The following is an 87157-nucleotide window of genomic DNA, read 5'->3' as shown; positions in this document are numbered from 1 at the left end:
GTTTAGCCGTACCGCAATATTGGATTCACCGATACCAAGCACCTCAGAAATTTCTGCATAGCTCAACCCCTCCAGACGAAGAATCAATGTTTGTCGTAGTCCCAAGGGTAACCGTTGCACGGCACGAACCAAGCGATCCGACTTTTGCTCAGCAGCCAAACGCTCAGCGGGGCCAGGCTGATGATCCTCTAACTCCAGTAATTCCTCTCCACAACTATTCTGCGGTTTTCGCCTGGCTATCTCTGTTACACAGCGATTCTGCGCAATGCGATATACAAACGTCTTAAGGCTGGCATCCCCCGGAATGCGGGCAGAGCTCGCCATAATCCCAGCCAGATCTCCTGTAGTAGATCATCATGCTCAGCCCTGGAATGTACATAACTATGTACCACCCGAGAAATACCTTCAGCATATTCCTCTATTGCTTGTTGAAATAATTGATCCCGCGATTCCACCGGCTACTCCATCATCTATGTAAGATACTGTACCGGCGGCATCAAAAACCTTACAAAATGTTTTCAATATTTTTTGGGCTTACCTCTATCACTATTTCCGGAATAATGGATAGAGCTATTAGCTACTCTATTGCGCTACACTGGCACAACATTGCCACCAGCAACTAGGGTGCGCCTATGGCGAAATCTATTAACAAAGACCAGAAACTCGATAACCAGCTCTGCTTTAGCCTCTATTCAGCATCTCTTGCGATGGGCAAGATGTATAAACCCCTGCTTGAAAAACTGGGGATTACCTATCCGCAATACTTATTGATGCTGGTTCTCTGGGAAGGAGATCAAATCACCGCTACGGAACTGAGTCAGCGCCTTGGGCAGGACAAGGGTGCCCTAACTCCAGTAATCAAGCGCCTGGAGAACCTCAAACTTATCAGCCGTCACCGCGACCCTGGGGATGAACGCAGGGTATTTATTGAGCTGACAACCAGCGGCAAGTCTATGCAAAAAGAGGCCGAGTCGATCCCAGAGAAGGTCTTACTGGCTTGCGGCCTTACCCGCCAATCTGCCAAGGTGCTTAGAGAGCAGATTGAAGTATTGCGCCAAAGCCTAAACCCATAAACCCCTTCGGCCCGTCAGGGGCCCCTTACTTCGTCTACCTTAGCAGTACCTATTGCCCTGATAGGCAAAAGTAATTATCGCAATAATAGTTATCGCAATAACATTTATTTGTGCCTCAGGTATGCCACTCACGGCCCCAAGGGCACTACCCCCGATTTTTATGACAAATTCATGAGGAGACGATTATGCAAACCCTATATAAAGCCGTAGCTACTGCCAACGGAGGCCGTGAAGGCCAAGCCAAATCTTCCGATGGCCACCTGAGCGTAAAACTGTCCATGCCGAAGGAATTAGGCGGCTCTGGCGGCGAAGGGACCAACCCGGAGCAACTGTTTGCAGCCGGCTACTCAGCCTGCTTTATTGGTGCGATCAAATTCGTTGCCGGCAAGCAAAAGGTAAACATATCCGATGAGACTACTGTGCGTGCGGAAGTTGGTATCGGCCCACAAGGCAATGGATTTGGCCTGGATATTGACCTCTATATCAATATTCCCGGGCTCGATCAGGCTACAGCTGAAAAAATTGCAAACACAGCTCACGAAGAAGTTTGCCCTTACTCCAATGCAACCCGCGGCAACGTCGATGTGCGCCTGCATATATCTGTTTGACAAGTTGCAGTAGCGAACTCTTCAGAAGGTGTTAGTAATGACAAAGCTTAGTATTGCAAAGCTTGCGGTCCCTCTTCTCTTTACTATTGGTGGTATCTCAGCTTTCGCCACCATTTCTCCTGGTGTGGAGCAAAATACGCAGAAATTCCTTAATGCACTGGCCCAAGGTGGTGGCAAGCCCATTGAGCAAATGTCTCCAAGAGATGCCCGCGCTGTTCTTGTAGGTGCACAGCAGGGCGCAACACTCCCACCGGCAGATGTCTCCCATAGAATTATTCATGTGAATGGTGAGAAAATTCGCTTAACCGTGGTTAAACCCAAAAACATCAAGGGCGAGCTACCTGTGTTTATGTATTTCCATGGTGGCGGATGGGTTCTGGGTGATTACCCCACGCATGAACGCCTGATTCGTGATCTGGTAAACCGATCAGGCGCTGCAGCAGTTTATGTTGATTACTCGCCCTCCCCGGAAGCAAAATATCCAACTGCTATTCATCAAGCTTATGCGGCGACTCAGTGGGTAGCAGATCATGGCAAGGAAATCGGAGTTGATGGATCACGTCTTGCGGTAGCTGGCAATAGCGTAGGTGGTAATATGGCAGCCGTCGTTTCCTTAATGGCTAAAAACAAGGGAACTCCGAAGCTCCGATTCCAGCTATTGTTATGGCCAGTTACGGATGCGAACTTTAATAATCAGTCTTACGAGGCGTTCGCTACAGATCACTTCCTGACTAAAAATATGATGGAGTGGTTCTGGGATAGCTACACGACTGACCCGAAGCAACGCGCTGAAATTTATGCATCGCCCCTGCGTGCCAGCATTCAGCAGTTACGCGGGTTACCACCCGCAATGGTTCAAACTGCAGAAATGGATGTACTTCGGGATGAAGGAGAGGCCTATGCCCGAAAGCTGAATGAAGCAGGCGTAACTGTCACTGCTGTCCGCTACAATGGCATGATTCACGACTACGGTCTGTTGAATGTGTTGAGTGATATCCCTGCAGTACAGGATTCTTTGGATCAGGCCGGTGCTCAATTAAGGGACCATCTAAAATAAGGCCGGAACAGATAAAAGTAGCCTCCCAAAGAGGCTACTTTTTATGATCTTAAGATGATATACGCGCTAAAGCTTCTATTTCGACCAAAGTATCCGGTGACGCCAATGATGCAACACCGATCCCAGTGATCGCCGGACGGGCTGTGCCCAAATATTTTGTCAGTATCGGTACAATCTTAGGCATATGCTCACTGAGCTCCCCTCTGATATAAACACGCAGCTGCAGCAGATTATTCACTGACGAATCTCCCTCAGTTAACACCGCTAATAGATTTTCAAATGCACTTTCTGCTTGGGCTTCAATATCTTTATTAACCACTTCATAGTCGGTATTCCAATCCACCTGACCGGAGATAAATATAAGGCCACTGATAACGTCCACTTTACCTTGAGACAGGCCAAAGGGCGCACCATCATATAGTGATTCAGGATTGATATTTAAAATATTCATAAATAAAACTCTGTAACCCGAAAAAAAGTACAGAGCAATACTAGGACTATGGACTTATCAAATCTATTGAGCCAGGCTTGTTACGGATACAAGCAATCTACTATTGGTTAGCTCAAATAATTAACGGCTTTTTCCAGAACCCAACTGATCAGTGGGTCACTTTCAGCAGAGGGGTGAAACGCTGCGACGATTTCATAACCAGGAGGATATTTATCAAGGGGTATTTCATATAGTCCTTCACAAGGTAATAGGCGTGAAGGTATAAAACCCACCATATTGGTCTTCTTCAGATATTCCTTTGTTATAAAAAATGAAGGTGTAGAAATTGCAACATTTCTTTTTAAACCTTGCTTTTCAAGCCATCCATCAGCAGAACCGCGAAAACTGCCCACTCCAGGTGATGTGACGACAAAGTCGTAGTCCATTAGTTTTCTTATAGGTAGATAGTTTTCAAAGCTAATTTCCCTATTTGAAGATATACATAGGTATCTTTCTGTAGCCAGAGGTCGGGCAATCAATCCACTCGGAACGTACCCTTCAGAGGTGAAGGCAAGGTCAATCTCCCCCTGATGCATTTTTTGAGTAAGTGTCGTACTTTCAATATTTTTAATGATTACTTTTATTTTAGGCGCATACTCTCTGAGATCAGCAACTAACTCACCAGTGACAAGAGTTTGTGCATAATCCGTTGCAGATATAACCAGCGTTCTTTCTGATTTGGTGAAGTCGATTGAGTCCGGCGCCGGCATCTCATTAAGCAATATTAGAATTTCACAGATTTTTGGTTCAATCAACTTTGCATAGCTGGTTGGTACCATGCCGTGCCCCGAGCGCACGAACAGAGCATCGCCGAGCATTGTTCGAATTTTCTTTAACTGTAGGCTAACAGCCTGCTGTGAAATATCTAAATTTTCGGCAACCAGGGATAAGTTTCTATACTTAAACAACGTATCCAGTAATTTGAGGTGCGAGATTTCCAGACTCTTAATCATATAAACGGTTCTAGGCACATCCTAGTTGGAATAAATTGTTAGGAGTTTATGAAAAATTCCAGCTCTGTCTTATAAATTCAATTTCTACTTTAAGAGCACCAGTAGGCAAATTGTAACTATCCAGGGAGCTTTCTCATTACGGCAGGCCCTAGCACCTTAGAGCAGCCATGCGGTTAACAATTTGAAATCCTAGCCGGGCGGCAGTGCGAGCAGCATGATCTTCAATATCGAAATAAGGATTAAACTCAGCCATATCAGCAAGGCAAACTTTCTTGGAATCGATCACGGTATCAAGTAACACTTCCAACAAATCAAGTGACACCCCCGGCCAGAGGGGGCACTTACAGCAGGCATCACTGCAGCAGGCAGAACATCCAGACACACAGTGAGATAGACAAAATCTACTCTATCGGTAAACGCGCGAATTTGCCCCTTTACCTTATCCAGGTTCCAGCTACTGATTTCCCGATCGCGGATTACCTCAGCACCCAGCTCACCTGCCCGGTTATACAGCGCTGGTGTATTGGCGTTATCAGCCGCACCAACACACAGATAATTAAAAGGGCGACCATTGATCTGGCACTGTTCAGCAATCTGGTAAAACGGCGTACCCGATGACCCCTTTGGCGAGGGGATACGCAGGTCCAGATGCGCATCAAAATTAATAACCCCCAGGGTTTTGTCCCGCTGTTGTTCACGCATCCAGCGAGCGATACCTTGATAGCTGCCAAAAGCAATCTCATGACCACCACCCAAAACTAACGGGAAATGACCATTACCTAATAACTCATTTATCCGCGCCCCCAGTAGTGCCTGACCAGACTCCAAGTCCTCACGCTCAACACGAACATTGCCTGCATCATAGAGAGGCAATTCAAAAGTGGCAGGCAGGTTAGCCATTGCCAGGCGCAGGATACGTGGGCCTTTGGCGGCACCGATACGCCCTTTATTACGGCGAACACCCTCATCGGAGGCAAAACCGAGAATGGCGATCCCAGGAGGATTATCCAGCTGTAATGGTGTAACCCGTTGATGCCAACGCTCACCGGCGCGACCATCTTCGCTATCAGTGCGACCACTCCACAGGTGCATATCAGCCAGCTGTAACATCTCTACCTCCGAGAAAAATTTGCGCGGGCTTCAGCGCACCCACTTCATAAGCCAGCAGGTCTGGGGTATCCATCGGCCACAAAACCATATCAGCGCGTAGCCCCGGACGCAGCACGCCGCGAGAGCAACAAAGTCCCAACGCTCGTGCCGCTGATCGGGTCACACCGGCAAGTGCTTCGGCAGGAGTTAGACCAAATAAGTTACAACCCATATTCATCATCAAACGCAAAGAGGCGATTGGACAGCTGCCGGGGTTGAGGTCAGTGGACAGAGCCATGCACACTCCCGCCCCACGCAACTTTTCAACTGGTGGGACCTGGGTCTCATGCAGGGTATAAAAAGCACCTGGTAACAATACCGCCACGGTACCGCTTTCAGCCATAGCCAGTACATCGGCATCGCTGATGTATTCAATATGATCCACGGATAATGCGCCAGCCTTGGCAGCCATAGCCGTTGCGCCGGTACGAGCCAACTGTTCAGCATGTACCTTTACAGGTAAATCGAGTTTCTTTGCAGCATCAATTACCCGCTGGCATTGGTCCACGGAGAAACCGATAGTCTCGCAAAACATATCTACAGCATCTGCCAGCTGCTCTCGCGCCACCGCTGGTAGTATCTGCTCACAAATCAGGTCAATATATTCATCAGGGCGACCATCGTATTCCGGTGGCAGGGCATGAGCTGCCAGGCAGCTGGTCACTATATTTACCGGATTATGTTGGGCCAGGCGGCGGGCGGTTCGCAGTTGCTTTAGCTCGGTATCCAGGTCGAGGCCATAACCGGATTTGATTTCTACCGTAGTAACCCCTTCAGACATCAATGCATGAAGGCGCGGTTCAGATAGTCGATATAACTGCTCGGCACTGGCTGCACGGGTGGCGCGCACTGTAGAAATAATGCCACCACCGGAGCGGGCCACTTCTTCATAGCTCTCTCCCCCAGGCGGCGGGCAAACTCCCCGGCCCGATGACCGCCATAAACAAGGTGGGTATGGCAGTCGATTAGCCCTGGGGTCAACCACTGGCCCTCACCATCAATAACCTCGTCCGGGGTGCAGTCAGGTAATTCCCGGCGTGGTCCCAACCAGACAATCTTGCCGCCGGTTACCGCTACAGCAGCATCCTCCACAGCACCGTATGCACCCACTATCGAGGGGTCCATGGTGGCGGCATTCACATTCGTAATCAGTAGGTCACAGCGTTCTGTCATAAGCTTCTAGCGGCGCGCTTTTCCTTCTTAAACCATAGATGCCCGGCTGAGCTGCCAGGCAAAAACCGAAGCACTCAGGATACAGACCATAGCCCCGGCTTGACAGTCATCATTTTGGCCACCATAGTAGCCAGAAACACCCATTGTATATACAACCATATACAAGCATTCATTACACTGTACCTGAGTCTATGAATACTGCAAGCGAGCCACGCTACGCGATGATTAAGCGCCATATCCGCCAACAAATTGAAATTGGCGCTTGGCCCGTCCACTTCCAGGTGCCCTCGGAGAACCAGCTGGCGCAAGAGTTTGGTGTCAGTCGTATGACAGCCAGGCGCGCCCTGAGCGAACTGACCGACGAAAGGGTACTGATGCGCTCCCAAGGGCTTGGCACTTTTGTTGCTGAGCCGGTGCCTGCCAGTTCCCTATTAGAAGTGCGCAATATTGCCGATGAGATTTCGGCACGCGGACACAGCTACAGCAACCGCATTTTGCTGGCACAGCAGTGTATGGCCAGCGCTGAAGTGGCGCGCGCCCTGGAAGTGCCCGAACAGGCCAAAGTTTTTCACTCCATTATTGTGCACTGTGATAACGGCCTGCCCATTCAATGGGAGGAGCGCTTCACCAATCCTGCATTAGCCCCGGAATACCTGCAGCAGGATTTCGCCCACACTACGCCCAACGCCTATCTTTCCAGGGTTGCACCTTTAACCGAGGCGGATACCACTGTTGAAGCGATCGCCGCAGAAGCATCCATTGCCTACGCATTGGAAATAGCTACCGGCGATGCATGCCTGCAGGTATGGAGACGCACCAAGAGCAGCGCCGGCACCGTGAGCTTTGCGCGCTTAGTACACCCGGGCAATCGCTACCGTCTGGGTGCACAACTGAGATTCTAGACACTGCTTTATCAAAAAAATCGCCGACTGGCCAAATAGCCAGCAATAAGGGCGCATGAAATTTAACTAATTCATTTTGCGAGGAATCCATGTCCACCGATAAACGTCACGACCCAAGTCGTAAAATCCGCGCTCCTCACGGCACCAAGCTCAATGCTAAAAGCTGGCTTACCGAAGCTCCCCTGCGCATGTTAATGAACAATCTGGATGCAGAAGTTGCAGAGCGCCCGGAAGACCTGGTGGTTTATGGTGGTATCGGCCGCGCAGCACGTGACTGGGAATGCTACGACAAGATTATCGAAGTGCTAACGCGCCTGGAAGAAGATGAGACCCTGCTGGTACAGTCTGGCAAGCCAGTAGGTGTATTTAAAACCCATGCCGATGCGCCGCGAGTATTAATTGCCAACTCCAACCTGGTTCCCCACTGGGCCAACTGGGAACACTTCAACGAGCTGGATAAAAAAGGCCTGGCCATGTATGGCCAGATGACCGCCGGCTCCTGGATCTATATCGGCTCCCAAGGCATCGTACAGGGAACCTATGAAACCTTTGCAGCAGTGGCACGCAAACATTTTAACGGAGAAGCAAAAGGCAAATGGATTCTCACCGGCGGCCTCGGCGGCATGGGTGGCGCCCAGCCCCTGGCAGCCACTATGGCAGGCTTCTGCATGATCGCGGTGGAGTGCGATGAAACCCGTATCGATTTCCGTTTGCGCACTGGCTATGTAGACAGGAAAGCCACCAGTCTCGACGAAGCGCTGCAAATGATTGAAGAGGCCATGGAAAAAGGCGAAGCCATTTCGGTTGGCCTGCTGGGCAACGCAGCCGATATTTTCCCGGAAATTGTGCAGAGCAATATTCTGCCAGATTCAGTTACCGACCAAACTTCCGCACACGACCCTTTAAATGGTTACCTGCCTAAAGGCTGGACCATGGAATACGCTGCAGAAATGCGGAAAAAAGACGAGGCCGCGGTGGTAAAAGCGGCCAAGCAATCCATGGCTATCCAGGTGGAAGCCATGCTGGAGCTGCAAAAGCGCGGCGCCGCCACCCTCGACTACGGCAACAATATTCGCCAGATGGCCCTCGAAGAGGGTGTGGAAAATGCCTTCGACTTCCCCGGATTTGTACCCGCCTATATTCGCCCGCTGTTCTGTGAAGGTGTAGGCCCTTTCCGCTGGGCGGCCCTGTCCGGCAACCCGGAAGATATCTACAAGACCGATGCCAAAGTTAAAGAGTTGATCCCCGACAATCCGCAGCTGCATAACTGGCTTGATATGGCCCGTGAGCGCATTCATTTCCAGGGACTGCCCGCACGTATCTGTTGGGTTGGTCTGAAAGATCGTGCCCGCTTGGCTCTGGCATTTAACGAAATGGTCGCCAATGGCGAATTGGAAGCACCAGTGGTTATCGGCCGCGATCACCTAGACAGCGGCTCAGTGGCCAGCCCTAATCGCGAGACAGAGGCCATGATGGATGGCTCCGATGCTGTCTCCGACTGGCCGTTGCTAAACGCCCTATTGAATACCGCCTCCGGTGCCACCTGGGTATCCCTGCACCACGGTGGTGGTGTCGGCATGGGCTTCTCCCAACATTCAGGTGTGGTGATTGTCTGTGACGGCACCGAAGCTGCGCGCAAGCGTATCGAGCGTGTTCTCTGGAATGACCCTGCCACCGGCGTAATGCGCCACGCTGATGCCGGCTATGAAGTCGCGAAAAAATGTGCAAAAGAACAGGGCCTCGACCTGCCCATGCTGAAAGACTGATTTTTTACCGCAATAAAAATACCGCCGGTAGAAATCTCTTACGGCCCGAATAATTTTTTCGGGCTGGACGACCGGCGCCAGTGCAGTAAATATTTTTTGGTGAATTAATTTATGTATCAATTGGAAATCGATCCCGGCCAGTTAAGCCTTGCGCAACTGCGCCGCGTAGCTCGCGAGTCGGTGCAGCTGTCCCTGGCAAAAAGTGCCTACCCCGCTATCGAAGCTTCTGCCCACACCGTTGCCCAGGTAATTACCGAAGGCCGCACGGTATACGGTATCAATACCGGTTTTGGCCTACTCGCCAACACTCGCATTGAAAAGCACGACCTGGAAAACCTGCAACGCGCTATTGTACTGAGCCATGCCGCCGGCACCGGCAACTTTATGAGCGAAGCTACCGTACGCTTGCTGATGGTACTGAAAATCAACTCCCTGGCCCGCGGTTTTTCCGGCGTGCGCCCTCAGGTTATTGAAGCACTGATACAACTGGTTAATGCAGGCGTTTACCCTGCAATTCCCGAAAAGGGCTCTGTAGGTGCTTCAGGTGACTTGGCACCGCTGGCCCATATGAGTGTGGTACTGCTGGGCGAAGGTGAAGTATTTATTAAAGGCGTACGCAAGCATGCCCATGAGGGCCTGAAAGCCGCAGGCCTGGAGCCTATCACCCTGGCTCCCAAAGAGGGCCTCGCCCTGCTAAACGGCACCCAGGCTTCCACCGCCTTTGCTCTGCTCGGCCTGTTCGCCAGCGAGGATTTATTCGCCGGCGCACTGGTTACCGGTGCCATGACACTGGAAGCCGCCAAGGGCTCACGCCGTCCCTTCGACGACCGTATCCACAACGCCCGTGGCCAACAGGCACAGCGGGATGTCGCCGCCGTTTACCGCGACCTGCTCGGTGAAAATAGCCAGATCGGTGATTCACATCAGTTTTGCGAGAAAGTGCAAGATCCCTACTCCTTGCGCTGCCAACCCCAGGTAATGGGCGCCTGTCTCCAACAAATGCGCTTTGCCGCTGAAGTGCTGCTGGCCGAAGCAAATGGTGTTTCCGACAACCCACTGGTATTTACCGACGAGAAAAACCCGGATAACTCTGACATTATTTCCGGCGGTAATTTTCACGCGGAACCAGTGGCCATGGTCGCCGATAACCTGGCGTTGGCACTGGCAGAAATCGGCTCGCTATCCGAACGCCGTATGGCCCTGCTGATCGACAGCAACTTGTCCGGCCTGCCCCCGTTCCTGGTGGAAAATGGCGGAGTAAACTCTGGCTTTATGATCGCCCAGGTTACTTCTGCCGCATTGGCCAGTGAAAATAAATCCATGGCACATCCTGCCAGCGTGGACTCCCTGCCCACTTCCGCAAACCAGGAAGACCACGTTTCCATGGCGACTTTTGCCGGCCGCCGCCTGCGGGAAATGGCCGACAATACCTGTGGTATTTTGGCTGTGGAATTACTCGCAGCTTGCCAGGGGTTGGATTTTCGCGCTCCATTAAAGTCCACAGAAAAACTGGAATCGGCGAAGACAAAACTGCGCGAGCGAGTGCCTTTCTATGATAAAGACCGTTACTTTGCTCCGGATATTGAAGATGCTAAACAGCTACTAAGCAGCGGCGCTTACCTCGATGCTGTAAGCCCGTTAGTACTGCCGAGCGCCAAATAATTTGATTTAGCTCCCGCAACCAGCAAGGCTGGCAGGAGCCTTTCTCACAAAATATCGGCGATATTCCATCCCGGTATTTTGTGAATATTTAGTGGTTTTACCCCCTCCCCACCTTACCGTTTTTGCTCCAGACAACCGCCTCTCAGAAGTGGGACTTTCCATTCGTCTCATCTCATTACCAATTTGCCCGCCAATCCCCTACTAGAACATTTTTTTTACTTCATGATGATTTTTGCGACAAAAGTGCTAGGCTGATTATTAGACGTTTTACCCGCCAAAAGGCGTGGAGGTCTTGATGAAATCGCTGTCCAGAAGGCTGCTCTGTGGCTCTGGCTTTGCACTGGCAATCGCAGCGGGAGCTTCCCTCTCTGCTTGCAGTGGTTCCGGCTACCCATGTGGGAGTTACGATTGTTCAGCCAGTTATTACGGATACAGCCCTTATTACAGTAAGACCTATTACAACCTGCGTGGTCGCTATGCCCACTGTCACCCCGATGGCACTTGTCACAACGTGCAGCATTGTAATTTCTACTGGGACGGCAATTTCTACCGCCTGAGACCACCGGCAGTAGTGAACAGAGGCTTTCAGGTGCTTGATCCTCCCGACCCACGCTTCCGCGCCAGGCCCTATTAATCCCGAAATTTAGTGTTCGCCAGATTGGCACACACAAGGGGCTTGCCCCCTGTGGGCACGGCCTCTCCGGGGGAAATTCCACTTACCGGAGAAAGCACTATGAATAGAGCTGTGAAGTCGGTGATTATCGCCGCCACGGTATGTGTGGGCCTCACCTTAGGGGCCTGTACAACCGGAGGTTATGGTGGCTATTACAGTGGGGGGAATCGCCTATACCTCCTCTTACGTATACCCTTACGCCACCCCCAACTACTACCCTTCAAGTAATATTTATGTCTCCTACCGAACGCCCGTTTACCAGTACTACCGGGCAACACCGCGCTACGGCTACTACTATGGCGGAGCCTACTCCTATTACCGCTCCCCCGCGCTCCGCGGAAATCCTCGCTATCGTGCGAGGTACTACTATCGTGGGCTGCCTTACTACAACCGCTTCTACTCTCCCAGACCATCCTACCTGCGTGTTCGCGCCTACCATGGCGGATATCGCGGCCACCGAGTGTATCGCAGCCATCGCGGGTATAGAGGACATCGCGGTTACAGAGGGCATCGCGGGTATCATCGCGTTCGTGGAGGGCATTACCGCGGGAGACGCTAATCATCCGCTGTTATAAAAATTTTTACCCCACCGGGATTTTTCCTAGTCCCGGTGGGGCACTAAAAAGCGGGACAGACATTGGTCTTTAAAGTGAACACAACCCTGAAATCTGGGCCTCAAAAAACCAATACTCTAGAAATTGAAAGTTTCGACAAGCTATCTTCACCTCATCACTTGCGATAAGTGTCGCCACAATTTACAAAATGTCGCTTATTTCCTCACTTTGACATTTATTCCCTCTAATCTGAGAAAAGACACATCACAAGCTTGTGCAACTCATTGCAAGTCAAGAGGTAACTGCGGTGCAGAAATTACTACTGCTTCTGCTTACCATGGCCCTGGCAACAGGAGTTGCCGGTTGTTCGACAACCGCGCCCAAGGGAAGCCCCAAGTCACTGTCCTTGAACGGGCAAAAATTTCACTGTGTAGAGCAGGAATTGGAAACTAAAACCCTGGTGCGTTGTAGCCACTCCGGCTAAAAATAGATTTAAATACTCCGATTTTTATTTAAATTTGAAATTTACAGTTGAGTAAGATGAGCTTTACTCAACGCGAACAACCCGCAGGGTATCTGTGTGACCACCAATATCCTGTTGATAGCCTCGCGAAACCAAAACAAAATCTCCTGGCATTAACAGCTTCCTCTGCTTCAGGTGGCCTATTGCCTTTTGGTCCCTGGAGGGTCCATCCATGCCCGCAACTGCCATCAATACCGGATCGACGCCCCGGTAAAGCGCCACACGGTTACAGATACGGCGGTGTCGACAAAAGGCATAAATGGGGATTACCGAACGGACCCGTGACATCAGTAGAGCAGTATTTCCGGTTTCGGTCTGGCAGATAATCGCCTTGATATCCCTGCAATGATTCGCAATGGTAATAGCAGCCACAGCAATACAAGCATCACCAGCCGGATAATTACCACGTAAAATATCTGAGGGCCTCTGGGTAGCACGGTGTTTTTCCGCCCCAATAATCACCTCAGCCATATGCCGCACTGTCTCCACCGGGTAACGACCGCTGGCAGTTTCCGCCGAGAGCATTACCGCATCAGTACCATCCAGGACAGCATTGGCAACATCACACACTTCGGCCCTTGTCGGCACTGGGTTGGAAATCATCGACTCCATCATTTGAGTAGCGGTGATTACTGTGCGATTCAGGTAGCGCGCAAATTTAATCAGGTGTTTTTGTACCCCCATTAACTCCGCATCGCCAATCTCTACCGCCAAGTCACCGCGTGCCACCATTATTGCGTCGCTTGCCAGGATTAATTTTTCCAAATGCGCATCACTGGAAACCGCTTCAGCACGCTCTATTTTGGCGATGATTTGGGAAGTGCCGCCAGCCTGTTGCAGGAGTTCCCGCGCCCGGTGAATATCCTGAGCCTCACGGGGAAAGGAAACAGCCAGGTAATCCAGTTGCAACTCCGCGGCTACCTGAATATCCCGCAGGTCTTTTTCAGTCAAGGCCGGGGCTGTGAGTCCTCCACCTTGTTTATTAATCCCTTTGCGATCCGAAAGCCAGCCCCCTGACTCCACTTCAGTAATAACTTCAGTGCCTTCGATTTTTTTACTCGCAAACTGAGGCGACCATCGTCCAATAAGAGGCAATCGCCGAGGACACAATCCTGTGCTAACTGGGGATAATCCACCGATACCCCATTGGCATCGCCACCCGCATCCGCTCGGTTGGGGTCGAGGACAAATTCCGAACCGCTCTCCAGTAAAACTCGACCATCGCCAAATTTGCCCACCCGAATTTTAGGTCCCTGCAAATCACCGAGAATCGCAACATGACACCCCTGCCGCGCCGCCTCAGCACGAACCTGTTCGGCCCGGCGGCGGTGATCTGCGGAAACACCATGGGAAAAATTGAGGCGTACCATATTGACTCCCTCCGCAATCAACTGGCAGAGGGTATCGCTCTGGTCACTCGCGGGACCGAGTGTGGCGACAATTTTCGTGCGTCTGATCATGTCTGTATTTATCCGCAAATCCCTACCCCCATCTCAGTGGAAGCATAGCTTGTCACTCCTGTCGACTCCCTATCGCAGGCAATTACTAGGCTTATATATGAGGCAGATTCCGGCTGGATATATTGGACAAAGCGGGAAAACGAAAATCGGAATAAGGGAGTTATTCGCCAATGAGCAGGTTGGTGCAAATATGGCTACTGGGAGCCCTGCTGGTAATTGGCGGATGCCTGGCAACCGGTTCGGAGGAAGCAAGAGTCATACAAAATGCGGGGAACCCGCAGAGTGTATGCGGTAAAAAGTGGCAGTTGGTGCGCCTGCGAGTTAACGGGGCCGCTATCCCGGTACAAAAACCGGAAAACTTCACATTCCTGTGCAACCCCGATGGCAATGTAATGGGCCGCAGCGGCATCAATACCTATCGTGGGGAATTACAAATTACGGCCAACGGCCAGATGTTGTGGGACACCTCCAGCTTTGTATCTACCAAAATGGGCGGTCCACCCCAGCTGCTGCAACAGGAACATACTTACCTGCGGGCGCTCTCCGGCACCCGCCAAGCTTTTACCAAATCCCGGGGAAAACGCCTGATCCTGCGCGATGCTTCCGGTGATATATATATTGAATATGTCCGTGCAGGACCTTGAACGCCACCACAGACCGCTGGTAATTTTTACGATTAAATGTCGCAATACTTACGAGAACGACATCATGCCGCGAGATCACTTACGCTTGCAGCTTATGATTCCAAGCCTGCTCGCCCTGCTTCTTTCCGGGTGTATGTCCTTTGACGCCCCCAGTGAACCCCAGCCTCTCCGACATTCAGCCTGGTCTGCCTGTAATCACGAGTGGGTTCTGTCCAGTCTGAAAGATGGCGAACATACCTATGAGTACCTACTCATATGGCGGAAATTTTGGCGCGAAAGACCTTTTTTCACCTGTGACCGCTTTGGTTTTGTACGCGGAAGCGGCGGTGTAAACCCCTACCTGGGACGCTTTTCCCTGGAGAGCAACGGTGCTCTGTCCTGGTCAACAGTCCCAGCCATCTCACGTAAAGGCCGGGCCCATCCCAGTGATGAGCTGGAGGCCGACTACCTGAAGGCACTGCGCAAAGCCCGACTCCTCGAAGTCGTTGGGGACAAATTGATTATGAGTAGTCGCGACAGCAATACCCGGCTCGAATTTAGTCGGGTTGATGAAATCATGCGCTAAGATCACTCTACACAAAGGTTACAAGCATAAAAAAGGCGACCCAAAGAGTCGCCAATATTACAATCAAGAAGAATCAAAAAGATGAGTCAGATGCGCATTCGCTTAAGAAAGCCTCTATGCCGCGCATCATACTTTCAAAAAGTGACAAAAACATGACCACGGCGCACCTACAAACGGCGACGCTGGTGCCTCTCCAGGTTTTCCTGCCGCTTGCGCTCACTCTTGCGTAGTAACAAATAGGTCGCACCCATACCACCATGTTGCTTCTGCGCACTGTGGAAAGCTAGAACCTCATCCAGTTGCGGCAACCAGTGATTAATACAGCTTTTCAAAAGCGCCGGCTGCTTACGTCCCTCCCCTTTTCCATGAGTGATCAGGGCACAGCGTACGTCCGCCTCCACACAATCCCGCACAAATTCCACGACGATACTACGCGCCATCTCCACAGAGTGGCGATGCAAATCCAGGCGAGCATCCACTGTGTACTTACCCAGACGCAAATTGCGGAATACCCCGTTTTGCACCCCATCCCGCTTAAACTCAATAGGGTCCCAGGGTGCCACCAGCTCAACATACTCGCCGGAGAGGGGATTCATTTCGCGCTCAGTCTTGCGAGTGGCCGCAGCGCGGCGCTCACGCAGGATTTGCTCAGGTGTTTCACCTTCCTTGCGCAATGTCACCCGGCGCTCCTGCACCAGTGGTTTAACCCCCCAGTTCACCGAGGGCGTCTTTAAATAACTTGCTGTCGCTGCTCACGAAATACCCCCTGCCAGCGTCAGTCTAGAAATAAATCCTTAGTTAATTCCCCCGCATTGGACGGGTTGTGAGCATAGTCGGTAAAGTCCTTTACACCACGCTCCACCAGAAGCTCTTCATCGATTAACTGGCGTCCAGTAAGAGTACCTTTCTCAGTCGCCAGTATTTCGTAAGCAGCATCCGCCATGATCGCCGGTTTGCGGCTCTGTTCAAACATCTCGCGGTTGCCCACCGCAAATTCGATTGCCGCAGTAGCCACCAACGTACGCGGCCATAAAGTAGTCACGCTAACTCCCGCCTCACGCAGCTCTTCAGCCAACCCCAAACTCAAGATGGTCATACCGAATTTGGAAAGGGCATAGGGGGCAAAGGGCCCCAACCACTTGGGCTGTAAATTCAGCGGGGGGCACAAGCTGAGAATATGGGCGTTGTCAGACTTCTTAAGGTAGGGAATTGCCAAGTGAGCCGTCAGATACACTGCGCGACTGTTGATGTTCTGCATCAGGTCGTAGCGCTTGGGCGGGGTGGACTCTACATTGGTCAGGTTGATCGCGCCGGCATTATTGATCACCGCGTCGATACCCCCAAACCTGTCTGCGGCCTGAGCCATCGCGTCCTGAACCCGCTGCTCATCACGCACATCCACCTGCAGGGCCAAGGCCTTTCCACCAGAGCCCTCAACCTCCTGGGCGACCGAGAAGATGGTGCCGGGCAGCTTTGGATGTGGTTCTGCCGACTTGGCAGCAATCACAATGTTTGCACCGTCCGCTGCGCACTTCAGCGCTATAGCACGACCAATACCTCGGCTGGCGCCGGTGATAAAAATGGTCTTGTCCTTAAGTGCCCCTGTATTCTCTGTCAGGGTTACAAACTCTTCACTCATATTCCTCAGCCTCCGGGGCAATAACTGCCGGACTGTAAATTTCCTTGAAGATCGCCGGCATACGTTTCGGCCTACCACTGGACAGCTCGATGCACACCATCCGCCACTGGGCCCGCAATACCAGTGCCCCATCGGCGGCGCGAAAGACTTGAAAGCGGCGGGTCATATTCAGGCGCCCATCCACCTCTGTCAGCCAGGTGCCAAATACCAGTTCATCCCCCTCTCTCGCCGCCAGTATATAGTCATACTCTCCGTGGCGAATGGCCATTCCCCGGTCGAGATCCTGGTAATTCGTGACATCTAATCCCAGTTCAGCACTGTGAGCCCAGGCTGTAGCTTCACACCAGTGCACATATTCCGCATTGTTGGCATGGCGCAGGCCATCTACATGGTGTGTACCTACGGTCACTCTGCGCGTAAAGGGTGTCGGTAAATCCCACTGCATAAGCAACTCCCAGCAATTCTTTAGGTTCTTATGGGAACAGAAATTCCACCACTCGCCCAGAGGGCAAGTTGCAGGTATAAAAAAAGGCCCCCTCAGGGACCTTTTTGACAAGTGACGTGTGATTATGCGTCAGCTTGTGCACCTTCGGCCTGCTTCTGGGCCTGATCCAGCGCCTGGGCGAACAGCGCATCAAAGTTAACCGGCGGCAGCATCAGGGCCGGGAAAGAACCTTTAACTACAGCGTTGTCGATCACTTCGCGGGCGTAGGGGAACAGGATTTGCGGGCAGGCAGTATTCAGTGCCTGGGCCAGCTGCTGACCTTCCAGACCTTTAATGCCAAACAGGCCGGCTTGTTTTACTTCCACCAGGAAGGCGGTGTCTTCTTCCAGCTTCACAGTGATAGTCAGAGTGAGCGCAACCTCATACAGGTCTTCATCAACCTTGGCGGTCTTGGTGTTCAGCTCCTGGTTAACCTGGGGCTTCCACTGTTTCTTGAAAACCTCGACACCCATGGGAGTCTCGAAGGAGAGGTCCTTCAGGTAGATACGCTGCATCGCGAATTGTACTTGTGGAGCCTCTGCGTTTGCCGCGCCGTTTAATTCTTCAGCCATGTTACAGCCTGTTCTTTATAAAGTTTATTGATGCCTTCCGTGAGAAAGACTCCCTGTATGAGTCTTCAGATTGGGGCCTGAAAATACCGTTTCAAGGCCCGGTACGGATAAATAGCAAAAACCTGCCGCCGCATGTGGCACACGGCGACAACCTTTTTCAGCCAGTGGATTTCAGTAACTTATCCAACTTGCCAGCGCGCTCCTGCGCCATCAAATCGTCACAACCTCCCACATGAACATCGCCAACCCAAATCTGCGGCACTGAGCGGCGCCCCGCTTTAGCCGCCATCTGCGCACGCAGTTCCGGTTTATTATCCACCGCGATCTCGCGATAGCTCACGCCCTTGCTGTCGAGTAGTTGCTTGGCACGAATACAGTAGGGACAGAAACGGGTGGTGTAGATGACTACATCCTGCATAACAAAACTCCGCCAAATGCTATCAAAACAAGCTACCGCTCTAACTCTTTCCCTTGACCAATGGCAGGTTCTGGTTGCTCCACTCACTCATGCCACCCTGCAGGCGGCGCACCTGGAAGCCTTTTTGTTTCAACATACGCCCTACAGGCCCTGCGTGCTGACCCATTTTGTCCGCGACAATAATGACCTTATCTTTAAAAGGCTCCAGCTCAGCAATGCGCTCAGCCACGTCCCCGTGGGGGATATGCAGGGCATCGACGATATGCCCGTCAGTGAATTCACTGCGATCGCGCACATCCAGCACCTTGGCCCCATCGCTGTTAATCAGCCGGGTAACTTCATGCATGGATACCGGTACACCGGCCTTATAGCGCTCGCTCAGAACCAGCGCATAGAGCAATGCCACGAGCAGGCCAACCAACAGCCATTGCTCACTCAAAAAGACGAAAAAATCCACTCCGCCCCCAAAATCCTTAGTGGTTATCGTTACGGCGCTGCTGCGCCAAAGCTGGCGGGAGTATACACGATTGTGGCGAATTTCTAACCAGTAAAATGGTACCTCCGCCGTGCTTACACTACCTTTGCGAGGCTGCGCCCTGGCTAATCGACATGGTTAAATGATGGCCGAACAGGTTAAAATCCGCGTCCGCAATTTAAACCATCCAATAGAGGAATCCCGTCGCTATGGCCGCTCCGCAAGCCCCGCACAAACGCCCCTTGGTCCTGCTGATTCTGGACGGCTTCGGCCACAGCGACAATCCCGAGCACAATGCGGTTCACGCCGCAAACTCCCCGGTTTGGGACAACATCTGGGCCAGCCGCCCAAAAACCCTGATCCAGACCTCCGGTATGGCAGTGGGCCTACCCGATGGACAAATGGGTAATTCTGAAGTGGGACACATGACCCTGGGTGCCGGCCGAGTGGTGTATCAGAACTTCACCCGGATCAACAAAGCAATTCAGGATGGCGACTTCTTCCGCAACACTGCCTATACAGCGGCTGTGGACAAAGCCATCGCCAATAACGGTGCGGTGCACATTATGGGGTTACTGTCTGAAGGCGGTGTGCACAGCCATGAAGACCACATCGTCGCTATGGTGACCCTGGCTGCGCAGCGCGGTGCCCGCGCCATTTATGTACACGCTTTCCTGGATGGTCGTGACACGCCGCCGCGCAGCGCCGAGCCCTCTATCGCACGGCTGATGCAGGTATGTGATTCCATAGGCAATGCTCATATGGCTACCCTTGCCGGCCGCTACTTTGCCATGGACCGCGATCAACGCTGGGAGCGCACCGAATCTGTCTACGACATGCTCACCCTCGGTACCTCAGAGTACAAAGCGTCTGACGCCCTGGCCGGATTGGCCGCCGCTTATGAGCGCGGTGAAAGTGATGAATTCGTTGCCCCGACAATTATCGGCGAGCCCGCTCCCATCCAGAATGGCGACGCTCTTATCTTTATGAATTTCCGCCCAGATCGCGCGCGCCAGCTGACTCGCGCCTTAACCGAAACGGACTTTAGCGGCTTCAAGCGCAAAGCCAAACCAGAACTGGCGGACTTTGTGATGACCACCGAATACGCTGCGGATATCCACGCCAGCTGTGCCTTCCCACCGGAAAATCTGGTGAATTCCCTCGGTGAATATCTGTCGACTCAGGGCAAGACCCAGCTGCGCATTGCCGAGACCGAAAAATACGCCCACGTTACTTTCTTCTTCAGCGGCGGTCGCGAAGAGCCCTACAGCGGTGAAACCCGCGAACTGATCAAGTCCCCCGACGTAGCTACTTACGACCTACAACCGGAAATGAACGCGCCGAAAGTCACCGACAAGCTGGTGGCGGCGATTGAGAGCGGCGCATATGACGCCATTATCTGTAACTACGCCAATGGCGATATGGTCGGCCACACAGGGGTATTCGAAGCCGCTGTAAAAGCCGTGGAAGCCCTGGACCAATGTGTGGAACGTGTCGTAGATGCTGCCCTGGCCGCCGGCGGCGAAGTACTGATTACTGCTGACCACGGCAATGTAGAAGAAATGTTCGACGCCAACTCCGGCCAGGTCAGCACCCAGCACTCCACCCTGCCGGTACCATTTGTCTACATCGGTGAACGCAATGTACAAATGTGTGACGGAGGCAGTCTGGCGGACGTGGCTCCAACCATGTTAGCGTTGATGGATCTGCCACAGCCGGCAGAGATGACCGGCCACAGTTTGGTAAAAATGGACTGATGAAAACTCTCGTACTCTTCCTGATTGCCCTGCTGTCACTGCCCGCCTGGAGCCAGGCAGAAGCGGACCAGCAGGCACGCCTCGCGGAAATCAAGCAGCGCATCGAATCCCTGCAACTGGAACTTAACCAGGTGCGCGGGCAGCGCGACCAGCTGCTCAAGGATCTGGAAGAGAACGAGAAGGACATCTCAGGGCTTCACCGGCGGATAGACCAGATTAAAAAAGATATGCGCAGCCGCTCGGACAAGTTGCGTGAACTGCAGCGGGAACAGAAGCAGCTGCAGGAGGCGCGACGAAGTATGCAGCGGCGGGTCGAACAGGAGATCGCCGCCGCTTACCGACTAGGCCGACAAGAACAGATCAAGCTCCTGCTCAACCAACAAGATCCCCAGAACATCGCTCGCCAACTCCGCTATCACGATTACTTCCTCCAAGAACGCAGCCACACCATTGACAGCTACCTGGAAACCCTCGCCTCACTAGAGACCGTCAGCAGTTCTATTGAGCGTGAGCAGCTAGTTCTGCAGGGAGAACGGGAACAGCTACAGGAGCGCCAGAGTAAGTTGCGCAGTGCCCAGAAGAATCGCAAACGCACCCTCGACAAGCTGGCTGCGAAACTCGCTGATGGCAGTGGCGAGCTTAAGCAATTGCAGGGCGATCGCTCACGCTTGCAAAAATTGATTGATGAAGTTGGCCGCGCCATCGCCTCTCTCGTGAATCCAGGGGAGCAAAAGCCCTTTGCTCGCCAGCGAGGCAAGATGCAGTGGCCGGTAAAGGGGCGCCGCGCCAACGCCTATGGACAGCGCCGCACCAATGGCATCACCTGGAAGGGCGTGACTATCCGCGCAGCCGAAGGAGAGCCTGTGCGTGCTATACACCGCGGGCGAGTGGTATTTTCTGACTACCTGCGCGGCCACGGCATGCTGGTGATTCTCGATCACGGTGACGGCTATATGAGCCTCTATGCACACAACCAATCCCTTACCCGCAATATTGGCGAGTGGGTGGAGAGCGGTGAAACAATCGCGCGCGTGGGCAATACAGGCGGGCTTACTCAGAGCGGTGTCTATTTTGAGATCCGCCATCGCGGTAAGGCGAAAGATCCAACTGCTTGGTGCCGATCCTGATAAGCTGTCGGCGGCAGAGGCCCAATCTTTTGTCGCCATTCCACAACAATCGCTGTGATGAATAAGGTTTCAAGTACACTTTCTTCTATCGGGTGTCCTGTCCTAACAAACCACTAGGCCAGGAAGTCCAAAGACCCCGCCACCAGCTACTCAGCCCACCTGTAAGACAGTTCGTTTTATCGCGACTAAGCCTATGACATCGTAGAAAATGGCGTCATCTTAGAATCCCTGCCAATCTCTGCGGTCTACACTTTCGCAAAGCAGCGAAGAAATAAGGCAGAGGTCACAACAACATGTTCATACCCAAGGCGCTGACCACCTTTCTCGGCGCGGCCACCCTCGCAACCCTGCCTTTGATGGGTCTTAGCGAAGGAGGCAAGCAACCCGATGTCATCGCCGAGGCCACCGGGCGCCTACCTCTAGAAGACTTACGCAGCTTTGCCAAAGTATTCGAGCAAATCCGCCAGGGGTATGTCGAGGAAGTAGACGATCGTACCCTGCTTGAATATGCCATCAAAGGTATGCTGCAGGGCCTCGACCCTCATTCTTCCTACCTCGACCGCCGCTCCTTCGATGACCTGCAAGCCAATACCACCGGCGAATTTGCCGGCCTGGGTATCGAGGTTGGTATCGCGGATGACCACATTACCGTGGTGACACCGATGGACGATACTCCTGCCTCGCGCGCGGGCTTAAAGGCCGGGGATGTCATATTGCGCCTTGCGGGTAAATCCATGAAGGGTGTCAGCCTGGATGAGGCGGTGGAATGGATGCGTGGCCCCAAAGGCAGCAGTGTCACCCTGACTATCGCCCGCAAAGGCCACAAAGAACCTTTCGATGTCACCCTCAAACGCGACACCGTGCGTGTGCGCAGTGTGCGCAGTAAAGTACTCGATGAAGGCTACGGCTATTTACGCATCAGTCAGTTCCAGCTGGATACCGGCACCGATGTGGCGGAAGAGTTAATCAAGCTGCAGAAAAAGGGCCCTCTCAAAGGCCTGATTATCGATCTGCGCAACAATCCAGGTGGTGTCCTGCAATCTTCGGTTGAAGTAGTGGATGCTTTCCTGGAAGAAGGGCTGGTCGTCTATACCGAGGGCCGTAATGAATCCTCCAATCTGAGCTACTCTGCCGAACCCGGAGACCTGACAGAAGGTGCTCCACTAGTAGTGCTGATCAATGCCGGCTCTGCCTCGGCAGCGGAAATTGTCGCCGGAGCTCTACAGGACCACCGCCGCGCCGTAGTAATGGGGACTGATAGCTTTGGCAAAGGCTCAGTGCAAACAGTGATTCCCATCACTAACGAGCGCGCAATCAAACTCACCACTGCACTTTATTATACCCCCAATGGACGCTCGATCCAGGCCCAGGGCATCACTCCGGATATTGTGGTGGAAAGGGTAAAGATCACCCGCCTGGAAAATTCCAAGCGCCCCACAGAAGCCGACCTTGCCGGACACCTGAATAACGGCAACGGCGGTGCCGATCGCACCTCTGAGGATCGCGCGCGGGAGCAGGAAGAGCGGGATAACTGGCTGGATCGTGACAACCAGATCTTCGAAGCACTCAATGTGCTCAAAGGGCTGAATCTCTACGCTCACAGGGACAGGGGTCTGCGCGAACGCTTCGCCCGCACAGACGAAAAGCTGTAACTGGCGCGCGGCGGGCCTCCCGGCCCGCCGCCAGCGCACTCGCTCAAAGCCTAGCTTTCCAAGGGCAACTCAATACGCCTACAGGCGCATCTCTATACCTGCTTCCTGCATAAATGCCTTAGCTTCAGCAATGCTGTATTCGCCAAAGTGGAAGATACTGGCCGCCAATACTGCGTCAGCACCGCCATGTAGAACGCCCTCAGCCAAATGCTGGAGATTTCCAACACCGCCGGAAGCAATCACCGGCACAGGTACCGCCTCGGTCACCGCCCTGGTCAACCCCAGGTCGAAACCGTTCTTAGTACCATCGCGGTCCATACTGGTAAGCAAAATTTCCCCGGCACCATACTCAGCCATCTGCCGAGCCCAGGCCACTGCATCAATACCAGTGGGCTGACGTCCACCGTGGGTAAAGATTTCCCAGCGGTTCTCCCCCACCTGCTTGGCATCAATGGCCACTACGATGCACTGACTGCCAAAGCGTTCTGCTGCCTCGCGCACAAACTCAGGGTTCTTCACCGCAGCAGAGTTAATCGCTGTCTTGTCTGCCCCGGCATTTAACAGGTTGCGAATATCTTGCAGAGTGCGTACACCGCCGCCCACGGTGAGTGGAATAAATACCTTATTAGCCATCTTTTCCACGGTATGCAGAATAGTATCGCGCTGCTCATGGGTCGCCGTGATATCCAAAAAGGTAATTTCATCGGCTCCAGCCTCATTGTAGCGGTGAGCAACCTCCACAGGGTCACCGGCATCGCGGATGTCTACAAAGTTCACGCCTTTGACTACACGCCCGGCATCCACGTCAAGGCAGGGGATAATTCGCTGTGCTAACGCCATTACTTATTCCACTGATCACAAAGTTGTTGTGCTTCGCGCAGGTCCAACTTCCCTTCGTAAATTGCCCGCCCCGTAATTGCCCCGTAAATCTTCCTAGTATCCAGCAATTTCTCGATATCCTCGATGCTACTGACACCACCGGAGGCAATTATAGGTAGGTGAGTCGCTTGGGCCATTTCCAGTGTGGCTTCTATATTGACCCCCTGCATCATGCCATCGCGGGCAATATCCGTATATATAATTGAACTCACCCCACAGTCAGTAAAGCGTCTGGCCAGTTCCGCTGCTTTTAGTTCAGACACTTCTGCCCAACCCTCTGTAGCTACCAACCCATCTTTTGCATCCAGCCCTACAATGATATGCCCTTCAAATTCCTTGCAGGCCTGCTGTACCAGCTCCGGAGATTTCACCGCAGCAGTACCAATAATTGCCCAGTTAACTCCTGCATCTAGATATTTCTCAATCGTGTGTAGGTCGCGAATCCCACCTCCAATCTGGACCAGCAAGTCAGAAAAATGCTTGGCAATACCAGTGATGATTTCATTATTCACCGGCTTGCCCGCAAAGGCACCATTGAGATCCACCAAATGCAAACGCTTGATTCCCTGCTGGACCCACTCCTCTACCTGGGCCAAAGGATCCTCGGAAAATACCGTTACATCATCCATTTCCCCTTGGCGCAGGCGCACACACTGACCATCTTTCATATCAATAGCGGGTATTACAATCATGCTTTCCTATTTCCGTCAGCAATTAACTCAATATTTCAAGATAGATCGAGGCAACTCAGGCCCGGCCATTCCAATTGACAAAATTCTTCAACAATCTCAAGCCGCTCTCGGCACTCTTCTCCGGGTGGAACTGCGTAACAAAGATATTCCCCCTGGCCATTGCCGCAGCTAGTGGGAGGCCATACTGCGTCTCACCCGCTATCTCATCATTGTCTATTGCCGGAACATAGTAGCTGTGCACAAAATAAAAACGGCTACCATCAGCAATGCCCCCCAAAGAGGGTGTTCACGGGTTTGCCGCACCTTATTCCAGCCCATATGTGGTACTTTCAAACGCTCGCTGCCCTTCACCGTTAAAAGGTCGCTAGTAAAAAATTTTACGGGCTGCGGAAAGATATCCAAGCAATCAATCCCACTATTCTCCTCGCTGTGGCGCATCATAATTTGCATACCCACGCAGATTCCCAGTATCGGGATATCGGCGGCAATAGCATCTTTGAGTAGCGGGGCAAAGCCCGCTTCAACAAACCCTGCCATGCAATCGCGAATGGCACCGACTCCAGGGACTAATATGCGTTCTGCGCCCTCAGCCTGCTGAGGAGTTTGCGCCAACACAACCTCGACCTCCGGAGCCACTTTATTCAAAGCGCTGGCAACCGAGTGCAGGTTGCCCATACCGTAATCGAGTACTGCGACCTTACCCATCACAAGACTCCTTTGGTGGAAGGCATGGTGCCGGCCATACGCGGGTCCGGGGTTAGTGCCATACGCAGGGCGCGGCCGAAGGCTTTGAATACAGTCTCTACCTGGTGGTGGGCGTTATGGCCGCGCAGGCAATCGATATGCACCGTCACCAGGGCATGATTGACGAAGCCCTGGAAGAATTCAAAAAACAGTTCGGTATCGAAATTGCCGATACGCTTTTGAGTAAAAGGCACTTCCATCACCAGGCCTGGGCGCCCTGAGAAATCAATCACCACCCTGGAGAGGGCCTCATCCAAAGGCACATAGCTATGGCCATACCGGGTCATGCCCTTCTTGTCTCCCAATGCTTGGGTAATGGCTTTGCCAAGGGTAATGCCGATATCTTCCACCGTATGGTGGTCGTCAATATGAATATCGCCGTCGCAGCTAATGTCCATGTCGATCATGCCGTGGCGGGCAATTTGATCAAGCATATGCTCAAGGAAGGGAACCCCAGTCGCGAACTGGCCATGGCCCTGGCCATCCAGATTAACGCTGACTTGAATCTTGGTTTCCAAGGTGTCACGAGTGACGCTAGCTGTACGCATCGAAAGCGATCCTTATTTGCACGATAAGACAGAGGGCGCAAATTATAGGATGAATGACACCCCCTGTGGTCCGCTAGTGTCAGATGAAACTTGATTCATAATCACAACTACATATCATGCGCGGTATGGTTACTCTAAAGCGCCGAAAATCCCATTACTGGGCCAGCCTGTTTCTGTTACTCGCCGTAGTAGCAGCTCAGCCGCTGTGGGCGGAGCACTTCCACCTGGGCAACACCCAGGTGGAGATGTGTGACCTGTGCTGTATGCATTCACCTGCAGCACTCGGCAGCGAGCCATTGCTCGTACAGGCTGAGCCCCAAAGTCACTACGAACGGCCCTCTGCGCCAACAGCCCACAATTGCCAGCCAGAGCGCCAGAGTGCGCGCGCCCCTCCCTTCCCCCTGTCACTCAGTTAATACCCAAGAACCGATAATTTTTTAGTGAATGCCCACGCTGGAGCGCGTGTGGCATTGTCCGCCTGTGACAGGAAAACAACCAATGATTAAGTTCAATACTCTGGCCCTGGCCATTGCCAGCCTGGCCGCGCCCGCTATTTACGCCGCTGAAAACAACTCGACCCTGGAAGAGGTCAATGTCACCGTCTCGCCGCTGGATAAGCCCGCCGACGCAGTGGCAGCTCCGGTTTCTATTCTCTCCGGGGACGCATTGCGCAAATCCGCCGCGGCAACCCTGGGCCAAACTTTGCAAGACCAACCCGGTGTAGCCAATGCCTCCTTCGGCAGTGGCGTGGGGCTGCCGGTTATCCGCGGCCAGAGTGCCAACCGTGTAAAGATCTTGAGCGATAACCTGGATGTATCCGACGCTTCCAACACCAGCGCCGATCACGCCGCCAGTATCGAGCCACTGCTTGCGGAACGCATCGAAATACTGCGCGGTCCCGCCGCCCTGCGCTACGGCAGCGGTGCCGTGGGAGGGGTCGTGAACATCATCGACGGACGTATCCCCACTGCCGTGCCAGAGAAAGTGGAGGGCGCAGTTGAGCTGCGCCACAACACCGCCGACGGCCAGGACGCCTCAGTATTTCGTTTCACCGGTGGTGCTGGGCAGCTGGCGTGGTATGTAGACGGGGTTTATCGGGAAAACGACAATACCGAAATCCCGGGCCTGGCCATCGTTGAGCATGAAGAACACGACGAACATGAAGAGCACGCCGGCGAAGAAGGTGAGCACGAGGACGAGTTCAACACCGATGGCTTCGTGGGCAATACCAATGCCCGCGCCCACAGCTATAGCGGAGGGGTTTCCTGGATCACCGACAGCGGCTTTATTGGCTTCTCTGTAAACCGGCTGGAAAACAATTACGGCATCCCCTTGGGCACTCATGAGCACCACCACGAAGATGAGGACCACGCGGGTGAAGACCACGACGACCACGATGAACACGAGGAGCACGCCGAGGCCGGTGAGGTCGATGCGGTACGCATCGACCTGGTGCAAACCCGCTATGACCTGAAAGGCGAGCACCGCTTCGATGGCGATTACTGGGACAAACTGAGCCTGCGTATCGGCTACAACGATTATGAGCATGTGGAGCTGGATGCCGGAAATCCGGGCACACGCTTCACCAATGAGGCCTGGGAGAGCCGGGTTGAAATAACCCACGATGCCGGCAACGGCTGGCGCGGTGCCTACGGCCTGCAATTGACCGACAAAGACTTTGCCGCAGTGGGTGACGAAGCCTTTATCCAGCCCTCACGTACCCGCAGTGCCGGCTTCTTTACTATGAAGGAGCGCCAATGGAGTAGCTGGCACTTAGATCTGGGCGCCCGGTTGGAGAGAGTGGATATAGACCCAGAAATTGGCAACGACCGCGATTACAATTTGATCGGCGCCAGCGCCACACTGCAGTATTTCCTCGCCGAGCACCAGCATCTCAGCTTCGGCGCCACCCATTCCGAACGTGCCCCCGTGGCCGAGGAACTCTTTGCCGATGGCGCGCACCTGGCGGAATCCCGCTATCTATTAGGCAACAGCGAGCTGGACAAAGAGAGCGGCGTCAACTTGGAGTTGGGTTATCACCACCACAACGAAGCGGCTAGCGGCTGGCACGCTGCGCGCATTGAGGCCAGCGTTTTCTACAACCAGATCAGTGACTACATCTACGCGCAGAACACCGGCGGCGAGGAAGAGGAGTTGCCGGTCTATGCCTATGCCAACCGCGATGCGACTTTCTATGGAGCCGAGGCCTCAGTGACCTTCCCCTTGCAGGGCGGCCACTATATCACGCTGTTTGGCGACATGGTGCGCGCTAGCTTCGATGATGCGATCATCGGTGAAAGCTCTGATGTACCGCGTATGCCACCGCTTCGGATGGGCGTGGCCCTGGGTGCCGATTACGACCAGTGGGGTTGGGAATGGCGCACAGTCGAAGCTGCGGACCAGGATCGCGCCGGCGCCTACGAAGAAGAAACCGACGGCTATACCCGCATGGACCTGAGCGCCGAGTACAGCCTCAATATCGGCGGCAGCAACGCGGTACTCTTTGCCAGTGCGCGCAACCTGCTGGACGAGGAAATCCGCAATTCCACCTCACTGCTACGCGACTATGCCCCGGCACCCGGCCGCAGCATCGAAGCGGGCGTACGGTTTATTTTCTAAAGCACAACTGCTTCAATGAGCCCCGCGGCGCGCCCAGCTCCGCGGGGCTGCATCTCCTACACTTCCCGCATAACCTCTTTATAGAAGTGTGCGGGAACATCGAGTCGCACCGCGGCGTCTGATGTGTATCTGCACGACAAACCTTCTACGGAATAAACAGGGACAATCCACTCCATGGCCTGGATCAAGCGCACTTTTATCGCTCTATTGGTCGTTTTCCTGCTGCTCGCCGGTGCTGTCGCCTGGCTGCTGGCCGGCCTCGACGTAAACCAGTACAAACCACAGCTGGAAAAGCTCGCCGCCAAGCAGGGGATCTCCCTGCAATTGGAAGGTGATATCGGCTGGCAGTTGTGGCCACAGGTTGGCCTGCAGCTGCGCGATGTGGCACTGGCACCGCTACAGCTGCCCAAAGAAACCCTGGTGCGCGCCGATAAAATCGCCATAGGTGTCGCCCTCAGGCCACTGCTACAGCGCCGCGTGCAGGCTCAAGAGATCGTACTGCTGGCGCCACAGATTGAACTCACCGTTGACAAGGAAGGGCGCGGTAACTGGGAGCTGATCAGTGAAGCCCTGGAGGCCCAGAGCAAGCAACCTCCCAAACTGGAAATCCCCAGGGAGACAGAAGAGCCCGCCGAGCAACAAGTGCAGCTTAGCCTGGACAAGCTGCGTATTGAAAATGGCCTGATATCTTACAGTGACGCCCGCACCGGAAAAGCCTACAAGGTCGAAGACCTGCGCGTGATAGCCGACAACCTGGTGCCAGGCGGCGAACCTGGGCAACTGCGTGCCGATGCCAGCATAAGCGGCAGTGACCTGCGTCACCCCCTCAATCTGACATTAGACAGCACCCTGGCCCTGGATGAAGGCCTCAACGGCCTGCGCCTACAACCCCTACAGCTGACCTTTACTGCCGATAACAGTGCCAAAGCCACGATTCACTTGCGCGGTTACGTACGTCGTGACAACAACAACCAGCCCTGGCGCATACAGATGAATCTAAATGCCAGTGCCGACCCCCTGCGCCCCTGGCTTGAGCTGACCGGCACCGAAGTGATTACTCGCGATAGCGCTGTATTACAGAAGCTGAACATTGAAGCCAGCCTCGAAGGCACTGAGCAGAAACTCGATCTGACTCCACTGCAACTGCAGCTCGACAACACGACCTTCAGCGGCAATGCCCAGCTGCGCAACGCGGAGATGCCTGGGCTGGATCTGAGCCTGCGCGGCGGCGCTTTCAATTTGGATAGCTATCTGCCTCCTTCCAAAGAAAAGGAAGAAAAGAAGGGAGAAACCGTCCCCTCCTCCGAAGTAACGGCTCAAGACGAACAGACTGCACACACTCAAACCGCACCTGAAACAGCAAAACCGCTGCAGGCGGAAGAGAAGCACAAAACTAATGAACAGCAGTTATCAGCCCAGCCGGTACCTGCAGAGCCCCTGCCTCTCAGCGCACTGCGCGGCTTTAATGCCAATATCAATGTGACCCTGGACCAGCTACTGGCAGCGGACCTGCAACTGGACAGTCCGGAAATACAACTCACCGTGGATAACGGCCTCTACCAACTGCAAAAACTCAGCGCAGACATCTATGGTGGACAGCTCAATAGCAATGGGCAGTTCAACGCCCGTGCCCAAACGGCTGAAGGCCAGGTACGTGGCGGCCTCAGCAATGTGGATATCGGCAAGGTACAGAAAGCGCTGTTCCCCAGTGAGAAAGTGCAGGTAGCCGGTGAAGCCAGTGTCAATTGGGATGGTCGCACTAAAGGAAAAACCTCCGAAGATCTGCAAAAAAACCTGGTCGCAGCCGTTAATATTTCCAGCAAGGAGCTCTCCATAGCCCCATTCAACCTTGAAAAGAGTATGTGCCAGCTATTTAGTTATGCGGAAAACACGCCTCTGCCAGACAGAGACTGGCCAGCACAGACTGGCCTGCAGGATGTGCGCGCTACTATCGCCGTGAAAGGCGATGAAGTGAAGGTGACCGAAATCCTTGCAGGAATCGAGAATATCGCCATGACAGGTGATGGCGAGATAGATTTACAAAAACAGGACTTCGACTTCGCTCTCGGCCTCGCCCTGGTCGGCGAGAGCACCTCCGCCGACGGCTGTACAGTGAGGAACAAGCGCTGGCGGAACCGCCCGTTGCCTTTACGCTGCAAGGGCGACTTCGATGATGTAGGCCCAGGCACTTGTAAACCCGACAGCCGCCGCCTCGACGACCTGGTACGTGAGGAACTGAAATACAAAGCCAAGAAAAAATATGGTGATAAGGTAGAAGAAAAAGTCGATGAGCTGAAAGAAAAATTGAAAAATCTCTTCGGCCGTTGATCAGAGCCGCACCGGGCCTCGCCCGGTGCGCAACTCCGGTCCCACTATCCCACTCCACTCAAGCTCTCACTACCTCCAACTCCAAATTAGTTTCAAGATTCCACTCAGAGGGCAGCATTGTTGCAGGCTGCTTAGATTTTTTTCCTACCACACCTCAACTTCCCTACTGTTTACACATTCTTTTCCCAATATCAGCCCGATCTCAACGAAATCAATTGGTCAGATAAAGGGAATAACAAAATGCCAATAATGGTCCGAGAGAAAGACAATAACTCCAAGCAGGTAATCGCGAGGCTGGCCACTGCTACCAAGCACCACAAGCCTGATGAGATAGAGTGGGGTAATGACCGCGTTAACTGCTACGCCTGGGCTGCGAACTGCGAGGCCCCAAACTCGGGCAAGCCCAATCCCGGCTCCAACGCCGGCTATGTCGCAACTTTGGAAGATGCCAGCCTGATTGAGGGAGCCAAGCGCGATGGTATGGCCTATGTGGCCAACGCCCCAGCAAACAAGCCACCGCCTTTTTCAGAGGGTTGCTACTGCGTTGCCCTGTATAAGTCCGCAACCGATCACCACTGGTACCGGCGGGACCCGAAAACCGGTATCTGGACTCACAAACCGGGTCCTCATGGGGTAAGAAACTACGGCCCCAATTTTGTGGTTCTGCCCGAGCAGCTGGAAACGGCAAACCATAACTACGGCCTGGCTGCCACCAATTATCGTTTTGTGGCCTATTTCTATGTGGTGGAAGAGGGCATTCAGGTCTGATGACTGCACCGTGAAAAACTAGTGCCGAGGCAACCGCCCACTGCCCTTCCGCTGCATGGGCGACCTGATACGCGAGGAGCTGAAATACAGAGCCAGAAAAAAATATGGCAATAAGATGGAAGAAAAGGTCGACGAACTGAAAGAAAAATTGAAAAATCTCTTCGGCCGTTGATCATAGCCGCACCGGGCCCCGCCCGGTGCGCAACTCCGGCCCCAATATCCCACGCCAGCAACCTCGCAGTACCTTCATGACTCCAAAGCAGTTCCAAAATGCCGTTCTCAAGTGGTTCGATAAACACGGGCGTAAGGACCTGCCCTGGCAGCAGGATATCAACCCCTACCGCGTATGGGTTTCCGAGATCATGCTGCAACAAACCCAGGTAAGCGCTGTAGTCCCCTATTTCGAGCGCTTTATGCGGAGCTTCCCCACCCTGGAAAGTCTCGCCGTTGCGCCGCTGGATAAGGTACTGGCCCACTGGAGCGGCCTCGGTTACTACGCCCGCGCGCGCAACTTGCACAAATGTGCGCAGACAGTTTTGCAAGAGTACGATGGGGAATTTCCACAGGATGTAGAAGCACTCATCGAGCTGAGCGGTATCGGCCGCTCCACTGCCGGCGCTATCGCCAGTATCAGCATGGGGCTCAGGGCACCAATCCTGGATGGCAACGTAAAACGGGTACTGGCCCGCTTTCACGCCGTGGCAGGCTGGCCGGGACAGACTGCGGTAGCCAACAAGCTGTGGGAAATGGCCGAGATTTATACCCCGAATAAGCGTGTCAACGACTACACCCAGGTCATGATGGACCTGGGTGCTACCCTGTGCACCCGTTCCAAGCCCAGCTGTAGCGACTGCCCACTAAAAAATCCTGCGTGGCCCACGCCCAGGGCAATCCTCAAGATTACCCCGGCAGAAAGCCGCGCAAAGAAAAACCGGTGCGTAGTGCCACAATGCTACTGCTGGAGTACGAAGGTGAGATTTATCTGGAGCAGCGCCCCGCTACTGGAATCTGGGGCGGCCTATGGTGCCCTCCCCAGGCAGAAGATGCCAAGGCCTGGCTCAGGCAACAGCGCTGGCGCGCCAGTGAAATACAAACGCTGCCGGCACTGCGCCATACCTTTACCCATTTTCACCTGGATATTTCCCCTGTATGGGTACAGCTCGACAAAGTCACCACACAGGTAGCGGAGAACGGCGCTGGCTGGTATAAACTGCGGCGTCTAAACCGCGCCCGCGCGGCCCAGGAACTGGGGCTACCCGCCCCGATCGTAAAGCTGGCAAAACAATTACTGGCGCTGCAGGCGCCGCTGCTCGCCCCAACGACGGCCGACTAAAAACCAGGAGGAGTCCATGTCCAGAACCGTATTCTGCCGCAAGTACCAAGAGGAATTGGAAGGCCTGGACGCACCGCCTTTTCCCGGCCCCAAAGGCGTGGACATTTTCGAACATGTCTCCAAAAAAGCCTGGCAGGAATGGATGTCACACCAAACCATGCTGATCAACGAGAAGCACCTCAACATGATGGAACCTTCCAGCCGCGCCTATTTGAGCGAGCAGATGATGAAGTTCCTGAGCGGTGAAGAATACGACGCAGCCGATGGTTACGTACCCCCAGAACAGCAGTAACAAGGTCCTGTAAACAGCCCCCGGCAAAGAAGAAAAACTTTTTACAATCAAGGGGTTGACTCTGCCTCAGGGAAGGGCTTTAATACGCGCCTCGCGACGCAGGGGAAGCCCAGCAAGATCGCAAAAGCCCGGATAGCTCAGTCGGTAGAGCAGGGGATTGAAAATCCCCGTGTCGGTGGTTCGATTCCGCCTCCGGGCACCATATTAAAAAGCCTCATCCGCAAGGATGGGGCTTTTTTATGCCGAATGAAAAGCTCGTATCAGTGCTCCGGTATCATCAGACTACTGCATTGGGTAAGAACCTACTGGCTGTTTCGATTACGCTATATCTAAGCACCACCTCTTAGATGATCGCAAGGAAAAACCTGCCCACCAACTCAGACCCTATGCATTCTTTCAAGTTACGGACACAGAGTCACAGGTATCGTTAGCAATCAATATTCTTGTATTGATAAGTTGTGGCTGACACTCCATAAAATAAATCTAAAGGAATTTCCAAAATAATAAACTAAAGATATAACAGTAAAAATAGCTTATTCAACGTAGTAACTTGACACTACACCCGAATTATTTTCTGATTTTATAATCATTAATTAATCATATCTGAAGGTCTATGCCCTGTTATAAAATAACTAGCTATACAAGGATATTTGATAAAATTTAGCGGTCAAACTTGTAGCCTCAAAATTTGGCTTTTCTGTAACCATTACCTTGCTCACAAAAGCGCCTCTGTTTTTCTCACCTAGTGCCAGGCCACTAACTTACCTGTATGTCATAATTAATGGGTAAATTGTCACTTCTATATCTCACTGCCATTGAATTTTGACAATGAAAAACACTGTAGAACCATAAAATGCAGAAAATAAGCCTGTAAATCGAGAGGGCTCGTAGTCGACCATTGATGGTAACTTGTATTAACAGTCACTAAGTCTTAAAAACATAAACAATCAAGCTATCAACATGAAAAATTGCCAGTTAAACTTATCTTCATTAGAAAGTTGAATGAAGTGAAAAAAATGAGTGAAACACTCCGCAATCTTTTATACCAGGAAAACTTAGCTGTACGCTGGGGGGATATGGATGCATTAGGACATATTAATAACGCCACATATTTCACCTACTTTGAACAATGCCGCTGCAGTTGGCTAGAAACTATAAATCGATCTGATAGCGTAGGTGGGAATATTGGTGATGGTCCTGTATTGCTAAATGCAACAGCTAACTTCCATTTACCATTAGTATTTCCCGCCAAAGTTATTGTAACTATGTATGGTGGTGTTCCAGGGCGCAGTAGCTTCAATAGCTACTACGAAATTAGAGAAGCAGATAATACCGACAACCTTTACACCACCGGTGAAGCTAAAATCGTCTGGGTGGACCACAGAACCGGAAAATCGATTCCCGTGCCAGATGATATTCGAGCACTGCTTCCAAATAATTAAGATAGAAAGCCCTCATCGACGAGGGCTTTTATTGCCTTCTCAGATATATTGTAAAATATTTCCCCCTGATCTAAAATAATCATCTAGCTTTCAGAATTATTCATTTCCCCACCCTTGCTATTCTGGAATTCAACCATGACTTTACCAGTGCTGGATGACTTAAGTGAAAGAAAATTTTGATTTAGAGCGTTTTATTAAAGCGCAAGAACACTCTTATGAAGATGCACTTTTAGAGTTAAAGAATGGAAAAAAGCGATCTCATTGGATGTGGTACATATTTCCACAAGTTGTCGGCCTTGGGCACAGCTCCATGGCTCAAAAATATGGAATCAAGAATCTGAAGGAGGCAAAGGCTTATTTAGCCCAGCCCACGCTTGGGCAGAGGCTGAAATCCTGCTGTCACGCACTACTCGATATCCACGATCGCAGCGCTCACGATATCTTTGGATCTCCAGATGATATAAAACTAAAATCATCCATGACCCTGTTTTATATTGCCGAAGAGGGCAACAGTATTTTTATGAAAGTATTGGAAAAATACTACGGTGGTAAATGCGACACCAAGACCTTGGATATACTCAAGAATACACCATAAAATTTTTTAGAACCAGTAAAAGTAATTGATATAAAGGCATAATATCAATACAGCATAACCTGACTGACAAGCGGAAAAGCCACTTTGGAGGAAAAAGAGACTATTCTTCTCAAAGATCAACGCACATTTATTAGATGTGGGTTTGACTGCCGAATAATTAATTAGGCTTAGACAACAAGTCAAAACAAACAAAACATCTATATTTAGCAGATATACAGCACTTTAAGTGGGTTTTTATGACTAATTTAAATCTTACTTACTACCATGATATCCCCCAGGGAATCACTCCTTCGGAAATACGTACCGCCATAAAACTATTTGCTGAGAAACTGTCTCTTTGGCTGTCAGAAAATACAACCGAAAAAGTTCACATAAATGTAAGAGACGGAATGACTGTTCCCGAGCAATATGATGACATTTGCAACGATCACTCCCAAATTGCCCTGATGAAACCTGTTGAATATATTTTTGCTCATAAAAAGAATAATCATATAATTCCTGCCTGTGCAGCATACCGTCCAGTAAATGGGAAAACCGATACCTATTATTATTCTCAAATTTATGTAAATAAGGAAACCGGCATAAAATCCTTATCTGACTTAAAGAAAAGTCCAGGAAAGTATAAAATTGCTTATGGAGATAGATTTTCTACATCCAGTTTTTTGATTCCAGCGGCCCACCTCAAGAGACTTAATATCCATCCATTTCTACACTTCAAGCATTCAATCTTCGCGGGAGGGCACGATTTGGCCGCAAAGGCAGTTTATCAAGGGGAAGCGGATATTGGGGCAGGTCATGACACAGCAATACAGATTTTAGCTAAAACTTTTTCAGATGCTGAAGATAAATTAATTCAAGTAGACCGCGAAAAAATTCACACTGATCCATTGGCAATAAACACTATAGCCTTGCCCAAAGATATATCTTTTAATCAAATACAAAAAGGGTGTATAGAAATCGCTAAGCATTCAGATGTCCAAAAAGCTTTGAGTCTTTTTTGGGGTTGTGTTCATGGCCTGAGCCCAATCACTCACAACTGCTATGAACCCATTGAATCTGCAGTAGACGATATGCACTTAACAGAAAATGATATTTTATCTTAAGAAACGGTATAAAAAGGTCAATAGATTACTGTCCCACCCACTACCAGGAAATATTTCGATGCTCGAACAAGAATTAATATCTCAACTGATTTTTTAAAATTAGTCTACTTTCACCAAGGAATATTAATTTCAGAGTATTAATACATGCCTGAAGAATATAAAACATACTTGGTTACTGGTGCAACTTCTGGTATCGGACTTGCCGCTGCCAGACATTTTTTAACCAATGGCTATCGCGTCATTATTACTGGGCGCAGTAAAGAAAAATTAGATTTTACTCACAAGGAACTTACTAAGAATACTCCTAACGGCAACATGTTACTCCCTATACTTTGCAATATTGGGAAAATGGATCATATCCATAGGATGGCAAATCAACTTAAAGGTAAAAATATTTATCTCGATGCCCTAATATTAAATGCAGGAATATTCCTTCGAGGAACATTTGAAGAAAGCGATGAAGAGTTGTTTGATTCAACATTCAACATCAATGTGAAAGGACAGTTCTTCACCATTCAAAAATTGCTTCCTGTTCTAAAAACCCCTCAAGCATTGTAATGATTTCAAGTATTGCTATTCATAAAGCTTTCTTACAATCTTCAATCTATGGCGCCAGTAAGGCAGCCATAGAGGGGTTTGCAACTGTACTGAATGTTGAATTGGCGGATAGAGGTATACGTATCAATAGCATTCGTCCAAGCATCACGATGACAGAAATCCAAAAAAAGGCGGGCATGAACGATAATGAAATTGCAGGACTCATTAAAACTATGGAGGCAACAGCACTAGGGCGAACCCTTAATGTGGACGATATTGTTCCCGCCATTGCATTTATGGCCTCTAGCGATTCAATTGGCTTGCGAAATTCACACCTTATTATTGATGGTGGGCATTGCCTTTAAACAATTAGAAAACGTTGAGTATATCATATTATTATTTAAAGGACGCCTCCTATAAAACACTATTGACAGGTTATCATTAACCGACTCCCTCGTCTTCTTTAATTATTAAAAAATAACTCCCTTAAACCTAAACATATCCCAACATTTAAAGCCAGCCTGGCGTTATTAATAACATAGTTTCGAATAGCCATTCTCAGCGCCAAGTTTCTGCACAACCATAGTTGCTATTATTTTTAACACCTAGAATAACCTATGATTTTTTACATTTAGTAGCACTTTATTTTTTCATGGATACAAAGGAGTTCAAAATGGTAAAGCTTTTCTCAAATTCAATTTCTACATTATTAATTTATATTCTAGTTATTTCATTTCCTTCTGTTAGCTTAGCTGTTGATTGCTACGCAGTGATCAACGAACCCACCACTCTGTCTGAAAATTTAACTTGTGCTCTCACGGAGGACCACCCTGTTGCTATTACCATTAATGGCCCAGGCGGAAGCCTTTCTATGAATGGCTTTGAACTGAATTGTACTTATAACCCAGCCGATCAAGATGAATGGGCCGGTGTCCGTATGGAGGGAGCTTCCGGCTCAATTCACGGTGGCAGTATAAATAGCTGCCCCGATGGCATCCATGCAGTAGGATCGGGCTCTCACAGTATTTTCGATATGGAGATTACAGATTTCGAAGATGATGGCGTACTTGCCGAGAGCGATTTCAATAACATTTATGAAAATCTGATTATCGGTCAGGGGTTGGCCATTATTGGTGATGGAGTAGACGCAAATGGTGATTACACCACCATCGTTCACAATACTATCGAAGGCGCTGGAGATGAGGGTGTCGAAATTGACGGTGAATATGTAAACGTCAGTTACAACCATATTAGTGGAAGCGGTCAGGATGGTGTTGAGGTTGATGGGGATTACGCCTCAATCATAGGAAACACCCTGACTAATAACGGCAGTGATGGGATTGAGCTGGAGGAGCAGTTTGCCTTGGTTACACAAAATCACGTATCAGACAATGTAGATGATGGTATTGAGTTTCTGGGTGGGTCAGGCAACTATGTTATTCAAAACACTGTAACAAATAATGGTGCAGGATCACTTGACCCAGCTGGTATAGTTGTTAGCAGGGTAGATAGTATCAATAACTTTATTATTGGGAATTTTGCATTTGATAACTTTGGTGATGATTTAAGGGATGACTTTGATCCGGACTGCACCGGATCAAACGTTTGGCAGGGGAATTTCTTCGGTAAAGCATCACCAACCTGTTTAAAATAAGAGCCCCTTTCATACTAAGCAGCAGGTAAATTTTTTGCCTGCTGCTTTGTAATCTCCAATCCCTTCACACCTGAATAAATCCCCCCATTTAATGAGGTATCTCAAGCCACCTGAGTAGTCACTTCCTCCAGGTTATCGCTACCCAAAAGCTTATCCATAACCAGGCAGGCAGTCAGGTCACCAGTGACATTCACCGCAGTCCGGCACATATCCAGAATCCTATCCACACCAATAATCAAGGCAATCCCCTCTGGAGGTACGCCAATCCCAGCGAGGATAGTCGCGAGAATAACAATGCCCACACCCGGCGTACTGGGCGAGCCGATGGAGGCACCTACGGTAGTTACAGTCAGCCCCACCAATTGGGCAGTGCTGAGATCAATTCCGTATACCTGGGTCAGGAATACTGCCGCTATTACCTGATAGAGTGCGGTACCGTCCATATTCACTGTAGCGCCCAGCGGCACAATAAATTTAGCGATTGAGGGTTTCACTCCAAGGGAGCTCTCCGCAGTTCGCATAGATAACGGCATCACTGCCGCAGAACTGGAAGTAGAAAATGCGAGAAGTTGTACACCGCTAATACGCTGAAGGAATCTCAGCGGTCCGGCCGGGGAAACCAGAGAGACAATTACCAGGTAAAACATCAATAGGATCAGCAACCCTAGAATTACCGTGCCAACATAGACCGACATCCCAAGAATTGCGGTCAAGCCAACACGAATGGCGATATCCGCCAATAAACCAAATACGGCAAGGGGCGCAAATAACATGGCCCAGCCGACTATCTTCAGGGCAATCTCCTGGACGATACCAAAGGCGTAAACTGCCGTCTCACGCTGCTTCTGTGGCAGCAGCATCACAGCCACGCCAGTAAAGATGGCGTAGACCACCAGCTGCAACATATTACGCATGGCAATGCTTTGGTTCAGGTTGGCTGGTATCAGCTCGGCAATGCGCTCGGGCAGGGGTTTTGGTTCCAGTAACTGAGGAGCAGTAGTTCCGGGTAGTTCGGTTGCTGCAGTGAGCAACGATTCATCAATATAGTTTCCAGGTTGAATCAACTGGACCAATAGAATGCCGATAATAACGGCAACTGTGGTTGTGGCAATAAAATAGGGCGCAATGCGTAAACCCACCCGCTTTAGCTGGCTCACATTGCCGCTACCACAAAGCCCGAGGATGATAGATGAAACAATCAGGGGAATAACCACCATCTGAATCATATTCAGGAATAGTGCGCCGGGCAGCTTGAACCAGCTGGCCAACACTACACTGAGATCCTGATTCACCAGGGCTGCACCTTCCGGGGAAAGCAGTAGGCCCACCCCCAATCCCAGAACCATAGCTACCAAGATCTGCATCCACAGGCGCTTTCGAACCAGCAAGCCGAGGGATTCAACCATTCTTATCAGGTAAATATTGGTGCTGTGATGCATAAATTGAGTACCGGTTTCCAAGTGGTTCATCATCAGTGGAAGAAAAAGGAGGATTATGCCCCTGACCTGGCTCGATACCTTTGGGTCAGATCAAGCCCTGAGGAGAAAGTAGCGTATCTTTACGGGCGATGGTATTTCCATTGAAGGAGGGTAGGAAGTAAAAGTTTCAGGTTTATAAGCTGCCCGATTTTGGTGCAGCATTTCAAACATTCATAGTAATTTTTGATGTTGAGCTCTATTCAGGTTTCTGTAGTTTTGAGGCCCTACTGCCGGAAAAATTGCACTGGCTCTGGTTTTTGCCCAGCGCACAACCCCTCTCTCCCTTTAGGCAGTGCAGGATATCGTTTTCCACTGCGAGATTGACGTGATAGTGATATCCAAGATTGGCAAACTCGTGGCCACGGCATTCATCCAGATCTTTTGGCTCCCTGCCATCGGTATTTTCCCTTGCATAAATCAGGTAGCCATCGATCGCGATGCCGATTATTGGTGCATGGCTCGCTGCCGACGGATAGGCCTGACTACAACCGAGCGCTGCGTGGTAGTGGTAGCCCACATGGGGATTAACATGCCCACCACAGGCATCTACAGGCGCCAGGGTATGCGCTCCTAAAATCGCGCCTACCGGGGCACTGATATCAAATTTAACCCCATTGAATGCCACTCCGTAACCGGAGTGGTCATTAGAACTTTGCGGGGATTTTGCTGTAAGCGGCTTTATGGGAATCAGGTAGGTCGTATAGAAATTATCACCCAAATAGCTGGCCAGACACTCCACGCAATAATTATTAAACTCCGGAGCTACATCCGGCCTTGCTGCCAGCTCACAGGCCCTCTTGGTATCAGTCACCTTTACCCGCCCGGTCTTCTCGTTATACAAAACCCATTTGGGATCGGAGAAAAACTCAGCGGCATTTTTTACGAAGGGGCCGTCGGTGGCGACAACCTGCTGCTTGATGAACATCATGCCACTTGCCGTGATCGGATCTCGAATTGTTCTGGGGCACCAGGGACCCATATGGTGACGAGGTGCGGCTTTCAACTTAAGCTGCCAGCAGCGGGATTTGCTACCCTCCGACAAAGTACAATCCACTGCACGGATATCTTCCACCAGTGCTTCCCGGTTAAAGAGGGCGGGGAGGCCTATATTTGCGGCGAAGTCGGTGTGGGCTCCATCGCTATGGGCAGAGACTAAGACGCTATGGAAAGCCAAGTACAATATCCCAATTCTCATGATCCCCACCCCCGGGTAATTGCCAACCCCAGTGTAGCAAGTGATCTCACATTGGCCGGGCCGGTATTAAGACCCTCGGGCGGCACTATTTCACGGCGGCTTACGGTGTAAATTGCCCGGCTAACAGTTGCCTTACCCACTTGTGTAATGGATCCTGCCCACTGCGAGTGTGCCAGGCGGCGACCACATCAAAGCCAGGTGGCTGCTCACTAATCGGTAAGGTATGCAGGCGCGGATCAGGTAACAGGCGAGACGGCAGAAAAGCGACTGTATTTGTGGAGGCGATACATTCAGCTGCGGCGGCAAAGGAGGGAACCGACAACACAACATTACGCTTTAAACCAAACTGCTCAAACCAGCTATCCACCATGCCACGCAAGTCACCACGAGAAGGCGACACAACCAGTTGGGGAATCTCTGCCAGCTTGTCCAAGCCCAAGGGTTCTCGACTTTCCAGTTGCACCCCTGTATGCCGGCAACATACGCATACGTAATGTTCACGATACAACAACATACTGGGGCAGCTATCCGGCACAAAACCCGGTGTGCTGAACACCAGATCCACCTCACCGGTTTGCAACTGCTGGGCCATACGGTCAATTTCAAGCTTTAGCACCACCACTTTGAGGCCCGGTGCCTGCTCACGCAACTGCTTAAGCAGGGCCGGCAACACCACTCGCTGCTCAAAGTCGGTGGCGCTGATGGTGAAGATCCCGTGATGCTCCGCAGGGGCAAATTCATCGCCGCGCAATAGAGCGGCGATATCATTAAGGATAATATCCAGCTTGGGCGCCAAGCGCTCAGCTAAGGGCGTTGGAATAACACCATTGCTGGTTCTAATGAACAGCCGGTCATCAAATAGCTCCCGCAGACGCTTCAGCTGTTCGCTAACTGTCTGCTGGCTAACCCCTAGCTGATCTGCCACCCGCGACAGGTTCAACTCCCGCAAAATAGCCTGCAATAAGCGCAACTGTTTCAGTTCCAGCCTGCCCAGGCGATCAATACCATGATTTCTGCTCAAACCTGTATCACTCACAACTGTTACTTGATTTTCATTGTATCGAGCTGAACCTAGCATTGCCCATAAGACATGATGTATTTGCCATCAACCCTTTGGGAGGAAGCCACTATGCTGACCGCAACTCTGCACTCATCGCCGAGCCGGCTGCTCAAGGCGACAATCAATTACGCAAATACCGATAGTGAATTGGTATACGACCAGCGGCAGGCGGGGCCTGGTCCCACCCACCTGCTCGATCAGGTAAACCCACAGTCTATGTCGATTGAGGATGGCCGCACCCTGCAAGTTATGGGGGAAAAATTCAGCTTGGATATTCAGGGGTTTGAGCTGGTGAAGCCACAACTAACTATCGACCTGCACCAGTTTGACGATGCCCTGTTGGCTCTGGATGACCACGCTGCAGATAGAACAGCTCCAATTAAACGCGATGATTTAATCCGCCGAGAATGGTATCCGGCTATCGAAACCTGGATCGCAAAACGCCTGGGCGCAGCCCGTGTACTCACCTTCGACCACACCCTGCGGGCACAGCCCTCCGCAGAGGGACCCACCGAGCAAAGCCGCAGCCGCCGCTCTCCGGTGAAGACCGTGCACAATGATTATACGCCTTGGTCCGCAGACAGGCAGCTCCGGCAGACCCTACCTGAACACGGATTAAATACGGCAGATTTCCCTCGCTATAAATTCATTAATTTATGGCTGCCATTACTGCGCACAGTGAAGGAATCACCTTTGGCAATGGCAGATTTACGCAGTGTAGGCGAGGCAGACTTCCACAAGATGCGCCTGATTTACCCTGAGCGGGAGGGGCAGATCTCGGTGATCAGCGCCAATCCGAAGCACCGCTGGATCTGGTTCAGTGATATGCAGCCGGGGGAGGGCCTGCTGCTGCGCGTATTCGATAGCGAACACCAGGGTCCCATCACCGGTGTGCCCCACACTGCATTTGATCTTCCTGATAGTTCCGGTGCCCCGCGCCGCACTAGTATTGAATTGCGCACCATCGCCTTATTTAACGATTGAGCACTGAGTTACGGGGTGAATAAAACACAACTCCGCAGTATTTATTTGAGACCAAGGTATGACCCAAACTCTATTTTCTATCGATCCCCTTACCGGTGAACAGGTTGGCAGTGTTGCAGTGAGCAACCGGGATTCCATTTCCAAGAAAGTTGCCAAAGCCAGGGAAGCCCAGATTGATTGGGCCAGTCAATCATTGCAGCAACGTGTACAGGCTCTGCAACATGCCTATGAAAAATTGCAGCCACTACAAAGTAACCTGGCACAACTTATCAGCCGTGAAATGGGTAAGGATACTCGACGTGCAAATTACGAAGCCGGCGGTGCTATTCAGGGTGGTATTTGGTTGGCGGAGGACGCCGGCAAAGCTTTAAGGGGACAATGCAACGGCGGCAGTGAAATCCAATATCGTCCGCTGGGTGTCGTGGCCGTAATTTCCCCATGGAATTACCCACTGGCCATGGCCAATAACCTGCTCGTACCCGCTCTGGTGGCCGGAAACAGTGTAATACTCAAGCCGTCAGAGGAGTCTCCTCTGGTAGCAGATCTCCTGGTAAAAACCCTGAATGAAACTCTGCCCGAGGGCATCCTGCAAATTGCTCATGGAGACAGGCACACCGGTGAAGCCTTGGTACAGTCGGATATTAATATGATCGCCTTCACCGGCTCACGGACAACCGGCCAGCAAATTATGACTAATGCCGCTCCTGCGCTGAAACGCCTGGTGATGGAGCTCGGCGGTAACGACCCCATGATCGTATTGGCCAGTGCCGATATTCAAAAAGCCGCCCAATTTGCGGTGGCCTCCAGCTTCGAGAATGCAGGCCAGATGTGCACTTCCACAGAGCGTATTTATGTGGATGCGGGTATTGCCGATCAATTCGAAAAAGCAGTGACTTCCATCGCGCGGCAATATCACACAGGGGGCTGGCAGGACCTACAAGCCGATATTGGCCCTCTGGTCAACCAGCGCCAACACCAAAAAGTGGTCGATCATATTCAGGATGCTTTAAAAAAAGGCGCAACGCTGCTGCTTGGTGAAAAAGCACCAAAACCACCCTTTATTCCCCCCACGGTGATTAGCGGAATACAACCGGGTATGCAGCTGGAGGATGAAGAAACCTTCGGTCCGGTAGTTGCAATCGACCGCTTCAACAATGTGGAGGACGCCATCCAAAGAGCAAACGATTCAGTCTATGGGCTCGGAGCTGTGGTTTTTGGCGGCGCAGATGCTGTACAAGTAAGTAACCGACTGCAAGCCGGCATGATCGGGATTAATCAAGGCGCTGGAGGCACACCCTGGGTCGGAGCAAAGCAAAGTGGTTTCGGTTACCACGGCGGTATCGACGGCCACCGCCAATTTGCCCAATTAACCGTTATTAATCTGTAAGAATATGTTGAGCGGAATTTGAAGTAATGAGCACAGTAACTTTAAAAAAGACACCGGCAGTGACACCGCAGGGTTTATCCAAACTACCGATTAAAGATTTTTATGTGATTGCCAGGGAACCAGGAGCGGAGCATCCATCCCTGCCCACCTGGGCTACCCATCTGGAAAATCCGGCGTCACTGTCAGAGCATATCCCTTCCAATATAGAAAGGCGCGATATCCCCGAAGTACCTGGTGCTTTTCAACTGCTGAATATATTCTCTGCTGAGGAGTGCCAGCGCCTGATTGAAATTACAGAAGCCGTTGGTTACTTGCCAGATGCCGCAGTATCTCTGCCCAGGGACGTTCGCCACAATGACAACCTGACCTGGGTTGTGGACGAGAGCACTGAGCGCCTTGTATGGCAGCGTGTACAAAATTTGATGCAAGACCCGGAAAGTTATTTTGGCGGGCGCAAACCAGTGGGACTAAATCAGCGATTTCGCTTTTATCGCTATGGGACTGGAGATTATTTTAAATTCCATACCGACGGTGCCTGGCCGGGCAGCAGAATTATTGATGGACAATTGGTCGCCAATGGCTACCCGGATTGCTTTAGCGAAATGACTTTCCTGGTGCTACTCAGCGAGGATTTCGATGGTGGAGCCACTCGCTTTAGAGTCAATGGGGATGATCCCCTCCACCAGCCTACAGGCAGTTCCATGAAAGACGTGGATGTACGCACTCCAGCAGGGTCCGTCCTCTGTTTTCCCCATGGAATGCACCCACTGCACAGGGTACATAGCTCAACACCTATAGAACGTGGGGTTAAATATATAATCCGTACAGATATATTATTTCACCAAGATGGTTAGTGTTACCAAACAACAGTGAACTAAGCCTGCCGTCGAATTTAGCAAATCTATTTACTTACAATTACAGGGTCACCTTTATATTCTGTTGATGTGGCCCGCGCTACCGGCCTAACTGTCAGCTGACAGTGATCGTACTCTATCTTAGGCTGCAAAAAATCAGTAAATTGGTCGGTATGCGTACTGCCGCTCAGCCATTTGCTCACAAAACCTGAATCTTTTGGAGCAATCATTGGTAAAGATTTTTCATGATAGATTTTCGTCGCCGAATGGGCATCCAGGGTAATAATTGAGCAGCTTAAAGTGGAACCCCAGATTTTATACAGGCCACAGAAAAAATAGGGCTCGCCATAACTGAATTCCACCGGGTGCTTACCACATAAACTCTCCACCCAGGCAGTCGCAGGAATCAGGCAACGGGATTTTCGATACTCCGGGCGACTGTCCAGTTTTTTCCAATTGCTATTGATCGACCAGTATTTTTTATGGGGTTTCCAGCTACCCCCTTCCTTTTCCAGATACAAGTGCCAGATCGCATTTTCCACTTGGGGCTCACCATGCCTGCTAGTTACAATCGATACCTGTTGGGTGGGCCTGCGGCGACGACCAAATATCATACGCTCGGGATGCTCTACACCGTAGATATCGAGAAAGCGCTCCATTTCCGCCTGTCTATCTACATCAAAAATACTGCACATACCCTGCTTCCTATTCAGCTATTGATAGCTTTTCCCAGAATACCTCGCAAGCTACTCAAGGCTAGTTTCCACAGCCCACATTTATTGTAAGATCAAACATATTCTTGACGTAAATTAATACCAACGGCTACCGGAAAACAACGAACATATTTCTTACAGATTATAATGATGACCGCGTACATAGTTTTATTGTTACTAGTAGATCGGTAACAACAGAGCTAACGGACTCACCATCAAAAATATTGCCTTAGAACATACACCTAAAAGCTTTAAATAAAATTGTATATAGACAGCTTATATTAACAAGGAACGGCCAAGATAACTTATATCCAGAAAATAAGGTATCTACGAATATCTACTTACGAAATAGTTGTCTGTACACGAATCAACAACTGGATAAGTGCGTAATCCGACCAGGATGTCATCTAATGGCAAGCAGGAGAAAAAACATACACAAAGAGTGCTCAAAAATAGACCGATAACCAGATTACTATCTTGAGAGCATATTTATCCCGTATAATTTGATTATCCCATCAGGCAAACGCCTCAAAAGATTTACACTCAATTTTAAATATTTCATGAAATTTAGAATATCCAGTTTGTTAGTTATTTTTTTATATATTTTATCCAGCTCAGCTCATAGCCGAGACTGGTATGAGTATAAAAGCGAAAATTTTACTGTTTACTCAGATGTATCTGCCAAAAAATCTACTCAAGCGGATTGAAAATGAGTCTGTCCTCGAAACCGAGCCAACTGCAAAAAAATCGACGTAACCCTATACTCTAAGGGCAGTTTATCTAAGCCCCTATTTTAACTTTATGAAGATTAAGATGGGGCATAAATTAAGAATTTTCAAAATACTAAAGACCTGACTGATGTGTAACCTGGGAATAGCAATTTAGTAGACTAATGCCCTTTTTCTTCTTCTCTCAAGGTCAAGACTTCATAGCCATCCGCAGTAACCAAAACTGTATGCTCCCACTGGGCCGATAATTTTCCGTCTTTGGTCACAACGGTCCAGCCATCTTTTTTCAACTTTGTCTTTCGATTAGCCTGGTTAATCATAGGCTCTATGGTAAATGTCATACCTTCCTGCAGAATGGCCCCACTGCCAGCACGGCCATAATGTAACACTTGCGGCTCCTCGTGCATTTCCTGTCCGATGCCATGCCCACAATATTCACGCACCACACTAAACCCCTGTCGCTCCGTATAGCGCAGTATTGCATTCCCAATATCACCCAGAGTCGCCCCTGGCTTAACTGTACGGATTCCTGCCCACATAGCTTCGTAGCAGCTCTGTACCAACTTTTTCGCAATAGGAGTGACACTGCCGATCATGTACATTTTGCTGGAGTCTGCGATATAGCCCGATTTTTCCAGGGTAATATCCACATTCAAAATGTCACCATCGCGCAGCACCTGCCCCTGTCGCGGCATACCATGACAGACCACTTCATTAACTGAAGTATTGAGAGCGTAAGGGTAGTCGTACTGACCTTTACTGGCTGGCCGTGCTTTTAGTTCCCGAACAATAAACGCCTCCACCTGATTATTAATTTCCATGGTGGTAATGCCCGGCTTCACGAAATCATCAAGCATGCTAAAAACACGGCTGAGTAATTCACCGGAGGCACGCATCAACTGCTGCTCTCTTACACTCTTGATCTTAATATTACTCACGAACCAACTCTTCCAAAGTGAAAGACTCAGTGCGCAACAACTTCTTACATAACTGGCTGTAAGTCAGCTCCGGGTTCAGCTCAGCCAGCATGCCAATCTTTATCCAGTACTCAGCCTGAGCGTTAATTGAACGCGCCAGGGTTGCACTGGCTTTGCGAATCTCATCGTGTAAATCATCAGAAATTTTGACAATACCCATTTATACAATCCATATTCGTTTCATATACATAGTGTATAGCTGTTTTTCTAATTCGTATAGGGAGTTGAGGCAATTGCATTATGCAACTTATTGCATAGAGGTTAAGGGGGCGATATTGTTAACGAATAACAACAATAGCTATGAGGCCACCATGACCGATACCACCGAAAAGAAGCGCAGTGCACCTAAGCCGAGCCGCCTTCGTATTGGCCGGCGCTATCGCCCAAGCCGTTTGGAAGGGCCCTATGACGCCCTGGTAATAGGCTCGGGGATAGGTGGCCTCACTACTGCAGCAATGCTCAGCGCTACCGGTAAAAAAGTGCTGGTGTTGGAGCAGCACTACACCGCAGGCGGTTATACCCATGCCTACGACCGCAATGGCTATGAGTGGGATGTTGGTGTGCACTACATCGGCGATGTAGGCCAACATCCCACCATGACGCGTAAAATCTTTGATTTTATCTCCGGCCACCAGCTGCATTGGGCGCCAATGGATGAAATTTACGACCGAATTTGTATAGGCGAGGAGCAATTCGACTTACGTGCAGGACGCCAGAACTTTATTGACGAGTTGACGAAGCATTTTCCCAATGAGCGGGAAAATATCGAACGTTACCTTGGCCGCCTCAATGAAGTAGCCAAATCAATGCAGCGTCTAGCACTGGAAAAACTTCTTCCCTCCTGGTGCACCCCTTTAGCGCGCCTGTGGCGAAAGCTACGCGACCCCTCATGGCTGAACAAAACTACCCGTGAGGTACTGGGCGAGATTACCCAAAATGAAAAACTGATTTCAGTGCTCACAGGCCAATGGGGTGACAACGGTATGACCCCTGCCGAGAGTAGTTTTATTATTCATGCACTAATTGCCAAGCATTACTTATATGGTGGCTATTACCCAGTTGGTGGTGCCAGTAAAATTTCCGAAACCATTATTCCTCAAATACAAGCCAGTGGTGGTGAAGTCTTCACTTATGCCACTGTGGAGACCGTTCTCCTGGATGGTAACCATGTCCGCGGGGTTCGTATGTCCGATGGCACGGAAATAGAAGCTCCACTGGTAATTTCCGGGGCCGGAGTTTTCAATACTTTTGAAAAACTGTTGCCACAAAGTGCTAGCGAGCGCCTTGGGTATACGCGCGATCTCAAAACTGTTAACCGCTCCATGTCCCACCTCTGCCTTTATATTGGCTTGGAAAAAACTGCGGAAGAGTTACAGCTACCCAAAACCAATTACTGGCTATACACCAGCGATAATTACGAGAAAGACATGCAGGAATTCCTGCAGGACAGCAGCAAGGATATTCCTTTAACCTACATCTCCTTTCCTTCGGCCAAGGACCCTACCTTTACTCAACGCTATCCGGGACGTGCCACTATAGAAATTGTGGCTCCAGCCAACTATGACTGGTTTACCCAGTGGCATGAAAAGCCATGGGGCAAACGGGGTGATGATTATGAAGCCTTGAAAGAAGCATTTAGCCAGCGCCTGCTGGAGCATCTTTACAAGCACTTCCCACATATGCGCGGGCAAATTGACTATTACGAGCTATCCACACCACTCTCTACAGACTATTTCTGCTTTTATCCCCAAGGTGAGATTTACGGACTTGATCACGACCCAAACCGCTTCGAGCAAAGCTGGCTGCGCCCCCAAACCCGACTCAAAGGCTTATATCTAACCGGCCAGGATGTAATGAGCTGTGGTGTTGCCGGCGCTATGATTTCAGGTGTACTAACCGCACAGAGTATCCTCGGCTGGCGTCAGGGAGCCAAACTAATGCGCCAGGTATTTACAAGTAAACCAGAACAGAAAGGAAACAATGAGGCAGAGGGGCTTAGCAAAGCTACCGGTTAATCAAGACACCTAACCTTACTACTAAACCTGGCTGCGATACGCTGGGTTTAGTTTTAAAGGGAACAATTAAGCCGAAGCTATTGGCGCCTTGGCAACTTGCTGGGCACCCGATCAAAATTCAAAACCCTGATTACCAAGCGGCGATTCTCTCTCTGCCCCTCTTTACTGCTGTTATCGGCGATCGGGTCAGTATCGCCATAACCCTGGGCTTCCATACGTTCAGTCGATATCCCCCTTTCCACCAGAAAGTGCCTTACCCAATCGGCCCGCCACTGGGACAGATGCAGATTCTTCTTGGGGTCGCCATCATTGTCGGTATGTCCTTCGATGGTGATTCGCAGGTCTGGGAAGTCACGCATGATAACCAGCAGGGCTTCCAAGTCGCCAATACTATCCATGCGTGGAGCGAAACCGCCTGGATCAAACTCCAGGCGCAAGATAAAAGTATCGCCACCCTTTCGAGGATTCCCACGCAGAAAGCGCACCAGTTCATCTGCAAAAGGGGCTGCTTGGCGCGCAGCCTTTTCACTCTCACCCGACTGAACCTCGGTTAGGGGTTTCAGCGCATATTTCTTATTGGGATCGGGGCAACCGGCGATAAGTATCACCAGTAGGGAAAAACAGCAGACGAAAGTGTATTTGCCCGCCATAAACAGGACTTCCGGTTTCTAGACGTCAGATTCAGTGTAGACGCCCTGAAATCCTTAAAGCAGAGGCGGGACAATCGCTGGCAGTTACAGACCGCACGGCTCCCTCATATAAAATTCAAAACCGCCATCATATCGCTCACCACCCGCGCCCCCTGCTTCTCGAGCTGAGGCGCACGTACAGGGTGGCCACTGAAGCCCACTACGCGCATACCCGCCGCCACTGCGGCCTGGACACCGGAAATGGAGTCCTCCACTACCAGGCAGCGACCGGGGACAACCCCCATGGTATCAGCCGCATGAAGGAAAAGCTCTGGCCATGGTTTGCCACGGGATACATCTTCGGCGCTGAATATTCTGCCGTCAAAATACTCGTACAACCCGGTTTTATTCAGGGTTAGCTGCATTTTCTTATGAGAACCGGAGGAGGCGACACAGCTGCGCAAGCCTATCTTCTGCAACTGATCGAGCAAGCCTTCAATACCGGCTACAGGCTGCAATTCTGCATGGAAGGCCTCACGAATCAGGCGTTCCGTATTGCCAAAGTAGTGATCGGGCAGGGGGCCACCGTAACGCTTCTCGATCTCCAGCAGGCAGTCCTTGGCGGGCCGCCCACTGAACTGCTCATCCAACTCCTCTGCGGTAGTGGATATTCCGAGCTTATTCATTTCCTCCGCCAGTATGCGACAGACGATACTCTCGCTATCTACCAGCACACCGTCACAATCGAAAATAATTAAGTCTGTGGAAGACATGGGACCCCATCAAATCATCGCGCAGAGAGCAGCATCAGGCCGAGTATCACACCGACAATACCACCTATGCGCAGGAAGTTTTCGTTGCCATGGGAGATCTTGATCGCCAACGCCTTGCTGCGCTCAAAACCAATCTGCAGCATATAGGCGCCGCTGAGCAAAACCAGCACACCCAGCGCATTAAACAGGATATACCAGTGGCGGGTATCTGCGATCAGTAACAGGATTAAACCGATTATGATTCTTGCCCAGGCGGAAAAGGCAAAACCAGTTTCATTTAAGCGCTCACTGAGATCCCGTGCCAAATTAGGACGGGCAATAATCGCAGCAGACAATACGATAATTGAGATTCCCAGCAGCCATATAATCACTTTAATCATGCTTTCCCTTCCCTGAATACACTTGAATTCATTTTATCCGTCAGGTATCCGCTTACAAATCCCCCCATTGGAACTGCAACACTGACAGTGCGGCTATAGGTGCGGTCTCTGTACGCATCACCCGCGGCCCCAAACGTAGCGGCATGAAGTTCTGGGCCAAGGCCATATCGATTTCTGCCTGGGACAATCCACCCTCAGGACCCACCAGTAGCAACGCAGAATCTGGTTTGCCACGCTCGGCCTGCCACTGACGTAAATCCAACTCGGTGCGGTGATGCAGCACCAACCTGGCCACAGAGGATGGCTCTTGAGTAGAGACTTGTAAATATTGTGTCAGTTTTACCGGCTCGGCAATCTCCGGAACCAGATTTCGCTCACACTGCTCACAGGCACTAATCGAAATCTGGCGCCAATGCTTGAGCTTTTTTGCAATCGCTCGCCAGATAATTTTACTTCACAGCGTTCACTAAACAGCGGCTGGATTGTCGCTACCCCCAGCTCTGTAGCCTTCTGCACCACCCAATCAAAGCGTTCTCCACGGGAAATACCGATAGCCAAAGTCAAGGCAAGTGGAGACTGGCGGTCTTTGCCACGAAACTCCCCGGTACGTGCCCGTGCTCGCTTACCGGTTTCAATCAACTCTGCACTGTATTCGCCTCCATGACCATCGAAGAGCGTCAGCGGGTGGCCAGTACCCAGCCGCAGGACTTTGACCAGGTGGCGTGAAGCGGGCTCATCCAGTTCCACCTCCTGTTGTGTAGTCAGTGGCTGACTGGAAAAAATACGCGGGATGCGCATGGGGATAAATCCTATAAAAACACCATAAAAAAGCCGACTGGAATGTCGGCATTTTGCAGGCAGTTAGTTTAGGCATTTATGCTCTGGAGAAGCAATGGCGGAGTATTTCCACCATTGCTGTGGGTGTGGTGCAGGTCACACTGTCTCCAGTGAGACCGGGGCCTCTCCCTCTCCCAGGCGCTTACTTTTTGGACGAATCACCTCTATCACTTTGTACAAATTTGGCACCAGGATCAGGGTTACTGCGGTAGCAAACAATACGCCGAAAGCGAGACTGATCACCATCGGGATCAGGAACTGTGCCTGGATAGAGCGCTCGAACATGATTGGCACTAAACCGATAAAGGTGGTAATGGAGGTCAAGATAATCGGCCGGAAACGGTCACGTCCCGACTGAACCACCGCATCCATCACTGCCCAGCCCTGGGCACGCAGCTGGTTGATACGATCCATCAGTACCAGGTTATCGTTCACCACTACCCCCGCTGCAGCCAGGAAGCCGAGCATGGACATAATGCTGATGTTATGTCCCATCAACAGGTGTCCAACCACAGCCCCAAAGAATCCGAACGGTACTGCAGTAAGAATCAGCAGCGGCTGCGAGTAGGAGCGGAAGGCAATAGCCAGCAACGCATAAATCGCAAACAACGATAGAACGAAGAAAGCCAGGATAGCGCCGTTAAACTCCTCTTCTTCCTGCATTTCACCGGCAGTTCTCAAAGAAAAACCGGGGAACTGGCGCTTCAGTTCAGGCACCAGAGTTTCGCGCATATCCTTAAGGATTTCCTGCGCAGAGGAAGTATTAGGGGTGATCTCGGCGAAAACCCGCACTGTACGCTCGCGGTTATTACGGCGAATAGTGGTGTAACCCGGTACATAAACCGCATCTGCCACGGCCGAGAAAGGCACCTCACCTTCCGCCGTACGAATGCGGACCCGATCCATCTGTTCCTCACTGGCGCGCTCTTCCTGGGGATAGCGCACCATCACCCGTACATCTTCACGACCGCGGGGAATACGCTGCACTTCTTCACCATAGAAACCCTGGCGCACCTGCCGGGCCACATCTGCCAAATTGATACCCATGGTGGTTGCATAAGGCTTCAACTGGATTTCAATATCGCGGCGGGCACTGGTGAGGTTGTCACGAACATCATATACACCGGCATAGGTATTGAGCTTCTCCTTTACCGCATCCGCAGCGGCACGCAATTCATCCATATCTCCGGAAGCGGTGCTCAAGTTCAGGCTCATACCGTTGCCTCCATCGTTGATGGTGGCATCGATATTCAAGTCTTCAACACTGGCCGGCATTTCGCCGATGAGTTGACGCCAGCGCAATGCCAGAGTTTTGGAGGTTACATCGCGCAGTTCGCCGTCAGTCAGCTGCAATATCACAAAGATATTGCCTCGCCAGTTGAACACCATAGAGTTTTGAACAAAGGGCTCGCCGTTATTTTGCTTCAGCATTTCCTCATCAGCCGCGAGCTTATCTGCCGCAGCCAGCACCTGGTTCATCACCCGTTCTGCTTCATGGAAGGGCTCACCAGAGGCCATGCTGGCCCGTAATTCCAACAGATCCGAAGGTACCTGCGGCGAGAAGGAGGAACCCACATAACCGCTCATAAAAACACTAATGGAAAGCCCGAGAGCCGATATAAAGATCATTACCGTGCTGCGGCTGTTACCGAGCGACTTCTTCAACAAGGGCAGGTAGTACTTATCACCGGCAGTCTTCATCGCTCCGGCAAAATGCCCACGAAGTTTCTGCAGTTTGATACCCACGCGGGTCTTAGCAGGCTGCTCTGGCTTCATACCAACCAAATGCGCCGGCAGAATCAGCAAAGATTCCACCAGGGAAAATGCCAGACACAGTAACACCACCACTGGCAGAGCGAGCATCATCTGTGCTGTATAACCCGGCAGAAACAGCATGGGAATAAAGAACACCATGGTGGAGGTCACGGCAAAAATTACCGGAGCAGAAACCTGCTTTACTCCTTCCTCCGCAGCTGCCAGGCCTGTGACACCGCGATCGTGAGCTGCGTGTACTGCCTCTCCCACGATAATCGCATCGTCCACCACAATCCCAAGAATCAACAAGAAGGCGAAAAGTGACAGCATATTCAGGCTGACACCCGTGATCGGCAACAGCCAGAGGGCACCGAGAAATGCCACCATAATTCCCACCGTCACCCATATTGCCAGGGCCGGGCGCAGGAACAGCATCAGCATTACGAATACCAGGACAAAACCACTCAGGGCATTCGTAGTCAGCAGGTTCATGCGACCTTCAAAGGCCTTGGAGAAGTCGAACCAGATATCAAATTCCATCCCCGGGGGCAGCTGGGTTCGAGCCTCTGCCATAAAGGTCTTGATCCGCTCAGCGGTACCCACAACATCCAACGGCTCACCTTGGACCACTCGCAGGTTCATGGCCGGGTTGCCATTAAAGAGAATAACGTTGTTGTACTCTTCAAAGCCGTCTCGAACCGTAGCCACATCACGCAGTAGTAATACCGAGCCATCGGCGCGGCTGACTACGGGAATACGCTCAAAGTCCTCAGCACTGTATGCCTGACCGCGCGTCTGAACCTGGATATCCCCGCGATCCGAACGCACCATACCTGCCGGCAAATCCAGGGATGAGCGGCGCACCGCATCAGCGACATCGTTAAAGCTCAGGTTGTAGCGGCGCAGATCCAATTCGGAAACTTCAATCGACAGCTCATCGGGGCGTTCACCCCAGATATCCACACTGCGCACACCGGGGATTAGCGTCAGTTTGTCACGCAAATCCAGGGCTGTTTCCTTGAGCTGACGCTCGGAAACCGGGCCGCCGATGGCGATCATCATCAGCTGGGTATCCCACTCTTGCAGTCGGATTATTGGGCGCTCAATCCCCTCAGGAAAAGTATTGATGCTGTCCACCTGCACCTTGATATCGTTGAGCAGGCGCAGCTCGTCATAACCATCTACGGCCTGAACTTCAACTGAAGAGTGGCCACGGCGCGAGGCAGAGTTGACCTCTTTAATTCCCTTGACCTCAGCGATCGCCTCTTCAACACGCACAGTAACCTGCTGCTCTACTTCCGCAGGGCCAGCACCAGGGTAGGAAATATTCACCTCTACAATGCCCGGCTGAATAGCCGGGAAAACTTCGCGATCGATACCGCTAATACCAAAAATACCGCCGATGATGATCATAATCATCAGCAGGTTCGCGGCCTTACTGTTGCGCACGAACCAGGGAATGATGCCGTTCATCACTGACCTCCCTGTGAGGCGTTATTCGCCGCCGCAGTCTCACTAACCGCTGTAGCAGCCGCATCAGAGGTGCCCTCGACACTGTCAATTAACCCTGCGGGCTTCTCATTAAGAGGATTGGCAGTGAGTGCCATGCCCTCGCGGGAATAACCCAAGCTGGAAACCACCACGCGATCACCAGTAGCGATTTCACCACGTAACCAAACCTTGTCACCAATGCTCTGCAGTAACTCCACTTCTTTGAATATGAGCTTGCTCTCTTCATTCAAAACCAAAAGGTGGTCTCCTTCATGCAATGCCTGGCGTGGCAATTCCACCACATCATCGAAGGTCCTACCGGCGATATCCGCCTCAACAAAAAGACCATTCATCAGCGGTGCATCGCCTTTGTAAGGGTTCTGTACCTGGGCCACAGCAAAAATAAAGCGACTATTAGGATCGATGCTCGCCTCGGTACGTACGAGCTTCGCACGCCACTCCCGTTCACGCCCAGCCACTACTGCCTGGAGCCGCACTTCAGGGCCATTTTCAATTGTTTTACCCAATGGGAGATCGAGTAGGGCAAGTTGCTGATCAGTCAGGGGCAGACGCACTTCGGCAATACCGGTGCTGTGGATTTTCGCCAACCTGGTTCCAGGGGTGATGTACTGACCCAGATCGACATAGGTTTCAACCACACGGCCTGCAAAAGGCGCTGTTATCGTTGTGCGCTTCAAGTCCAGTTTGGCTTGATCGCGATCCGCGCCCGCTGCTGCCACGGCGGCCTCTGCTGCTGCCAGGTGGGGCTTACGCAAGAACAGGGCATTTGCCTCTTCACTACCCAAATCGCGCCATTCACGTTTGGCCTGCTTGGCACGGCCCTGCTCCTGAGCCAGGGCTGACTTAGCGTCGGCTAACTGTGACTCAGCGCGAGTTACTTTGTAAATGTAATCGGCTTGCTCAAACTTCAGCAGGGGCTCCCCTTTTGAGAAAAATCCACCGGGTACAAAGGCATCGGCAACGCTTTCGATAACACCACCAACACGAGCCACCACTTCAATTTCGTGGCGGGCATGCACTGTACCTTGGCTGGGCACCAGCAGTGTCTGGCGGCCTGGCTCCACATAGAGAACATCCGCAACTGGCGGCACCACCGCTTCCGGTGGTTTCTCCTCAGGTTTGGGTTTCAGTGCAACCACCAAGGAAATTGCAGCCGCCCCAATGGCCACAACGATAAGTAACAGCTTGTTCTTGCTCGACACTTTCACAGGCACCCTCTACCCCATTTTGTGACCGAAACTGGTCAAATTTTAATTAGCGCGCATTTTACAGATGTTCGACGCAGATAAGCGTGTATTTGGATGCAGGTTGCCGCACGAGTTTGTGCCCTATCGCAAACCTTTCTCGCAACGCTCTGGTAACGCATAATGCCCGACCCAATTTACCGTTGTAGGAGAGACAGGCGGGCCGCACAAAGCCAAGGAAACCGATGGGCTAGTTCCCGGTCAAACCCCGCTCCTAGAGGTACGAAATCCCCCGGAAAACGGATGTAAACATCAAATGCTGGATATCAACGTTCGCATCGCCGAAGAACTCAATGTACGCCCACAACAAGTCACGGCCGCAGTATCCCTGCTCGATGAAGGCGCCACTGTGCCATTTATCGCCCGCTACCGGAAGGAGGTGACTGGGGCCCTGGATGACACCCAATTACGCAATCTGGAAGATCGCCTACGCTACCTGCGTGAACTGGAAGAGCGCCGCGCAGCCATCCTGAAAAGTATTGATGAACAGGGCAAACTCTCTCCGGAGCTGGCGCAACAGATCAACAGCGCCGACACCAAAAACCGCCTCGAAGACCTCTACCTTCCCTACAAACCCAAACGTCGCACCAAAGGACAAATTGCCATAGAGGCGGGACTGGAGCCACTGGCTAATGCGCTGATTAACGATCCCAGCCTAGACCCTGCTGTAGAAGCTCAGCAATATCTCAACACCGACCACGAAGACGCCTCCCTACAAGTAAAAGACATCAAAGCTGCCCTGGACGGGGCCAAATTCATCCTGATGGAACGATTCGCCGAGGATGCCGAGCTTCTGGGCAAACTGCGCGAATTCCTCAAACGGGATGGGCAGGTCAAATCCAAACTGCTGGATGGTAAAGAAGAAGAGGGAGCCAAGTTCCGCGATTACTTCGAGTATGCCGAAGACTGGTCCAAGGTTCCCTCTCACCGCGCCCTGGCAATTTTTCGCGGCCGCAATGAGGGCATCCTCGCTATCAGCGTAGGTTTGCCAGAGGAGGAGGGAGCTTCCCCCACCGCCGGCCACCCTTGTGAAACCATGATTGCGAGACACTTCGATATTAGCGATGAGGGACGCTCTGCAGATAAGTGGCTCGGCGAAGTAGTGCGCTGGACTTGGCGTATCAAGCTGCTTACCGCACTGGAAACCGACCTGCTGGGTGAACTGCGAGAAAAAGCCGAGGAAGAAGCGATCAAGGTATTCTCCCGCAACCTTAAAGACTTGTTATTAGCGGCACCTGCTGGACAAAAAGCCACTATCGGCCTGGACCCAGGCCTGCGCACCGGCGTCAAAGTAGCAGTGGTAGATGCCACCGGTAAAATGCTGGACCACACCGCTATCTTCCCCAACCCACCACAGAACCGCCATCAGGAGTCCGCTGCTGTTATCGCAGCCCTATGCAACAAATATAATGTGGGCCTGATCGCTATCGGCAACGGCACCGCCAGCCGTGAGACCGATAAGTTTGTAGGCGAAACTATCAAGCAATACAAACTCAGCGCGCAGAAAGTAGTGGTGAACGAGGCTGGTGCATCTGTGTACTCTGCCTCTGAATTTGCCGCGCGGGAATTCCCTGACCTGGACGTGACTATTCGCGGCGCTATCTCTATCGCCCGCCGTCTGCAGGACCCGCTGGCAGAACTTGTAAAGATCGAACCCAAATCCATTGGTGTTGGCCAATATCAACACGATGTGTCACAGACACAGTTAGCGCGCTCCCTCGACGCTGTAGTAGAAGACTGTGTAAACGGTGTCGGTGCAGAGCTGAATTCCGCCTCAGCACCACTGCTGGCCAAAGTTTCTGGCCTGACTGCCTCTATCGCCAGCAACATCGTCAGCTATCGCGACCAAAACGGTGCCTTTAAAAATCGTAAACAACTGATGGAAGTCCCTCGCCTTGGCCCAAAGGCCTTTGAGCAAGCCGCCGGATTCCTGCGCATTAACAATGGCGATAACCCCTTGGATAAATCCGGCGTACACCCGGAATCCTACATTGTGGTAAAACGCATCGCCGAGAAAAGCAGCCGTGAGATCAACAGCCTGATCGGTGACTCCGCCTTCCTGCGTCGCCTGAATCCAGCGGACTACACCGACGAAAAGTTCGGGGTACCCACCGTTACCGACATCATCGCCGAACTGGAAAAGCCCGGTCGCGACCCGCGTCCGGAATTCCGCACCGCTCGTTTTGAAGAGGGCGTGGAGGAAATCAAGGACCTGCGCCCGGCTATGGTTCTTGAAGGTACCGTAACCAATGTCACCAACTTCGGTGCCTTTGTGGATATCGGTGTGCACCAGGACGGCCTGGTGCATATTTCCGCACTCTCAGAAAAGTTCGTCAAAGATCCCCATGAGGTGGTTAAAGCCGGCGATATTGTAAAAGTAAAAGTGATGGAAGTGGACGTTGCCCGCAAGCGTATTGGCCTTTCCATGCGTCTCTCCGACGAACCAGGAGAACAGGGAAGCGGAGGTGTTAAAAAAGGTGATCAACGGGAAAATCGCCAGGCTCAGCGCTACAACAAACAACAAGGCAGCCGGCAGCAAAAGGGGGGCCAAGGTAACAACCGTGGCAGCATGGGCGATCTGTTGATGGCAGCGATGAAGAATAAGAAGTAATAATAGTGAAAGCAAAAGGCGATCTATTGATCGCCTTTTTAACTTAATATCAAACTACTTCTGACGAAGTGTTTCCTAAAGAGAACTCTTTTGAAAGCTCGCTACTGAAATACAACAATTCTCCTGTAGCTGGGTGTTTAAATCCCAGCTCTCTTGCATGCAGTAATAACCTGGGGGCTGCGTTCAGAGCCTCTATATGCGCATAAAAGGGATCACCTAATATCGGATGGCCTATTGCCTGCATATGCACCCGCAATTGATGCGATCGCCCAGTAACAGGTGTAAGTCGAATTAAGCTGCGACTCCCAGAAGTTGTTACTTTTTCCCAACGAGTTAGGGAGGGTTTACCTATTTCAAAATCCACTTTCTGCTTAGGCCTATTCGGCCAATCACAGATTAATGGCAGCTCAACTTTACCGGAGTCAGCTTCAGGAGCTCCCCATACCCACGCTATATAGGTTTTACTTACCTCACGATTTTGGAAGAGAACACTGAGTTGTCTATGCGCTTCCGGGCTACGAGCCATAACTACTAGGCCTGAAGTATCCATATCCAACCGATGCACAATCAATGCTTCCGGGTAACATTCTTGAACTCTGCTAGCCAAACTATCCCATTTGGTGGGATCACGACCAGGCACGCTAAGGAGTCCGCTCGGCTTATCCAATATCAGCAAGGAACTATCTTCAAAAACCACAGAGAGATAGGGCTCTGTGGGAGGGTTGTACTTGCGCATCACTAACTCTTAAAAAATGCTATCTGATACCAATCCCTTCCTGCGGTTTGAGAACCCAATATTCCTTCAAAAGTGAGAGGTCATTTTGCCCCTAGGCCTAGAGATTTCAAAATATGTGCAGAGGTATCAACCTGATTCATCGTATAAAAATGCAACCCGGGTGCGCCACCCTCCAACAGGGTTTCGCATAAATCAGTAACCAATTCCAGCCCTAATTTACGAACATCCTCTGGACTTTGGTAACTCTCCATCCGCTTTTTCAGCCAGCGTGGAATTTCAGCACCGCAATTGCGTGAGAAGCGTACTAAATTATCAAAATTGATAATCGGCATAATTCCTGGATAAATCGGTGCATCAATGCCAGCCCTCTCACACTGGTCAACAAAATAAAAATAAGAATCGGGGTTGTAAAAATATTGGGTCAGGGCACTGTTGGCACCTGCCTCAAATTTTCCCTTTAAATAACGTATATCATCGTCATAGCTATTGGACTCCGGATGTATTTCCGGGTAAGCGGCAACTTCCAGATGGAAATGATCGCCTGTATGGCGACGAATAAAAGCCACCAACTCATTCGCATATACCAGTTGCGCCACAGCTCCCATACCAGAGGGCATATCACCACGAAGTGCTACAATACGGTTTACACCTGCCTCTTGGTATGTATTCAATAAACCGAGTATTGTCTCTTCATTATCACCACCGAAAGATAAATGGGGTGCAATTGAGATACCATCGCGACGCATATCAGTGACGATATTCAAGGTGGTCTCTCGCGTAGTGCCACCAGCACCATAAGTGACAGAGAAAAATTCAGGGTTAAACGCCTGTAAAGCCTCGCGGGTTTTATACAGCTTTGCGCGACCTTCGGGGGTTTTGGGTGGGAAAAATTCGAAACTGATGCGAATAGAGTTTTTCATTTTATTTTCCAGGCCCTCCGAAATTTAGGCACCGGCTAAGCCGGTGCCTTTGATGAGGATATTAGTATTTATAACTTTCTGGTTTGAACGGACCGTCCACGGAAACACCGATATATTTAGCCTGCTCTTCTGTCATACGGGTAATCACGCCGTCAAAACCTTCAACCATATAGCGGGCTACTTCTTCATCGAGGCGCTTGGGCAGTACTTTTACATACAGTGCAGATACTTTTTGGTCTGCAGGTAGGTCAGCAAACTTCTCTTCAAACAAGTGAATCTGCGCGAGAACCTGGTTAGCAAAAGAGCCGTCCATAATACGGCTGGGGTGACCAGTAGCATTACCAAGGTTTACCAGGCGGCCCTCGGATAGCAGCAGCAGGTGATCATTGGTCTCACTGTTGCGCACCACTTTATGTACCTGGGGCTTAACTTCCTGCCACTCCCAGTTCTCACGCATAAAGGCAGTATCAATCTCGTTATCAAAGTGACCGATATTCGACACAACTGCGCCGCTCTTCAGAGCTGAAAGCATATGCGCATCGCATACATTGGCATTACCGGTAGTCGTTACGATCAAGTCAGTATTGGCCAGCAACTCCTTATTAATACCTTCCGCAGTGCCGGTGTTGATACCGTCAATGTACGGGGACACCAGCTCAAAACCATCCATGCAGGCCTGCATAGCGCAAATCGGATCTACTTCAGACACTTTTACAATCATGCCTTCCTGGCGCAGGGAGGCCGCTGAACCTTTACCCACATCACCGTAACCGATAACCAATGCTTTTTTACCAGCCAACAGATGGTCGGTAGCACGCTTGATCGCATCGTTCAAACTGTGACGACAACCATATTTATTGTCGTTTTTACTCTTAGTAACAGAGTCATTTACGTTGATTGCCGGTACCTTTAAGGTGCCTTCGCGCAACATGTCCTGCAGGCGGTGTACACCAGTGGTAGTCTCTTCACTAATACCGTGACAGTTATCGAGAATATCAGGGTACTTACGATGCAGCAGTTCGGTAAGATCTCCACCATCATCGAGAATCATATTCGGCTGCCAGCCGGCGACATCGGCACCAACAGTGCGCTCCAGACACCACTCATACTCTTCCTCAGTCTCGCCCTTCCAGGCAAATACCGGAATGCCACTTGCGGCAATGGCCGCAGCAGCGTGATCCTGGGTTGAGAAAATATTACAAGAAGACCAGCGCACTTCTGCACCCAGGGCAACCAGAGTCTCAATCAGAACCGCGGTCTGGATGGTCATATGAATGCAACCCATGATACGCGCACCTGCGAGGGGTTGGTCTGCACGATATTTTTCCCGCAAAGTCATCAGTGCCGGCATTTCGCCTTCAGCGATTTCGATTTCACGACGGCCCCATTCAGCCTTGGAAATATCCGCGATCTTGAAGTCTTTAAATTCAGTACTCATCTGGTTCATGCTGTTTATTGTCCAATAAAAATTGTTATTACATTGGAGCTTTATCGCTCCAATTTAGTAGCTCCCAATTCAGAAATAGGAGCCACCGCCTTAAGAGGTGAGATCAAAGTCCGGCCTGGACGCGCAGGGCATCCACCTTGTCAGTTTTTTCCCATGGGAAAGCGGTGAAGGTCTCACTGCGCTCCTGACCATTACTGTCCACCCAGTTATAGGTATGGGTGAAAGGATCACGCCCAAAGTGGCCATAAGCCGCTGTCAGCTGATACATGGGGTGCAATAGGTCTAAGGACCTGGAAATAGCAAATGGGCGCAGATCGAAATTCTCACGTACCAGTTCGGCCAGTTTCTCTTCTGGAATAATGCCGGTACCAAATGTATTGATAGCCACAGACGTGGGCTCAGCTACACCGATGGCATAGGAAACCTGGATTTCACAGCGCTTGGCCAGGCCCGCAGCGACAATATTTTTTGCCACATATCGACCGGCGTAGGCCGCAGAGCGATCCACTTTAGAAGGGTCCTTACCGGAGAAAGCTCCACCACCGTGACGTGCAGAACCGCCGTAGGTATCCACAATAATTTTACGGCCAGTCAAGCCACAGTCGCCTACAGGACCGCCGATAACAAAGTTACCGGTTGGGTTGATATGGAACTTAGTGTCCTTGTGCAGCCACTCCACCGGCAGGGTGTGATGTACGATCAGCTCCATCACAGCTTCACGCAAATCAGCCTGGCTGACATCCGGATTGTGCTGAGTAGAAAGAACAACAGCATCAATCGCACAGGGACGGCCCTGTTCGTCATAGCGGAAGGTCAACTGACTCTTGGCATCCGGGCGCAACCATGGCAGCAGGCCGGACTTGCGCGCTTCCGCCTGGCGTTCCACCAGGCGGTGGGAGTAGTAGATAGGCGCCGGCATAAAGGTCGGGGTTTCATTGGTGGCGTAGCCAAACATCAGGCCCTGATCACCGGCACCTTGGTCTTCCGGTTTGGCACGGTCAACACCCTGGGCGATATCTACAGACTGCTTGCCGATCACATTGATCACACCACAAGTCTCGCCATCGTAACCCACATCGGATGAGGTGTAGCCGATATCGGTGATTACTTTACGCACCAGATCCTCAAGGTCCACCCAGGCAGAAGTGGAAATCTCGCCGGCGATCACCGCAATCCCGGTTTTTACCAGGGTTTCACAGGCAACACGGGCCTGCTTGTCGCGGGCCAGCAATGCATCCAGTACCGCGTCGGAAATCTGATCGGCAATCTTATCCGGATGCCCTTCGGACACGGATTCTGATGTAAACAATCTATATTCACTCATGTGAGAGTCTCCATTTATTCCGCCGCGGGCGGTTAGTAAAATTCTGCTTCTGACAATACGTTCAGACGCCGTCAGGGTTTTATAAATTCTCGTATCTGGATCTGGAAACCGTTACGCAGTGCACTGTATACACTGCGCCCATCCCTCAGCCCGGCACTCTGTGCCCAGTCACTCAATTGCTCCGGGGTAAAGCCCAGCCATAGATCACCACAGGCCTCCCTGGCCCAGTCCTGACCGTGCTCTTGCAATTCAGCCACCAACAACTGGCCGCCAGTTTTTAACGCACTCTGCAAATCATGAAAGATCTGCGCGGGATCTGGGGTGTGATGCAGCACCATATTTACCACGATGGTATCCGCACTTGCCGGGCGCGCCGCGGCGGCACGTGTATCGCTGCAGACAAACTCAATATTGGCCAGCCCCTGCTCATCGGCAAAAGCCTGGGCACGCTCCAACATAGCTGATGACAGGTCCAGAGCCGTTACCGTGCCAAAACGCAGGGATAGTTCCTGCAAAAACTCGCCTTCACCTGGGCCCACTTCCAATGCGTGGCGCCCAGAAATAAGCAGTTGGGCCACCTGTGGTCCATAAACGCTGTAGCTAGCGATCAGCTCCTGTTGCTCGCGGAACCGGTTACCGTAATCGGCAAAGAAACGGCGTGAAGCCTCAGCCCGCTCCTCAGAAATTCGCGCTACCGACTGGGCCCGTTCATCGGACAATGACAGAAGATCCAGATTCACAAATAACTGCTCGAGTAGCGGAGTGCCCCCCGTGCGCCGGTAAAAGATGTTGTTACCTTCGCGGCGCTTAGTCACCAGCCCAGCTTGGGCAAGGACTTTTAGGTGGTGGCTCAAGGCGGGTTGGCGCAGATCAAAAATTCGACACAATTCCAGCACACTGTAGGAGTCTTGACTGAGTAGACGCAATATCTCAAGTCGCAGGGGATCTCCTGCAGCCTTTAAGGTCATCGCCAGCTGCGAAATTTCCGCACCGGGACCGGATTCAAAGGTGGGCTGGGATTCAGACATGGGGACGAGTCTAGCAGCCACAAGATACTATATCAAAAGATTTTGATATAGCTCCATAAAATTATTTTGATGTAGATACTTTTAGGCAATTCCAGAACCCAGATTAGGAAAATTGCTGCTGTACTTGGTGGCAATTTTTCCGGCAAGCCTTTGCGTGGGGCAGGTCTTTACGGGAAAATACGCCCCCATTTTGTCCTCGCGGAAGCTGCCAAGAGAGCGGTACCGCGGCCTACCCGAAAATCAGAGAGCTCTTCCTATGTCTTCTACCCCCTCTCGCACAGACATGGCCAACGCCATTCGCGCCCTGTCCATGGATGCGGTCCAGAAAGCCAACAGCGGCCACCCAGGTGCGCCTATGGGTATGGCAGATATCGCCGAAGTCTTATGGAATGACTACCTGAAGCACAACCCGGCAAACCCTGAGTGGGCCGACCGCGACCGCTTCGTGCTCTCCAATGGCCATGGCTCCATGCTGCTGTACTCATTGCTGCATCTTTCCGGCTACGACCTGCCGATTGAGGAGCTGAAAAACTTCCGCCAAATGCATTCCAAGACTCCGGGCCACCCGGAATACGGTTATGCGCCTGGCGTCGAGACCACTACCGGCCCGCTCGGCCAGGGTATAACCAATGCGGTGGGCATGGCTCTGGCAGAGAAAGTACTGGCAGCCCAATTTAACCGCCCCGGTTATGAACTGGTTGACCATCACACCTATGTGTTTATGGGCGACGGCTGTCTGATGGAGGGTGTCTCCCATGAAGCGTGCTCCTTAGCCGGCACTCTGGGCCTGGGCAAACTGATCGCCTTCTATGACGATAACGGCATCTCCATCGATGGCGAAGTGGAAGGCTGGTTTACCGACGACACACCCAAACGCTTCGAATCCTATGGCTGGCACGTAATCCCCAATGTAGATGGCCATGATGCAGCCGCGATCAAAGCTGCAATTGAGGAGGCCCGCTCAGTTACCGACAAGCCCACCATCATTTGCTGTAAAACGGTTATCGGATTCGGTTCGCCAAATAAACAGGGCCGCGAAGAATGCCACGGTGCCCCCCTAGGTGACGACGAAATCGCACTGGTGCGCGAGACCATTGGCTGGGCCCACGCACCTTTCGAAGTCCCCGAAGGTATCTATGCCGGTTGGGATGGAAAAGCCAAAGGTGAAGCTCAGGAAGACGAGTGGAAAGACATCCTGACTGACTACCGAGAAGAATTCCCTGAGCTGGCCGCCGAATTCGAGCGCCGTATGAGTGGCGAACTGCCGGCAGACTTTCTGGTGAAAGCCGATGATTACATTAAACAGTGCCAGGAAGACGCGCAGAAAATTGCTTCACGAAAGGCGAGCCAGAATGCACTCAATGCCTATGGCCCGTTGCTACCCGAGATCCTCGGCGGCTCTGCCGACCTGGCAGGCTCCAACCTCACTATTTGGTCTGGCTCCAAGGGTGTGAGCGCTGAAGATGCCTCCGGTAACTATGTCTACTACGGTGTGCGTGAGTTCGGCATGAGCGCCATGATGAACGGTATCGCCTTGCACGGAGGTTTCGTACCTTATGGCGCAACCTTCCTAATGTTCATGGAATATGCGCGCAATGCCGTACGTATGGCCGCACTGATGAAGCAGCGTGTTATCTTCGTCTACACACATGACTCGATCGGCCTAGGCGAAGACGGCCCTACCCACCAGCCTGTAGAACAGCTTAGCGCCTTGCGCTCCACCCCGAACCTACACACTTGGCGCCCCTGCGATGCCACTGAATCCGCCGTGAGCTGGAAGATGGCTATCGCTCGCAAAGAAGGCCCCAGCACCCTGGTATTCAGCCGTCAGGGGCTGGCTCCTCAAGCGCGCAATGCCGCACAGCTGGCGCAGATTGAAAAAGGTGGCTACGTACTTTCCGACTGTGAAGGCACTCCCGAAGCAATCATTATTGCTACCGGTTCTGAAGTCGAGTTGGCCATGGCCGCACAGGAAAAGCTCGCCGGCAAGAATGTTCGCGTAGTTTCCATGCCTTGCGCGGAAGCCTTTATGGAACAGGATGAATCTTATCGCGAATCTGTATTGCCCTCTGCTGTGCGTGCTCGTGTAGCGGTTGAAGCCAGCCATAAAGACTATTGGTACAAGTTCATTGGCTTTGATGGCGAGATTATCGGTATGAACACCTTCGGAGAATCCGCTCCGGGCGGCGAGCTGATGCAACACTTCGGCTTTACCGTAGACAACGTAGCCGCAACCGTCGAGAAGCTGGTGAAGTAACTCAGCGCGCTAGCTGGTCGCTCCCTGCTATTGTTTACCGCAGGGAGCGCTCGGTACCTTCCACAATTCCTATCTGGCAGTACTGCTATGACAACCCGACTCGCTATCAATGGTTATGGCCGTATCGGCCGCTCTGTTCTGCGTGCTCTTTATGAATCCGGTGCCCGAGATAACCTACAGATTGTCGCTATTAACGAGCTGGCTGACTGCGCCACTATTGGACACCTGACAAAGTACGATTCCGTACATGGGCGTTTTGCCGGTGAAGTCTCGGTGGAAAATGACATTTTGGTGGTCAATGGTGATCGCATTGCGGTGACACACCACGAACAGCTTGAAGATCTAAATTGGAAGCAGGAAAGAGTCGATATCGTGCTCGAGTGTACAGGCAGTTATAAGGAGCGTAAGCACGCCGAAACCCACTTGGCCACTGGGGCAAAAAAGTTTTATTTTCCCAACCTGCCAGCCGCGATGTAGATGCCACTATTGTCTACGGCATCAACGACCACACTCTAAACGGCTCCGAAACTATTATTTCTGCAGCCTCCTGCACTACAAATTGCAGCGTGCCAGTGATCGCGGCACTCGACCGGGCATTTGGTATTGAAGCTGGGGTTTTAACCACAATCCACTCCGCCATGAACGACCAGCCAGTAAGCGATGCCTACCATCACACCGATTTGAGAAAAACACGGTCCGCCGTTACCTCAATAATTCCTGTCGATACGGCTCTTGCCCGAGGTATCGAACGCATATTGCCGCATTTATATGGAAAATTTGAAGCCCAGGCTATGCGCGTACCCACAGTCAATGTCTCCGCCATTGATCTGTCTGTTCAATTACAAAAGAATGTAAGTCAAATTGAAGTGAATGCTTTGCTGAAGTCCATAGCCGCAACAGAATTCAAAGGCGTCCTCGGCTTCACCGAAGAACCACTTGCCTCTTGCGACTTTAACCACGACCCTCGCTCAGGAATTATTGATGCCAGCCAGACACGGGTTGCCGGTGACAAATTAGTAAAAATATTAATCTGGTTTGATAATGAGTGGGGGTTTGCTAATCGGATGTTAGATGTGGCGCATATAATTACGAAAACACCCAGAGTTTGAATCGCCTGCACTCAACTCTAAACTACATCTTCCTCAGGCTGCTGCGGTAGCCGTATTTTTTCCCAATATCTGCCGAGAAATTTTATAACCCAACGTTTTTCTGGGACGATTATTTAAACGTCCAACAGCCACCTCAATCTCTGTTTGACTCACAAGTTTAAAGTCACAATTTTTCGGAAATTACTAGCGCAGCAAGTCATTAGTGTTCTCGTTCAGGCCTCTCACCCAAGATGCATACAGATGCGCAAAATAGACCGCCAAATCAACTACCCACTAATCTTCTCGTGCGGAGCAAATTCTTTTCCATTATCGACCATAATGGTGTGTACTAAGTATTTATACGATCAAGTAGTGCAATGATAGCTTGAGCAACTCACTCCGCTGTCTTACGATCTACAATGGTGCCCAAAGTATTACTATAACCTTTGCCAATTATACGAAACCAATTATTAATTTTTAAAAATCCAGCATCGGGAAAGTCAGGGTAGACTGACAAAATAGGTACGACCTGCTAAAAGACAGATAAAAAAGGCATCAAACACTTGATGCCTAAAAAAATTTATTTTTGGGGGATTTTTATTGGCCTTTCAGCTATTTTTTTCATCTCCGAATGATAAATAAGAGATGACCTTAATAGGTGACCACCAATATCGGATAAATCAGGAATTATATCACGCCGATAATCATCAAAGATCCGCAATTTTTTCTTCATGCGAAAGTTGCTACTTTCGCTAATGTTATAAATTCCCCATTCACGCTCTCGATAAAGGTGACAACTCTCAATACTAGTCGGATCCCAAGAATCAGGGATACAAAATCCACCATCTCGCTTCAAGTAATGTCTAATTGTTACATTATTATTGCCATTTAGCTTCCATAAACCTGGATATGTATTTATTTCATTTTCCTCTAAACTTCCACTAAGATTAGAATCAAACATGCTAACTACTTCTACCGTTCCATCAGCATTTAATTCGAACCAATAATAATCCGATGGCCACCGAAAATTTTGCATCGGACCACTTACCTGGTAGATTCCTGCAATTTCACCTTCTTTCCATCCAGTTGAATCTTGAACAAAATCCGTATAAAACTTTACTCTTTTGCTTTCACCGGTCTCTTCTAGAATAAAAACCCACGTCAGATTTCTATATTTATAATCTATAAACATATAGGTTAATTTAAGTCCACTTGGCATCTCCACTACCAGCTGGTAATTATCCTCCAAGTACCAAAGCCCAGATAGATCAACTTCGGATAACTCTCCGTTTCCGCTAATCTCTGGTATAGTAATATCAACGCTCCCGCCACTTTCATACTTACCATGAAATTGCATATCTAAGGCTCGCACTATATGCTGGGGGGAAATTTCAACTATAGGATCAATGATTTCTCCAGGTGTTGTTACTACAGGAAGGCTGTATAGCTTACCTAATTCAATCGCGCCAGAGACAGGAACCACCCCTGAAGATCGGATCGCAAAACTCATGTTTGTTCGATCTAAGAATTCATTGTCCTGGTATTGCCCATCTGGATAATGTGTATATTCCATTGCCTCAATAACAATAGAATCTGCAATAGAATTTTCAGATAACCAATTAATTTTATTAATTATTAAGTGTATTTCTTTGTAGGCTGAATTAAATTCATCATAGTAAGAACTTTCTATCAAATCCGCCCCTTCCAAAAGGATACCATCATTAGTTTGTAACCAAGTTATAGCTGCATAATCCATGACACCGTTAACTTCACCTGTGCCATCTTCCCTTAATACTAGTCTCATCCCTATTGATGGCAGGTAGTAAGTATCAGCAATAGGAGAGTGTTCAGATGGTGAAGAGGCCAACAAATTTATATCACGAGATATATTCTTTTTAGTTTTCTCAAATAGATCCGGAAAATTTTCACTGGCTCTCGCAACATAAAGAGAAGCTAAGCTATAATTTGTAGCTAGCTCATACGTGTCAGCGGCCTCTTCAGGCAACGCAATGCCTGCCTCCTCCAAAGGGAGTGGATTATCAATTAAAATCTTAACATATGTTGCAATAGCAAATACTACAGAAGCTTCCATACTATGGTAAGCCAAATCAAATTGTGAGCTGGATTTGACAGGGCCATTATTATTAATTTCTAAAACTGCAGATAGGGCTGTTGAGAGACTGGTAATATTCACATCCAGAAGCTCAGAGCGCACTAGAATCTGATCCTCGCCTGCTTTCTCTATTAAAGATTCTACGGAACCGAGTAAGCTGACAAGCCTAATGCCACTTTCACTAGGGAAAATGGCTTCCCCCTTCACAAAACTATGGATTCTGGATTCGTCAACTTCAATATTTATGGAGTAATTACCAAATGCATCAACCAATCCATGGAAATAGCTCTCACCTACATGGAATTTTACTTCAACGCCTGTATAGCTTGCGGTCTCCACATAACCTTGGATAGTTAAGCTCACGGTATTTTCTGGCTGCTCACCACTATCAGGGACTTTATCACTATCTTTTGACGAACTTCCACCTCCGCCACTACATGCGGATAGGAATAAAATACAACCAAGTAGTAAAAATCTGGATAGGAACTTACGGTACATCATTCTATTCATTTTAAGAATTGGGTTACAGAAGGTATTGGGAGAGTGACTATAAAGGAACAGTTAAAATCAGACTAGGATATATAAACATAGAACCATATTAAACAACCAGGCTTTTGATATTGGCTGTCACTATACGCAAACACACAGGGTGTCATCAAAAGACTATTTGTGTAGCGTAACCAAAGAAATCTAATTTTTTATTCAGTAGATTATTTTATATTGATCGTAAATTATTTGAAAAATAAGTATTCAATAAAAATAAATATTGCTCATCACTTTCCATACACTTCTTTCCTTCAGTAAAATTTTCTTGGTTTCTTCCCAAGTGTGTTCGGCGATATTCTTCCCCCAGCTTGTATAAGCTCGCTTCACGATCCATTTTATCCAAATCTCCCAACCTCTGTGCCGCATTATAAAAGACCTCCCAGTCACCACTTTCTATATACAACTGCTTGAAAGCGGGAACTTGGGATTCATATTCAGCGGCCAGGGCTAAAGTGGCATTGTTAGCTTTTTCTATATACGCCTGGTAGCGCGCTGGATTGGGCCAACTTACGGATATTTTCCGATAGCACTGGCGCAGACGTGAAAGCACTAAATTTTTTTGTTCGAGCTTAAAACTATCCGGTTCAGGGGATTTATAAATGGGTTCGAGCTGCTTGCGCGCCATATTCATCAATTGACGCACGGCCATTGTCTCGGCACGGGCTTGGGTAGCTGAACCGGTCAGGCCCTGGCTGACAAGCCAACCCGGTAGAGCAAGTTCCGAGACGGCAGTTGCGAAACTTTCATTGAATTGTGTATCACCAGAAATATATACACGCCTGTGTGCCAGTTCATGGAATAGCAATCCGGCTAATCTCTCTGGTGACCAATTTACAAAACTAGAGAGTACTGGGTCATCAAACCAGCCAAGGGTGCTATATGCAGGTACCGGCCCCAGATAAGTATCGTAACCCTGCGCCCTTAGACTATTAACTTTTGCAATTGCAGCAGACTTACGAAAATAACCTCGATAGCTGGCGCAACCAGCAACAGGGTAGCACCAGCGTTTTGGGGTTAAAGAAAATTCAGGAGCAGCCAAGACATTCCAGATGGGATATTGATCTTCCAGCTGTACATAAGAGCTGTAAGCTTGACCAACTGGTAAATTCAACTGCTGGGCAGCATAGGCCCGTATCTCCTGCACCAACATTAACTGTCGCCTCAGCTTTTCACTAGTGCCGGGCTGCTGTACCACTTTTTCAATTGGCTGTCGCGCGGACAGAATCCGCAACTGGCCCGCAGCAGCTTGAGCGTAATACCCCACCGTCTCACAACCACAAAGAAACAATGTGATGACTAACAGCCAAATATGCCTGCCATAAGCGCTTAATACTGACCTTAAGGCTCCAATGCTGATATACACTTTTGTCCTATTTTCCTTTTTGTTTAGTATCGTGCCTGTGGATCTATCCAGCTTCCTACAGACCTTCAATGGGTTATAGCATGCTGCCTGTTAGTGCAATCCTAATAGTCTTTGCTTTGGCATTTGCCGCTATAGCCTGGGGGCGGCTCCTGTATATCTGCTTTTCTGATGGGCCTCTAGCGGGCTTCCTTGCCCTGTTTTTACCACCAGTGGCGTTGTTTTTGCTCTTACCCAACTGGCGTGAAGAAAAGGAGCTCTATCAGTTGCTGGGAGCGGCCATAATCTGCCTGATCTTGGGCCTGGCACTTTAAGATTCCCTTATTGAATTAACTCAATTCCGGTTGATTTAGGTCAAGAGACTTACTTCCCAGGCCCATAGACTATATAGGTGAAGCATTGGCGTACTGGAGAGAAAGATGGATGCCTTAATTGATCTATTTACCAGCTTTTCCGGCTTGCTCAGCCTGGCCGTAATCGGGTTTATATTCCTGATGGCATTCTATTTTTATCGCCTGGTTCAAAACAATGTGGAAAAGGCAGTGGCGGAGCAGGAAAGGAAAGAACAAGCGGCAGTTTCCCATAGGAATAAGCCGGCCTGAACTGGAATATCCCGCTTAAGCCCAGGATCTTAGGGTAAATATTTTTGCCGTTGATACAGGCGGCAGCAGGCAATTATGCAGGGTTAACTCCAAAGCGAGCCCGGCACAATTGTCCATTTCCCGGGCTGACCGTCTGGTTTTTGTCGCGATGGGGGCTTGCTAGTAGTGGCACAAAAACCGGAGTCGATCAGCTTCTTTTTGCATGGAACGCAGACTGCCCATATACCTGGGTAACTCTTGTCTTGAGAGCAAAGGGTTACAATCAGGGGTAGGGTAGACAAAACAACAGGGCTATTGCCCCGGCAGCTTCGGCTGCCGGGGCACTTTACAGCACAGGGGGTGCTTATTACGCTCCCGGCTAACAGGCAGCTTATTCGGTTTGCTCTTTCTTGGAACCCCTTTTTATCCAGCGCCCAAATAAAATACCCACCTCAAATAAAAGCCACATTGGCACTGCCAGAAGTGACTGGGAAATCACATCAGGTGGCGTGAGTAACATGCCAATCAGGAAACACCCCACAATCACATAGGGGCGCTTGCTACCCAGGGTTTTTGCATCTACCGCTCCGCTCCAGATCAACAGCACAGTGGCGATGGGTATTTCGAAAGCAAAACCAAATGCAAAGAATAATTTCAGCACCAGATCCAAGTAGCTACGCATATCCGGCATCACTTTGATATCTGCATGGGCGGAACCGACAAAGAAATCAAAGAGAATTGGAAATACGACAAAGTAAGCAAAAGCAACACCCGCATAAAAAAGAAAAACGCTGGTGATCAGAATAGGCACCGCAATACGCTTTTCATTTTTATACAGGCCCGGTGCAATAAACGCCCAGGCTTGGTAGAGCACAAAAGGAATCGCAATAAAGAAAGAGACTATAAACGTGGTCTTAAATGGGGTGAGGAACGTTGAAGTCACCTCGGTGGCGATCATCCCAGCATCCCCAACCAGTCTCTCCTGCAGAGGGTTGGCAATAAAATTATAAATCTCTGAAGCGAAAGGCACGAGGCAGGCAAACAAGACGACCACGACCAATAAAGTACGTAACAAGCGGTCGCGCAACTCGATCAGGTGATCGATAAACGGCTGATGACTGTCTTGTGCTTTATCACTCATGGTTGCTTATCTTTTTCTTGTTGTGATGCTTTTTCTTCTTCATCCAATTCGACATTTTCCGGGTGATCGGGGTTCATGTCCGGGTCGCCAAAATCATGCCAGTGCTCCGGATATTCGGGGTCCTGCAACTCCTCCACAGTCTCATCCTGTTCAGGCAGGTAGTCCTCTTTTTCCGCACGGGGGGCTGGGGTTCTTCGGGGCGCTTCGGGAGGGCATTATCTTTAAGCTCCTTGACCTCCCCCTGTTTGGCATGCTGCTCTGCAGGAGGCTTTTCTTCCGTATCCTCGGTAACCTTCTGCAATGATTCACTCACTTCACGATTGGTCTCAGTAAAGGTGCGCTCCATTTCCCGGCGACTTTCCTCAATCTCGCGAAGGATGCGCTCATTGTGTAATTCCCGACGAATATCATCCGCACCCACCTCTTTTTCCAACTCTTCACGGGCGCTATGTAAAGTGCGCTTTAAGCCGGACCACCAACGGGCTGTAGTGCGGATGGCATCGGGTAGGCGCTCAGGCCCAACCACGAGCAAGCCCACCACAGCGACCAGCAGCAGTTCAAAAAAGCCAATATCAAACACAGAGCATTACTCGCGTTAACGGTTGCCGAATTATTTATCCTGGGATTGCTTATCTTTTTCCTTGGCGGTACTGCCTTGGTCTGGCTTTTCTTCTTCATCATGCTGCAGGCGCTCGGGATCTTTCTCCTCGTCGGCTTCTTTTTTCTTGTCTTCATCCTTGATCGCTTTGCGGAAGCCCTTAATAGCCCCGCCGAGATCGCCACCAAGGTTTTTCAGGCGCTTGGTTCCGAACAGCAGTAGGACAATGACTAGAATAATCAACAGCTGCCAAATGCTAATTCCACCGAATCCCATAATTGTCTCCATGTCATTTAATGCGATAGCCAGACGCTAAGCTGCCACGGGCTATCATTGGTAAACTGCAATTTTGGAAGCCTTCAACTACTACAGCAAAGACTCCTGAATACTTTCGATAAGCGCTTGTTAGCCCTTTTTGGGTCGCGCGGCTTTCTCCACCAGACCTGAAAGGCCAAAACGCCGGCCCAATTCCTCCAGCACATCCTGCGAATCTGCACCCAGATGAGAGAGCATCACCATTGAGTGAAACCATAAGTCCGCCGTCTCGGCGATCATATCCTGATTATCGCCGCTGGACTGTGCGTCTTTCGCAGCGAGAATGGTTTCCGTGGCCTCTTCGCCGACCTTTTCCAGGATTTTATTCAGGCCTTTTTTGTGCAGACTGGCCACATAGGATTTCTCTGCGTCTTCCTCACGCTTGCGACTTTCTAAGACGGCGTCGAGCTGCTGTAACAGGTCACTCATGCAGGGGCTCACTTGTAAATGGCTTTGGGGTCTTGAATCACAGGTTGATTCACCTGCCACTCACCATCCTGTAGTAGGTTGTAGAAGCAGCTGCTACGCCCAGTATGGCAGGCTATACCACCTTCCTGTTCCACCATCAGGAGAACGGTATCTCCATCACAGTCGAGGCGCACCTCGCGCACTTTCTGTAGAAAACCGGAGGTTTCGCCCTTGCGCCATAGGTTCTTGCGCGATCGCGACCAATAAACCGCGTAACCCTCGCTGGCGGTAAGGGCCAGAGATTCGCGATTCATCCATGCCATCATCAATACCCGGCCACTTTTATAATCCTGGGCTATGGCTGGTACCAGGCCGTCACTATTCCAACTGACCTGGTCAAGGAAATCGGTTGTCGCTTTTGCTTGAGTCAATGTCCCTTCCTTCAGAGTTCCAAGTGTAGGTCGGCCCAGACATATCTAGGGCCAGAGCAACAGTACCAGGGCAGCGATACCCAGGGCCCAACCCGAGGGCGGTAACTGCTCAAGCCACTGGGGCTTGCTCAAGACGAGAGCTCCTGCAGCAAGGATTACGCCGCCTACACGGCGCAAGTACTGCCAACGCCCACGACGCTGGCCACTCGCCAGTTTCTCGCCGATATTCTCCAACTGTGGTGCCAGTTCCCGTGACTGCTCCAAGGCGGAATACACCAGTTGCGGCATCTGCGGGAATTTCTCCAACCATTCGGGACCGTAACGCTTAATTTCGCCCACAATGGTTTTCGGGTGGATGCGGTCACGCATCCAGCGTTCCAAAAATGGATGGGCAGTCTTCCACAGATCCAGCTGCGGATAAAGCTGCCGACCCAGGCCCTCGATATTCAACAGCGTCTTTTGCAGCAATACCAATTGTGGCTGCACTGCCATATCGAAACGTCGCGCGGTCTGGAACAGGCTGATCAGCACCCGCGCGAAAGAGATCTCTCCCAGCGGTTTCTCAAAAATGGGTTCGCATACGGCGCGGATCGCCGCTTCAAAAGTATTCACCGGCGTATCGGCCCGCACCCAACCACTCTGTACGTGCAGCTCAGCCACCATTCGGTAGTCGCGGCGGAACATGGCTAAAAGGTTGCGTGCCAGATAGTACTGGTCCTCACGCGAAAGGCTACCGACAATTGCAGTGTCGATAGCAATATACTGAGGACGTTGTGGATGCTCGCGGGAGACAAAAATATTGCCAGGGTGCATATCGGCATGGAAGAAATTGTATTCAAATACCTGTTTGAAAAAAATTTCCACGCCGCGCTCAGCAAGCAGTTGCATATTAGTATCCTGAGCGCGCAACTGTGCCAAATCGGTAACCGGGATGCCCTCAATACGCTCCAGTACTAACACGCTCTCACGTGTGTATTCCCAGTACACTTCAGGGATATACAGCAGTGGAGAGTTATTAAAATTACGCCGCAACTGGGTGCCATTGGCCGCCTCACGCACCAAGTCCAGCTCTCCCTCAATGGTGTGGCGATAGTCCTCCACTACCTCCACCGGGCGCAGGCGTCGCCCATCGGGCACAAAGCGCTCAATACCGCGGGCTAATACCCCCAACAGACGCAAATCTTCCTGGATTATTTCACCAATACCTGGGCGCAGCACCTTTACAACCACTGATTCACCAGTGGTGAGCACCGCAGCATGTACCTGTGCCACCGAAGCCGCAGCCAAGGGCTCGCGCTCAAAGCTCGCGAAAACTTCGTCGACACTGGCCTCCAAGGCCTCTTCAATCAACGAGATACACTGGTCGCTTGGGAAGGGAGGCACCTTGTCTTGCAGGTAATCGAGCTGCTCGACAATATCTGGCGGTAACAGGTCAGGGCGGGTAGAAAGCAACTGACCAAATTTGACGAAAATTGGCCCCAGTTCCTCCAGGGCTCGACGCAGGCGCTCACCGCGCTCCATCTTTGGCTGTGGCAATAGCTTCAGGGGAGCCAGTATCCCTCGCAGCCACAAAGGGCGGCGCTCGGCGGGCAATAGCTGATCGAGACGATAGCGCAGGAAAACCCGCGTGATAGTAAAACTGCGAAAGAGCGGCAAAACTACTCGGCCTCCCTGCGGGAGAACTGCTCTTGCAGCAAACGCACCCGTGCTTCCAGGCGCTCAGTGGCCAGAGACAGCTCAGCGAGATCATCGGCAAAGGCCTCAAATTGCGCCTGTGGTGGGGTCAACTGCCACTCTTCGCTGATGGTTTCCGCAGCCGCAACAGGTGCGCGACTGAGACTGGCGCTCAAGCAACTGCCGGCATTGCGCAATACATTGCCGATGGAGTGAGCGGGAATATCGCCTATCAATTGCGCCAGCGGCGCCTCCCAGTCGATATCCAGATCACTCATCATCCACTGCAATTCTGCCAGCAGAGCACTAGAACCACTGATTGAGACCCCCAGGGCCGCGGGCGTGGCATCCGGGTCTTTTAGAAGACGCACAAGAGAAATAGCCGAACCACTGATAGAAGTGGTGACATCTCCCTCCCAATGCTGGCGGACAAATACTTGATCGCCCTCAATGCACAAACAACACTGTAGTTTTGGAGCGGTTAGATCGAGCGCCATAACTTTACCATCCAGCTCCTGCAGACGAGCGCGAGTAGCCGGGTCATATTGCAGGGCGGTATTAATGGCGGTTTCCAGCGCAGCATCAAAACCCGCGCGATAAGTGGGATCGCTCATGGCAGTTATTGGCCTCGTGCCATCACTTGCAGGTAAATCACGTCAAACGCCAGTTAGGGCTTGATGCCACGGTGCAACGCAACAATACCGCCAGTCATATTGTGATATTCACAATCGACAAAACCGGCATCCTCCATCATCTGCTTGAGGGTTTCCTGGTCTGGGTGCATACGAATGCTCTCCGCCAGGTAACGGTAACTTTCCGCATCATTGGCTACCAATTTGCCCATAAATGGCAGTAGGCGGAAAGAATATTGATCGTAGACTTTTTCAAGCAGTTTCGACTCTGGCTTGGAGAACTCGAGCACTAGCAAACGCCCGCCGGGTTTGAGCACCCGTAGCATGGAGCGAAGCGCTAGGTCTTTGTCAGTGACATTACGCAGACCAAAGGCGATAGTTATGCAGTCGAAGGTATTATCCGGGAAGGGGAGGTATTGGGCATCTGCCTGCACTGGCACCACATTGCCGGCGATACCGCGGTCCAGCAGGCGATCGCGACCAACCCGCAACATCGATTCATTGATATCCGCCAGTACCACCTGACCACTGTCACCCACAATACGCGAAAAGCGGGCGGTGAGGTCGCCAGTTCCCCCAGCAATATCCAAAATTTTCTGTCCCGGCCGCGCGCCGGATAATTCGATGGTAAAACGCTTCCAGAGGCGGTGAATCCCCCCAGACATTAAATCGTTCATTACATCGTAGCGCGCTGCCACTGAGTGGAACACTTCTGCCACACGACCGGCCTTTTCCTCCACCGGGACCTCTTGGTAGCCGAAGTGGGTGGTCTTGCGATCCTTCATGCTGTGCTGCCTACTGAGCCAAATTCTGGGGAGCCATTGTACATCTAGGAAGCCGGCGGAACACAGCCCATCATCACCCCCTTTGGAAACTCGCTAAAATTGATCCATAGAAACCGGAACGAAATACTGGTCAGGGCTCATGAGTTATCGGCTCGATTGCAACGTACTTCCAGAGCATGGACTTCGGCAAGTTGCCCTGGCGGAAATCAATACTGCAATCAGCCATACAAAACAGCTTCCCAGTGAGCATGCAGTGCACGAATTGCGTAAGCACTGCAAGAAATTACGCGCTCTACTGCGCCTCGTACAACCAGTTTATCCACTCTTATTCCAGAGTGAAAACATTCACTACCGCAACCTGGCCCACAGCCTCGCTCAGAGCCGCGATCCGGTTTCTATTCGAGGAGCCCTACTTGCGATAGCCCCGCCACACCACTTTCCGACAATGCACACACTGCTGCGCCATATGCTGCATTTAAAAATAGATAAAAGGGCCCTGGCACAGGTCGAACCGTTTCTGATTCAAAGACGGGGGCGTATCGGTAACTGGTCATTAGAGGATGTTCGCTGGGCTCATTTAGAACGCGGATACTGTCGAGGTTACCGGCGAGCGCGAAAAGCTTGGTATCAGGTGCAAAAATTGGATAGCGCGGAGAATCTGCACCAATTGCGCAAACGAGTAAAAGACCACTGGTACCACAGCCGACTGCTTGAAGAAAAATTTCCACAGCCAGCCGCATTACGTTGTGAGCCACTAAAACAATTGGCCCAAGTTCTTGGCGATTGGCGCGACGCCTATTTACTTTGCCGCTTGGCAATTGCCACGGGAGAGAGCCTCGGGAAAGAGCTGATACCAATCTTGGAACTGGGTGACTGGCGCAAAATGAGGCTTCGTCGGGAAATAGAGACTCTTTGCTCTGCGCTCTTCATTAAGGCAAAGTTGAAAGTCAGATAGAAAGTAAAACAGCGCAGGGAAATACCTGCGCCATTGCATTGAAACAAATAACCTCCGAATTTATTCGGCGTCCTGCTCCAATAAACCACCTGAGCGTGCCATAACGTGGAATAGGTAGTTCTGCTCATTGGTACCACTCACCAAGTGTGCACCCGGCCCGCGAGCCCATACGCCTACATCCTCTCCAGCGTGAGACTCGCTGCTCATGGGCACCAGTGCATCCTGCTGGTAATCAAGTGCGACAGTGTCAGTGCTTGTGAGATCATGCCGGCTACCGTCATCATTGGAGCTGTAACCCGGGCCATTGGCATAGGTCAAGGTTGTGTAGGGCAGGCCATCTTCAGCTAATGAAGGAGAGGTTTTAGCCTCACCACTGCTGTCATTACCAATCACCTTGCCAAGAATCGGGTTGCCGCGGGTGGGATAACCGGCAATCGTCATCACATGGCTGTGGTCCGCAGTAACGACTATTAGAGTATCTTCTGCACTGGTGTTATCCATTGCATACTGGATAGCCTCTGCAAATTCCACAGCATCGGTCAGTGCGCGGTGGGCGTTGCCAGCATGATGGCCATGGTCAATACGACCGGACTCTACCATAAGGAAATATCCCTTGTCGTTTTTCTGCAGGAGTTCGAGACCTTTAGATGTCATCTCAGTGAGGGAGGGCTCACCCGCAGTATCTTCCTCACGAACAGCTTCATACTCCATGTGGGAAGAGTTGAACAAACCCAGTAACTTGTCGGTTGCAGCGCTGTCTACAGCATTAAAGCCTGTGGTGTCTTCTACGTAAGCAATATTATTCACACCGTCGTTGTAACGTGTCTTCCACTCATCCACCAAGTTGCGCCCGTCTTCTCGACGCCCGGCTTCCCCCTCGATATCTGTGACGTCACTGGGCAAGAAGTTACGGCGGCCCCCTCCCATTACCACGTCGATACCATCACCAGCCTCCAGCTCAACCAGCTGCGCGGCAATATCAGTGCAACCATCAGGAGCAGACGCTTCCCAGCCACGCTCAGGCACCTTGGCATAGGTGGCTGCCGGAGTAGCGTGGGTAATTCTCGCGGTACTGATAATACCGGTGCTTTTGCCCAGATCCTCTGCCAGCTCAATGGCAGTGGTAAGAGGACGCTCCAGACTGGCGGCACAATCGCCGCGCGCTACATCTTCGGCAACACTTAATACGCCGGCCTTGGTTTTAACCCCGGTAACTAGAGCCGTCATAGTGCCAGCGGAGTCCGGAGTTTGCTGGTTGGTATTGTAAGTTTTCACCAAACCAGCAAAAGGCATTTTTTCAAAGCTCAGCTGGTGCTCCTCACCGGCGAGGCCCTGCTGTTGACCGGCGAGGATACGCGCTGCAGTCACTGTAGAAATACCCATGCCATCGCCGACAAACAGGATGATATTCTTTGCTGCGCCAGGAGTATTATTAATTGCCTGTGCCTGCGCCGCCTCTACAGCCTCTTGGCCCTCTTTGAACCAGTCGCTATCGAGCTGCCCCTGGGGAAGGTTCAACACATCTTCTGGCTCTGGCAGTTCAACCGGATTCGAGCTGGACTTGTCATCACTGCAACCAGCGGCCAGCAGGGCTACGGAGAAAGCCAGCAGGGTCTTTTTAAAATGTCTCATGGTGAATTACCCCAATTATTCTTCTGTCAACGACAGGTCAGTCGCAGCAGTCATCACATGGAAAAGCGCACTTTGCTCCAGGCTACCCTGTACCAACTTGGCTCCAGCACCAATGGCATGCAGGCTGATATCTTCACCCGCGTGACTCTCTGATCCCAGGTGAACTAGAGCCTCCTGATGAAAACCCGGTGCCTCGGTGTCTACGCCAGAGAGATCTTTACGGCCGGTATCAGCAGCTATGCCATAACGTTCATCCGCATCGGTATTCTCACCCAGGTCGGCAAAGCCCAGACCATTGGCATAGGTCAGCGTGGTAAAAGGCAAGTCGTCCGATGCGGTTTCCAGTTCCGCCTTGGCTGCGCCGCTACTGTCATTCTCAACCACCTTGCCGAGAATGGGGTTACCACGGGTTGGATAACCGGCAATGGTCATCACATGGCTGTGGTCCGCAGTCACCAGGATCAGGGTGTCCTCAAGATCCACCTTATCCAGTGCAGCTTGTACCGCATCCGCAAAGGCAATCGCATCGTGCAATGCGTTGTAAGCATTACCTGCGTGATGGCCGTGGTCGATTCGACCAGACTCCACCATCAGGAAATAGCCATCGCTATCTTTCTGCAGGAGTTCAATAGCAGTACCGGTCATCTCGGCGATACTCGGCTCGTCGCTCTCCTTAGCAATACGGTCCGCATCGTAACTCATATGGCTGCTTGTGAAGAGCCCCAACAGCTTGTCTGTAGAGGCGAGATCCACGCTCGCCAGTTCAGCTCCAGTCTGCACATATTCAGCATTCTGTTCACCTTCATAGCGCTGTAGCCACTCATTGGTAAGATCGCGCCCGTCTTCACGCTTGCCACCTGTATCGGTCGTTGTAAAACTGCGACGGCCGCCACCGAGCATCACGTCGATGCCATCCCCATATTCCAGTTCAATCATTTGCGTGGCGATATCCACACAATTTCCTTCAGCTTCGTACTCCCAGCCACGCTCTGGACTACGCGAATAAGTGGCGGCGGGCGTGGCATGAGTCAATCGCGCGGTTGAGACGATGCCAGTTGATCTGCCACGATTTTCCATCAACTCGAGGAAAGTATTCAGCTCTTTGCCTTCAGCACTGACGCAATCAGCACGCAATGCATCTTCCTCAATATTAATGACTCCGGCGCGGGTTTTTACACCGGTCATCATCGCAGTCATGGTACCGGCAGAGTCCGGGGTCTGCTGGTTGGTGTTATATGTTTTGATCAGAGCGGAATAGGGAAACTCCTCAAAAGAAAGGGCATTTTCCTCACCATTCTCACCGCGCAGTTGACCCTCAAGAATACGTGCAGCAGTCAACGTGGATATACCCATACCGTCGCCGACAAAAAGAATGACGTTCTTTGCAGTCTTTGCTTCTCTGGAGAGGGCAGTACGCTCTTCCAGACGATCGGCAGCGTCGGTATACCAGTCACTTTTGGTTTGGTAGTCAGGCAGGCTTGCGGCAGAAACCGCTGAAGCGAGAGGAATTAAACAAAAGGCGCTAAGCGCGCGGGCAAGTTTGTTTGCCACGATGAGCCTCCGGAACTCGTAAATTTGGCGAGCATTAGAGTCCGGAAATATGACAAAAGAATTACGCGCCGATTAACTTCTGGCTTTCATCGCCACAAAGCTTAGTATGGGCGTTAAGACTGTAAAAACACAACCACAGCAATATTACAGAATTGCGAAAAAACAGTGAGAGATTATTGTTTTTTCAGTATTTTCAATGGGTGGGGAAATAGACAAGTGCACCGCTATACGGCGCACCCCGTACTAGCCGATAAACTTCACCACACTTTCATCAGGATCGCGTCCCTTACCCTCAGCGCGCAACCGCTGCAGGTAGCTCTCCCAGTTAGCATTATATTTCTCGGCGAGTTCACGCAGGTATTCCCAGGTATAAATACCTGTGTCGTGGCCATCATCAAAATCGATTTTCAGCGCATAGCGACCAGCCGCCTCTATTTTGTCGATACCCACGTGCATTTTTCCATCCACCAGAACCGGGGCACTGTTGCCATGACCACGCACCTCGGCACTGGGGGAGTAGACGCGCAAATACTCTGCCGGCAAGGTAAAGTCGCCATCAGCAAATACCAGCTGCAAGTTTTTCTCTGCGCGATTTAATCGGATTTTTTGCGGTTTCATTTACAGGATAAAACGCGAAAGGTCCTCATTTTGGCTGAGCTCGCCCAGGTGGGTATCCACATAGGCAGCATCTACATTCAGGGTTTTGTCTCCGTCACCAGCATCGAAGGAAATCTCCTCCAACAGGCGCTCCAGTACGGTGTGCAATCGACGCGCACCAATATTCTCCGTGCGCTCATTCACCTCGTAGGCCACCTCTGCAATGCGGCGGATTCCGTCTTCAGTAAATTTCAGCTCCAGGCCCTCTGTAGCAAGCAGAGCTCTCTGCTGCTCGGTCAGGGAAGCGGATGGCTCAGTGAGGATGCGCTCAAAGTCTGCCGAAGTGAGCGAGCTTAACTCCACACGGATTGGCAGTCGGCCCTGCAACTCTGGGATCAGATCCGATGGCTTGGACAGATGGAAGGCACCTGAGGCGATAAACAAAATATGGTCTGTCTTGATCATGCCGTACTTGGTGTTAACAGTACTGCCCTCAATCAGTGGCAGTAGATCTCTCTGAACACCCTCACGAGACACATCGGCACCGCCACTCTCCTGACGCTTGGCCACTTTGTCGATTTCATCGATAAAGACAATACCGTTCTGTTCGGCGGCACGAATCGCACTGGTTTTAATATCTTCATCATTAACCAGCTTGGCCGCCTCTTCATCAGTCAGCTGCTTTATGGCCTGCTTAACCGGTAATTTGCGCTTGCGGGTCTTGCCCTGGGACATATTCGAGAACATGCCCTGTAGTTGATTAGTCATTTCCTCCATACCTGGAGGCGCCATAATCTCTACGCCCACTGGCGCAGCTGCCATATCTAACTCCACTTCCTTATCGTCGAGTTCTCCCTCCCGCAATTTCTTACGAAACAACTGGCGGGTACTGGAATCCTTGTCATTGGGCTCAGTGGAGCGCGCTGGCGGCAATAAGGCATCTAAGATACGCTCCTCCGCAGCATCCATAGCACGCTGCTGCACACCGGACATAGCCAGCTCACGCTCCTGCTTCACAGCCATCTCGACAAGATCGCGTACGATCGACTCCACATCGCGGCCAACATAGCCCACCTCCGTGAACTTGGTTGCTTCTACCTTAATGAAGGGCGCATTGGCCAACTTTGCCAGACGGCGGGCAATTTCAGTTTTGCCCACACCGGTGGGGCCAATCATCAGGATATTTTTCGGGGTGATCTCGGCGCGCAAATCCTCGGTCACCTGCATACGGCGCCAGCGATTGCGCAGTGCAATCGCTACGGCGCGTTTGGCGTCCTGCTGGCCGACTATATGGCGGTCGAGCTCATGGACGATTTCTCTGGGGGTCATCTGGGACATATCAATTCAATTCCTGCAAAACATATCGGCGGTTCCCTTTGAGGGACCGCCCGGCCAATGGCGCCTAAAGAGCGCGAGGCACTTAAAAATTCAATTCTTCGATGGTGTGGTTCTGGTTGGTGTAAACACAGATATCACCGGCGATTTTCAGGCCCTGCTCAACAATTGCACGGGCATCCATATCGGTGTTGTCGAGCAAAGCCCGTGCCGCAGACTGGGCAAAAGGCCCACCAGAACCGATGGCGATCAGGTCATCTTCCGGCTGAATAACATCACCATTGCCGGTCACGATCAGGCTGGCAGTCTCGTCGGCCACAGCTAACAGGGCCTCGAGGCGGCGCAGGGCACGATCGGTACGCCAGTCTTTGGCCAGCTCCACAGCGGCGCGGGTCAATTGCCCACCATGGGCTTCCAACTTGGCCTCGAAGCGCTCAAACAGGGTAAAGGCATCGGCGGTACCGCCGGCAAAACCGGCAATCACCTTGTCCTTATACAGGCGACGCACCTTGCGCGCATTGCCCTTCATAATGGTGTTACCCATGGACACCTGGCCGTCGCCGCCAATCACAACTTTGCCGTTGCGGCGACAGGATAAAATGGTGGTTCCGCGATACTGTTCCAATGGAGACCTCTCGGATTACGCGTGAGCTTCAGCGCAGAAGGTGGTTACCAATCGCGCCGGGAATTTCATTCAGGTTAGATAAGTGAGGACGGCACGCGCCGATTTCAATAAGGAAGGGGCAATTGCTGTACCCGGAACCCAGTATCCACTGTGGTTTTTTGCTTCAAAGCCAAAGCCGCCCACGTTAATTTGACCAAAAGTGAGAGAGTAAATAGCTTTATCTACCATGCTGGGCAGAAAGCCCTGCACATTAATCAGTTGGCTGGACGTTTCAGCACCAGCGGCATCAGTCTGTGCTCAGCCAGTACCTGTCGGGCCTTTGCCATACGCGAGCGGTTGTCGAAAGGCCCAACCAAGACTCTGTGCCAGGTTCCGCGACTATCACTAGCTGACTCGACTTTAACATCCAGATTGGCCAGGGTAAGTTGCACACGCAGGCGCTCGGCTTCAGCCGCCTCACGAAAGGAGGCTGCTTGCAGAATGTAAACCTGTTGTGGGGGTTCACTAACTGCCCCCTGCCCGGTATTGGAATCCTGCTGACGACGAGCGGGCTCGGCCACCTTGGGGGAGGTACGGAAACCTCGTTTTCCTTCAGCATTGTGTAGAAATCAAAGCGCGGCTGAGTGCGCTCCTCAACCCTCGGTTTGGCCGCCTGTGGTTTGCCACCGCTAGCGCCTTTACCCTCCCCAGCAATACCGTATTGCAGAAGCAGAAATACCGCGAAACCGCCAACAATATTTCCCAGGAAGAACCAACCCCAGGCGGGTTTTCCCGCAGAACTTTTACTGCGGCGATTGGTTTTGCGACGGCTCATTGAGGATTTCTTCCCTGGGTGATCTGCTCAGCAGGGGAATTGTACCGCCAATTAGGCTGGGGGCATTGAATTCCAGCAAAATTTACGACAATTCCTGTGCATCCATATCTATCGCCCAGCGCAGACGACGGTTTTTATTTCCCTCTGCCCAGACACATAAGCGCGCCAAAAGAGGCTGCAGTTGCGCGCGATTCTGCGCAGTAACCTGTATATAAAAACGGA

General features: G+C 51.1%; 82 protein-coding genes, 1 tRNA gene and 6 pseudogenes (2 of these 89 only partly in view). 37 read left to right on the top strand and 52 right to left on the bottom strand.

Features of this window, described 5'->3' with window-relative positions:
• Together P3339_RS00985 and P3339_RS23255 are read right to left on the bottom strand one after the other, a co-directional pair.
• Window positions 1-324, bottom strand: partial view of an RNA polymerase sigma factor gene (locus P3339_RS00985; RefSeq protein ID WP_282952152.1) — the 5' portion only. Its footprint begins 48 nt before the window's first position; the window shows 324 of its 372 coding nt (coding positions 1-324); it begins with the start codon at window positions 322-324; the stop codon falls past the left edge of the window.
• A complete protein-coding gene (locus tag P3339_RS23255) occupies window positions 246-455 on the bottom strand; it encodes a sigma factor (protein WP_353056872.1) in 210 nt (69 codons plus the stop codon). Before P3339_RS23255 ends, P3339_RS00985 begins: the two co-directional genes overlap by 79 nt.
• A gap of 177 nt (window positions 456-632) precedes the next feature.
• On the opposite strand from P3339_RS23255, the gene P3339_RS00980 reads away from it, so the two are divergent.
• From P3339_RS00980 to P3339_RS00970, 3 genes are all read left to right on the top strand, one after another.
• Window positions 633-1073, top strand: a complete 441-nt coding sequence (locus tag P3339_RS00980; RefSeq protein WP_282952151.1) for a MarR family winged helix-turn-helix transcriptional regulator — start codon at window positions 633-635, stop codon at window positions 1071-1073.
• Between the two features lie 185 nt (window positions 1074-1258).
• The gene (locus P3339_RS00975; RefSeq protein ID WP_282952150.1) at window positions 1259-1681 is read left to right on the top strand and encodes an organic hydroperoxide resistance protein; all 423 of its coding nucleotides are present in this window, start codon (window positions 1259-1261) and stop codon (window positions 1679-1681) included.
• Between the two features lie 37 nt (window positions 1682-1718).
• Window positions 1719-2738 carry an alpha/beta hydrolase gene (locus tag P3339_RS00970; protein WP_282952149.1) on the top strand — a complete coding sequence of 340 codons (1020 nt, stop codon included), beginning with the start codon at window positions 1719-1721 and terminating at the stop codon, window positions 2736-2738.
• Between the two features lie 49 nt (window positions 2739-2787).
• On the opposite strand, the gene P3339_RS00965 is transcribed toward P3339_RS00970, so the two are convergent.
• From P3339_RS00965 to P3339_RS00945, 5 genes are all read right to left on the bottom strand, one after another.
• On the bottom strand, window positions 2788-3189 hold the full coding sequence (locus P3339_RS00965; protein ID WP_020414095.1) for a RidA family protein: 402 nt from the start codon (window positions 3187-3189) through the stop codon (window positions 2788-2790).
• A 107-nt stretch (window positions 3190-3296) separates the two neighbouring features.
• The gene (locus tag P3339_RS00960; RefSeq protein WP_282952148.1) at window positions 3297-4181 is read right to left on the bottom strand and encodes a LysR family transcriptional regulator; all 885 of its coding nucleotides are present in this window, start codon (window positions 4179-4181) and stop codon (window positions 3297-3299) included.
• 282 nt (window positions 4182-4463) lie between these two features.
• Complete coding sequence (gene hutG, locus P3339_RS00955; protein ID WP_282952147.1) at window positions 4464-5291, bottom strand: formimidoylglutamase; 828 nt, start codon at window positions 5289-5291, stop codon at window positions 4464-4466.
• Window positions 5275-6213, bottom strand: coding sequence for an imidazolonepropionase (gene hutI, locus P3339_RS00950; protein WP_282952146.1), 939 nt, complete (start codon window positions 6211-6213; stop codon window positions 5275-5277). Before hutI ends, hutG begins: the two co-directional genes overlap by 17 nt.
• Window positions 6111-6503, bottom strand: a complete 393-nt coding sequence (locus tag P3339_RS00945) for an amidohydrolase family protein (RefSeq protein ID WP_282952145.1) — start codon at window positions 6501-6503, stop codon at window positions 6111-6113. Before P3339_RS00945 ends, hutI begins: the two co-directional genes overlap by 103 nt.
• A 191-nt stretch (window positions 6504-6694) precedes the next feature.
• Between P3339_RS00945 and hutC the strand changes: the two genes are divergently transcribed.
• From hutC to P3339_RS00910, 7 genes are all read left to right on the top strand, one after another.
• Window positions 6695-7405, top strand: coding sequence for a histidine utilization transcriptional repressor HutC (gene hutC / locus P3339_RS00940; RefSeq protein WP_282952144.1), 711 nt, complete (start codon window positions 6695-6697; stop codon window positions 7403-7405).
• A gap of 89 nt (window positions 7406-7494) precedes the next feature.
• Complete coding sequence (hutU, locus tag P3339_RS00935; RefSeq protein ID WP_282952143.1) at window positions 7495-9171, top strand: urocanate hydratase; 1677 nt, start codon at window positions 7495-7497, stop codon at window positions 9169-9171.
• A gap of 111 nt (window positions 9172-9282) precedes the next feature.
• Window positions 9283-10833 (top strand): histidine ammonia-lyase, encoded by a 1551-nt coding sequence (gene hutH, locus P3339_RS00930; RefSeq protein WP_020414088.1) that lies wholly within the window; start codon window positions 9283-9285, stop codon window positions 10831-10833.
• A 295-nt stretch (window positions 10834-11128) separates the two neighbouring features.
• Window positions 11129-11467: a hypothetical protein gene (locus tag P3339_RS00925; protein WP_020414087.1), complete on the top strand. Its 339-nt coding sequence runs from the start codon at window positions 11129-11131 to the stop codon at window positions 11465-11467.
• A gap of 99 nt (window positions 11468-11566) precedes the next feature.
• Window positions 11567-11734, top strand: coding sequence for a hypothetical protein (locus P3339_RS00920; RefSeq protein WP_282952142.1), 168 nt, complete (start codon window positions 11567-11569; stop codon window positions 11732-11734).
• Between the two features lie 5 nt (window positions 11735-11739).
• Window positions 11740-12081, top strand: a complete 342-nt coding sequence (locus P3339_RS00915; protein WP_282952141.1) for a hypothetical protein — start codon at window positions 11740-11742, stop codon at window positions 12079-12081.
• A 286-nt stretch (window positions 12082-12367) separates the two neighbouring features.
• Entirely contained in the window at window positions 12368-12544 is a 177-nt protein-coding gene (locus P3339_RS00910; RefSeq protein ID WP_282952140.1) for a hypothetical protein, read from the top strand.
• 63 nt (window positions 12545-12607) lie between these two features.
• Here the strand turns inward: P3339_RS00910 and pyk are convergent.
• Window positions 12608-14043: pseudogene (pyk, locus tag P3339_RS00905) on the bottom strand (pyruvate kinase).
• Between the two features lie 170 nt (window positions 14044-14213).
• On the opposite strand from pyk, the gene P3339_RS00900 reads away from it, so the two are divergent.
• Together P3339_RS00900 and P3339_RS00895 are read left to right on the top strand one after the other, a co-directional pair.
• Entirely contained in the window at window positions 14214-14687 is a 474-nt protein-coding gene (locus P3339_RS00900) for an META domain-containing protein (RefSeq protein ID WP_020414083.1), read from the top strand.
• On the top strand, window positions 14668-15252 hold the full coding sequence (locus P3339_RS00895) for an META domain-containing protein (RefSeq protein WP_282953648.1): 585 nt from the start codon (window positions 14668-14670) through the stop codon (window positions 15250-15252). Before P3339_RS00900 ends, P3339_RS00895 begins: the two co-directional genes overlap by 20 nt.
• A gap of 167 nt (window positions 15253-15419) precedes the next feature.
• Here the strand turns inward: P3339_RS00895 and smrA are convergent, their stop codons facing one another.
• From smrA to P3339_RS00865, 6 genes are all read right to left on the bottom strand, one after another.
• Window positions 15420-15971 carry a DNA endonuclease SmrA gene (smrA, locus tag P3339_RS00890; RefSeq protein ID WP_282952139.1) on the bottom strand — a complete coding sequence of 184 codons (552 nt, stop codon included), beginning with the start codon at window positions 15969-15971 and terminating at the stop codon, window positions 15420-15422.
• Between the two features lie 56 nt (window positions 15972-16027).
• The gene (locus P3339_RS00885; RefSeq protein ID WP_282952138.1) at window positions 16028-16891 is read right to left on the bottom strand and encodes an SDR family oxidoreductase; all 864 of its coding nucleotides are present in this window, start codon (window positions 16889-16891) and stop codon (window positions 16028-16030) included.
• Entirely contained in the window at window positions 16884-17336 is a 453-nt protein-coding gene (locus tag P3339_RS00880) for an acyl-CoA thioesterase (RefSeq protein WP_020414079.1), read from the bottom strand. The genes P3339_RS00885 and P3339_RS00880 overlap by 8 nt, the downstream gene beginning before the upstream one ends.
• Window positions 17337-17458: 122 nt before the next feature.
• Window positions 17459-17947: a protein-export chaperone SecB gene (gene secB, locus P3339_RS00875; protein ID WP_020414078.1), complete on the bottom strand. Its 489-nt coding sequence runs from the start codon at window positions 17945-17947 to the stop codon at window positions 17459-17461.
• Between the two features lie 157 nt (window positions 17948-18104).
• Window positions 18105-18365 carry a glutaredoxin 3 gene (grxC, locus tag P3339_RS00870; protein ID WP_020414077.1) on the bottom strand — a complete coding sequence of 87 codons (261 nt, stop codon included), beginning with the start codon at window positions 18363-18365 and terminating at the stop codon, window positions 18105-18107.
• A gap of 40 nt (window positions 18366-18405) precedes the next feature.
• Entirely contained in the window at window positions 18406-18822 is a 417-nt protein-coding gene (locus tag P3339_RS00865; protein WP_282952137.1) for a rhodanese-like domain-containing protein, read from the bottom strand.
• A 227-nt stretch (window positions 18823-19049) separates the two neighbouring features.
• Between P3339_RS00865 and gpmI the strand changes: the two genes are divergently transcribed.
• From gpmI to P3339_RS00850, 3 genes are all read left to right on the top strand, one after another.
• The gene (gpmI, locus tag P3339_RS00860) at window positions 19050-20597 is read left to right on the top strand and encodes a 2,3-bisphosphoglycerate-independent phosphoglycerate mutase (protein ID WP_282952136.1); all 1548 of its coding nucleotides are present in this window, start codon (window positions 19050-19052) and stop codon (window positions 20595-20597) included.
• Window positions 20597-21724, top strand: coding sequence for a murein hydrolase activator EnvC family protein (locus tag P3339_RS00855; protein WP_282952135.1), 1128 nt, complete (start codon window positions 20597-20599; stop codon window positions 21722-21724). Before gpmI ends, P3339_RS00855 begins: the two co-directional genes overlap by 1 nt.
• A gap of 293 nt (window positions 21725-22017) precedes the next feature.
• On the top strand, window positions 22018-23376 hold the full coding sequence (locus P3339_RS00850; protein WP_282952134.1) for a S41 family peptidase: 1359 nt from the start codon (window positions 22018-22020) through the stop codon (window positions 23374-23376).
• A 78-nt stretch (window positions 23377-23454) separates the two neighbouring features.
• Here P3339_RS00850 and hisF read toward each other — a convergent pair whose 3' ends face one another.
• The 4 genes and pseudogenes from hisF to hisB form a co-directional block, all read right to left on the bottom strand.
• On the bottom strand, window positions 23455-24216 hold the full coding sequence (gene hisF / locus P3339_RS00845; RefSeq protein WP_282952133.1) for an imidazole glycerol phosphate synthase subunit HisF: 762 nt from the start codon (window positions 24214-24216) through the stop codon (window positions 23455-23457).
• Complete coding sequence (hisA, locus tag P3339_RS00840; RefSeq protein ID WP_282952132.1) at window positions 24216-24947, bottom strand: 1-(5-phosphoribosyl)-5-[(5-phosphoribosylamino)methylideneamino]imidazole-4-carboxamide isomerase; 732 nt, start codon at window positions 24945-24947, stop codon at window positions 24216-24218. Before hisA ends, hisF begins: the two co-directional genes overlap by 1 nt.
• A 55-nt stretch (window positions 24948-25002) precedes the next feature.
• Window positions 25003-25652, bottom strand: a pseudogene (gene hisH / locus P3339_RS00835) (imidazole glycerol phosphate synthase subunit HisH).
• Window positions 25652-26239 carry an imidazoleglycerol-phosphate dehydratase HisB gene (hisB, locus tag P3339_RS00830; RefSeq protein WP_020414069.1) on the bottom strand — a complete coding sequence of 196 codons (588 nt, stop codon included), beginning with the start codon at window positions 26237-26239 and terminating at the stop codon, window positions 25652-25654. The pseudogene hisH and the gene hisB overlap by 1 nt, the downstream one beginning before the upstream one ends.
• Window positions 26240-26355: 116 nt before the next feature.
• On the opposite strand from hisB, the gene P3339_RS00825 reads away from it, so the two are divergent.
• The 12 genes and pseudogenes from P3339_RS00825 (at window position 26356) to P3339_RS00770 (ending at window position 38910) form a co-directional block, all read left to right on the top strand.
• Window positions 26356-26655 (top strand): hypothetical protein, encoded by a 300-nt coding sequence (locus P3339_RS00825; protein ID WP_020414068.1) that lies wholly within the window; start codon window positions 26356-26358, stop codon window positions 26653-26655.
• An 82-nt stretch (window positions 26656-26737) separates the two neighbouring features.
• Window positions 26738-28858, top strand: coding sequence for a TonB-dependent receptor (locus P3339_RS00820; RefSeq protein WP_282952131.1), 2121 nt, complete (start codon window positions 26738-26740; stop codon window positions 28856-28858).
• Window positions 28859-29032: 174 nt separating this feature from the next.
• Window positions 29033-31186: an AsmA family protein gene (locus P3339_RS00815; RefSeq protein ID WP_282952130.1), complete on the top strand. Its 2154-nt coding sequence runs from the start codon at window positions 29033-29035 to the stop codon at window positions 31184-31186.
• A gap of 240 nt (window positions 31187-31426) precedes the next feature.
• Window positions 31427-31954: a hypothetical protein gene (locus P3339_RS00810; protein ID WP_282952129.1), complete on the top strand. Its 528-nt coding sequence runs from the start codon at window positions 31427-31429 to the stop codon at window positions 31952-31954.
• Window positions 31955-32202: 248 nt separating this feature from the next.
• Window positions 32203-33287 (top strand): annotated as a pseudogene (gene mutY, locus P3339_RS00805) (A/G-specific adenine glycosylase).
• Between the two features lie 16 nt (window positions 33288-33303).
• Entirely contained in the window at window positions 33304-33579 is a 276-nt protein-coding gene (locus P3339_RS00800) for an oxidative damage protection protein (RefSeq protein WP_152455703.1), read from the top strand.
• A gap of 126 nt (window positions 33580-33705) precedes the next feature.
• Window positions 33706-33781 (top strand) — tRNA-Phe (locus P3339_RS00795).
• Between the two features lie 814 nt (window positions 33782-34595).
• Complete coding sequence (locus P3339_RS00790) at window positions 34596-35021, top strand: acyl-CoA thioesterase (RefSeq protein ID WP_282952128.1); 426 nt, start codon at window positions 34596-34598, stop codon at window positions 35019-35021.
• Window positions 35022-35184: 163 nt separating this feature from the next.
• Complete coding sequence (locus tag P3339_RS00785) at window positions 35185-35616, top strand: DUF1810 domain-containing protein (RefSeq protein ID WP_282952127.1); 432 nt, start codon at window positions 35185-35187, stop codon at window positions 35614-35616.
• A gap of 236 nt (window positions 35617-35852) precedes the next feature.
• Window positions 35853-36719 (top strand): PhnD/SsuA/transferrin family substrate-binding protein, encoded by an 867-nt coding sequence (locus P3339_RS00780; RefSeq protein WP_282952126.1) that lies wholly within the window; start codon window positions 35853-35855, stop codon window positions 36717-36719.
• A 144-nt stretch (window positions 36720-36863) separates the two neighbouring features.
• Window positions 36864-37621: pseudogene (locus P3339_RS00775) on the top strand (SDR family NAD(P)-dependent oxidoreductase).
• Between the two features lie 308 nt (window positions 37622-37929).
• On the top strand, window positions 37930-38910 hold the full coding sequence (locus tag P3339_RS00770) for a right-handed parallel beta-helix repeat-containing protein (protein ID WP_282952125.1): 981 nt from the start codon (window positions 37930-37932) through the stop codon (window positions 38908-38910).
• A 101-nt stretch (window positions 38911-39011) separates the two neighbouring features.
• Here P3339_RS00770 and P3339_RS00765 read toward each other — a convergent pair whose 3' ends face one another.
• The 3 genes from P3339_RS00765 to P3339_RS00755 all read right to left on the bottom strand — a co-directional run bounded on the left by P3339_RS00765 (window position 39012) and on the right by P3339_RS00755 (window position 42604).
• Window positions 39012-40349, bottom strand: a complete 1338-nt coding sequence (locus P3339_RS00765; protein ID WP_051089520.1) for a dicarboxylate/amino acid:cation symporter — start codon at window positions 40347-40349, stop codon at window positions 39012-39014.
• 235 nt (window positions 40350-40584) lie between these two features.
• Window positions 40585-41583 carry a YHYH protein gene (locus tag P3339_RS00760; RefSeq protein ID WP_282952124.1) on the bottom strand — a complete coding sequence of 333 codons (999 nt, stop codon included), beginning with the start codon at window positions 41581-41583 and terminating at the stop codon, window positions 40585-40587.
• Between the two features lie 100 nt (window positions 41584-41683).
• Window positions 41684-42604: a LysR family transcriptional regulator gene (locus P3339_RS00755; RefSeq protein ID WP_282952123.1), complete on the bottom strand. Its 921-nt coding sequence runs from the start codon at window positions 42602-42604 to the stop codon at window positions 41684-41686.
• A 108-nt stretch (window positions 42605-42712) separates the two neighbouring features.
• Here P3339_RS00755 and P3339_RS00750 point away from each other — a divergent pair, with 108 nt between their 5' ends.
• Genes P3339_RS00750 through P3339_RS00740 form a run of 3 tightly spaced genes read left to right on the top strand, consistent with a single transcriptional unit; the run spans window position 42713 to window position 45868 of the window.
• Entirely contained in the window at window positions 42713-43627 is a 915-nt protein-coding gene (locus P3339_RS00750) for a CmcJ/NvfI family oxidoreductase (RefSeq protein ID WP_282952122.1), read from the top strand.
• Between the two features lie 58 nt (window positions 43628-43685).
• Window positions 43686-45014 carry an aldehyde dehydrogenase family protein gene (locus tag P3339_RS00745; protein WP_282952121.1) on the top strand — a complete coding sequence of 443 codons (1329 nt, stop codon included), beginning with the start codon at window positions 43686-43688 and terminating at the stop codon, window positions 45012-45014.
• A gap of 26 nt (window positions 45015-45040) precedes the next feature.
• Window positions 45041-45868, top strand: coding sequence for a prolyl hydroxylase family protein (locus tag P3339_RS00740; RefSeq protein WP_282952120.1), 828 nt, complete (start codon window positions 45041-45043; stop codon window positions 45866-45868).
• 47 nt (window positions 45869-45915) lie between these two features.
• Here the strand turns inward: P3339_RS00740 and P3339_RS00735 are convergent, their stop codons facing one another.
• The 3 genes from P3339_RS00735 to P3339_RS00725 form a co-directional block, all read right to left on the bottom strand.
• On the bottom strand, window positions 45916-46563 hold the full coding sequence (locus P3339_RS00735) for an SOS response-associated peptidase family protein (protein WP_020414050.1): 648 nt from the start codon (window positions 46561-46563) through the stop codon (window positions 45916-45918).
• A 907-nt stretch (window positions 46564-47470) separates the two neighbouring features.
• Window positions 47471-48247 (bottom strand): type I methionyl aminopeptidase, encoded by a 777-nt coding sequence (gene map, locus P3339_RS00730; protein ID WP_282952119.1) that lies wholly within the window; start codon window positions 48245-48247, stop codon window positions 47471-47473.
• Entirely contained in the window at window positions 48240-48446 is a 207-nt protein-coding gene (locus P3339_RS00725) for a ParD-like family protein (protein WP_020414047.1), read from the bottom strand. Before P3339_RS00725 ends, map begins: the two co-directional genes overlap by 8 nt.
• Before the next feature lie 151 nt (window positions 48447-48597).
• On the opposite strand from P3339_RS00725, the gene P3339_RS00720 reads away from it, so the two are divergent.
• Window positions 48598-50301 carry a phytoene desaturase family protein gene (locus P3339_RS00720; protein ID WP_282952118.1) on the top strand — a complete coding sequence of 568 codons (1704 nt, stop codon included), beginning with the start codon at window positions 48598-48600 and terminating at the stop codon, window positions 50299-50301.
• Window positions 50302-50378: 77 nt separating this feature from the next.
• Here P3339_RS00720 and P3339_RS00715 read toward each other — a convergent pair whose 3' ends face one another.
• The 6 genes and pseudogenes from P3339_RS00715 to P3339_RS00690 form a co-directional block, all read right to left on the bottom strand.
• Window positions 50379-50951 (bottom strand): OmpA family protein, encoded by a 573-nt coding sequence (locus P3339_RS00715; protein WP_020414045.1) that lies wholly within the window; start codon window positions 50949-50951, stop codon window positions 50379-50381.
• A 104-nt stretch (window positions 50952-51055) separates the two neighbouring features.
• Window positions 51056-51703 (bottom strand): HAD family hydrolase, encoded by a 648-nt coding sequence (locus P3339_RS00710; RefSeq protein WP_020414044.1) that lies wholly within the window; start codon window positions 51701-51703, stop codon window positions 51056-51058.
• Between the two features lie 14 nt (window positions 51704-51717).
• Window positions 51718-52083 carry a hypothetical protein gene (locus P3339_RS00705; RefSeq protein ID WP_020414043.1) on the bottom strand — a complete coding sequence of 122 codons (366 nt, stop codon included), beginning with the start codon at window positions 52081-52083 and terminating at the stop codon, window positions 51718-51720.
• A gap of 55 nt (window positions 52084-52138) precedes the next feature.
• A pseudogene (locus tag P3339_RS00700) lies at window positions 52139-52815 on the bottom strand (RsmE family RNA methyltransferase); the annotation flags it as partial.
• A gap of 201 nt (window positions 52816-53016) precedes the next feature.
• Window positions 53017-56148: an efflux RND transporter permease subunit gene (locus P3339_RS00695; protein ID WP_282952117.1), complete on the bottom strand. Its 3132-nt coding sequence runs from the start codon at window positions 56146-56148 to the stop codon at window positions 53017-53019.
• Window positions 56148-57401, bottom strand: a complete 1254-nt coding sequence (locus P3339_RS00690; RefSeq protein ID WP_282952116.1) for an efflux RND transporter periplasmic adaptor subunit — start codon at window positions 57399-57401, stop codon at window positions 56148-56150. Before P3339_RS00690 ends, P3339_RS00695 begins: the two co-directional genes overlap by 1 nt.
• Before the next feature lie 286 nt (window positions 57402-57687).
• Between P3339_RS00690 and P3339_RS00685 the strand changes: the two genes are divergently transcribed.
• Window positions 57688-60042, top strand: coding sequence for a Tex family protein (locus tag P3339_RS00685; protein ID WP_282952115.1), 2355 nt, complete (start codon window positions 57688-57690; stop codon window positions 60040-60042).
• A 49-nt stretch (window positions 60043-60091) separates the two neighbouring features.
• Here the strand turns inward: P3339_RS00685 and P3339_RS00680 are convergent, their stop codons facing one another.
• The 5 genes from P3339_RS00680 to P3339_RS00660 all read right to left on the bottom strand — a co-directional run bounded on the left by P3339_RS00680 (window position 60092) and on the right by P3339_RS00660 (window position 65497).
• Window positions 60092-60778: an RluA family pseudouridine synthase gene (locus P3339_RS00680; protein WP_282952114.1), complete on the bottom strand. Its 687-nt coding sequence runs from the start codon at window positions 60776-60778 to the stop codon at window positions 60092-60094.
• 80 nt (window positions 60779-60858) lie between these two features.
• Window positions 60859-61698: a methylenetetrahydrofolate reductase [NAD(P)H] gene (gene metF / locus P3339_RS00675; protein ID WP_282952113.1), complete on the bottom strand. Its 840-nt coding sequence runs from the start codon at window positions 61696-61698 to the stop codon at window positions 60859-60861.
• A 61-nt stretch (window positions 61699-61759) separates the two neighbouring features.
• Window positions 61760-63145 carry an adenosylhomocysteinase gene (gene ahcY / locus P3339_RS00670; protein WP_026305161.1) on the bottom strand — a complete coding sequence of 462 codons (1386 nt, stop codon included), beginning with the start codon at window positions 63143-63145 and terminating at the stop codon, window positions 61760-61762.
• A 103-nt stretch (window positions 63146-63248) separates the two neighbouring features.
• Window positions 63249-64469: a methionine adenosyltransferase gene (gene metK / locus P3339_RS00665; protein ID WP_020414035.1), complete on the bottom strand. Its 1221-nt coding sequence runs from the start codon at window positions 64467-64469 to the stop codon at window positions 63249-63251.
• Between the two features lie 71 nt (window positions 64470-64540).
• Window positions 64541-65497 (bottom strand): metalloregulator ArsR/SmtB family transcription factor, encoded by a 957-nt coding sequence (locus P3339_RS00660; protein WP_020414034.1) that lies wholly within the window; start codon window positions 65495-65497, stop codon window positions 64541-64543.
• A 256-nt stretch (window positions 65498-65753) separates the two neighbouring features.
• Between P3339_RS00660 and tkt the strand changes: the two genes are divergently transcribed.
• Entirely contained in the window at window positions 65754-67754 is a 2001-nt protein-coding gene (gene tkt, locus P3339_RS00655) for a transketolase (protein WP_282952112.1), read from the top strand.
• Window positions 67755-67841: 87 nt separating this feature from the next.
• Window positions 67842-68863, top strand: a pseudogene (gap, locus tag P3339_RS00650) (type I glyceraldehyde-3-phosphate dehydrogenase).
• A gap of 559 nt (window positions 68864-69422) precedes the next feature.
• On the opposite strand, the gene P3339_RS00645 reads toward gap, so the two are convergent.
• Together P3339_RS00645 and P3339_RS00640 are read right to left on the bottom strand one after the other, a co-directional pair.
• Window positions 69423-71456, bottom strand: coding sequence for a hypothetical protein (locus P3339_RS00645; protein ID WP_282952111.1), 2034 nt, complete (start codon window positions 71454-71456; stop codon window positions 69423-69425).
• A 214-nt stretch (window positions 71457-71670) separates the two neighbouring features.
• A complete protein-coding gene (locus tag P3339_RS00640) occupies window positions 71671-72864 on the bottom strand; it encodes an aminopeptidase (RefSeq protein ID WP_282952110.1) in 1194 nt (397 codons plus the stop codon).
• An 80-nt stretch (window positions 72865-72944) separates the two neighbouring features.
• On the opposite strand from P3339_RS00640, the gene P3339_RS00635 reads away from it, so the two are divergent.
• Both P3339_RS00635 and P3339_RS00630 read left to right on the top strand, forming a co-directional pair.
• Entirely contained in the window at window positions 72945-73175 is a 231-nt protein-coding gene (locus P3339_RS00635) for a hypothetical protein (RefSeq protein ID WP_157533540.1), read from the top strand.
• A gap of 105 nt (window positions 73176-73280) precedes the next feature.
• A complete protein-coding gene (locus P3339_RS00630; protein WP_020414028.1) occupies window positions 73281-73463 on the top strand; it encodes a DUF3149 domain-containing protein in 183 nt (60 codons plus the stop codon).
• Window positions 73464-73833: 370 nt separating this feature from the next.
• Here the strand turns inward: P3339_RS00630 and tatC are convergent, their stop codons facing one another.
• From tatC to ubiE, 8 genes are all read right to left on the bottom strand, one after another.
• The gene (tatC, locus tag P3339_RS00625; RefSeq protein ID WP_020414027.1) at window positions 73834-74583 is read right to left on the bottom strand and encodes a twin-arginine translocase subunit TatC; all 750 of its coding nucleotides are present in this window, start codon (window positions 74581-74583) and stop codon (window positions 73834-73836) included.
• Window positions 74584-74656: 73 nt separating this feature from the next.
• A complete protein-coding gene (gene tatB / locus P3339_RS00620; protein ID WP_282952109.1) occupies window positions 74657-75163 on the bottom strand; it encodes a Sec-independent protein translocase protein TatB in 507 nt (168 codons plus the stop codon).
• A gap of 30 nt (window positions 75164-75193) precedes the next feature.
• On the bottom strand, window positions 75194-75457 hold the full coding sequence (gene tatA / locus P3339_RS00615) for a Sec-independent protein translocase subunit TatA (protein WP_020414025.1): 264 nt from the start codon (window positions 75455-75457) through the stop codon (window positions 75194-75196).
• Window positions 75458-75586: 129 nt separating this feature from the next.
• Window positions 75587-75925 (bottom strand): phosphoribosyl-ATP diphosphatase, encoded by a 339-nt coding sequence (locus P3339_RS00610; RefSeq protein WP_020414024.1) that lies wholly within the window; start codon window positions 75923-75925, stop codon window positions 75587-75589.
• Window positions 75926-75933: 8 nt separating this feature from the next.
• Window positions 75934-76335 carry a phosphoribosyl-AMP cyclohydrolase gene (hisI, locus tag P3339_RS00605; RefSeq protein WP_020414023.1) on the bottom strand — a complete coding sequence of 134 codons (402 nt, stop codon included), beginning with the start codon at window positions 76333-76335 and terminating at the stop codon, window positions 75934-75936.
• Window positions 76336-76380: 45 nt separating this feature from the next.
• Entirely contained in the window at window positions 76381-77991 is a 1611-nt protein-coding gene (ubiB, locus tag P3339_RS00600) for a ubiquinone biosynthesis regulatory protein kinase UbiB (protein WP_020414022.1), read from the bottom strand.
• Between the two features lie 2 nt (window positions 77992-77993).
• A complete protein-coding gene (locus tag P3339_RS00595; protein WP_282952108.1) occupies window positions 77994-78623 on the bottom strand; it encodes a ubiquinone biosynthesis accessory factor UbiJ in 630 nt (209 codons plus the stop codon).
• Window positions 78624-78676: 53 nt separating this feature from the next.
• On the bottom strand, window positions 78677-79426 hold the full coding sequence (ubiE, locus tag P3339_RS00590; protein WP_282952107.1) for a bifunctional demethylmenaquinone methyltransferase/2-methoxy-6-polyprenyl-1,4-benzoquinol methylase UbiE: 750 nt from the start codon (window positions 79424-79426) through the stop codon (window positions 78677-78679).
• A gap of 139 nt (window positions 79427-79565) precedes the next feature.
• On the opposite strand from ubiE, the gene P3339_RS00585 reads away from it, so the two are divergent.
• Complete coding sequence (locus P3339_RS00585) at window positions 79566-80381, top strand: CHAD domain-containing protein (protein WP_020414019.1); 816 nt, start codon at window positions 79566-79568, stop codon at window positions 80379-80381.
• 60 nt (window positions 80382-80441) lie between these two features.
• On the opposite strand, the gene P3339_RS00580 is transcribed toward P3339_RS00585, so the two are convergent.
• The 7 genes from P3339_RS00580 to priA all read right to left on the bottom strand — a co-directional run.
• Window positions 80442-82013: an alkaline phosphatase gene (locus P3339_RS00580; protein ID WP_282952106.1), complete on the bottom strand. Its 1572-nt coding sequence runs from the start codon at window positions 82011-82013 to the stop codon at window positions 80442-80444.
• Window positions 82014-82028: 15 nt separating this feature from the next.
• The gene (locus P3339_RS00575; RefSeq protein ID WP_282952105.1) at window positions 82029-83564 is read right to left on the bottom strand and encodes an alkaline phosphatase; all 1536 of its coding nucleotides are present in this window, start codon (window positions 83562-83564) and stop codon (window positions 82029-82031) included.
• Window positions 83565-83807: 243 nt separating this feature from the next.
• Window positions 83808-84182, bottom strand: a complete 375-nt coding sequence (locus P3339_RS00570) for a gamma-butyrobetaine hydroxylase family protein (RefSeq protein WP_020414016.1) — start codon at window positions 84180-84182, stop codon at window positions 83808-83810.
• Complete coding sequence (gene hslU, locus P3339_RS00565) at window positions 84183-85499, bottom strand: ATP-dependent protease ATPase subunit HslU (protein ID WP_020414015.1); 1317 nt, start codon at window positions 85497-85499, stop codon at window positions 84183-84185.
• Window positions 85500-85581: 82 nt separating this feature from the next.
• Complete coding sequence (hslV, locus tag P3339_RS00560; protein ID WP_020414014.1) at window positions 85582-86121, bottom strand: ATP-dependent protease subunit HslV; 540 nt, start codon at window positions 86119-86121, stop codon at window positions 85582-85584.
• 254 nt (window positions 86122-86375) lie between these two features.
• On the bottom strand, window positions 86376-86681 hold the full coding sequence (locus P3339_RS00555; protein WP_282952104.1) for an SPOR domain-containing protein: 306 nt from the start codon (window positions 86679-86681) through the stop codon (window positions 86376-86378).
• Window positions 86682-87017: 336 nt separating this feature from the next.
• A protein-coding gene (gene priA, locus P3339_RS00550; protein ID WP_282952103.1) for a replication restart helicase PriA crosses the window boundary here: on the bottom strand, window positions 87018-87157 show its end. Its footprint extends 841 nt past the window's final position; the window shows 140 of its 981 coding nt (coding positions 842-981); the start codon falls outside the window, past its right edge; the stop codon is at window positions 87018-87020.

This window comes from Microbulbifer sp. MLAF003 (assembly GCF_030012965.1).
In the GTDB taxonomy this organism is placed as follows: domain Bacteria; phylum Pseudomonadota; class Gammaproteobacteria; order Pseudomonadales; family Cellvibrionaceae; genus Microbulbifer; species Microbulbifer variabilis.
The sequence above is the reverse complement of the archived record's forward strand: the minus strand, read 5'-3'. Positions and strand labels throughout refer to the sequence as shown.

What these genes read in the sequence shown, in the direction of transcription:
- P3339_RS00570 (WP_020414016.1), bottom strand. Translation starts at nt 84,182, where the DNA reads ATGAAACCGCAAAAAATCCGATTAAATCGCGCAGAGAAAAACTTGCAG.
- P3339_RS00975 (WP_282952150.1), top strand. Translation starts at nt 1,259, where the DNA reads ATGCAAACCCTATATAAAGCCGTAGCTACTGCCAACGGAGGCCGTGAA.
- P3339_RS00585 (WP_020414019.1), top strand. Translation starts at nt 79,566, where the DNA reads ATGAGTTATCGGCTCGATTGCAACGTACTTCCAGAGCATGGACTTCGG.
- P3339_RS00680 (WP_282952114.1), bottom strand. Translation starts at nt 60,778, where the DNA reads ATGCGCAAGTACAACCCTCCCACAGAGCCCTATCTCTCTGTGGTTTTT.
- P3339_RS00645 (WP_282952111.1), bottom strand. Translation starts at nt 71,456, where the DNA reads ATGATGTACCGTAAGTTCCTATCCAGATTTTTACTACTTGGTTGTATT.
- P3339_RS00760 (WP_282952124.1), bottom strand. Translation starts at nt 41,583, where the DNA reads ATGAGAATTGGGATATTGTACTTGGCTTTCCATAGCGTCTTAGTCTCT.
- secB (WP_020414078.1), bottom strand. Translation starts at nt 17,947, where the DNA reads ATGGCTGAAGAATTAAACGGCGCGGCAAACGCAGAGGCTCCACAAGTA.
- P3339_RS00920 (WP_282952142.1), top strand. Translation starts at nt 11,567, where the DNA reads ATGAATAGAGCTGTGAAGTCGGTGATTATCGCCGCCACGGTATGTGTG.
- tkt (WP_282952112.1), top strand. Translation starts at nt 65,754, where the DNA reads ATGTCTTCTACCCCCTCTCGCACAGACATGGCCAACGCCATTCGCGCC.
- P3339_RS00715 (WP_020414045.1), bottom strand. Translation starts at nt 50,951, where the DNA reads ATGGCGGGCAAATACACTTTCGTCTGCTGTTTTTCCCTACTGGTGATA.
- gpmI (WP_282952136.1), top strand. Translation starts at nt 19,050, where the DNA reads ATGGCCGCTCCGCAAGCCCCGCACAAACGCCCCTTGGTCCTGCTGATT.
- ubiE (WP_282952107.1), bottom strand. Translation starts at nt 79,426, where the DNA reads ATGAAGGATCGCAAGACCACCCACTTCGGCTACCAAGAGGTCCCGGTG.
- P3339_RS00735 (WP_020414050.1), bottom strand. Translation starts at nt 46,563, where the DNA reads ATGTGCAGTATTTTTGATGTAGATAGACAGGCGGAAATGGAGCGCTTT.
- P3339_RS00750 (WP_282952122.1), top strand. Translation starts at nt 42,713, where the DNA reads ATGCTGACCGCAACTCTGCACTCATCGCCGAGCCGGCTGCTCAAGGCG.
- hisB (WP_020414069.1), bottom strand. Translation starts at nt 26,239, where the DNA reads ATGCGTACAGCTAGCGTCACTCGTGACACCTTGGAAACCAAGATTCAA.
- P3339_RS00815 (WP_282952130.1), top strand. Translation starts at nt 29,033, where the DNA reads ATGGCCTGGATCAAGCGCACTTTTATCGCTCTATTGGTCGTTTTCCTG.
- hisA (WP_282952132.1), bottom strand. Translation starts at nt 24,947, where the DNA reads ATGATTGTAATACCCGCTATTGATATGAAAGATGGTCAGTGTGTGCGC.
- P3339_RS00610 (WP_020414024.1), bottom strand. Translation starts at nt 75,925, where the DNA reads ATGAGTGACCTGTTACAGCAGCTCGACGCCGTCTTAGAAAGTCGCAAG.
- P3339_RS00780 (WP_282952126.1), top strand. Translation starts at nt 35,853, where the DNA reads ATGACTAATTTAAATCTTACTTACTACCATGATATCCCCCAGGGAATC.
- metF (WP_282952113.1), bottom strand. Translation starts at nt 61,698, where the DNA reads ATGAAAAACTCTATTCGCATCAGTTTCGAATTTTTCCCACCCAAAACC.
- P3339_RS00705 (WP_020414043.1), bottom strand. Translation starts at nt 52,083, where the DNA reads ATGATTAAAGTGATTATATGGCTGCTGGGAATCTCAATTATCGTATTG.
- P3339_RS00960 (WP_282952148.1), bottom strand. Translation starts at nt 4,181, where the DNA reads ATGATTAAGAGTCTGGAAATCTCGCACCTCAAATTACTGGATACGTTG.
- P3339_RS00695 (WP_282952117.1), bottom strand. Translation starts at nt 56,148, where the DNA reads ATGAACGGCATCATTCCCTGGTTCGTGCGCAACAGTAAGGCCGCGAAC.
- P3339_RS00820 (WP_282952131.1), top strand. Translation starts at nt 26,738, where the DNA reads ATGATTAAGTTCAATACTCTGGCCCTGGCCATTGCCAGCCTGGCCGCG.
- P3339_RS00685 (WP_282952115.1), top strand. Translation starts at nt 57,688, where the DNA reads ATGCTGGATATCAACGTTCGCATCGCCGAAGAACTCAATGTACGCCCA.
- P3339_RS00595 (WP_282952108.1), bottom strand. Translation starts at nt 78,623, where the DNA reads ATGAGCGATCCCACTTATCGCGCGGGTTTTGATGCTGCGCTGGAAACC.
- P3339_RS00770 (WP_282952125.1), top strand. Translation starts at nt 37,930, where the DNA reads ATGGTAAAGCTTTTCTCAAATTCAATTTCTACATTATTAATTTATATT.
- P3339_RS00740 (WP_282952120.1), top strand. Translation starts at nt 45,041, where the DNA reads ATGAGCACAGTAACTTTAAAAAAGACACCGGCAGTGACACCGCAGGGT.
- P3339_RS00765 (WP_051089520.1), bottom strand. Translation starts at nt 40,349, where the DNA reads ATGCATCACAGCACCAATATTTACCTGATAAGAATGGTTGAATCCCTC.
- ahcY (WP_026305161.1), bottom strand. Translation starts at nt 63,145, where the DNA reads ATGAACCAGATGAGTACTGAATTTAAAGACTTCAAGATCGCGGATATT.
- tatA (WP_020414025.1), bottom strand. Translation starts at nt 75,457, where the DNA reads ATGGGATTCGGTGGAATTAGCATTTGGCAGCTGTTGATTATTCTAGTC.
- hisF (WP_282952133.1), bottom strand. Translation starts at nt 24,216, where the DNA reads ATGGCGTTAGCACAGCGAATTATCCCCTGCCTTGACGTGGATGCCGGG.
- hutG (WP_282952147.1), bottom strand. Translation starts at nt 5,291, where the DNA reads ATGTTACAGCTGGCTGATATGCACCTGTGGAGTGGTCGCACTGATAGC.
- P3339_RS00710 (WP_020414044.1), bottom strand. Translation starts at nt 51,703, where the DNA reads ATGTCTTCCACAGACTTAATTATTTTCGATTGTGACGGTGTGCTGGTA.
- P3339_RS00720 (WP_282952118.1), top strand. Translation starts at nt 48,598, where the DNA reads ATGACCGATACCACCGAAAAGAAGCGCAGTGCACCTAAGCCGAGCCGC.
- P3339_RS00635 (WP_157533540.1), top strand. Translation starts at nt 72,945, where the DNA reads ATGCTGCCTGTTAGTGCAATCCTAATAGTCTTTGCTTTGGCATTTGCC.
- P3339_RS00980 (WP_282952151.1), top strand. Translation starts at nt 633, where the DNA reads ATGGCGAAATCTATTAACAAAGACCAGAAACTCGATAACCAGCTCTGC.
- P3339_RS00580 (WP_282952106.1), bottom strand. Translation starts at nt 82,013, where the DNA reads ATGAGACATTTTAAAAAGACCCTGCTGGCTTTCTCCGTAGCCCTGCTG.
- P3339_RS00895 (WP_282953648.1), top strand. Translation starts at nt 14,668, where the DNA reads ATGTCCGTGCAGGACCTTGAACGCCACCACAGACCGCTGGTAATTTTT.
- hutH (WP_020414088.1), top strand. Translation starts at nt 9,283, where the DNA reads ATGTATCAATTGGAAATCGATCCCGGCCAGTTAAGCCTTGCGCAACTG.
- metK (WP_020414035.1), bottom strand. Translation starts at nt 64,469, where the DNA reads ATGAGTGAATATAGATTGTTTACATCAGAATCCGTGTCCGAAGGGCAT.
- P3339_RS00825 (WP_020414068.1), top strand. Translation starts at nt 26,356, where the DNA reads ATGCGCGGTATGGTTACTCTAAAGCGCCGAAAATCCCATTACTGGGCC.
- P3339_RS00745 (WP_282952121.1), top strand. Translation starts at nt 43,686, where the DNA reads ATGACCCAAACTCTATTTTCTATCGATCCCCTTACCGGTGAACAGGTT.
- P3339_RS00970 (WP_282952149.1), top strand. Translation starts at nt 1,719, where the DNA reads ATGACAAAGCTTAGTATTGCAAAGCTTGCGGTCCCTCTTCTCTTTACT.
- P3339_RS00880 (WP_020414079.1), bottom strand. Translation starts at nt 17,336, where the DNA reads ATGCAGTGGGATTTACCGACACCCTTTACGCGCAGAGTGACCGTAGGT.
- P3339_RS00660 (WP_020414034.1), bottom strand. Translation starts at nt 65,497, where the DNA reads ATGTCTGAATCCCAGCCCACCTTTGAATCCGGTCCCGGTGCGGAAATT.
- P3339_RS00630 (WP_020414028.1), top strand. Translation starts at nt 73,281, where the DNA reads ATGGATGCCTTAATTGATCTATTTACCAGCTTTTCCGGCTTGCTCAGC.
- P3339_RS00915 (WP_282952141.1), top strand. Translation starts at nt 11,740, where the DNA reads ATGTCTCCTACCGAACGCCCGTTTACCAGTACTACCGGGCAACACCGC.
- P3339_RS00790 (WP_282952128.1), top strand. Translation starts at nt 34,596, where the DNA reads ATGAGTGAAACACTCCGCAATCTTTTATACCAGGAAAACTTAGCTGTA.
- P3339_RS00925 (WP_020414087.1), top strand. Translation starts at nt 11,129, where the DNA reads ATGAAATCGCTGTCCAGAAGGCTGCTCTGTGGCTCTGGCTTTGCACTG.
- P3339_RS00725 (WP_020414047.1), bottom strand. Translation starts at nt 48,446, where the DNA reads ATGGGTATTGTCAAAATTTCTGATGATTTACACGATGAGATTCGCAAA.
- tatC (WP_020414027.1), bottom strand. Translation starts at nt 74,583, where the DNA reads ATGAGTGATAAAGCACAAGACAGTCATCAGCCGTTTATCGATCACCTG.
- P3339_RS00900 (WP_020414083.1), top strand. Translation starts at nt 14,214, where the DNA reads ATGAGCAGGTTGGTGCAAATATGGCTACTGGGAGCCCTGCTGGTAATT.
- grxC (WP_020414077.1), bottom strand. Translation starts at nt 18,365, where the DNA reads ATGCAGGATGTAGTCATCTACACCACCCGTTTCTGTCCCTACTGTATT.
- P3339_RS00800 (WP_152455703.1), top strand. Translation starts at nt 33,304, where the DNA reads ATGTCCAGAACCGTATTCTGCCGCAAGTACCAAGAGGAATTGGAAGGC.
- P3339_RS00945 (WP_282952145.1), bottom strand. Translation starts at nt 6,503, where the DNA reads ATGACAGAACGCTGTGACCTACTGATTACGAATGTGAATGCCGCCACC.
- hutC (WP_282952144.1), top strand. Translation starts at nt 6,695, where the DNA reads ATGAATACTGCAAGCGAGCCACGCTACGCGATGATTAAGCGCCATATC.
- P3339_RS00810 (WP_282952129.1), top strand. Translation starts at nt 31,427, where the DNA reads ATGCCAATAATGGTCCGAGAGAAAGACAATAACTCCAAGCAGGTAATC.
- hutU (WP_282952143.1), top strand. Translation starts at nt 7,495, where the DNA reads ATGTCCACCGATAAACGTCACGACCCAAGTCGTAAAATCCGCGCTCCT.
- P3339_RS00965 (WP_020414095.1), bottom strand. Translation starts at nt 3,189, where the DNA reads ATGAATATTTTAAATATCAATCCTGAATCACTATATGATGGTGCGCCC.
- hslU (WP_020414015.1), bottom strand. Translation starts at nt 85,499, where the DNA reads ATGTCCCAGATGACCCCCAGAGAAATCGTCCATGAGCTCGACCGCCAT.
- P3339_RS00885 (WP_282952138.1), bottom strand. Translation starts at nt 16,891, where the DNA reads ATGAGTGAAGAGTTTGTAACCCTGACAGAGAATACAGGGGCACTTAAG.
- P3339_RS00855 (WP_282952135.1), top strand. Translation starts at nt 20,597, where the DNA reads ATGAAAACTCTCGTACTCTTCCTGATTGCCCTGCTGTCACTGCCCGCC.
- P3339_RS00850 (WP_282952134.1), top strand. Translation starts at nt 22,018, where the DNA reads ATGTTCATACCCAAGGCGCTGACCACCTTTCTCGGCGCGGCCACCCTC.